Origin of the sequence: uncultured Eubacterium sp. (assembly GCF_934295145.1) — a bacterium.
GTDB lineage: Bacteria > Bacillota > Clostridia > Lachnospirales > Lachnospiraceae > Eubacterium_I.
Map to the genome: position 1 here is coordinate 1 of NZ_CAKRAS010000005.1, position 81,481 is coordinate 81,481.

At 40.4% G+C, this 81,481-nt stretch carries 67 protein-coding genes and 1 riboswitch; of the genes, 59 read left to right on the plus strand and 8 right to left on the minus strand.

What is annotated here, in order from left to right; translation table 11 throughout:
- Positions 1-163: 163 nt before the first annotated feature.
- The 4 genes from Q0I54_RS01690 to Q0I54_RS01705 are packed head-to-tail and all read right to left on the minus strand — an operon-like array spanning position 164 to position 3,046.
- Positions 164-898, minus strand: a complete 735-nt coding sequence (locus Q0I54_RS01690) for an ABC transporter ATP-binding protein (protein ID WP_296115916.1) — start codon at positions 896-898, stop codon at positions 164-166.
- Positions 899-922: 24 nt separating this feature from the next.
- A complete protein-coding gene (locus tag Q0I54_RS01695) occupies positions 923-2,002 on the minus strand; it encodes an ABC transporter substrate-binding protein (RefSeq protein ID WP_296115918.1) in 1,080 nt (359 codons plus the stop codon).
- Complete coding sequence (locus Q0I54_RS01700; protein ID WP_296115919.1) at positions 1,999-2,781, minus strand: ABC transporter permease; 783 nt, start codon at positions 2,779-2,781, stop codon at positions 1,999-2,001. Before Q0I54_RS01700 ends, Q0I54_RS01695 begins: the two co-directional genes overlap by 4 nt.
- Positions 2,750-3,046 (minus strand): thiamine-binding protein, encoded by a 297-nt coding sequence (locus Q0I54_RS01705; protein WP_109214784.1) that lies wholly within the window; start codon positions 3,044-3,046, stop codon positions 2,750-2,752. Before Q0I54_RS01705 ends, Q0I54_RS01700 begins: the two co-directional genes overlap by 32 nt.
- A gap of 448 nt (positions 3,047-3,494) precedes the next feature.
- Here Q0I54_RS01705 and Q0I54_RS01710 point away from each other — a divergent pair, with 448 nt between their 5' ends.
- From Q0I54_RS01710 to Q0I54_RS01720, 3 genes are all read left to right on the plus strand, one after another.
- Positions 3,495-3,776, plus strand: coding sequence for a hypothetical protein (locus Q0I54_RS01710; RefSeq protein WP_296115922.1), 282 nt, complete (start codon positions 3,495-3,497; stop codon positions 3,774-3,776).
- Positions 3,777-3,896: 120 nt separating this feature from the next.
- A complete protein-coding gene (locus Q0I54_RS01715; RefSeq protein ID WP_296115924.1) occupies positions 3,897-5,438 on the plus strand; it encodes a hypothetical protein in 1,542 nt (513 codons plus the stop codon).
- A gap of 10 nt (positions 5,439-5,448) precedes the next feature.
- Positions 5,449-6,417: a glycosyltransferase family 2 protein gene (locus Q0I54_RS01720; RefSeq protein WP_296115925.1), complete on the plus strand. Its 969-nt coding sequence runs from the start codon at positions 5,449-5,451 to the stop codon at positions 6,415-6,417.
- A gap of 80 nt (positions 6,418-6,497) precedes the next feature.
- Here the strand turns inward: Q0I54_RS01720 and Q0I54_RS01725 are convergent, their stop codons facing one another.
- Positions 6,498-8,069 (minus strand): metallophosphoesterase, encoded by a 1,572-nt coding sequence (locus Q0I54_RS01725; RefSeq protein ID WP_296115927.1) that lies wholly within the window; start codon positions 8,067-8,069, stop codon positions 6,498-6,500.
- A 487-nt stretch (positions 8,070-8,556) separates the two neighbouring features.
- On the opposite strand from Q0I54_RS01725, the gene Q0I54_RS01730 reads away from it, so the two are divergent.
- From Q0I54_RS01730 to Q0I54_RS01900, 35 genes are all read left to right on the plus strand, one after another.
- Complete coding sequence (locus Q0I54_RS01730) at positions 8,557-9,996, plus strand: hypothetical protein (protein ID WP_296115929.1); 1,440 nt, start codon at positions 8,557-8,559, stop codon at positions 9,994-9,996.
- A gap of 38 nt (positions 9,997-10,034) precedes the next feature.
- A complete protein-coding gene (pssD, locus tag Q0I54_RS01735) occupies positions 10,035-10,499 on the plus strand; it encodes a PssD/Cps14F family polysaccharide biosynthesis glycosyltransferase (RefSeq protein ID WP_367270768.1) in 465 nt (154 codons plus the stop codon).
- Between the two features lie 11 nt (positions 10,500-10,510).
- A complete protein-coding gene (locus Q0I54_RS01740; RefSeq protein WP_296115930.1) occupies positions 10,511-11,008 on the plus strand; it encodes a glycosyltransferase in 498 nt (165 codons plus the stop codon).
- A gap of 14 nt (positions 11,009-11,022) precedes the next feature.
- On the plus strand, positions 11,023-12,123 hold the full coding sequence (locus Q0I54_RS01745; RefSeq protein WP_296115932.1) for a glycosyltransferase family 1 protein: 1,101 nt from the start codon (positions 11,023-11,025) through the stop codon (positions 12,121-12,123).
- 113 nt (positions 12,124-12,236) lie between these two features.
- The gene (locus Q0I54_RS01750; protein WP_181369271.1) at positions 12,237-12,689 is read left to right on the plus strand and encodes an acyltransferase; all 453 of its coding nucleotides are present in this window, start codon (positions 12,237-12,239) and stop codon (positions 12,687-12,689) included.
- A 206-nt stretch (positions 12,690-12,895) separates the two neighbouring features.
- Positions 12,896-13,849 (plus strand): O-antigen ligase, encoded by a 954-nt coding sequence (locus tag Q0I54_RS01755; protein ID WP_296115939.1) that lies wholly within the window; start codon positions 12,896-12,898, stop codon positions 13,847-13,849.
- A gap of 36 nt (positions 13,850-13,885) precedes the next feature.
- Complete coding sequence (locus tag Q0I54_RS01760) at positions 13,886-15,010, plus strand: glycosyltransferase family 4 protein (RefSeq protein ID WP_296115941.1); 1,125 nt, start codon at positions 13,886-13,888, stop codon at positions 15,008-15,010.
- Positions 15,011-15,023: 13 nt separating this feature from the next.
- A complete protein-coding gene (locus Q0I54_RS01765; RefSeq protein WP_296115943.1) occupies positions 15,024-15,839 on the plus strand; it encodes a phosphorylcholine transferase LicD in 816 nt (271 codons plus the stop codon).
- A gap of 1 nt (position 15,840) precedes the next feature.
- Complete coding sequence (locus Q0I54_RS01770) at positions 15,841-16,347, plus strand: DapH/DapD/GlmU-related protein (protein WP_296115945.1); 507 nt, start codon at positions 15,841-15,843, stop codon at positions 16,345-16,347.
- A 31-nt stretch (positions 16,348-16,378) separates the two neighbouring features.
- On the plus strand, positions 16,379-17,830 hold the full coding sequence (locus Q0I54_RS01775; RefSeq protein WP_296115947.1) for a lipopolysaccharide biosynthesis protein: 1,452 nt from the start codon (positions 16,379-16,381) through the stop codon (positions 17,828-17,830).
- Between the two features lie 26 nt (positions 17,831-17,856).
- Positions 17,857-19,056, plus strand: coding sequence for a CDP-glycerol glycerophosphotransferase family protein (locus Q0I54_RS01780; protein WP_296115949.1), 1,200 nt, complete (start codon positions 17,857-17,859; stop codon positions 19,054-19,056).
- Between the two features lie 13 nt (positions 19,057-19,069).
- Complete coding sequence (locus tag Q0I54_RS01785; protein ID WP_296115951.1) at positions 19,070-20,143, plus strand: alanine--glyoxylate aminotransferase family protein; 1,074 nt, start codon at positions 19,070-19,072, stop codon at positions 20,141-20,143.
- Positions 20,144-20,176: 33 nt separating this feature from the next.
- Positions 20,177-21,514, plus strand: a complete 1,338-nt coding sequence (locus Q0I54_RS01790) for a Gfo/Idh/MocA family oxidoreductase (protein WP_296115953.1) — start codon at positions 20,177-20,179, stop codon at positions 21,512-21,514.
- Positions 21,515-21,546: 32 nt separating this feature from the next.
- Positions 21,547-22,401 (plus strand): phosphorylcholine transferase LicD, encoded by an 855-nt coding sequence (locus tag Q0I54_RS01795; RefSeq protein WP_296115954.1) that lies wholly within the window; start codon positions 21,547-21,549, stop codon positions 22,399-22,401.
- A 12-nt stretch (positions 22,402-22,413) separates the two neighbouring features.
- Positions 22,414-23,202 carry a GNAT family N-acetyltransferase gene (locus tag Q0I54_RS01800; RefSeq protein WP_296115956.1) on the plus strand — a complete coding sequence of 263 codons (789 nt, stop codon included), beginning with the start codon at positions 22,414-22,416 and terminating at the stop codon, positions 23,200-23,202.
- A complete protein-coding gene (locus Q0I54_RS01805) occupies positions 23,199-24,380 on the plus strand; it encodes an acyltransferase (protein WP_296115957.1) in 1,182 nt (393 codons plus the stop codon). Before Q0I54_RS01800 ends, Q0I54_RS01805 begins: the two co-directional genes overlap by 4 nt.
- Positions 24,381-24,398: 18 nt before the next feature.
- Positions 24,399-25,706, plus strand: coding sequence for a hypothetical protein (locus Q0I54_RS01810; RefSeq protein ID WP_296115958.1), 1,308 nt, complete (start codon positions 24,399-24,401; stop codon positions 25,704-25,706).
- Positions 25,707-25,786: 80 nt separating this feature from the next.
- Positions 25,787-26,935 (plus strand): hypothetical protein, encoded by a 1,149-nt coding sequence (locus Q0I54_RS01815; protein WP_296115959.1) that lies wholly within the window; start codon positions 25,787-25,789, stop codon positions 26,933-26,935.
- Positions 26,908-28,383, plus strand: coding sequence for a flippase (locus tag Q0I54_RS01820; RefSeq protein ID WP_270367284.1), 1,476 nt, complete (start codon positions 26,908-26,910; stop codon positions 28,381-28,383). Before Q0I54_RS01815 ends, Q0I54_RS01820 begins: the two co-directional genes overlap by 28 nt.
- A gap of 4 nt (positions 28,384-28,387) precedes the next feature.
- Positions 28,388-29,422, plus strand: a complete 1,035-nt coding sequence (locus Q0I54_RS01825) for a glycosyltransferase family 2 protein (protein ID WP_296115961.1) — start codon at positions 28,388-28,390, stop codon at positions 29,420-29,422.
- Positions 29,423-29,426: 4 nt separating this feature from the next.
- A complete protein-coding gene (locus Q0I54_RS01830) occupies positions 29,427-31,082 on the plus strand; it encodes an NTP transferase domain-containing protein (protein WP_296115963.1) in 1,656 nt (551 codons plus the stop codon).
- Positions 31,075-31,782 (plus strand): phosphocholine cytidylyltransferase family protein, encoded by a 708-nt coding sequence (locus Q0I54_RS01835; RefSeq protein WP_296115964.1) that lies wholly within the window; start codon positions 31,075-31,077, stop codon positions 31,780-31,782. Before Q0I54_RS01830 ends, Q0I54_RS01835 begins: the two co-directional genes overlap by 8 nt.
- Before the next feature lie 20 nt (positions 31,783-31,802).
- Positions 31,803-33,317 carry a BCCT family transporter gene (locus Q0I54_RS01840; protein WP_296115965.1) on the plus strand — a complete coding sequence of 505 codons (1,515 nt, stop codon included), beginning with the start codon at positions 31,803-31,805 and terminating at the stop codon, positions 33,315-33,317.
- Between the two features lie 145 nt (positions 33,318-33,462).
- Positions 33,463-34,584, plus strand: a complete 1,122-nt coding sequence (locus tag Q0I54_RS01845; protein ID WP_296115967.1) for a glycosyltransferase family 1 protein — start codon at positions 33,463-33,465, stop codon at positions 34,582-34,584.
- Positions 34,581-35,636 carry a hypothetical protein gene (locus Q0I54_RS01850; protein ID WP_296115968.1) on the plus strand — a complete coding sequence of 352 codons (1,056 nt, stop codon included), beginning with the start codon at positions 34,581-34,583 and terminating at the stop codon, positions 35,634-35,636. Before Q0I54_RS01845 ends, Q0I54_RS01850 begins: the two co-directional genes overlap by 4 nt.
- Positions 35,633-36,433 (plus strand): DUF4422 domain-containing protein, encoded by an 801-nt coding sequence (locus Q0I54_RS01855; protein ID WP_296115969.1) that lies wholly within the window; start codon positions 35,633-35,635, stop codon positions 36,431-36,433. Before Q0I54_RS01850 ends, Q0I54_RS01855 begins: the two co-directional genes overlap by 4 nt.
- Positions 36,434-36,540: 107 nt before the next feature.
- Positions 36,541-38,508, plus strand: coding sequence for a L,D-transpeptidase family protein (locus Q0I54_RS01860; protein ID WP_296115971.1), 1,968 nt, complete (start codon positions 36,541-36,543; stop codon positions 38,506-38,508).
- A 150-nt stretch (positions 38,509-38,658) separates the two neighbouring features.
- Entirely contained in the window at positions 38,659-41,151 is a 2,493-nt protein-coding gene (locus Q0I54_RS01865; protein WP_296115973.1) for a sialate O-acetylesterase, read from the plus strand.
- A gap of 2 nt (positions 41,152-41,153) precedes the next feature.
- The gene (locus Q0I54_RS01870; RefSeq protein ID WP_296115974.1) at positions 41,154-42,302 is read left to right on the plus strand and encodes an acyltransferase; all 1,149 of its coding nucleotides are present in this window, start codon (positions 41,154-41,156) and stop codon (positions 42,300-42,302) included.
- Between the two features lie 79 nt (positions 42,303-42,381).
- Positions 42,382-44,778, plus strand: a complete 2,397-nt coding sequence (locus Q0I54_RS01875) for a GH25 family lysozyme (RefSeq protein ID WP_296115976.1) — start codon at positions 42,382-42,384, stop codon at positions 44,776-44,778.
- Positions 44,779-44,804: 26 nt separating this feature from the next.
- The gene (locus Q0I54_RS01880; RefSeq protein WP_296115978.1) at positions 44,805-47,540 is read left to right on the plus strand and encodes a glucosaminidase domain-containing protein; all 2,736 of its coding nucleotides are present in this window, start codon (positions 44,805-44,807) and stop codon (positions 47,538-47,540) included.
- A gap of 132 nt (positions 47,541-47,672) precedes the next feature.
- Positions 47,673-48,572 (plus strand): sugar phosphate nucleotidyltransferase, encoded by a 900-nt coding sequence (locus tag Q0I54_RS01885; RefSeq protein ID WP_296115979.1) that lies wholly within the window; start codon positions 47,673-47,675, stop codon positions 48,570-48,572.
- 247 nt (positions 48,573-48,819) lie between these two features.
- The gene (locus Q0I54_RS01890; RefSeq protein WP_296115980.1) at positions 48,820-49,851 is read left to right on the plus strand and encodes a stage V sporulation protein AD; all 1,032 of its coding nucleotides are present in this window, start codon (positions 48,820-48,822) and stop codon (positions 49,849-49,851) included.
- A gap of 4 nt (positions 49,852-49,855) precedes the next feature.
- On the plus strand, positions 49,856-50,212 hold the full coding sequence (locus tag Q0I54_RS01895; protein ID WP_296115981.1) for a SpoVA/SpoVAEb family sporulation membrane protein: 357 nt from the start codon (positions 49,856-49,858) through the stop codon (positions 50,210-50,212).
- Between the two features lie 150 nt (positions 50,213-50,362).
- Positions 50,363-50,743, plus strand: coding sequence for a hypothetical protein (locus Q0I54_RS01900; protein ID WP_296115982.1), 381 nt, complete (start codon positions 50,363-50,365; stop codon positions 50,741-50,743).
- 131 nt (positions 50,744-50,874) lie between these two features.
- Here the strand turns inward: Q0I54_RS01900 and guaB are convergent, their stop codons facing one another.
- The gene (gene guaB, locus Q0I54_RS01905; protein ID WP_294787519.1) at positions 50,875-52,332 is read right to left on the minus strand and encodes an IMP dehydrogenase; all 1,458 of its coding nucleotides are present in this window, start codon (positions 52,330-52,332) and stop codon (positions 50,875-50,877) included.
- 327 nt (positions 52,333-52,659) lie between these two features.
- Here guaB and hisA point away from each other — a divergent pair, with 327 nt between their 5' ends.
- The 5 genes from hisA to Q0I54_RS01930 all read left to right on the plus strand — a co-directional run bounded on the left by hisA (position 52,660) and on the right by Q0I54_RS01930 (position 57,814).
- Entirely contained in the window at positions 52,660-53,442 is a 783-nt protein-coding gene (gene hisA, locus Q0I54_RS01910; RefSeq protein ID WP_296115983.1) for a phosphoribosylformimino-5-aminoimidazole carboxamide ribotide isomerase, read from the plus strand.
- Between the two features lie 30 nt (positions 53,443-53,472).
- A complete protein-coding gene (gene glnA, locus Q0I54_RS01915; RefSeq protein ID WP_296115985.1) occupies positions 53,473-54,798 on the plus strand; it encodes a type I glutamate--ammonia ligase in 1,326 nt (441 codons plus the stop codon).
- Positions 54,799-54,816: 18 nt separating this feature from the next.
- A complete protein-coding gene (locus Q0I54_RS01920) occupies positions 54,817-55,365 on the plus strand; it encodes an ANTAR domain-containing response regulator (protein ID WP_296115986.1) in 549 nt (182 codons plus the stop codon).
- A 136-nt stretch (positions 55,366-55,501) separates the two neighbouring features.
- Positions 55,502-56,329, plus strand: a complete 828-nt coding sequence (dapF, locus tag Q0I54_RS01925; protein ID WP_296115987.1) for a diaminopimelate epimerase — start codon at positions 55,502-55,504, stop codon at positions 56,327-56,329.
- A 270-nt stretch (positions 56,330-56,599) separates the two neighbouring features.
- Positions 56,600-57,814 (plus strand): LL-diaminopimelate aminotransferase, encoded by a 1,215-nt coding sequence (locus tag Q0I54_RS01930; protein WP_296115988.1) that lies wholly within the window; start codon positions 56,600-56,602, stop codon positions 57,812-57,814.
- A gap of 90 nt (positions 57,815-57,904) precedes the next feature.
- On the opposite strand, the gene typA is transcribed toward Q0I54_RS01930, so the two are convergent.
- Positions 57,905-59,734 carry a translational GTPase TypA gene (typA, locus tag Q0I54_RS01935; protein WP_296115989.1) on the minus strand — a complete coding sequence of 610 codons (1,830 nt, stop codon included), beginning with the start codon at positions 59,732-59,734 and terminating at the stop codon, positions 57,905-57,907.
- A gap of 286 nt (positions 59,735-60,020) precedes the next feature.
- Here typA and Q0I54_RS01940 point away from each other — a divergent pair, with 286 nt between their 5' ends.
- The 8 genes from Q0I54_RS01940 to Q0I54_RS01975 all read left to right on the plus strand — a co-directional run bounded on the left by Q0I54_RS01940 (position 60,021) and on the right by Q0I54_RS01975 (position 70,503).
- Positions 60,021-60,653: a single-stranded DNA-binding protein gene (locus Q0I54_RS01940; RefSeq protein WP_294787247.1), complete on the plus strand. Its 633-nt coding sequence runs from the start codon at positions 60,021-60,023 to the stop codon at positions 60,651-60,653.
- Positions 60,654-60,798: 145 nt separating this feature from the next.
- Positions 60,799-61,290, plus strand: coding sequence for a cob(I)yrinic acid a,c-diamide adenosyltransferase (locus Q0I54_RS01945; protein ID WP_296115990.1), 492 nt, complete (start codon positions 60,799-60,801; stop codon positions 61,288-61,290).
- Between the two features lie 48 nt (positions 61,291-61,338).
- Positions 61,339-61,515: riboswitch (Lysine riboswitch) on the plus strand.
- A 146-nt stretch (positions 61,516-61,661) separates the two neighbouring features.
- The gene (dapA, locus tag Q0I54_RS01950; RefSeq protein WP_294787253.1) at positions 61,662-62,549 is read left to right on the plus strand and encodes a 4-hydroxy-tetrahydrodipicolinate synthase; all 888 of its coding nucleotides are present in this window, start codon (positions 61,662-61,664) and stop codon (positions 62,547-62,549) included.
- Between the two features lie 100 nt (positions 62,550-62,649).
- Complete coding sequence (gene dapB, locus Q0I54_RS01955) at positions 62,650-63,414, plus strand: 4-hydroxy-tetrahydrodipicolinate reductase (RefSeq protein WP_296115992.1); 765 nt, start codon at positions 62,650-62,652, stop codon at positions 63,412-63,414.
- 69 nt (positions 63,415-63,483) lie between these two features.
- The gene (locus Q0I54_RS01960) at positions 63,484-65,454 is read left to right on the plus strand and encodes a fructose-1,6-bisphosphatase (protein WP_296115994.1); all 1,971 of its coding nucleotides are present in this window, start codon (positions 63,484-63,486) and stop codon (positions 65,452-65,454) included.
- 295 nt (positions 65,455-65,749) lie between these two features.
- A complete protein-coding gene (locus tag Q0I54_RS01965) occupies positions 65,750-66,340 on the plus strand; it encodes a MarR family winged helix-turn-helix transcriptional regulator (protein ID WP_296115996.1) in 591 nt (196 codons plus the stop codon).
- A complete protein-coding gene (locus tag Q0I54_RS01970) occupies positions 66,324-68,651 on the plus strand; it encodes an ABC transporter ATP-binding protein (protein ID WP_296115998.1) in 2,328 nt (775 codons plus the stop codon). Before Q0I54_RS01965 ends, Q0I54_RS01970 begins: the two co-directional genes overlap by 17 nt.
- A gap of 40 nt (positions 68,652-68,691) precedes the next feature.
- Positions 68,692-70,503 (plus strand): ABC transporter ATP-binding protein, encoded by a 1,812-nt coding sequence (locus Q0I54_RS01975; protein ID WP_367270769.1) that lies wholly within the window; start codon positions 68,692-68,694, stop codon positions 70,501-70,503.
- A 630-nt stretch (positions 70,504-71,133) separates the two neighbouring features.
- On the opposite strand, the gene Q0I54_RS01980 is transcribed toward Q0I54_RS01975, so the two are convergent.
- The gene (locus Q0I54_RS01980; protein WP_296116002.1) at positions 71,134-72,468 is read right to left on the minus strand and encodes an MATE family efflux transporter; all 1,335 of its coding nucleotides are present in this window, start codon (positions 72,466-72,468) and stop codon (positions 71,134-71,136) included.
- Between the two features lie 350 nt (positions 72,469-72,818).
- Here Q0I54_RS01980 and Q0I54_RS01985 point away from each other — a divergent pair, with 350 nt between their 5' ends.
- The 8 genes from Q0I54_RS01985 to Q0I54_RS02020 all read left to right on the plus strand — a co-directional run bounded on the left by Q0I54_RS01985 (position 72,819) and on the right by Q0I54_RS02020 (position 81,101).
- Positions 72,819-74,144 (plus strand): MFS transporter, encoded by a 1,326-nt coding sequence (locus Q0I54_RS01985; RefSeq protein WP_294787151.1) that lies wholly within the window; start codon positions 72,819-72,821, stop codon positions 74,142-74,144.
- A gap of 152 nt (positions 74,145-74,296) precedes the next feature.
- Positions 74,297-75,172: a LysR family transcriptional regulator gene (locus tag Q0I54_RS01990; RefSeq protein WP_296116003.1), complete on the plus strand. Its 876-nt coding sequence runs from the start codon at positions 74,297-74,299 to the stop codon at positions 75,170-75,172.
- An 80-nt stretch (positions 75,173-75,252) separates the two neighbouring features.
- The gene (locus Q0I54_RS01995) at positions 75,253-76,071 is read left to right on the plus strand and encodes a DAPG hydrolase family protein (protein WP_296116004.1); all 819 of its coding nucleotides are present in this window, start codon (positions 75,253-75,255) and stop codon (positions 76,069-76,071) included.
- 12 nt (positions 76,072-76,083) lie between these two features.
- The gene (locus Q0I54_RS02000; RefSeq protein WP_129899692.1) at positions 76,084-76,329 is read left to right on the plus strand and encodes a 4Fe-4S binding protein; all 246 of its coding nucleotides are present in this window, start codon (positions 76,084-76,086) and stop codon (positions 76,327-76,329) included.
- Positions 76,330-76,344: 15 nt separating this feature from the next.
- On the plus strand, positions 76,345-78,006 hold the full coding sequence (locus tag Q0I54_RS02005; protein WP_129899691.1) for an FAD-dependent oxidoreductase: 1,662 nt from the start codon (positions 76,345-76,347) through the stop codon (positions 78,004-78,006).
- Positions 78,007-78,135: 129 nt separating this feature from the next.
- Positions 78,136-79,107 (plus strand): nitronate monooxygenase family protein, encoded by a 972-nt coding sequence (locus Q0I54_RS02010; RefSeq protein WP_296116008.1) that lies wholly within the window; start codon positions 78,136-78,138, stop codon positions 79,105-79,107.
- Positions 79,108-79,134: 27 nt separating this feature from the next.
- Complete coding sequence (locus Q0I54_RS02015) at positions 79,135-80,337, plus strand: MFS transporter (protein ID WP_296116010.1); 1,203 nt, start codon at positions 79,135-79,137, stop codon at positions 80,335-80,337.
- 20 nt (positions 80,338-80,357) lie between these two features.
- Entirely contained in the window at positions 80,358-81,101 is a 744-nt protein-coding gene (locus Q0I54_RS02020) for a DAPG hydrolase family protein (RefSeq protein ID WP_129899688.1), read from the plus strand.
- Positions 81,102-81,481 lie beyond the last annotated feature (380 nt).

Here is an 81,481-nt window from a genome sequence, read left to right on the forward strand (position 1 = left end):
GAGCATAGCCCGACCGCGGGAGTGTGTCTGAGCCAACAGCTGGTTTTGCTGTTGGTGAGTTCGCGGAAGCGGTCGGAAATAGGCGGCGCAGCGCAGATAGAAAATCATTCGTGCCGGCATTGGAGTTTTCTTCCAGCTTTTTTTAAACCACCCTAAACAAGAATTAAAGGCGACTTATGATGTCTCGTTTATAGTCTAAAAATGTTTCTGTCAGATAAAAATCATCTGGCCGAGGCTTTTTCTCGCGAATCACGATCTCATCTTTAATCTCACCCGGTGTACCATTTAGGATATAAATGCGGTCGGATAAGAGAATTGCCTCATCAATATCGTGTGTAATAAACAGCGTAGACAGGTCAATATGAGTCATAATATTCAGATACCATTTGTGAATATTGGACTTCGTGATTGTATCCAGCGCGGAAAACGGTTCATCCAACAGCGCGACACCGTTGGATGAAAGATAGGTTCTCAGTAGTGCGGCTCGCTGGCGCATACCACCGGATAGCTGGCTCGGATACTGATACTGTGTTCCTTCCAGACCAAATTCTGCAAACAGCGGATTGGCCTTTTCTCGTGCATCTGCCTTTTTCATGCCCTTTAATACGAGGGGGAGTGACACGTTATCAATAATCTTTTTGTGCGGTAGCAGCAGATCCTTCTGAAGCATGTAGCTGATCTGTCCCGGTGTGGAAGTGATTTCTTTGTCATTCAGATAGACATGTCCCTCCTCCGGTGTGGCCAGTCCGGAAAGAATGTGAAACAATGTCGTCTTTCCGGAACCGCTGACACCCAGAAGGCAGACCAGTTCGCCTTGATTCAGTTCGATATTGATATCTTTGATGATTGTCCGCTGTCCATATATTTTTGTAATATGTTCTGCTTTTAATAATGCCATTATAACTAACTTCCTGTGTAAATATTAATTACCGCCTAAGTAGTCGTTTGAGAATCCCTGTCCAGTCAGATCTTTGGAAGTAAGACCGTTATCTGCCAGCCATTTGTAGAATGCATTCCAGCGGTTTTCGTCGATGAAGCCCCATTTCTGAGCATCTGCAACGTACTGTTCGGAAATATACTGCTGGGAAGCCTGAACGAGTTCTTCAGATCCGCTTAAGGAACCTGTATTGTCGCCGGCAATCAGCATATTTGCGGCATCTACTGGATTCTGGATTGCGTATTCATAACCTTTCTGAGTTGCCTCAAGGAATTTCTTTGCAACATCCGGGCTGTTCTGTAAAAATTCATTGTTTGCGATAATAACCGGTGTGTAGTAATCAAATACCGGATTTACGTCTTTAAAGAAGAAGAAATCACAAGGTGTTTTCTCTACATTGGCATTTATTCCGCCCCATCCGTAGAATACCCAGATGGAATCTGTCTGATGAGCAGCCAGTGCAGCCGGTTCGTCTGTGATGTCGTTCGGGATCAGATTTACCTGATCAAAATCTCCACCGTCTTCGTTGATAACAGTTTTTAAAGTAGCAAGTTCGATCGGAGACTCCCATGTGGAATAAGTTTTGCCAGTCATTCCTTTCGGAGTGTCAATGCCGTCGCCCTGACGGGAAAGGATACCGGAAGTGTTGTGCTGGAGAACCGCAGCAACAGCTGTGATACCAAGTGGATTCTCGGAATCCAGAGAAGCAGCCATCGTATCCTGCGCTTCAATGGCAAACTGAGCCTGACCGGAAGCACACATTAATGCAGCACCATCCTCTGGCGGCTGAACGATCTGAACATCCAGACCTGCCTGCTCATAGTAACCGAGCTGCTGAGCAACGTATAAACCTGTGTGGTTTGTGTTCGGTGTCCAGTCCAGACAGAATGTAATTTTTGTCAGTTCTTTATCTGATTTAGAAGTGTTCTCAGCGGCAGCAGAAGAACTGTCGGATGCATTTCCTTTTGTGGCATTGTTGTCAGTATTTCCGCATGCGGTCATGGAAAATACCATAGCAGCTGCTAAAGATACAGCAGCAAGTTTCTTTAAATAATTCTTTTTCATACTTCTTTTCCCTCTTTTTCTGTTCTCATCCAAGGCATGGATAAATTTCTGATAATGTTGACTGCGAGCATCAGTAGCAAACTAATGATCACGATAAAAATAATAACGGCAAACATTTTATCAAACGCATATGCCTTTTTGACACGGGTCATATAAACACCAAGGCCGTTGAATCCACCAAGCCATTCTGCTACAACTGCGCCAACCACAGCGTAGGAGGCAGAAATCTTTAAACCAGAGAAAAACTGGTTCAGAGCAGATGGAAATTTTAAATGCCGGAAAATCTGAACTTTGGTTGCACCCATGGCACGCATCAGATTGACCGCATCCTGATCTACACTTTTATATCCGTCCAGCAGACCGACTGCAATCGGGAAAAAGGTGGTGATGACAACCAGCGCAATCTTTGGAGCCATGCCAAAACCCATCCAAAGCACAAGAACCGGCGCAATGGCAATGGTCGGGATCGTCTGTGTGATAACCATCAGCGGATAAAATGCCCGGTTGATGGTCAGAAAACGATCCATCAGTGTGGCACTGACAAATGCCAGCAGGATACCGATGCAGAGACCGTAAAATGCCTCCTGCAGGGTGTATCTGGCGTGCATCAGGATCAGTGGCATGTCTGAAATCAGAGCTTTTGCCACGTTGACCGGGGATGGCAGCATATAAGCCGGAACCAGTCCTGAGATGCAGATCAGATACCATGCCAGTACGATCAGGCATAAAGCGACGATTGCCGGAATCTTACTGGTGATGCTTTGTAACTTTTTTGTCAATGGTCAGTACATCTCCCTCTGGTTTAAAAGAAATTTTTACATAGGTGTTCATTGCCGGGCAGCCTGCTTTTGCGGCAACCAGCTGGCAGTTTTTTACGATTTCCATCAGTTCGTCATAATCACCTTCGATGGATGTCTCGCATGGTCCCACATAATAGTTCAGACCTGTAGATTTGATGTAAGCAATGACTTCGTCTACGATACGGATGACTTCATCTTCATCTGTGACTGTCGGTAATACCTGAATAGCTACACTTGCGTTCATTATTTGTTCCTCCCTGAAAAAATAGTACATTAAATTGCATTTGCTGATGCCATAACATCATAATAAATTAATCATTTCTCAGACCGGAAATGTGTAAAATTACACGTTTCGGCAATAAAAAACATCCACCAGCTGGCAGATGCGCATAGAAGTTTCGATAGTTTATCTAATACTAATATATGTAACACTTCCTCGGATGGCATTGTCCAACAGGTATAAGGGTCTAAGGTTTATCCTTACTCTCAGCAAATTGCTCCCCTGGTTAATTTATAAAGCGAAAAAACGCTTGTATGGCACTTTACGTGTAGAATGTTAACGCAGGGGAGGGGAATTGTCAAGGGAAAACAGCAAGAGAATGATATTGTGAAAAATCTCAAGGAGATGGAATTATGATATATGAATTCGCTTTTAAAAACTTTAGCTCCTATAAATCAATGGCAGACCTTCTATGTCTATTGAGGAACTGGAAAATACAGTTAAAATATCAACAACTGAGAATCCATATTACAAATTTGATGATATCAGTTGTAATATTCCAAATATCGTTCAGTCAGAGGATTCTTTCTTTCAATCAGAAATTTATAAAAATATGTCTGGAGGGCATCCAACGGCTGTTGCATATAGTGGAATGGCAAATGCTTATGAAAGACTTTTAAACGAGTGTATAATAGAAAATCAGGATTATTTTTTTGATACATATAGGTATGATTGGCGAGTGGCAAAGATTTGAAAATACACAGCTTTTAGATTTTAAAATAGCAGGTTGGATGAAGAATTTCTTTACAATGTAAGAAAATGAATGCATAATGTTGAAGGTGAAAACAAAAAATCAGATGGGAGAATCTAAATAATGAAACGAGTACAGGAAATCGTACAAAGTATGTTTAGAATGCTAAATAGTGCCATTGCTGGTATATATGGTTTAATGATGATATTTATCATGATATGTTGTATTTTCTTTGCGCACATACGTTATTGGACATTATCTTATAGTGAAAACTTTTTGCCTGCAATTGTATTATTAATATTTGGTGGAATCACAATATGTGGCATTGTGACAATTTGCAAAAAGGCAGATAGAGAATGTAAAATAAAACCTATAATTTTCTGGATAGTTGTTCCGGTAATGATATTTTTAATGCAGATATATTTTGTGTGGAATTATTATGTGTATACAGATTGGGATGTGGCTTCAGTAGTAGGACTTGCTGATAAAATTGCACATAATGAATTAACAGATATATATATTAATTATTTTTCGAGATATCCAAATAATTTATTTTTGGTATTTGTCTTTTCGAAGATAATGGAAATTGTTCATTTTTTGGGCGGTCATGCGCATGAATATCTTATGCTTTTGTGCGTACAATGTGCGTTTAATACATGTACAGGAGTACTTCTTGCAAAAATAATAAGTAAATTGTTTTATAATCCTGTTTTAACGATGGTGGGATATAGTATATACTTTTTTTTTATAGGCTTGTCACCTTGGGTTTCGATTCCATACTCTGATTCGATAGCATTAGTATTTCCGATTTTGATAATGTACATTTATGTCAATAGAGAAAAATTTAAGTGTTTTTCGTGGTTTGCGATTCCGTTTTTATCTTATATTGGATATAAAATTAAACCACAAACAATGATAGTCGCTATTGCAATTATGTTAATAACAATTTTAAATATAAAATTAAGCTGCATTGGAAGAGGATATTTAAAAAAAGTGGCAGCTCTTATCTTGGGATTCTTATTAGCGTTAGGAATTTCAATAGCCGCAGTGAGAAGCCTGAATATACAGCTTGATGATGAAAAAGCTTTTGGAATAAAACATTTTTTTATGATGGGAATGAATACCCAGACAATGGGAGTATGGTCCGGGGACGATGTTTCTTATTCAGATTCATTGCAAACGGTGGAAGAACGTGATCAAGCAGATCTGCAGAAAGCATTTGAGCGTATTGAAGATATGGGTGCAGTGGGTTTCTCAAAACAAATGATAAGAAAAACGCTAACAAATTATAATGACGGAACTTTTTTCTGGGGTGGAGAAGGGTCGTTTTACATAAATGTTATGGAAAGAAATACAAAAATCAGTGGTTTCTTGAGAGGACTTTATTATAATAGAAATTATAGTTCTGTTGGAAAATATAATACAGTTTGGATAAATTTTGTCCAAATGATTTGGTTAACTTGTCTGGGATTAGGAATTCTGGGAGTATGCTATAAAAATCAAAAAGAAAAAAGTGTACTAATGCTTTCTGTTATAGGATTAACGATATTTGAATTACTTTTTGAGGCAAGATCCAGATATTTATATGCTTATGTTCCATTATACATATTGTTGGCAATGTATGGAGTAGCACTTTTACTAAATAGAGCAGAGAAAAAGAAATGAGGTGTTTGAGTTGGATACAGTGTTGTGGATAGTGATACCATGCTATAATGAAGAAGACGTTTTGCCAATTACATCAGAATTGTTTTTGGAAGAGTTAAGCCTGTTGATTGAAAAAGAAAAAATTTCGAGCAAAAGCAGAATACTATTTGTTAATGATGGAAGCAGAGATAAAACATGGGAAATTATAAAAAATCTGGCGGAAAAGGATGAACATTATATTGGTATTTGCCAAAGCAGAAATCGAGGACATCAAAATGCTGTATTGGCAGGCTTAATGGAAGCAAAAAAATATGCGGATATTACAATTTCTATTGATTGCGATGGACAGGACGATATTACTGCTATGGAAGCTATGATAAATGAATATCATAATGGATGTGAAATTGTATATGGTGTCAGAAGTAAACGAGATACAGATACTTTTTTTAAAAGAGTAACAGCAGAAGGCTTTTACAAGTTGCTGAATACTATGGGAGCAGAAGTTGTTTATAATCATGCAGATTATCGATTAGTTTCCCAAAAAGTGTTGGAAGCATTTTCTGAGTTTAAAGAAGTGAATCTGTTTTTGAGAGGCATGTTTCCACTTGTGGGATTTAAAAGTACATCTGTTTATTACGAGCGGCAGGAACGTATGGCTGGTAAATCTCATTATCCACTCAGAAAAATGCTTGCTTTGGCATTTGATGGTATAACAAGTCTGTCGGTTAAGCCTATCCAGATGATTACTAATTTCGGAATATTGGTGTCAATTATAGGATTTATAGGAGTTATATGGGCTGTTATTAGCTGGGCACTTGGAAATACGGTTTCGGGCTGGGCAAGTATGATATGTGTGATATGTTTTATTGGCGGTGTTCAATTATTGTGTACAGGTGTGATTGGTCAGTACATTGGGAAAGTTTATATGGAAACAAAACATCGTCCACGTTATATCATAAGTGATCGAACATATGAAAAGCAAAATATGGATGACAAATAGTATAAGATTGATATGGCAATAAAAGTAGGACGGGAAGATAAAAGATAAGTCTTCCCGTCCGTATTTATTATCTGGAAATCTTAATAACTGAACTCCCGGTCTTCTCCAGCTCCAAATCGAATCAGATTGATTTTCCGGCTTTCTGGTCGGATTACAACGACATCCCAGCAGTCCTCTGTATAAGTGTTCAGTTGACGAGTTGGTTTAGTTGCCCCCGCCGGCCACAGTTTGGGATCACCATTCTCATTTTCAAATCGCTGACAGTTTGTCATGATTGACAAATAAGGTGAGGTAAAGGCTGTGTCTACATGATTATGTCCGCTGAACATGGCAATGATTTCTTTGCCGGAATTTTTATATTCAGCAAGAAGGGCCTGCACTTTATATCCGTTATAACAATACTTGTTATCGTAGTCATGGGAGGATTCGGGATCCATATGTGTAAATACACAGATAGAATATCCGTCAGGAGTCTGAAGTGCTGTATTTTCCAACCAGTCTACGGTCTCATCGGAATATCCATATCTTCCCTCTACGTTTGCATTCAGCCAGATGAAACGTACTTTATAATCTGGCAGATCTTTATAGTAATTTGTACCGGACATAGATGAATCCATGACAACATCATGTGTTAATTGCAAATAAGATTTTTCAATCTGATCCAGGTTGAATAATTTTTTATATCGGTTATCATCATGATTTCCGATACACGGATAATATGGAATACCAATGCCCTGGAACAATTGCATGAGATAATTATTTCTGGATAAAGTCTCCTGTTGAGAAGTATCTCCATCAGTGTTATCTCCTAAATTAATGACTCCAAGACACGAAATTTCCCGGGTAAAATATCCGATATTCACAATTGCATCCTGAATCAATTCAGGAGCTTCTGTATTGGACATGTAATGGATATCTGTAATAAGTGGAAAAACAAGTGTAGGTTCTGTCTGCAGAGATTTTACAGTATCAATTGTTTTTTTCATTTCTTCCTGATAATAAGACTTAAGTTGGATTTTGGAACTGTCGTTTACTTCCAAAAGAACATTGCCCTTTGAAACCTGATAATATCTGCCGTTTACCTGACATAATCCGGTATAGTCGTAATTTACTTTCCCATTCTGAATCAGCCAACGGCTGTTTTTTCCATCAGCAACAGTAGTTGCACTATAATCTACCTTTCCATTGCGGCAGTACCAGGTTCCATTTTTATTATCAGCTAAGCCGGTATAATTGAAATTAACCTTTCCATTTTGAATAAACCACCACCCATCGGAGTTTTTTGCTAATTTATTGGCAGAAAAATCGACAAAACCATTCGAAGAGATGTACCACCACCCATTTGAATTTTGGGCAACAGTTTCTTGCTTTTGCAATTTCCCATTGTTTACAAGTCCCCAGGGAGCATAATTGTGATATGTTCCATGCAAGATACCGTCAGCATGAAAGTCAACTTTTCCGTTGTGGCAATACCAGGTGCCATATTTGTTATCGGCAAAGCCGGTATAGTTAAAATTGACCTTGCCGTTTTGGATGACCCACCATCCATTTGAATTTTTAGCAACAGTGTCAGCAGAAAAATCAACAAATCCATTCGAAGAGATGTACCACCAACCGTTGGAATTTTGGGCAACAGTTTCCTGCTTTTGCAATTTTCCATTGTTTACAAGTCCCCAGAGAGCATAATTGTGATATGTTCCATGCAGGACACCATTATCACCAGTAATAGAGTGACTTTTTTAAAAAACTTCATTTCTAACCTCCATCATTTATAAAATGTATTCTCGGAATCTTTCTAAATGAAAAATTCTGAGGCTACATATAAATTAAATAATACATAGTGTGTTATGACTATTACACACCATGCAATAGTTTACAATAATTAATAAAATAATTCAAATTATGAAATTATGAAGAAAAGTTAATAAAATTATGAAGAAACAGATGGAAGGGGATTGCAAATTGACAGTTCCTGTTTGCATATGCTATATTTCATTACTGTATGTATAGTATTCTGATCAGAATTGGTGAGGGAATGATTATTTCTTGTAAAAATAACGAAAAAGTGATAAAGTGAAACATATTAAATACTTGCAGAATGTACGAAATTGTCTGTTGGTATTATAATGGAGGAAATTTATGAATTCAAAAAAAGATTATAAGAAAGTTCAGGACAGCAGAATTGTAAGCGTGACAGAATTGCTTTTGGAACTTTTTAGACGAATCAAGCTAATATTGTTGGCTGCAGTTGTCTTTGCTGTTGCATTGGGCGGATATAAGTACATAAAGGATAAAAAATCCGCAGATATTAGTCCTACGGCGGTGTCAGTAGAAGAGGCGGGAAAAAGCCTCACAGAGGAAGAACTGGAACAGGTAAGATTAGCAGAATATACACAGACATCTCTGGAAAAAAAACAGGAGTATGCAGAGAAATCTGTATTGATGCAGCTGGATCCGTATAATGTCAGTACAGCGTCCATTCAGTTCCTCATTGGAACAGATAATAATGAACAGCTGGCGGATCTTAAATATGCATATTATATGTATGTAAATGATGGACAGTTACTGGAAGATTTAGAAGCCAGCGGAGTAAAAGAAGAAACACAGTATCTGAATGAAATTATCAGTTATGAAGATGCTTCGGTAAATAATGGAAACAGTACGACTGGCAATATGGTAACAACGAATACCGGTAGTACTTTTGGAGTGAAGGTAAAGTATACAGACAAGGAATCCTGTGAAAATCTTGCGGATAGTATTATTTCCTGTATTTCAGATTACGCAAAAACACTGAGTGGAAAAATGTATACTCATACAATAACAATGGTTAACTGTTCTTATTCTAATATGGTTGATTCTTCTGTTGCGCAGAAACAGTCAGATTGTATGACAGCGATCACTACGCTGAAAGATCAGACAAAACAGTTAACAGAACAGTTAAGCACGACACAGAAAATTGTTCTGGAAAAAGAGAGTCAGGAAGCATCTTCTGATGAAGATAAAGCAGCAGTTGTAACAAAAGTTTCTATTAGTAAAAAGTATATTGGACTTGGCGGAGCAATTGGAATTGTTCTTGCCGTTCTCTATATAATGATAGCATATTTGTTACGTGGAACAATCAACTCAAGTAACGATATTAAATATTTATATAATAGCAGAGTGTTAGCTGAAATCCCGGTATCCGGAAAAAATGTTCTTTACAGAAAAGTGAGAAAGATACTTTTAAAAGACAGTGCGTCAAATGACAGAGAATCTGCATTAAAGTTACTGGTGTCAAATGTAAAATACGAATGTGAGAAAAATGATATCCACGAAATGATTATGGCATACGCATGCGAAGATAAATATATGCAGACATGGGTTGGAGAAGCGGAACAGCAGTTACAGGAAGCAGGAATTAAACTTTGTAAAGTATCAGGTGGATTGGAACAGGCGCAGGCGGTGGAAGAAATGAGCCGTTTGAAAAATATTGTTCTTGTAGAAAAGCTTTCAGGTGCCCGTTATGAAACCATAACCCGTGAAATGGAAATCTGCATGGAATATAATATGGATCTTATGGGGATTGTCGCATTAAATTAGAGGAGACGACAATGACTGAAAGGAAGAGGGGGTACTCAATGAAAAAAGATAATATAAAAGTATGTTTGGTTGGATCTTCAGGAGGTCACCTGACTCATTTATATATGTTGAAGCCATTTTGGAGTACTAAGGAACGTTTTTGGGTTACTTTTGATAAAGAAGATGCACGAAGCTTATTGAAAGATGAAAAAATGTATCCGTGCTATTTTCCGACAAACAGAAGTTTGAAAGCATTGATCAAAAATACAAAAATTGCATGGAAAGTACTGAGAAAGGAACGGCCGGATCTGATTATTTCATCAGGAGCAGCAGTATCTGTTCCGTTCTTTTATCTGGGAAAACTGTTCGGTGCAAAGTTGATTTATGTGGAAGTGTTTGACAGAATCGATAAACCGACAATGTCAGGTAAAATGGTATACCCGATTGCAGATAAATTTATTGTGCAATGGGAAGAACAGAAACAGGTATATAAGAAAGCAATCAATTTAGGAAGCATTTTTTAAAGGAAAAAACAATGATATTTGTAACAGTAGGAACTCACGAACAGCCTTTTGACCGTCTGGTAAAGGCAATTGATGAGTTAAAAAGGGATCAGCTGATCACTGATGATATATTTATTCAGACGGGGTATAGCACATATTCTCCAAAATATTGTGAATGGAGTAAGTTTGTACCGTATGCGGATATGGAGAAAAAGATGGCAGAAGCCAGAATCGTTATTACGCATGGTGGGCCGGCAAGCTTTATTATGCCTTTGCAGATGGGAAAGACACCTGTGGTAGTGCCAAGACAGGCAGAATATGGAGAACACGTAAACAATCATCAGGTGGAATTTGTTGAAAATGTTTCAAAGCGTATGGGAACAATTATTCCTGTGTATGATATCGCCGATCTGCAGAATGCCGTATGCAACTATGATACGATTATTTCGACAATGACACAGGGCGCAAAAAGTCATAATGAAGAATTTAACCGGGAATTTGAAAAAATTGTAGATAATCTATTTCAATAGGATGTAAAGCAACGATGAAAACAAAAAAGAAAAAGGTATTGATAATCAGTACAGTTGGTTTAAAATATGAAGGAATTACCAGTGTGATCCTGGCAAATCTGGAGGCTATGAAGCGGGATGATCTTGAAATTTATCTGGCTGGAACGATAGAAGTGCATCCGGAAATTGAGGAGAAGATCACTGGACTTGGATGTGAGATCATTGATCTCCCAAACAGAAGAACAGATACCACAGCATATTTTAAAGCACTGGTCAGAGTGATTCGAAGAAAGAAAATTGATGTAGTTCATGCACATGGTAACAGTGCAACTATGACAATTGAAATGGCGGCGGCTTTTTTTGGAGGATGCAGATGTCGAATCGCGCATTCACATAATACCTGTTGCGAACAGGTAAGGGCGGATAAGATGTTACGCCCTTTCTTTTATTTGTTGTGTAACAAAAATCTGGCATGTGGTGAAGCGGCAGGAGAATGGCTTTTTGGAAACCGTCCGTTTACGATTATTGCAAATGGCCGAAATATTGAAAAATATAAATTTGATTCGGAGATACGCAGGTCGATAAGGGAAAAGTATCACTGGGAAAATAAGACGGTAATCGGACATGTCGGCGGTTTTTTACCGCAGAAAAATCATGCATTTTTAATAGATATATTTCAGGCTGTTCATAAGAAACAGCCGGATACAGAGCTGGTTTTGTTTGGGGACGGACCATTGCGTGGAGAGACAGAACAGAAGGTTGAAAAGCTGGGATTAAAAGATTGTGTGAAATTTATGGGACTATCAGATCAGGTGAATTGTTTCCTGCAGGCGATGGATGGTATGCTTCTTCCGTCTGTGTTTGAGGGACTTCCGCTTGTTGCTGTTGAGTGGCAGATCGCAGCACTTCCGTGTGTATTGTCGAATGAAGTTACAACAGACTGTGCTTTTTCTGATTTAGTGGAATTTTGCTCATTAGAAGAAAACCCGGATGTGTGGGCTGATATTTTGTTGAAGAAAATTAAAAATACAGACAGAAATGAAGAAGCTTTGAATGTGATAGCTGAGACAAAAAGATCTGGGTTTGATATACGGGATAATGCAGAGTTACTACATGACATATACTGCGGAAAATAAGCAGTATATGTTTGCAGTAAGGAAGGAAGAACAATATGAAAAAGGTAATCATAGGATGCAAGAGTGTATTTACCTATATGAAATATAAAATATTATACGGGAATCGTATACAAATGGCAAAAATCAATTCACTGAAAGGCAGGATTGAGATAGATCTGTTTTCAGATGCAAAATGCAGGATTGGTAATTTTTTGATGACGGCAGGACCTTTTTATATAAAGTGTACGGATAAGGCGGAGATTACAATAGGTGATAACTGCTTTTTTAATCATAATTGCAGTCTGACGGCAGCAGAGAATATTGTGATAGGCAATCAGTGCATGTTTGCAAATAATTTTGTGGTGGTGGATCATGACCATGACAGAAAAGATGGAAAAATATTAAAAGAATTGGTGAGTGCACCTGTTAAAATCGGAAATAATGTATGGTGTGGTGCAAATGTAACTGTATTAAAAGGGGTTACGATTGGCGATGGTGCGGTCATAGCTGCCGGCTCTGTTGTAAACAGAGATGTAGCTGCTTATTCCGTTGTTGCAGGAGTTCCGGCACGAAAAATTAGTAAGTAAGGATTGATAATTGTATGACTGCAAAGGTACGTGAGATTAATATACATAATATAATCGGTTATTTTATCCTAATCCCATTTTTAAATCCAAGAGGATTTTATGATGTCGTTCCGCTTTATAAGCCATTCATGACGGCGTGGGTATATCTGGCGCTGCTCCTGATTATATTTGAGATGTGTTTACAATATAGAGGAAATTTAATTCATATGGAAAAAAAGGCGGAGATTGCTGTTTTTTCCTATTTTGCAGCTGTGATTTTGATTACATTGACAGCACAGGGAGGTTTACATGAGGGGTTACAGAATATAATAGCAACTCCTTTTTTGTGTGTATATGCCATTTTATGTCTGCGCAATGATCCAAAGCATTTTATAAAAATGATATCCAATATCCTGATCGTTTTATTTTTGTTGAACCTGACAATATTCAACCCATATATTATGCAATATAAGATTGCAGAATATCATATTATTTTTCTGGGACATATTCAGGTGGCAGCGCAGTTTGGGGCATTGGGAATTTTGTGTGGAGCATTGGAATTCAGGAGTAGAAAGAAAACTGCATTGTTGCTGGAAATTCTTTCTGCCTTAACAATGTTGACCAGTAATGCTGCCAGTGCTATTTTAATTGTAGTGCTGCTTGTTGTGTTTATTGTTTTAGTAATCTTTAAAGTATATGGTATCTTTTGTAAAGGAATTCCAATTTATATCGTGCTATATACAATATTTAGTGCAATTCTGGTTATGGTGAATGTTCGTTTGCCAGGTTTTGTGATTTCAATGTTGAATTCGAGACAGAGTATTTGGGCAGTAGCACTTCAACATATAAAAGAAGCTCCAGTGATTGGCTATGGCGTTCAGGGAGTGACTTTGGAATTATACTGGGGTGGAAAGTTTAACTATGCACATAGTCAATTTGCACAAAATCTGCTGGATGGCGGAATTGTATTGTCGATTCTGTTTTTTGTTATGTTTGTTGCAGTGGCATTTTGTGTCAGAAAGACAGAGAATAAGATTTTAAGAAGCATAGGAACTTTAACAATGATCGCATTTATGTGTGTTGCATTGTTTGACAGTGTTTCTTTTTACCCGTATTTTATGCTTACATTAATGATATTGCTGTATTTACCGGATATTTCAAAAATACAGAGCAGAACATGATTTTGTATACAGGTTGTGAATGAGGAGAATTAACATATGGCTTATAAAGTTTTAAATTTGTTATCAGATGGCGGTGTTGGTGGCATCGAGAATTTATGTAAATGTATTTCTGATATACGAACAGAGGAAAATTGTTTTTGTTGTTTGTTTGAGGAAGGTGCAATTTATGAGGAAATGAAAAAAAATGGAGATGCTGTCTCTCTGGTTTCCTGTGGAAGTAAAAAAGTAACGAAAGAAAGAATTCGTGAGCTGCTTTCTCTTGCAAAAAAGTATGATATCATTGTAGTTCATCATAGTGCTATCGTAATTCAGTTCTATTATTCGCTGCTCAAATTTCTGTTACCGGGAAAAAAATATGTGTTGGTGGCACATAGTTGCTTTTCACCGGAATTTTATTATGATTACAGTTCAAACTTTAAGAATAAAGTTCGGGCATGGCTGCAAAAACATGTCTTGAACATTTCTGACAGGGTCGTATTTGTGTCAAAGGCCGGAGAAAAATCATACAGAGATTATTTTAAGATTCCGGATTCTAAGTGCAGAGTTGTATATAATGGTGTAGTCCCGCAGACAGAATACCGCAAACCAAAGCAGGGGGCGGTAGAGAAAAGTCATATATTTAAAATCGTTTTTATTGGAAGATTAGAAAAAATTAAAGGTGTACATTTGCTGATTGAGGCAATAGATGAACTGAGAAAAAAATATCCGGTACAGCTTGAAGTTGTCGGTTATGGCGGAGAACAGGAAAATTTGCAGATGATGTCTGAAAAGCTGGGCCTGAGAGAAATTGTACATTTTGCGGGCATGCAGCGCGATATAGCAAAATATTTAAAAACAGCTGATATTTTTGTATATCCTTCTATTTGTGAAGAGGTATTTGGTATTTCGCTGGTTGAAGCAATGTCTTATGGAGTACCTTGTGTTGCAAATGAAGTAGGTGGAATTCCGGAAATTATTACAGAACATAAAAATGGTGTGCTGACCAGTGAAAAAACAGGAAAAGCAGTTGCAGAGGCAATTGCATCTCTGATAGAAGCTTATTACGAAGGAAAAGCAGATGAGATGGCTGAAAATTGTTATGAGACAGCACAGTATTTTTCTATTGACCATACCGTAGAAGGTTTGGAAAAATGTTACATGGAATTAGTAAACAGAAAATAATATGGAGTTTAAGATGACAGAGACACAAAAAATACAGAAATTGATTTTATATATTGCAAATGAAGTGATTCGTATTTGTGATAAAAATGATATACCGTATAACATTACGGCAGGTACTTTGCTTGGAGCTGTTCGTCATAAAGGTTTTATCCCGTGGGATGATGACTTTGATTTTGCCATGACAAGAAATGATTATGAACGTTTCCTCAAAGCCTGCAAGAAAGATTTGAATACAGATATTTTTTTCCTGCAGACAGCAGAAACGGACAGGAATTTTGCTTATTCGATGGCGAAGGTACAGCTGATCGGAACAGAGATCATAGAGGATTTTTCCATTGGTGTAGACATTCATCATGGGATTTTTGTAGACATTTTTCCTTATGACAAGCTTCCAGATGGAGAAATGAAAAGAAAGTTTTTCTTGAAAAAAAATCATTTGTTAAAGACAATGCTCTGGATCAAATGCGGGTACGGGGTTAAAGAACATTCCGGACGGACAGGATATAAAATCCTTCATTTCCTGGGAAGATTTGTAACAATTGAAAAATTAAAGAAAAAAATATATGCTCACATTACAAAATATAATAATACGAACTTCAATGATTGTTTTACCAGTGACTATCCGGATGAAAAAATGGAAGAAAAGTGGCTGGTGAACAGAAAAGAATATACGTTTGAAGGCTATAACTTTAAAGGATTCAGGGATTATGATGAATACCTGAGTTCTCTTTATGGCGATTATATGACACTGCCGCCGGAAAATGAGCGTGAAACACATACAAATGCAAAAGTTGATTACGGTCAATACGATAAATGGTTCGAGGAGTAATATGTCAAAAATAAGAGAAACCCTGAGCAGATGGGAAGGAAAATATTATAAGAAAAGAATTCAAAAGACAGCAAAATGCTGTGGTGAAAATCTGTATTGTGGCGGAAAATCTTTTGTTACGTCAAATACAGAGCTTGGAACGAATGTAAATTTTAATGGAATGTCTATATTTGGAAATGGTAAAATTGTGATTGGAGATAATTTCCATTCCGGTCCGGGCTGTCAGATCATTTCATCTTTCCACAATTATGATACAGATGATGCGATTCCGTATGGAAATCAGTATATCCATAAAGATGTTACGATTGGTGATAATGTCTGGCTTGGAAATAATGTGATCATTCTGGGTGGAGTAGAAATCGGGGAAGGCGCAATTATCCAGGCTGGAAGTGTGGTCTGCAAGAATATTCCGGCTTATGCGATTGCAGGAGGACATCCGGCAGTTCCGTTTAAAACACGTGATATAGAACACTATGAAAAGCTTAAAAAAGAAAAGAAGTTTCATTAATTGATTAATAAAATAGAAATGGAAGTGTGATATGCGAATTTCAACATGGATTCAAAAATATAAAGATATGTCACAACCGGTAAAAGCTTCGTTCTGGTTTACGGTCTGTAACATTTTAAATAAAGGAATTGCGCTGATTTCCACACCTGTTTTTGTCAGAATTCTGACAACAGATGAGTACGGTGATTATTCGGTATTCCAATCCTGGTACAGTATATTGGTTATTTTTGCAACATTAAATCTGTTTTCCGGTGAATATGGAAAAGGTTTGATAGAGTTTGACGATGATAAGGATCGTTTTACATCATCTGTATTAGGTCTGACGTCATTGATCACGTTGCTGGTGTTTGCGGTATTTGCGTGCAATCTGACGTTCTGGTCAGGAAAATTAAGCTTATCACCGATATTGATCATTGCCTTGTTTGTGGAAATATTTACAATGTCTGCCTATGAGTTCTGGTCAACAAAACAGCGTTTTGAGTATAAATACAAAAAAGTTGTGCTGAGTACACTGGGAATGAGTGTGGGAAGTATTCTGCTTGGAATTATTTCCGTGCTTGCTACAGATAACTATAAGTTGGAAGCACGAGTATTTTCCGATGTATTTGTGAAAGCAGTTATTTCTCTGGTCGCATTTTTTGTGATTGTCAGAAATGGAAAGAAGCTGTTTGATAAGAAATACTGGAAATATGCGTTATTATTTAACTTGCCTTTGATCCCTCATTTTCTTTCAACCATGGTGCTCAGTCAGTCAGACCGCATTATGATCAAAGATATGGTTGGAAGCTCGGCAGCAGCGGTATATAGTATTGCCTACACAATTGGTACGATGGTTCTGTTGATTACAAATGCAATTAACAACTCATTTACACCGTATACATATCAGGCGTTAAAAGATAAAGAATATGACGGAATCAAAAAGAATGCGACCCTGCTTTGCGTGCTGGTCGCAGTGCTGGTTATCTTGTCCATGGCTTTTGCCCCGGAAATTATTTTAATTTTTGGTGGAAGAAAATATTACGAGGCAATCTGGGTTGTACCGCCGGTTGCAGTATCTATGTTTTTGATTTTCCTGTATTCTCTGTTCAGTAATATTGAATATTATTTTAAGAAGACAGGATTTATTGCCCTGGCATCCATCGTGTGTGCGGTTGCAAACTTAGGATTAAATAAAGTTTTTATCGAATTATTTGGATATTATGCAGCAGGTTATACAACATTAGTCTGTTATGGACTGTTAGCATTGATGCACTATTTTTTCTATCGAAAAGCGTTACATCAGGAAGGAGTTCGGGCATCAGAAGTATATAATTTGAAACAATTGCTGCTTATTTTGGCAGCTGTTCTGTGCGTGATGTTTGTGATGACCTTTACATACAGGCATATTGTTATTCGTTATGCAATTGTTGCAGTTATTCTGGCTGTAATGTTTGTAAACAGAAAAAAAATCATAGGCTGGCTGAAGAATATCAGAAATTCCTGATGAGCTGATAATAAAGGAGAAAAACGATGAATGCCGTTAGTTATATTAAAAAGAATGGAATAAAAAGGGTTTTTGATGTCTTTTATCATTATAAGCTTGACCTGATCCTACAAAAAGGCTGTAATTTCTTTTTGAAACACAGACCGTTACAGAATATCATTATTATTGAAAGTCATAATGACTTTGATTCCAATGGCGGTGCTTTTTATGACTACCTGATAAAAAATCATTATAATGATAAGTACAAAATTGTATGGCTGTTAAAAAATAAGGCTCCGGAATCTTTACCAGCAAATGTTGACTGGTGCTGGTTATATAAACCGAGTCTGAAAAAAGCGTTGTATGTATGCAAGGCAAAAGTATTTACAGCTGACTGTGTGGTGACAAATAAAGTTCGTGCCGACCAGAAATCATTTTATTTTACTCATGGAGCGGTTTGTCTGAAAAGTGTAATTGGGAAATGTAATCTGTCTGATTCGGTTGATTATATTCTGTCTCCGTCAGAAGCATATGGACCAATTCAGGCAAAGCAGGGAGGCTTACCATTCCCAAATAACAGATTTGTATATCTTGGATATCCAAGCTATGACCGGCTGTTTACACCATCAGAAAATGAACTGGCGAAAGTGACGAAAGAGTCTTATCGCAAAGTGGTAATCTGGATGCCTACATTCCGGAAAGGCGGAGGTTATAAACGGAACGACAGTACGAAGGAGCAGCCATTGGGGATTCCAATCATTGAATCAGAGGAAGAATTAAAACAGCTAAATGATGCGCTTGTGAAAATGGATATGCTTCTGATCATAAAAATACATCCGATGCAGGATCCGGAGACCATAAAAGTACATGGCATGTCAAATGTCTGTGTGCTTACAGGAAGCACTGTGAAAAAACTAAATGTAGACAATTACAGACTGTTAAAAGATTCGGATGCGTTATTAAGTGATTATTCCAGTATTGCATATGACTATTTGATGCTGAACAGACCAATCGGATATGATTTTTCTGATCTGGATTCTTACACGAATGGTCTTTGTGTGGACAATCCGGACGAATATATTGCAGGTCCTAAAATTTATTGCTATGATGAATTATTGGGATTCCTGAAAGATGTTTCAGAGGAAAAAGATTCTTATAAAAAGCAGAGAGAAGAACTTTGCGGAAGAATTTATAAATATACAGATGGAAACAGCAGCAAGAGAATTGCTGAATTTATGAAGTTATAAAGGAGTGACAAAAATGCTTAATTTTACAGTAGGACCAGTAATGTCATGTGAAGAGGTTCGTACAATTGGAGCGGAGCAGGTACCGTATTTTAGAACACCGGAATTTTCAAAAATTATGTTTGAAAATGAGAATCTCATGAAGAAATTTGCAAAAGCAGATGAAAATGCGCGTGTTGTATTTCTGACCGGATCAGGTACAGCTGCAATGGAAGCAGCAGTCATCAACGTTTTTGATACAAAGGATAAAGTACTTATCGTAAATGGCGGAAGTTTTGGACAGCGTTTTGTGAAAATCTGTCAGATTCATCAGATCCCATATACAGAGATCAAACTAGAAATCGGGAAAAAACTGACACAGGAAATGTTAGATCAGTATGATGGAAAAGATTATACAGGATTTCTTGTAAATATTCATGAGACATCCACCGGTGTGCACTATGACCCGGTTATGATCAGTGAATTCTGTAAAAAGAACAATATGTTCCTTTTGGTGGATGCAATCAGTTCTTTCCTGGCAGATGAGTTTGACATGGAGAAACTTGGCGTAGACCTTATGCTGACAGGATCGCAGAAAGCACTTGCGTGCCCTCCGGGTATTTCTGTTATCGTTTTATCTGAACATGCAGTACAGCGTGTATATGAGAAAACACCACAGTGCCTGTATTTAGATCTGAAAGAAGCGTTAAAAAACGGAGAGCGCGGGCAGACTCCATTCACACCCGCCGTTGGTATCCTGAGACAGATTCATGCCCGCTTACAGGAAATTGAAAAAGCAGGCGGCGTAGAGGCTGAAACAGCAAAGATTGCTTCACTGGCAGCAGATTTCAGAGAAAAAATCAAAGACATGCCATTTGAAATCCCGTCTGAATCTATGTCAAATGCGGTAACACCACTTCATCCATTGAATGTTTCTGCTTATAAAATATTTGAGACACTGAAAGATGAGTATCATATCTGGGTTTGCCCAAATGGTGGTGATCTGGCAGAAAAGATTTTCCGAGTTGGTCATATCGGTGCACTTACAACAGACGATAATACAACACTGGTGGAAGCTTTGAAAGATATGCAGAACAGAGGACTGTTATAATCGTTAAACAGGGGAGAGAAAGGTAATTAAAAGATGACAAAGGTAATAACATATGGAACATATGATCTGCTTCATTATGGACATATCCGATTGCTGGAGCGTGCGAAGGCACTGGGAGATTATCTGATCGTTGGTGTGACGGCAGATGATTTTGATAAAACCAGAGGAAAGATAAATGTGCAACAGTCTTTGATGGAACGTGTACTGGCGGTAAAAAAGACAGGACTTGCAGATGAAATTATCATCGAAGAATATGAAGGGCAGAAAATCGATGATATTTTGCGTTATAATGTCGATATTTTTACAGTTGGTTCAGACTGGAAGGGGAAATTTGATTATTTAAATGAGTACTGTAAGGTGGTATATCTGGACAGAACGCAGGGTGTTTCAAGTACAGAGTTACGTTCTCAGAAGCGGCTTGTAAAAATGGGACTTGTCGGAGATACAGGAATTTTTGAAAAATATCGGCAGGAAGCTGCATTTGCCAATGGCGTGGAAGTTGCAGCGGCTTATACAGAAGATGTTTCTTTAAAACAGAGAGATAATGATATTGTATTTACAAATGATTATGATAAATTGCTGGAAATCGTAGATGCAGTTTTTATTGTCTCACATCCATCCAAACACTATGAACAGATAAAGAAAGCGCTTCTGAGAGGAAAACATGTATTATGTGAATCCCCGATCGCATTGAAAAAATCTGAGTGTCAGGAACTTTTTGAAATTGCAGAAAAGAATGATCTGATTCTCATGGATGCAATCAAAACAGCGTATGCAACTGCTTACCATAGATTACTGCTGCTGGCTAAATCGGGAAAAATTGGAAATATTGTTTCAGTAGATGCTACCTGTACAAGTACAAAAGAAATGGAAACGCAGACCAGTACCTACGAACGTAGGAACAGCATTTGTGCATGGGGACCAACAGCGCTGCTTCCGGTATTTCAACTGCTTGGAACTGATTATGAAAAAAAAGAAGCAAGTTCTTATTTTATGCCGGGAAATGATAACTTTGATCTGTTTACAAAAATTAATTTTAACTTTAAAAATGCAGTGGCTTCTGTAAAAGTTGGCAAAGGTGTAAAAGCTGAGGGAAATCTGATCATCGCTGGTACAAAAGGATATATTTATGTTCCGGCACCGTGGTGGAAGACAGATTATTTTGAAATCCGTTATGAAAATCAGGAAGAAAACAAACGCTATTTTTATCAGTTGGATGGAGAAGGAATCAGATACCAGATTGTTGCCTTTATCAGATCAATTGAAAGTAAGCAGTCGAATTCCTATATATCACAGGAACTGTCAGAAAAGATTTGTTCTGTAATTGAAGAATGGAATGAAAAAAAGGATCTGCACACAATTACTGTATAAAAACAGAAAATGAATAAAGAGGATTGAGTACAATGGGAGAGATAAAAGAATTATCACCGGAAGAGTTCAGACAGATGCAGCTGCTTCAGCTTGATATGTTAGTTGAGTTAGACCGTGTCTGCCGCGAAAATAATATTAATTATACGATTTTTGGCGGAACACTTCTGGGAGCTGTCCGACATAAAGGATACATTCCGTGGGATGACGACGCAGATGTTGCAATGCTGCGGGAAGATTATGATAAATTTAAAAAAGTAACAGACAAGTTAAATTCAGAAATCTGTTATTTTCAGGATCATGATACGGATCCGGAATATCGCTGGGGTTATGGAAAGTTAAGAAGAACAGGCACAACTTATGTGCGCGTAGGTCAGGAGCATTTAAAATGTAAAACCGGTGTTTTTATTGATGTTTTCCCTATGGATGACATTCCGCATTCAACCATCGGTCAGATGCTGAATGATTTTTACTGTTTCTGTCTGCGAAAAATTCTGTGGTCTGAAGTTGGAAAATATAGTACTTCAGAGGACGGAATTCACAGATTGTATTATAAGATTGTATCTCATATATCACCGTCATGGGTGTTTAAACGTGTGGAAAAAATTGCCCAAAAAAGCAGAAACAGCAGTACAAACCGGGTTCGTACCCTATTATTCCCGGCGACAGGAAAGCTGTACCGGAAAAGAGAGAACAGTTTAAAGACAAGATATGGTATGCCAAAGGAATGGTTCTTAGATTTGCAGGAATATGAATTTGAAGGAAAGAAACTGATGGGTACCAGAGATTATGACACAATTTTAAAATATATTTATAATGATTATATGAAATTGCCGCCAGAAGATAAAAGAGATCCACATGCACCGGTTTCAAGTTACTTTTTTGGATAAAGGAGAAGAACATTGATAAGAAAATGCTGCGTGGAAGATATAGAATATCTGAAAGGTATAATTAAAAAAGATATATTTCAAAATGTGTACCTGTATATTGATACAAGCACATACGGATTTGAAAATCAGGATATTCAGACATGGATTATTTCTGATCATGCGATGGATACGGTAATTGTATATAAATATTATAACAGTCTGCAGATTTTTGAAATATCAGATCCAAGCGATGAAAATATAAGAGAAATATGTTTTTTGATTGAAAAAAATGACAGTCAAATGTTGTCAGGATCAGTAGAACTGATACGAAAAATTTCCTGTCTGCTGCCGGAATGGAAAAAAACGGAAGGCATTATTATGAAAGCCGGACAGGGAGCGGCAAAAGCGGATTCAGAAGTCTGTAAGGCAAATTCAGATGAGTGCTATGAAATCGCATCACTTATTTGTGCAGATGAAGGAATCGGTGGACATTATTCTGTGGCACTGCTGGAAGAACAGCTGCAAGACAGAATGCAAAACTGGCATTGTCAGAATTTTGTTTTAAAAGAAAATGGAACGATTGTTGCACATATGGGAACATATGCAGATGTGGAAGGTATTGCAGTGTTAGGCGGACTGGTAACAACTCCGGCAGCACGGGGACAGGGATACGGAAAGCGTGTACTGCAAAGCCTGACGGCACAGGTGATAAAGGAGCAGAAAGTTCCGGTATTATATTGTTATGAACAAAATGTAATGGACTGGTATAGACATCTTGGCTGGACACAGGTTTATAAATGTGCGAAGCTGGAACGTAAATGACAGGAGGAATACTGGTGCCAAATCTGATGGAAAAAAGCAGGATGATAAAATCCAATAGCAGGGAAAGTGTTGCCACAAAACAGAAAGAATATAACTGGGGAATCGATTTTTTACGGATTGTTTCCATGTTTATGGTTGTATGTCTTCATATGCTTGGAAGAGGTGGAATCCTGGATTATGCCCCTTTTTTATCCGGAAAATATGAAGTGGTGTGGCTGATTGAAATCGCTGCTTACTGTGCGGTAAACTGCTATGCATTAATTTCCGGATATGTGGGAATACATGGAAAATACCGGTATTCAAACTGGGTACTCCTGTGGCTGAGAGTATTATTTTATTCCGTTCTGATTACAGTTGTTTTCAAATTTGCTGCACCTTCTGTAGTGGGACGGTATGAGTGGACAAGTGCGATCTTCCCGACATCGAGAGAACAATACTGGTATTTTACAGCGTATACAGGATTGTTTCTCCTGATCCCGGTACTTAATTTTTTTATATCGCATGCATCAAGAAAACAATTGAAACTGGTTGTTATGTTGGGGATTGTACTGTATTCTGTATTGCCGGAATTATTCAGACGGGATATTTTTGTTACGAAAGAGGGATACAGTCCAATCTGGATGATCGTTTTGTATATTATTGGCGGTTATCTTGGAAAATACCAGGGATGGAAGAAAAAATCAAAACGACACCTTGGTTTTATTTATATCGTATGCATAGCGGTAACCTGGTTAGGAAAATTTGTGATTGAACATCATCGTTTTGGTGTGAGTGGAGATACGAATCAGACAACATTTCTGGTGAGTTACACATCACCGACCATACTATTGGCCGGAATTGCACTGGTTATACTTTTTTCAAAGCTGAATGTAACTGAAAAATGGAAGAAGTTCATAAAACTATTTGCACCGGTCTCATTCAGTGTATATCTGATACATTTCCATCCATTGGTGAAAGCGTATATATTGCAGGATCGGTTAAAGGGACTATTAAATTATAATGTGGTGCTGATGCTGCTGGCATTTCTGGCAATTGTTGTATCGGTATATTTTATATGTTCTTTTATTGATATGATCAGGGAATATATATTTAAAAAATTGAAAGTGAAAGATAGACTGATAAAACTGGAACATAAATATCTTGAAAATACCTGGGATAACATAGAAAGAAAGGGTTAAGAAATGGAATCAGTATCTATGAAAAAAATGTGGGACTCTATCTGGAAGCATAAAATAATCATAATCATATTTGTGCTGCTCTGCTTTGTTGCAGGAGCCGGTCTGGGTGTAAAGAAAGCGAAATCTGCATCATCCGCATCTGAAGTACAGAAGATTGAAGATTATAAGAGTGGCCTTGATAAGTATGCGGAGGTTATGAAGAATATTGAAGCAAATATTTCAACCACGCAGGATCAGATTGATGCTTTGCAGAAATATTGTGATTCATCTATCTATATGAAGCTTGATGCATTAAATGTAAACGTGGCTTCTGTGCAGTACCGTATTACCGTGAATGGTACAGACAACACACAGGTTTCTTCATCTGGTGTAAGTGAAAAAGTTACAGATATTATAAACGAGTTAACTGCATATGTGAAAAATGGTGAATGGAAAGCTGCGGTAGAAGAAAAATTGCCGGATGTGCCGGTAGAATATTTGCCGGAAGTGGTTGGCAGCAATTCAACCGGAAATATTTTTACTTTGACTGTTATGCATTATGATGCTGATCAGGCAGCAAAAATCAGTAAGGTAATTGATGAGCAGATTCAGAAATATGCAGCTTCTACATTAAAAGAAAACGGTGATTTTTCATTTTCTGTTATTTCAAGTAATGTATCTGCCAAGGCAATACCAGAGGTACAGTCAGCACAAAACAGTTATCTTACTTCACTGAAAAACTATAAAGACAGCCTGTCTGATCTGCAAAAAGATCAGTTATCACAGCAGATATCAGAGAAAGGTTATATAAAGGACTATAAACCAGACAGCATGGATGCACCAAGTGCAAAAAAAGTGCTGGTTCAATATGCCGCTCTGGGAATCATTGCCGGACTGGTGATCAGTTGTGCTCTATTAGCGCTTTTATATGTGTTAAGTGATAAATTAAAAGGAACAGAAAATATAAAGGCGGCCGGAATTACTGTTCTTGGTAATTATTCCGCAAAAGAGGGGTATTATCCGGCACTGGAACGCGAAATGATAGATTTTGATCTGATCAGAAAAGAACATTCTGTTGAACAGGTATTTTTGGGAATGCTGAGTGATGCGGAAATTGTACAGAAAGCTGCGCAGGAATATCAGGCTGCAATGGAAAAGAAATCACTTGGTGTAGAAGTCGGAAGCAATATTGAGAATGATTCTGAGATGATGAAGCAATTCGTCGAAATTGGAAACTGTATTTTATTTGTTGAAGTCGGAAAAACCACATACACACAGATCAAAGCTTATTTGGAAATTTGCAAAAAATTTAATGTTTCTGTTTTAGGATGTGTTGTAGTTGAATAATTATGAAAATATTAAGTAAAACAAAACGGAAAATGTTGTCCGGAATAAGTAACCCGAGTGCAGGAGAACAATTGTACCTGTTGGCATTTTTTGTTTTTCTGATCAGTGAGACATTTTCGACAACCATGTTTCAGCTTCCGGGGAGTGCATATACACTTTGCAAAGCAGTGGCATGTTTATTGCTGATTATAAAAGTGTTTCGCTTTGATGAATTTTCGAGAAGAACATTTTTTATATTTGTATTGTTAATACTGGAAGCTATTCTGGTATATGTTAATTCCGGATATATGGAAGTATTCTTTTGGGTACTTTTTGTGATGAGTGCAAAAAATGTTTCATTTAAGAAAATACTGAAGGTATATCTGATCGTTACGATCAGCATTGTGCTTTTAGCTTTTTGCGCATCCATGTTGCAGGTGATAGAAAATCTGCAGTATACCAGAGGTGATGGAAAACGGGTCAGAAATTCATTTGGTGCAATTTATACAACGGATTTTGCATCACATATTTTTATGATCACGATGTCTGCGTTTTATTTGCTGAAGGACAAGCTGAAGACATGGCATTTTATTCTTGGAGCGGTTGTGGGAGTATTGGTTTACTGTTTTTGCAATACACGTCTGGATATGGGCTGTCTGTTTCTTATGCTGATCTGTTTTTATTGCATCAGCCAGGGATATGTTGCAAACGGTAGAAATATTTTCAGTACAGGAAAAGAAAAGAAGGCTTTACCTTACAGCATGCCAATTGCAGCAGGATTTATGTTTGTCGCATCCTATTTTTATAGTTCTGGAAATTCTATTTTCCTGGCATTAGACAGTTTTATGTCAGCTAGATTGAAATTGGGGCATAAGGGATTGATGAAATATGGAATGACGTTATTTGGACAGTCGATAAAAATGGTTGGAAATGGTGGGACTACAAAGATATCGGCTTCCCAATATTTCTTTATAGACTGTTCGTACCTGTATATTTTTCTGCGATATGGAGTGTTTTTTTTACTGATCACATTGGCGGTATACATGATGTGCTGCAAAAAGTATCAAAATGATCCATATTTTATAGCAGTTATCATTCTGATATCCATTAATTGTATGATCGCGCATCATATCATAGAATTAACGTACAATCCGTTTGCACTGGCATTATTTGCAGCGGCACCGCAATTGGAACAAAGAGACTGTAGGAGTAATAATAATAAATGGTCAAGATTAAATCTGTTAAAGTAAATTTTATAATGAATATGATTCTTACGGCATCGACATTCATTTTTCCGTTGATCACATTGCCGTATATTACGCGTGTGCTTTCGGTAGAAGGTGTTGGTAAGGTAAACGTGGCTACTTCGATTGCTCAGTATTTTTCTATGGTAGCGATGCTTGGCGTGCCAACTTATGGTATTCGTGCATGTGCACAGGTAAGAGATGACAGAGAGAAGCTGACCAAAACAGTACAGGAGATTCTATTGCTGAATCTCCTTATTTCTGTTTTTGTGTATGCTGCTTATTTTGTGGCAGTATGGCAAGTGCCGAAGATGCACAATGATGCTGCTTTATACTGGATCATGAGTTCTACAATTATTTTTAATGTAATTGGTGTGGAATGGCTGTATAAAGGTTTGGAGCAGTATACTTATATTACAGTGCGGTCGATTATCTTTAAAGCAATCGGTCTGGTGCTGATGTTCCTGTTTGTCAGACATCAGGGAGATTACGTTATCTATGGAGCAATCAGCATTGTGGCTACGGTTGGATCTAATTTCCTGAATTTTATTAATCTGAGAAAGTATGTTAATCTGCGACCGGTAGGGCATTATGATTTAAAACACCATTTCAAAGAAGTAATGATTTTCTTTGCAATGGCAGCAGCAACGACAATTTATACGAATCTGGATAACGTTATGCTTGGTTTCCTGAAAAATGAAACGCAGGCAGGCTATTATGGAACATCCATAAAAATTAAAGGATTACTGGTAAGTTTTGTTACAGCTTTGAGTACTGTATTGTTGCCAAGGGTTTCTTATTATATTGAGCGTGGAATGAAAGAGGAATTCAAACGGGTGAGCAGAAAAGCGTTACATTTTGTGGTACTGCTTGCGTTGCCGGTAACGGTATATTTTATTTTGTATTCCCGGGAGTCTATCTTTCTGCTGGCCTCCAAAACATATGAAAATTCTATTATACCAATGCAGATCATTATGCCGACAGTACTTCTGATCGGCCTGACAAATGTTTTAGGATTACAGATCATGGTGCCGATCGGAAAAGAAAAAATGGTATTTTATTCTGTACTTGCCGGAGGAATTGCAGATTTTGTTGCAAATATGATTTTTATTCCAACAATGTCGGCAGCTGGTGCTGCGCTTGGAACACTGATCGCAGAGACTGTTGTTCTGATTGTTCAGCTCATTGTATTGCGTGACTGGATCAGGGATTTGTTTTCAGAAGTACAATGGGTAAAAGCATGTGTATCTACCGCGGTAGCAGGAGTTGCCTGTTATGGAGTAAAAGCACTGAATTTATCAAATTTTATAGCCCTGGTAATATCGGTATGTGTTTTTGGAGCAGTATATGCGGTATTACTTTTGATTATGCGGGAACCGTTATTCCTTGAGGTATTACAGGATGTATTGCATGGGAAAGTGAAACGTGGAAAGGCAGAGAAAGATGGAGAATAACATTGTGATTTCTTTTATTATACCGGCACATAATTCAGAAAAGTTTCTGAAAAGATGTGTGGAAAGTGTAGTAAAAGAGGAAAAGCAGCCAAAAGATAACAACCTGGCTGAAGTCATAATTATAGAGAATGGTTCTTCCGATCATACAAAACAGATTGGAACAGCTTTGGCTGAAAAGTATGAGAATGTTTTTCTGATCTGTTCTGAAAAAGGTGTTTCGAATGCAAGAAATGCTGGAGTAAAAGCTGCACATGGAGAATGGATTTTTTTCTTGGATGCAGATGACTATCTTCCAGCAGGAACTTTGCAGAAATTATTGGATACGGTAAATAGCGGAAAAGCGGCAGATCTGTATATTTTCAGTTATGAAAAAGGAAATGCGATCGTAAATGTTGCAACTGGAGAAAATGCAGACGGTTATGAAGGAACCGGGGTACGGGAATGCCTTGCAGGAATGCTTAGGAACCCGACACGCTGCATGGCTGTCTGGGGGAAATTGTTCCGGCATAGTATTATTCAGCAATCTTCATTAGATTTTAATAAAAAATTAAGCCTGGCTGAAGACAGTGATTTTCTGATTCGGTATATAATGAAGTGTGGCAGGATCATTTTTTCACAGGAATCCTGTTATCATTATTCTACGGATGCAGGTTCTGCAATGCGGACATATGACGGGAAGAAGACGGAAGGATATCTGTTATCTCTGCAGACAACACAGAATGCGATACCGGAGAATGACCAACAGTTATATCAGGCTTATCAGGTGTATATTTTAATGCATCTGAATATAATGATGGTCAGAGAAGTATTTTCAGCGGGAAACAGAGTAGTTTTTTCAGAAAAGGTAAAGGCATTGAAGAAGCTTCTGCGGGAGGAAATATTTCAGAAAGCATTGCAGGCTGTACCGGCAGCTTCCTGTAGATCTGCGCGTATGATGCCAATATTGCTTTTGAAATTTCAGCAATATTATTTGTGTGGAAAAGTGTATGAACTGCGTGCAAAGCAGAATGAAAAAAGAGAAATGCGGACAGAGGATTAGGTTGATGGAAGAGAACTATGTGGATGTAAATATGCAAAGGAATGGTAAAGCGAAAGAGCAGATTCATGCGGCATCACCGAAAAATGCAATTATTCTTGCTGCCGGATATGGCATGCGAATGGTTCCAATCAATACAGAAGTGAGCAAAGGGCTTCTGGAGATTCACGGGGAACCACTAATCGAAAGGTTGATCCGGCAGCTTCATGAAGCGGAAATATACGAGATATATATCGTAGTTGGATTTATGAAAGAAAGATATGAATATCTGATTGATGAATATCGGGTGGAGTTGATCGTAAATCCGGAATATACAACGAAAAATAACCTGTATTCACTGAAATGTGCAGAAAAATATATTTCAAATACGTATATAGTCCCATGTGATATCTGGTGTGAACATAACCTGTTCCGAAAGCAGGAATTACACTCTTGGTACATGGTAAATAATTCTTTAAAACCAGACAGCTGTGTCTTAGTAAACCCAAATATGGAACTGAATCTGATATCAGAGACAGATGCCGGAAATGGTATGATTGGTATTTCTTATCTGACAGGAAAGGAAGCTCAGCTGGTAAAACAGCGGATAAAAGAGATGTGCAGTACATCCTGTTATACGAGTGCATTCTGGGAAGAAACGCTTTATGAAAAAAGAAAAATGATCGTGCCGGCCAGAGTAGTAGATGAAGCGGATGTAGTAGAAATTAATACATTTGAACAATTACGGGAGTTGGATAGCGGTTGTGATCAGTTAAAAACAGATGCGATTCAGATTATTGAAGCAGTGTTCCGGGTGTCGCAAAAGGATATAAAGAATATTACTGTTCTGAAAAAGGGAATGACCAACCGGTCATTTTTATTTGAATGCAAAGAGAAAAAGTATATTATGCGAATCCCCGGTGAGGGGACAGATAAACTGATCAACAGGCGTGAGGAAGCAGAGGTTTATCAGAAGATAGCAGATTATCATATATGTGACCGGGTAATTTATATGAATCCGGAGAACGGATATAAAATTACAGAATATATGAACTCTGTCAGAAACTGCGATGCAGAGCAGATGGAAGATGTGAAAAAGTGTATGAAAAAATTGCGCGAGTTTCATGAATTAAAACTGAAGGTCAATCACGAATTTGATCTGTTTGAACATATTCAGTTTTTTGAACAGTTGTGGGAGGGAAGCCCCTCCGCTTTTAAAGATTATGCGGAGACGAAAAGGAAAGTATTTTCGCTGAAATCGTATGTGGAACAGTATTGCGGGCAGAAAGTACTGACGCATATTGACGCTGTTCCGGATAATTTCCTGTTTTGGGAGAAAAATTCAGAAGAAACTGACATCAGGCTGATTGACTGGGAGTATGCAGCAATGCAGGATCCGCATGTAGATATTGCGATGTTCTGTATTTATGCTATGTATAACAGAACACATATTGATCAGACAATCGATGCTTATTTTACAGAGGGGTGTGCAGAAAACATCCGTATAAAAATTTATGCATATATAGCGATATGTGGTTTATTGTGGAGTAACTGGTGTGAATATAAGCGAAGCCTTGGTGTTGAATTTGGAGAATATTCGCTACGGCAATACAGATATGCAAAAGAGTATTATACGATTGTAGAGACTGAGAGAAGAAAAGTGGAGATACAGGAACATGAATAGAGTAGAAAGAGCAATCATTATGGCTGCGGGAAAAGGAACCCGAATGAGACCGGTAACGCTGCATACACCAAAGCCATTGGTAAAAGTAAATGGAAAGAGAATGATTGACAGTGTAATTGAAGCACTGCATAAAAATGGAATATCTGAAATTTATATTGTGGTTGGATATCTGAAAGATCAATTTGAGATATTGCCCAAAGAATATGAAAACGTGAAGCTCATTGAAAATCCATTTTATGACACCTGTAATAATATTTCATCATTATATGTGGCAAGAGATTATATAGAAAATGCCATTATATTGGATGGAGACCAGATCATTTACAATGAGAAAATTCTGGCCCCGGAATTTGATAGATCCGGGTACAATGCAGTTTGGACAGATGACGAGACAGAGGAATGGCTGATGACGGTGGAAAAAGGGATAGTTACTTCATGTAGCAGAACCGGTGGAAAAGGCGGATGGCAGCTGTATTCCGTATCAAGATGGAACGAAGCAGATGGAAAGCGTCTGAAACATCACCTGGAACTGGAATTTAATGAGAAATATAACCGACAGATTTACTGGGATGATGTTGTAATGTTTTGTCATGCGGACGAGTATGAACTGGGTATTTGTCCGATGAACGCAGATGATGTAATTGAAATCGATAATCTGGAGGAACTGATAGCATTAGATGGATCATATAAAGATATATGATGAAATGCAGGGGAGGAGAAATGAAGAAGAAAATAGACTGGATGGTCACGTTAGTGCCATTTATTATAATTGTTGGTATTGCAGTGATTTTGTTTATATGGCCGAGAGAATCCAATGATGTAATACATCAGATAAGATTTTTCCTTGGAGATACACTGGGCAGCTATTATTTGATTATTGGCTTAGGCGTTTTATTGATATCTGTTTACCTGGCGTTTTCAAAGTATGGAAATATCGTACTGGGCGAACCTGATGAAAAACCGAAATATTCATTTTTTGTATGGGGAAGTATGATGTTCACCTGTGGACTGGCAGCGGATATATTATTTTATTCCTTTGCTGAATGGATCATGTATGCAACAAATCCGCATATAGCAGACCTTGGACCAGTGCATGAATGGGCAGGGGTATTTCCTTTGTTCCACTGGAGTTTCATTCCATGGGCGTTTTATCTGGTGCTTGCGGTTGCATTTGGTTTTATGCTCCATGTAAGAAAGCGAAAGCGTCAGAGATATTCAGAGGCATGCCGCCCGGTTATCGGAAAACATGCGGATGGTCTGCTGGGACGTGTAATAGATATGTTTGCGCTGTTTGCCCTGCTGGCAGGAACAGCGACAACATTCAGCGTTGCAACTCCACTGCTGGCAGAAATTGCAATGCGGTTATTTCATATTCATGTCAGCCGAACGGTTGTGACGATTATCATTTTGCTGATCACATGTGCTGTCTATACTTATGCAGTGTTACATGGCTTTAAAGGAATCAGCTTTCTGGCAAAATTATGTATTTATCTGTTTTTTGGATTACTGGTTGTTGTGCTTGTGTTTGGCGGTCAGGGACGTTTCATTATTGAAAACGGAATTCAGTCTCTTGGAAAAATGGTACAGAACTTCATTGGATTAGCGACCTACACAGACCCTGTCAGGGCAAATCATTTTCCACAGGACTGGACCATTTATTATTGGGCATACTGGATGGTATGGTGTGTTGCTGCTCCGTTTTTTATTGGCAATATTTCAAAGGGAAGAACGATAAAACAGACAATACTTGGAGGATACGTTTTTGGTGTTGGCTCAACCATTGTAAGCTTTATCGTGCTGGGCAATTATTCTCTGGGATTGCAGGTAGCAGGAAGAGAAGATTTTATAGCTCAGTTTAAAGCAAACGGAGATTTGTATGATTTGATCCTTAATATTATACAGACAATGCCTTGTGCACCATTTATTCTGATTCTTACTTTTGTATGTATGATTGCATTTTATGCAACATCCTTTGATTCTATAGCGTACACCGCAGCATGCTATAGTTATAAAGAACTTGGAGAAAATGAACATCCGCACACGTTAATTACATTATTATGGTGCGTTCTGTTGATCGTGTTACCAATTGCGCTTGTTTTTTCAGAAAGTTCTATGGGAAATATTCAGTCAATCAGTATTATTTCGGCTTTTCCAATAGGAATCATCATGATCCTGATGATATGGAGCTTTTTTAAAGATGCAAAAAAGTATATCAGCAAAAGTGATACAAAATAGTTACAGTGACTTAATAAAAAATTAAAAATAAAAAGGTACAGAAAAAGATGGTTTGAGTATATAATATACTTGTATAAAAATGGTCAAATCTATCATAATGATAAAAATAGGAAATGCAGACAGATTATTTTAGGAGTAAAAGAAAATGTACAGAGTTCTTGTATTTGGAATGACAGAAAATCCCGGTGGTGTGGAAAGTGTGATCATGAACTATTACCGGTGTATTGATAAAACAAAAATACAATTTGACTTTCTTTGTAATTTTCATGAGAATGCGGCGTATGAGGACGAATTGGTCGCCATGGGCGGTAACGTTTTTCATATTACAGCCCGCAGTGAGAATTATGGAAAATATAAAAAAGAATTGGAAGCATTTTTTGAAACTTCACAGGGTGTTTATGATGCAATCTGGGTAAACGTCTGTAGTTTGGCCAATATTGATTATCTGATCATGGCAAAAAAATATGGTATACCGCGGAGAATCATTCACAGTCATAATTCGCAGAATATGGACAGTAAACTGCGTGGCATGCTGCACAAAAGAAATAGAAAACGCATTGATAAATTCGCAACGGATTTCTGGACATGCTCTGAGGATGCTGCAAAATGGTTTTATGAAAAACGTCTGCTTCCGAAAGTTGTGATGATCCGAAATTCTATCTCAGTGGAACGTATGGCTTTTGATGAGGAAAAGCGTAAAAAATATCGGAAACAGTTGCAGTGTAATGACGATATATGGGTGATTGGAAATGTCGGCAGACTGCATTTTCAGAAAAATCAGAAGTTCTGTCTGGAGATTTTTCAGCAGTTTTTGAAAAAAGATTCGAATGCCTGTCTGGTTCTGATTGGACAGGGCGAGGATGAAGCAGAGCTGAAGGAGTTGACCAGGCGGTATGGAATCAGCAAAAAAGTGTACTTTGCGGGAATGCAGACGGATATCCGTGGATGGCTGAGTGCGTTTGATACTTTTTTGTTTCCATCTAAATTCGAGGGACTGCCGATAGCAGCGTTGGAAGCACAGGCGAATGGCGTGCCAATGGTGGCTTCTGCAAAAGTAATACCGCAGGAAGTAAAAATTAATTCGAACTTTGAATTTGTGAATCTGGATGAGGGGGCAGTCGTATGGAGTGAGCACCTGAATCATATTCGGCAGACGATGAAACGTCTTGATATTTCAGAAGTAAAACAGAATTTTACGGAAAAGGGATATAATATAGAGACGGAAACAGTAAAATTAGAGAAGTTGTTTTTAAAGGAAGTAAAATGAAGAAATATCAAATTGTAGAAATTTCTGAAAATCATAATCATGCGGGAACAAAGGCAACTCAGGATATTACAGAGATTGCAGATCAGCTTGGGTATGAGCGGGTCATGATTCGCATGAATACAACAAAAAAGACAAAGCTTGCAAAAGTACAGCGGCAGATTGGATATCGGAAAGACTGGGCAGAATGTCTGAAAAAGGTAGAGGAGAATGCTGTTATTTTATTACAGCATCCGTTTCATTATCCTCAATTAACCAGAGAAAAAACACTCATGGAACTGAAAGAAAAAAAACATGTGAAATTCGTCAGCCTGATTCATGATGTAGAGGAATTGAGAGCTTTTCGGTATAACGATTATTATAAGGGTGAATTTGATTTTATGCTGCGCATTGCAGATGTATGGATCGTACATAATGCGGTGATGAAGCAGTTTTTTATAGAGTGTGGTGTTCCGGAAGAGAAAATTGTGACACTTGGAATTTTTGATTATCTGCAAAGTGGAAGTGTGTATAGAAAACCACAGTTTGAAAGATCCATTACGGTAGCTGGAAACCTTGATACTGAAAAATGTGGATATGTTGGTCAGCTTGGTCAATTGTCAAGTGTACAGGTGAAATTGTTTGGAATGAATTATGATAAAAAAATGGATCAATGTGAAAATGTACGGTATTACGGAAGTTTTCCAACAGATGAGATCCCTGGAAAATTGACGGGTGGTTTTGGTCTGGTATGGGATGGAGCCGGTATTGACGGATGTATCGGACAGTCCGGACAATATTTACGCTACAATAATCCACACAAATTATCATTATATTTATCAAGTGGTCTGCCGGTCATTATCTGGAAAGAAGCTGCGGAAGCGGCTTTTGTAAAAACACAGGGAGTTGGCATCTGTGTGGAATCCCTTAAGGAATTATCGACAATATTTGAAATGTTGGACGAGAATACGTATAATGGATATGCAGAAGCTGCACAAGTGCTTTCAGAAAAATTAAGGACAGGACAGTTTGGCAGAAAGGCAATACGGACAGCAGAGGATATATTAGGATTATGAGTAAGAAGAATATAAAAATAATAGTTGCTGCGCATAAGAGATATTGGATGCCGTCGGATGAAATGTATCTGCCGATACATGTAGGTCATGCAATCGCAAAGGAAGATATTGGATATCAGGGTGACGATACCGGCGAAAATATATCTGAGAAAAATGCAAACTATTGCGAATTGACAGGTATTTACTGGGCATGGAAGAATCTTGATGCAGATTATATTGGCCTGGTACATTACAGACGTTATCTGTCAAACAGGAACAGCGGTTTTCCTGTCTGGTTTAAGGATAAAAAAGAATCTGTTTTAACCTGGAAAAAGGCGAATCACATTTTGGAACATTATGATGTGATTGTTCCGAAAAAAAGAAATTATTATATAGAGACATTGTATAAGCATTATGAACATACACATGATCACAAACATCTGGATATCACAGGAGAAATCATACAGTCTCTTTATCCGGCGTATGAGGAGACTTTTACGAGAATGCTTCAGCGTAAAAGCGGTCATATGTTTAATATGTTTATTATGAAAAAAGAACTGTATCATGCGTATTGTGAATGGCTGTTCCCTGTTTTGCAGCAAGTGGAAAAGAAAATTGATACTAGCAAAATGACGCCGTATGAGGCCCGGTTTATGGGACGAATTAGTGAATTATTACTGGATGTGTGGTTGGAGCATAATCATATTGTATATAAGGAACTGCCCTGGGTTCAGCTCGGAAAAGAAAACTGGCCAAAGAAAATCAGATATTTCCTTGCGGCAAAATTTAAAAATAGAAAGTATGGACAGAGCTTTTAAACCAGTGTTGACATTTATAAAAAAGAGAGTAAGATTTAGACTTAGAGTTATTTATTGTAAAGAATGGGTGTAAATGTTACAAACATTTTTTGCAGAAAGGTGGGTTTATGAAATTAAACAAGGCAATCATGGTGCTGGCAACAGCTGCCCTGCTCACGGGTATGTGTTCTGTGCCTGCGTTGGCAAAAGATGCTTCTGCCACTGTACCTGTGACAGGGACGCAGGAAGAAAAAACGGATGCGGAACAGCAGGAAATGTGGATTCGACACAATGGACATATAGATGATGTCAAAGAGTATGAAGTAGTGAAAAGTGAGGATACAGACTCTGTTTATCAGAAGATAAAGTATACCTGTACAGAAACGGGAAAGGAATATACCGCTACAGTACATACGGATGAAGCAAAGCATATCTGGAGTGACAAGTACACCATCGATCAACCTGCTACACCGGATCAGAAAGGGACAGAAAGCAAACATTGTACCGATGAAAAATGTGAGGCAGTGAGTGATGTAAAAGAAGATGTAGACTGGGTTCCGGTGGCATCTATCTCATTTGGTGTAAAGGAAGTACATGTAACAGATGCCACACCATTTGAACTGGATACAGTTGTTTCACCGGAAAATGCATCAAACCAGGATCTGATCTGGGAATCTTCTGATCCGGGTGTTATTGCGGTAGATGCACAGACAGGTACCATTACACCGATGAAAAATGGTACCGCTACGATTACGGCATGGGATTCAGAGAAAAAGGTATCAGCATCCGTTAATGTAACAGCTGACATGGTCAATGGCATTATCAAAAACCAGGAAGATGGCAATTGGTACTACTATCACAATGGCTTGATTGACCGTACCTATACCAATGTCGCAAAAAATGCAAACGGCTGGTGGTATGTAAAAGATGGTCAGGTAGATTTTTCTTATACTGGTGTAAAAAGTAATGAAAATGGTTCCTGGCGAATCGTCAACGGAAAAGTAGATTTCAGCTGTAATGATATCGTAAAGAGTGAAGATGGCTGGTGGTATGTCCGTGGCGGAAAAGTAGATGATAGTCATACTGGTGTAGATAAAAATGCATATGGTTGGTGGCGTGTTGCTAACGGAAAAGTAGATTTTGACTGCAATAGTGTAGAAAAGAATTCTAATGGCTGGTGGAAAATCACAAATGGAGCTGTAGATTTTTCCTATACCGGAGTAGCAAAAAATAGTCTTGGCTGGTGGCGAATTGTCAAAGGTAAAGTAGATTTTGGCTGCAATAGTGTAGAGAAGAATGAGCTTGGCTGGTGGTATATCCGCGGAGGTAAAGTAGATTTCAGTTATACAGGAGTAGCAAAGAACAGTCTTGGCTGGTGGCGAATCGTCAACGGAAAAGTAGATTTTAATTGTAATAGTGTAGAAAAAAATAATCTTGGCTGGTGGTACATCCGCGGAGGTAAAGTAGATTTCAGTTATACAGGAGTAGCAAAGAACAACCTTGGCTGGTGGCGTGTTGCTAACGGAAAAGTAGACTTTGGCTATAATGGTATTGCGGTAAATAGTTATGGAGCTTGGTATATTCAAGGCGGAAAAGTGGATTTTGGTTACAATGGAAATATGAAGTGGAATGGCACTGATTGTTATATTTCAAACGGAAGAGTGACAATGCAGGGCGTGAGCCCACAGATTGCTGCCAGGGCAGCTACCGCATCCAGTGATACAAGTTGGTTAATTGTTACAGATACGTCTGCTTGCAAGGTAGCTGTTTTTGCAGGGGCACAGGGAAACTGGTCAACTGTTAAATATATTTCCTGTAGTCCGGGTAAACCTTCTACACCGACAGTAAAAGGAGAATTTAAAGTAACAGGTCGAGGCTTATCCTTTGGAAAGCCAACCTATGATTGCTGGTATTATACACAGTTCTATGGAGATTATTTATTCCATTCAGTTATTTACAACAAAGGAAGTAAAACAAGTATTCAGGACGGACGTCTTGGTATGCAGTTATCTCATGGATGTGTAAGACTTGCTTTAAGTGAAGCAAAATGGATCCATGACAATATTCCAAACGGAACAAAAGTAATTGTATTCTAAAAAATGTAAGAAGAAAATGTGGATTTTAGATATAGAAAATCTAAAATCCATATTTTTTGTGCTCTTGAATATTAAAAAAATGTGGGTTATAATATAAAATTAGTTTAGAGTTAATACAATAGATGAATAGGAAAGGCAAGAAGTGAAGAAATGAAAAATTGGAAAAGACGAATTTCTGCATTACTCTGCGGTCTTATGATTTTGACATTGACAACAGGAACAGTATATGCAGCAGATGCTTCTGATGAAACATCAAATGTGACACTGGAGACACAGACCGAAAGCGCAGAGCAGACGGAAGTTGATGAGAGTGAAATTTCAGAACAGTTATTGGAGCCAAATATAAAAATTCAGGAAAATCAAATAACGCTGCGTTATGATGACAGATATTCCATTTATTCTGATCAGGATCATGAAGAATATAATGACTATAAAATTGATCATGTAACAAATTTAGAGAGCAAATCACATCCAGTGAAAACGGGAGAAGTACAGAAGCAGGAATCAGATGAAGTACTTACTCAGACAGATGACAGTAATGTGAGAGCAAGTGGCGTTGGTACAGCACTTCTGGTTTTGGTTCCAAAGGAAGAAAACAGTGAGGCATTATACGATAAAATTTATGTTCATGTGACTGTGGAAGCAGCACCACTGACGATCATGTATCTAATGGGACAGAGTAATATGGAAGGTATGTGTTCTGCTAATACGGGCTATCAACTGAATAAGTCAGTGGCCTGTGAGCCGGGAACTGTATATTCAACATATGCGCCAACTGTCTGGAACTGGGCAAGAAATATTACAGGAATTAATTTTTCTAAAGTATGTAATGCAGGAAATGCGGAGGATTTTGTGACTGGTTCAATGAATGGTGACAGTTCTTTATCAGGAAAAACACTGGAATATCCATTAAATACTCTGTCTTCAGAGGGTGAAGGAAAAACAGGTCCGGATAGCGCACTGGCTTATGAATGGAACCACTTAACAGGCGAAAAAGTCTGGACAGTAAATGTGGCTTGGAGTGATACAGCAATTGCAAGCTGGCTTCCGGGACAGAGTGTATATGAGAGAGCAATTACGCTCAGCAAACTAGCGCAGAAAGTATACGAAGCAGAAATTACATCCGGACATTACACGGAAGGACATCGCCTGATGTATTGGCTCCAGGGAGAAACTGCAGACAGAACGCGAAGTGCATCTGATTATTATAATGATTTCTATACGATGTACAGCAATATCACAAAGCAGTTAACCATTGAAAAGTGTGGCATTATTATGCTTCGCTCTTCTGTCGGATCGAAAGAGACCGAGGATGAGCTGGTTATGACTGGACCGAGAGCAGCGCAGTATGGAATTGGTGGAAGTACATCGTCAAAATTAAATAACGTATATGTAGTGACAAATGATAACGAAGCATGGGTAAGTGACGCCGGTGTAGGTCAGTATTTTTCAAAATATAATGGTACATTTGATTATCCGATTCGCGATGGATTCAGTAAAGTTCCGACAAGGATCACCGATGTTCATTATGATATTCACTATTCTCAGATTGGGCATAATGAAAATGGAATTATGGCTGCAGATGGTATGTATCAGATGATGCAAAAGCATGGCCAGGGAGATGTAACAGTTGACTGGCGAGATGCAAATGGAAAAAGTGTAACACAGGTTTATGTGAGACAAAATCATACAACAACTCTGGTAGGAGTGACAACTCCGGTATATGGTGCAAAAAATGTAACCTATCGTACAAACGGAAATATTTCCTATGATTCGGAAACCGGTACATTGAAAGGACTGCAGAAAGGCACCGTTGCAACTGTCAGTGCGATTGTTGGGGGGAAGACGATTCCTCTTTCTGTAACTGTTTTGGATGAATGGGACTATTCAGCAGAATTAGGAGCTTCTTATACGGGATTGTATAAAGATAATGATCAGTGGATTTATGTACAAAATGGAAAAGCAGATTTTTCTTATACCGGTTTTGTGCAGAATGAAGATAATTGGTGGTATGTCGAAAATGGCAGAGTGTCTTTTCTGAAAAAGGATGTTATCAAAGGTGTTGTAAATGGAGAAGAAGGCTGGTGGTTTGTAAAAGACAGTCAGATTCAGTTTGTAGATTCTATTGAGAAAAACAGCAACGGCTGGTGGCGGATTGCCAATGGAAAAGTAGACTTCAACTGCAACAGTGTAGAAAAGAATGAACTTGGCTGGTGGTATATCCGAGATGGAAAAGTAGACTTTGGTTATACAGGAGTAGCTAAAAATAGCAATGGCTGGTGGCGAATTGTCAATGGAAAAGTAGACTTTGGCTGCAACAGTGTAGAAAAGAATGCCCTTGGCTGGTGGTACATCCAGGGAGGAAAAGTAGACTTTACATATACAGGAGTGGCGAAAAACAGCAATGGCTGGTGGCGAATCGTCAATGGAAAAGTAGACTTTAGCTGCAACAGTGTAGAGAAAAATGAACTTGGCTGGTGGTATATCCGAGATGGAAAAGTAAATTTTGGATATTATGGAATTGCAAAAAACAGTAATGGCTGGTGGTATATCCGAGGAGGAAAAGTAGATTTCGGATATAATGGAAATGTATGGTATCATGGTCATAATTACTGGGTTTCAAACGGTTGGGTAAGAATGTAACAGTGAAGGAATGTGGATTATCCAGAGCCCAATATGCTGATTTTAAAGTAATATGCAAAGTGAAAAATGCTCCAGCTACAGAAATGATAGTTGGAGTATTTTTTATGGAAAGGTTAAGTATGAGTACAGGTGAGCTGATTAGCACTGAACGGTTGCAATATAATAACATTGACTTGATAAAATTCATTATGGCTTTTGCTGTAGTTGCAATACATACGAATCCGTTGGTTAATTGTAAAAATGACATAGTTCAAATTGTATATAATAATATTGTTAACATGGCAGTACCATTTTTCTTTTTGACAACCGGTTTTTTACTTTCAGGGAGAATGTCATTTTCGAACAAAACATCAGATATATCTATATTAGGACATTATATAGGAAAAATACTGAAAATGTATTTTATTTGGATGGTATTATATACCCCGTTAACAATTTATCATGTTTTTGATAAGAACATTTCTCTTAAAAAAGCTATGTCAACATATTTACAAGGGATATTTTTTACTGGAGAACAATATAATGCTTGGCCGTTATGGTATTTGCTATCAACCGTATATACATTGTGCATAGTAATATTATTGTTAAAATTGAATGCTTCAAAAAATAGTTTCTTGATAGTGAGTATAATTTTTTCTGTTATTTCAATTGGAATAAGCTGGATTGCAGGAATTGAAAGCAGTAAATATAGTGTTGAAATAGTGCAAAATATAATTGCACATACAGTTTATAACGGGCGTATATTCAGAGGAATGATATTTATTCCTATAGGTATGTGCTTCAATTTCCAAAAAATATCCTATAATATGAATATTTTAATTATGATAAGTAGTTTTTTTCTAAATTGCATTTTAAAGAATTATTTTTTGAGATCATATTTATTGATTTTGACAACAGTAAGTTTTTTTGGAATAATTTTAAATTGGAAATTAATGGATCATCCTGTATATCATAAATTAAGAAAGATGAGTACGATTATGTATTTGATTCATATGTATATATGGAGTATCTACTATAAAGTTCTTTATGGAGAAAAAACATACGGATTAGATAGTTTTATTATTACTTCGCTTTGTGGATGTGTTGTGGCATTACTTTATTTAAAAGTTATTAATAAATTCAAGATGCGAGCTTTTCACAAGAGAAAATGATATGTTTAGCTTGTTCCAGTTTATGTATTGAGTTATACTAAAAAGTATATAGTTGTTTTTAGAAAGATGAGGTTTACAAATGAAAAGAATTGCAGTAATGTGTCTGATTGCTTCTTTGACAATGTCAGTAAGTGGAGTTCCTGCGTATGCGCGGTCTGTGGTTACTACGGGAAATACAGTTAGCACAGTGGAAAAAACGGCAGCAACACAGGATGAGGAAGAACAGTCAGCCAAGACTGTAAGTACAGATAAATATCCGGATGACTGGGATGCGGATGATCCGGGAAATGCAAGAGCATACATGCAGCAGCATGGAGATGCAGATAATACAGAAGAATCTACTGTGGATGACAGTAATATTGCATTATTCTCTTTGGATAATGTAAATTTAGCTAGAAGCAGCAGTGGTGTGACGACAACGTGGGAAAATTATACGTTAGATAATAATGGGAATATCACAGGCTCAAAGACGAATACTTATACACATAATCCGGCAAATACCAATGGAAAAAGTATTGTAGCAGGAATTGATGTGTCTTATCATAATGGAAATATCGACTGGAATAAAGTAAAAGCATCTGGTGTGGATTATGCCATGATCAGGGTCGGATACAGAGGATTTTCCGGTGGAACAATTGCAACTAGAGGAGACAATAAGTTTAAAACTTATATTGAAGGCGCAAAAGCTGCAGGAATAAAAGTTGGTGTTTATTTCTTTTCACAGGCAATTAATGTGCAGGAAGCAGAAGAAGAAGCTGAGTGGACATTAAATCATATCAAAGATTATCAGATTGATCTTCCAGTAGTAATAGATTATGAGTATGCCGGAAATACGGATAAGAATGGAAACTCCCTGGAACGTCTGAATAATGCAAATCTGTCAAAAGCGCAGAAAACTGAAAATGTAACGGCATTTTGTAATAAGGTGACAGCAGCAGGATATCAGGCCATGGTATATTCCAGTTCAAGCTGGCTGGAACATGATCTGGATACCGATGCACTCGGACAGAAGTATGGAGTGTGGATGGCACGTTTTAATACCCATTCTTACACAGATTCAGAAAAAGGAAAATTCTATGGTGGAAAAATAGATATCTGGCAGTGTAGCAGCAGAGCCAAAATAGGTGGTATCAGCACTTGTGTGGATCTTGATTATTTATATGAAGAAAATAACAATAATAAGACGGATATTGTGGAAGATTCGGAGACTGGAGACTGGTATTACACAGTAAATGGAGAGAGAGACGAGACATACACAGGTGTAGCGAAAACAAGTAAAGGCTGGATCCGGATTGAGAATGGAAAGGCAAATTTTGATTTCCAGGGAATAGCAAGTAATCAGAATGGAACCTGGTATCTGAAAGATGGAAAGGTAGATTTCGACTATACAGGCTTCGCTCATGTGGGGGGAGACTGGTGGTATGTAGAAAGTGGTCAATTAAAATACGATAGAACAGATGTCATTGAAGGAACTGTCAATGGGGAATCCGGCTGGTGGTACGTCGTTGGCGGAAAAGTGACCAGAGATACAACCGTAGCAAAAAACAGCCTTGGATGGTGGCGCATTGAAAACGGAAAAGTAAACTTTAACTTTAATGGAATCGCCAGCAATGAAAACGGAACCTGGTATCTATCCGGAGGAAAAGTTGACTTTAATTATACCGGTTTTGGCAGTGACGGAACGGACTGGTGGTACGTAGAAAAAGGCCAGGTAAACTACAATAAGACGGATGTCATGAAGACGACCATTAACGGCGAGACTGCATGGTGGCATGTAGTCGGAAGTAAAGTGACAAAGGATACAACGGTAGCGAAAAACAGCAATGGCTGGTGGTATATCAAAGACGGAAAAGTAGACTTTGGATACAATGGATTTGCGCAGAACAGCAATGGTTGGTGGTATTTGGAAAATGGCAAAGTAACATTTCAGAAAAATGATGTCATTAAGGGTACGGTCAATGAGACGAATGGCTGGTGGCATGTAATCGGAAGTAAAGTGATCTTTGATACAACCGTGGCAAAGAATGGAAATGGCTGGTGGTATATCAAAAACGGAATGGTTGATTTCACACACAGTGGCGTTGAGAAGAATGAAAACGGCTGGTGGCGCATCGAAAATGGAAAAGTAAACTTTGGATTTTATGGCTTTGCAGAAAACAGCAATGGCTGGTGGTATCTGGAAGGCGGCAAAGTAACATTCCGTAAAAATGATGTTATTAAGGGCACAATTGGTGGTGTCAATGGCTGGTGGCATGTAGTTGGAAGCAAAGTGACCAAAGATACAACAGTGGCAAAAAACAGCAATGGCTGGTGGTACATCAAGGATGGAATGGTTGATTTTACTTATAATGGTATCGCACAGAACCAGAATGGCTGGTGGTATCTGGAAGGCGGCAAAGTAAACTTTGGTTACAATGGAACTGTGACAGCAGACGAAAAAAACTATACTGTAAAAAATGGCAAAGTTAATAAATAATAAAGCGCAGTAAAAGAGGGATACTTATGAGAAAAAAGAATAAGGTAACAGCGGTTATTCTTTCATTGTTTCTGAGTGTTGTGATGTTTGCGACACCTTGTCTGGCAGCACAGGCAGATAACGGAAGTATGGTGCTGACTGAGGATGGTCAGGAAGTAAGTCAGCCGGAAAACAATACAGATGTAACTGAAACAGATCAGAATAACGGTACAAAGGTTGAAGCAGATTCCTCAGATGTAGAAGATGTTTCTAAGTCTGAGGTGGAAAATCCGGATGTCAGCAGTACGGAAGATGTTGTTGTGGATGATGAGAAGCCGGATGTTTCGGATGTAGAGACAGCGGGAAATCCATCAACAGACAAGTCTGAAACAGATACACAGGATATCGCAACACAGGAAAATCAGGATGCCGAGGTTGCCGTGCAGGATCTGGAAGTGGAAGAGAAAAGTTTGTCTGGTCAGTATCTGATTAACTTTAATAAATCCAATAGTTCTTCTACCTATGTATCTTATACAGAATACAATACAGGAAAAAGCGGATATATTAATGGTTTTTATGGTGCGGATGCGGCATACCTTGGAACCACAGGAAATTATTATATCTTTATGATGTCCGGTGTGATTGGAAAGGTCAGCAGCAGTGCGGTAACCCTGATTCCGTTCGAAAATGCAAAGAGTCACAGTTATTATTATGTGGAAAAGGGCAATCTGTATCATAGAATTACGAGAAACTTATCTGGAGCAAGTTATGTTTCAAAACTGAATAATGGAAAGGCCCCTTCGTATTTGTCAGCGGGAACGAATTATCTCAGTTACGATGGACATTATTTTTACACGAATTATGCGACAATGGTTTCTGATTATACCAGTGACAGTAGAGCACATTCTGTAAATCCGAATATGCCATATTACAATTATTATCAGTTTCTTCCGTTGCGCAGTACAACCTGCTATACCGCAGATGAATTAAATACAACCATTAATGCTAAGATTACATCGACATCCAAGATGAAGGATCTGGGCAGTGATTTTGTAAATGATCAGAATACATATGGTGTGAATGCGTTATTGATGGCTGCAATTGCGGCAAATGAAAGCAGCTGGGGAGACAGCAGTATTGCAAAAAACAAAAATAACCTGTTTGGACTAAATGCAGTGGATGCATCTCCGTCACAGAGCGCAAATCAGTATGCAAATGTATCGACATGTATTAAAGATTTTGCAGAAACCTATATGTCAAAAAAATATCTGAACCCAAATAATTTCAGTAAAGGAAATTATCGTGGTGCTTATCTTGGAAATAAGGCAAGTGGTATCAATGTGCAGTATGCGTCAGATCCATACTGGGGAGAAAAGGCGGCAAACTATGCTTACTATCTGGGGCAGAAATTGTCATCCAAAGACGAATATCGTTATACGATCGGTATCAAAGATCCGATCAGCTGTGTGAATAAGACACCGTCCATGAATCTGAATGTGCGGAATGGAAATACGACTTCTTCTGCGAGACTGTATTATGCAGCAAATTTATATGGTGTAGCGTTCTTATTGAAAGATGGAACAAATGTATCGAATGGTTTTTATAAGGTTCAGAGCGATGGCGTATTAAACAGTGGACGAACAGCTATTAACAACAGTACTGGTGTTTATGATTTCAGTGATATGTATGCATATACAAGTGCATCTTACATAACGGTTGTAAATTATGGAGATGGAAGCAATAACAATGATGTCATTGACAAGAGCCTGAATGGTGTGATCAAAGCTGCAGACGGAAACTGGTACTATTATGTAAATGGTGTGATCGACTATACCCATACCGGTGTAGACAAAAATGCCAACGGCTGGTGGCGTGTGGAGAACGGTAAAGTAAACTTTAACTATGAAGGTGTTGCCAAGAACCAGAATGGCTGGTGGTATCTGAAAGATGGACAAGTTGATTTTACCTATAATGGATTTGCAAGTAATGAAAACGGCTGGTGGTATGTAGAAAACGGAAAAGTTACATTTGCAAAAAATGATATCATTAAGGGAATTGTTAAAGGAACAAATGGCTGGTGGCATGTGGTTGAAAGTCAGGTGACTTTCGATACAACAGTAGCAAAAAACAGTCTTGGCTGGTGGTTTGTCAACAACGGAATGGTCGATTTTTCTCATAATGGTGTAGAGAAAAACAGCAATGGATGGTGGTACATCAAAGATGGAAAAGTTGACTTCTCCTATCAGGGCTTTGCGCAGAACAGTAATGGCTGGTGGTACCTGGAAGGCGGAAAAGTTCTATTTTCAAAGAGTGATGTAATGAAAGCAACCATTGGTGGTGTTAATGCATGGTGGTATGTGGTTGGAGGTAAGGTGACTTCTGATACGACTGTGGCAAAAAACAGCAATGGCTGGTGGTATATCAAAGATGGAAAAGTAGATTTCTCCTATCAGGGCTTTGCACAGAACAGCAATGGCTGGTGGTATCTGGAAGGTGGAAAGGTAACGTTCCAGAAAAATGATGTTGTCAAAGGAGCAGTAGATGATGAGACTGCATGGTGGCATGTCGTTGGAAGCAAAGTGACCTACGATAATACAGTAGCAAAAAACAGCAATGGCTGGTGGAAAATTACAAATGGAAAGGTTGATTTCAACTTTACGGGAATTGCATCAAACCAGAATGGCTGGTGGTATCTGAAGGATGGAAAAGTTGATTTTTCTCATAATGCAACAATTACATCCAACGGAAAAACGTATCAGATCGTTAACGGTCAGGTAAAATAATTGAATATAAGCGAAAAATGCACTTATATGAATAATAAGTGCATTTTGCTTTACTAACCAGCAAAAAAATGTTACAATTTTGTTAATTAGAGGAAAAAACAGGTAAAGCTTTTCAGGAAGGAAAATAGAAATATGAATACTACATTAGTGATTATGGCCGCAGGAATTGGATCCAGATTTGGTGGTGGAGTAAAACAGCTTACTCCGGTAGGTCCAAATGGTGAGATTATTATAGATTACTCTATTCATGATGCACTGGAGGCTGGTTTTAATAAAATCGTTTTTATCATTCGTAAAGATATCGAGGCAGATTTCAAAGAAGTCATTGGTGATCGTATCGAGAAGATCTGTGATGTGGAATATGTATTCCAGTCACTGGATGATCTGCCGGAAGGCTTTGAAAAGCCGGCAGACCGTACAAAACCATGGGGAACCGGACAGGCAGTAAGATGCTGCAAAGGTATCGTTAATGAGCCGTTTGCTGTCATTAATGCAGATGATTACTATGGAAAAGAAGCATTTGTGAAAGTGCATGATTATCTGGTAAATTGTGGCGATACAAAATATCAGTATTGCATGGCCGGCTTTATCCTTGATAATACACTTAGCGATAACGGAACGGTTACCAGAGGTGTGTGCAAAGTAGATGACCAGGAAATGCTTGAAAAAATCGTAGAGACAAGTGGAATTGCCCGCGGCGCAGACGGAATTGTCCGTGATGAGAATGGAAATGAGATTCCATCCGGAACACATGTATCCATGAATATGTGGGGTGTGACACCGGAGTTCTTGGATGTGCTGGATAAAGGCTTTGCAGAATTTCTTGCAAAGGTTGAGCCGGGCAATATCAAAGCAGAGTATCTGCTTCCAACTATTATTGGCGATATGCTTGCAAATGGCGAAGTGTCTGTAAAAGTACTTGAGACACAGGATAAATGGTTTGGTGTAACCTATCAGGAAGACCGTCAGACGGTAGTAGACGCATTTGCAGAACTGATCGCAAACGGAGTATACAAGACACCGTTATTTTAACCAGATTAAGCAAGTAGCGTAAGAGGATTGTGAATATCTGTCAGAAGTTCAGAAGCAAAATCATAATAAAATATTTATCAAATTAGAAACACTTCATGCTGTAGAAATTACAGTGTGGGGTGTTTTTTTGATAGGAAATTACGTTGAATTGAAAAGTGAATTCTATCTGGTAGTATAAAGATCCTCTTTTTGTTAAATACTGTAACAAATAATCTAAGTAAAACATTATGATAAGGAGACGGAAATTATGGCAACACAAATCGGACGCCAAAGCATCATGTTTGAAAATCCACCCTGGATCATCAGCAGTGGCTGCGTGGCGGGAACAAAGGAAGCAGAGGGACCTATCGGACATGAGATCGACTTAGTAGGCGAAGATGATAATTTTGGGTGTGATATCTGGGAAGAAGCGGAGAGTACATTGCAAAAAGAAGCGTTGACCATCGCATTGGGAAAAGCAGGATTAAAAGCAGAAGATCTGCGGTATCTGTTCGCCGGGGATTTGCTTGGACAGTCTATGGCAACATCCTTCGGCCTGCAGCAGTTCAACATTCCATTATTTGGATTATACGGTGCCTGCTCAACGGCAGGAGAGTCATTGGCGCTTGCCGCAATGACAGTGGCCGCGGGCTACGCAGATCTGGCAGGAGCGGTGACTTCCAGCCATTTTGCCAGTGCGGAGAAGCAGTTTCGCTTTCCCCTGGAATATGCCAGTCAAAGGCCCTTATGTACTACCTGGACGGTTACCGGTTCCGGAGCCTTTGTACTTGGCAGAGACAGATCAGAACATGAGTATGATGTCTGCATCACTGGAATCACACCGGGCAAAATCGTGGATTATGGCGTCCGGGATTCCATGAACATGGGAGCAGCTATGGCCCCGGCGACGGCTGCCTGCATTGCGGCGCATCTGGAGGATTTCTCAAGAAGTCCATCCTACTATGACAAGATCATTACCGGTGATCTGGGAGCGGTAGGGCGGGAAATTCTCATTGATCTGTTGCGGCAGAAAAATATTGAGATCGGAAGCTTTCATACCGACTGTGGATTGGAAATCTTTGATAATGAGCGCCAAGGTACAGGGAGTGGTGGAAGTGGCTGTGGCTGTGCCGCAGTGACGCTAAGCGCACATTTTCTGCCGATGCTGTGGCGCGGAGAACTGAAGCGGGTACTATTTGTACCGACAGGCGCATTACTGTCTAAAATCAGCTTTAATGAGGGCGAGAACGTGCCTGGAATTGCTCATGCGGTGGTGTTAGAAGCGGTAGAAAGGAAGTGAAACTATGGACTATATAAATGCATTCTGGGTCGGTGGACTGATCTGCGCACTTGTGCAGATTTTACTGGAAAAAACAAAACTGCTTCCGGGGCGTGTCATGGTACTTCTTGTATGTTCTGGAGCCGTGCTCGGTGCAGTTGGCATCTATGAACCCTTTTCAAAATTTGCGGGAGCAGGAGCAAATGTGCCGCTGCTTGGATTTGGAAACACATTGTGGAAAGGAATGAAAACAGCCATTGATGAAAGCGGATTTCTTGGGCTTTTTACCGGCGGATTTACAGCCTGCGCCGTCGGTGTATCGGCAGCACTGATCTTTGGATATCTGGCGTCACTGATTTTCAATTCTAAAATGAGAAAATAATAATATTGTTAATGCATAAAATTTGAAAAAAAGTATCATATTAACAATACAAAACACAGCTTTTCATCCGTACTTTTATGGCGAAATATAAGACAGTCATGTTGAATGAAAAGACTGAATGAAAAACAGTGAAAAAGGAGAGATACCGACATGAAAAAAATGAAACAGATTGCGTTTATTCTTGTGCTGGCATTAAGTTTAACTACCTTTGCTGCATGTGGAAAAAACAATAAGGATATGAACAATGGAGCCAACACCAATTCCGTGACAGAAAACGGTACAGATGCCAACGACACCATCAAAGACGAAAGTCGCACCGACACGAATACCGGCAGCAATACTACAACGAATCATGACGCAAACAACGATCTGGATCGAAACGACGGCGGTATTACCGGCGAGAACATGGATAAAGCCAGAGAAAACGCAAAAGACGCAGCAGAAGATACCAAAGACGCGATTCGTGACACAGGAGAGGCAATCAAAAATGGTATCACAGGTGATGACACAACAAATACCAATAACAATTAAAGAAGTAACGTAAATGAGGAGGAGAACTCAGATTAGTGATGCAGGGCGTCTTAGCCCAAAGCACTCATCTGAGTTCTTCTCCTCTTTAAAACATAAAAATTAAACTATAAAATTTACGTCATGAAACCCCATTACTCATCAATACTGTAGTTCGGAGCCTCTTTTGTGATATGAATATCATGCGGATGACTCTCTTTTAAGGATGCAGCAGAGATTTTTACAAAGTGGCTGGTTGCGATCAGATCTTTGATCGTCGGAGCACCACAGTAACCCATACCTGAGCGGATACCGCCGACAAGCTGGAAGATAATGTCTTCGACACTGCCTTTGTAAGCCACACGTCCTTCGACACCTTCCGGAACCAGTTTCTTAGCATCCTGCTGGAAGTAACGGTCTTTGCTTCCGTTTTCCATAGCTGCCAAGGATCCCATACCACGGTATACTTTGTATTTACGTCCCTGATATAATTCGAAAGCTCCCGGAGCTTCATCACATCCTGCGAACATGGAACCCATCATACATACGCTGGCACCAGCAGCAAGTGCTTTTGTCATATCTCCGGAATATTTGATACCGCCGTCTGCAATGATCGGAATATCGTACTCTTTTGCAACTTCATAGCAGTCCATAACAGCTGTGATCTGTGGCACACCGATACCTGCAACAACACGGGTTGTACAGATAGAACCTGGTCCGATACCAACTTTTACTGCGTCAGCACCAGCCTCGATCAGTGCTTTTGTAGCTGCGCCTGTAGCGACGTTACCTGCGATAATCTGCAGATCCGGATATTTCTCTTTGATCTGGCGAACTGCTTTTAAGATGTTTGCAGAATGTCCATGAGCGGAATCTACGACAATAACATCTACATGTGCTTTTACCAGGGCATCAATACGCTCCATCATGTTTGCTGTGATACCAACTCCTGCGCCACAGAGCAGACGTCCCTGCTCATCTTTTGCAGAGAGGGGATATTTGATCTGTTTTTCGATATCTTTGATCGTGATCAGACCTTTTAATTTGAAGTCTTTGTCTACAATCGGAAGTTTTTCTTTTCTTGCTTTTGCAAGAATGGCTTTTGCCTCATCCAGAGTGATACCTTCCTGAGCTGTAATCAGCCCCTCACTGGTCATGCTCTCACTGATTTTCTTTGTGAAATCTGTCTCAAATTTAAGATCACGGTTTGTGATAATACCGATCAGTGTGCCGTCTTCTTTGACGATCGGTACACCGGAGATGCGGAATTTCGCCATCAGGTCATCAGCATCCTGAAGTGTGTGATCTGCGGAAAGGGAGAATGGATCTGTGATAACTCCGTTTTCAGAACGTTTTACTTTGTCTACTTCCTCAGCCTGTGCTTCAATAGACATGTTTTTGTGGATAATACCGATACCACCCTGTCTGGCCATTGCGATAGCCATGCGATGCTCAGTAACTGTATCCATGCTGGCACTCATCATCGGAATGTTCAGAGTGATTTTGTTGGTTAATTTGGTTGTAAGGTCAACCATGTTTGGAGTTACTTCGGAATAGGCCGGAACCAGAAGCACATCATCAAAAGTAATACCCTCGCCAATAATTTTTGCCATTTTTTATCCTCCCTCGTGTGTTTTGTGAGCAAAAAAAGAAAAACACTGCTGTTTTTCTGATTTCTATAAATACATAAATTAATTTTGAAAATATTATAGTAATTTAAAATTGTAATGTCAATGACTTTTCGACAAAGGTTTCTTTTTTTTGCAGTTTGTGATATTTTAAGTGTATACTTTGCAAAATGTTAGAAGAAACAACCAAAGTAGAGATAAGTAGAAGTAATAAATATAATAAGGTAACTTCTCACACAGCCTTTTTGTGAGAGAGAGATTGTTATCTGCAATCAAAAGACAAGTTGACTGAGACAAAAAAAGGAGAGTTGTATGGAATTTCGGCCATGTATTGATATTCATAACGGAAAGGTAAAACAAATCGTAGGAGGAACGCTGAAGGACCAGGGTGATCAGGCGGCAGAAAATTTCGTGTCGGAGCAGAATGCCCCATTTTATGCAAAACTGTATCAGTCCTGCGGAATCCGGGGAGGACATATTATCTTATTAAATGCGAAAGATTCTCCCTATTATGAGGCAACAAAATCACAGGCACTGGCAGCGCTGGAGGTTTATCCAGGCGGATTACAGGTGGGCGGCGGCATTACGGCAGAAAATGCCCATGAATTTCTACGGGCGGGAGCCAGTCATGTCATTGTAACTTCCTATGTATTCCGGGACGGAAAGGTAGATTATGACCGGCTGGAGAAACTGGTGCAGACCGTTGGAAAAGAACATTTGGTGCTGGATTTAAGCTGTCGGAAAAAAGCTGGTTCTTACTATATTGTAACGGATCGCTGGCAAAAATTTACGGATGAGTGTGTGACGGAAGAATTGCTGGATCGTCTGGCGGGTTATGCAGATGAATTCCTGATCCATGCAGTGGATGTGGAAGGAAAAGCTTCTGGCATCGAAGGAGAACTTACCGAACTGCTTGGCAAATGGAACAAGATCCCGGTAACTTACGCCGGTGGAATCGGAAGTTTTGTGGACCTGGAAGAACTGGCGGAGAAAGGGCAGTGTCATTTAAATTATACCATTGGAAGTGCCCTGGATCTCTTTGGCGGAAATATGAAGTTTGAAGAAGTCTTGAAATTTAGTGAAAAATTATTATAATAAAATAAAAATTACAGGAGGAAAACTGCCATGTATACAAAAAATGATATTATGCAGATGGTGGAAGAGGAAGATGTAGAATTTATCCGTCTGCAGTTTACGGATATTTTCGGCAATATGAAAAATGTTGCCATCACAAGCAGCCAGCTGGAAAAAGCGTTGGACAACCGCTGTATGTTTGATGGTTCATCCATCGAAGGATTTGTGAGAATCGAGGAGTCTGATATGTACCTGCATCCGGATCTGGATTCTTTTACTATTTTCCCATGGAGACCGCAGCAGGGCAAGGTAGCACGTATTATCTGTGATGTTTACCGCCCGGATGGTACACCGTTTGAAGGTGATCCGCGAAACATTTTATGGCAGGTGATCAAAGAAGCTGAGGATATGGGCTATGTGTTTGATGTTGGACCGGAATGTGAGTTTTTCCTGTTCAACACCGATGACAATGGGTGTGCTACCACAGAAACCACGGAAAAAGCAGGCTATTTTGAGATGGGACCAAACGATCACGGTGAAAATGCAAGACGTGACATGGTTCTGACACTGGAAGATATGGGATTTGAGATTGAAGCATCCCATCATGAAGCTTCTCCGGGACAGCATGAGATTGATTTCAGATACGAGCCGGCAATGCATGCGGCAGACAATATCATGACTTTTAAACTTGCGGTAAAGACGATCGCAAAACGTCACGGCATGCATGCAACGTTTATGCCGAAGCCAAAGAGCGGTGTCAGCGGTTCCGGTATGCACATCAATATGTCACTGTGCAAGGATGGCAAAAATATTTTTGCAGATGAAAATGATAAATTTGGACTGAGCCAGGATGCATATTATTTTATTGGTGGTCTGATGAAACATGTTTACGGCATGACAGCCATCACAAACCCGCTGGTAAATTCTTACAAGCGTCTGGTTTCCGGATTTGAGGCACCGCTTCATATTACCTGGTCTGTGGCAAACAGAAGCCCGCTGATCCGTATTCCGTCTGCCATCGGTGGAGGAACCCGTATCGAACTTCGAAGTCCGGACTGCGCGGCAAATCCGTATCTGACCATTGCGCTGTGTCTGGCAGCAGGATTAGACGGTATCAAAAATAAGATCACACCGCCGGAAAATATTCAGAGAAATATTTTCAATATGACTGAGGAAGAGAAAGCAGAGCTGAATATCAAATCTCTTCCGACAAACCTTGGCGATGCGGTGGAGGCCATGGAACAGGATTCCTTTATCCGTGAGGTTTTGGGTGACCACATCAGCAATGTGTATATTAATTCCAAAAAAGATGAGTGGGAACGTTACTGCAGAGCAGTGACAGAATGGGAAGTTGAAGAGTATCTTGACAAATTTTAAAAGGTGGATGGTTGCGTTTTGACAAGGATTATTGTTGCATTCCCGAAACTTGAAAACGGGAAAAATATAAAAAATGTACTCGTCAGAAACGGCTATCAGGTGGTCTGCGTCTGTACCAACGGTGCGCAGGTCATACAGGAGGCGAACGGTCTGCAGGATGGCATTGTCGTCTGTACGTATAAGCTTTCGGATATGATTTATCAGGAACTTATAGACTGTCTGCCGCCGGGATTTGAACTTGTTGTGATCTCAACGAAAGATCAGTGGGTGGAAAACGGTACACCGGGAATTGTAGGACTTTCTGTGCCGTTAAAAATCCATGAACTGCTTTCTACGGTGGAGATGGTGGCGTATAATCTGGAGCGGAAACGCCGGAAGCGCCGTCAGGCTCCCCGAAAGAGAACAAAAGAAGAACAGGAACTGGTGGATCGCGCAAAAGCCATTCTGATGGAACGAAATCAGATGACGGAGGAAGAAGCACATCGTTATCTGCAGAAGACGAGTATGGACAATGGAACCAGTTTTACAGAAACTGCTCAGATGATTCTTGGTATGCTGGATCAGTAGCAGTTCAGATGACGTAAAAAAGTGAATATACATACAGAGACAAAGAGGAACCATTTTCGCGGAAATACATATAGTTGAGAGAAAGAGTCTGCATGACAGTTGAAAACATGCAGGCGTGTATTCCGGGAGTGGGTCTATGAAATTTGTAAAAATGCATGGTCTGGGCAATGATTTTATCATGATTGACTGTCTGTGTGATGCGGACAGCATAGAGAAAAGAGTAAGCGGCACAGAAGATAGATTGCATCGGGAGACGGTGCAGCGGATCTGTGACAGACATTATGGAATCGGCGCGGATGGCGTGATTTGCATTTTACCATCTGCCCGTGCGGACTTTCGGATGAAACTGTACAATGCAGACGGAAGTACGGCACAGATGTGTGGGAATGGCATCCGGTGTCTGGGAAAATATGTGTACGACCATGGCAGAACAGAAAAATTAAATCTTCAGATTGAGACAGACGCAGGTGTGCGTCAGTTGATACTATATAAAGGAACGGACAGGATCAGCACAGTCCGGGTGGATATGGGTACACCCGACTTTGTGCCAGAGCACATACCTGCCCGTTTTTCTTATACCTGTGTGTCTGTTGGAAATCCTCATTGTGTAATTTTTCTAAGAGATAAAGAGGAACTGGAGCAGTTTGCGTTGGAAAAATATGGACCGGAATTGGAACATCATCCTTCATTCCCGGAAGGAATAAATGTTGAGATCGCATGGATTCAGGCACCGGACCGCATTTATCTGCGTGTCTGGGAGCGGGGCTGCGGGGAGACGAAAGCCTGTGGAACCGGCGCCTGTGCCGTGGCAGCAGCGGCTATGCGGATGCGAAAATGCGGACCGTCGGTAAACATGCAGCTTCCGGGAGGACAACTGCGGGTAGACTACGGAATCCGTAGTCGGAATCTGTATCTGACCGGGCCAGCGGAAGAAATATATTCCGGTGAAATAGCAATGGGATAATAATCTATTTATAAAAGGATTTTCATCCAGAGACCTGTGTGAGTTTTGTGGATATATACCAGTTGTGGTTATAATGCTGTAATAATTTACTACAGAAAAGCGTCAGACGGTTGATTTTTTCGTGTTAGTTATGTTATACTAGGAGCGATTTTACAGGTAAAACAAGATTCTTTCTCACATTTATACTACATTGATACGGTAATGAGAAGCTCGGCATATGCTGAGTGGAATCTTGTAACACGAGATACATTTTAGTGAGGAGTTGTAAATATGTTTAAAGTAAACGACAATTATCAGAAACTTCCGGGCAGCTATCTGTTCAGTACGATCGCAAAAAAAGTAAGTGCATTTCAGGCTGCAAACCCGGAGAAAACACTGATCCGTCTTGGTATCGGTGATGTAACACAGCCGCTGGCACCAGCTATTATTGATGCAATGCATGGAGCTGTAACAGAGATGGGAAATGCTGAGACATTTCACGGTTATGCACCGGATCTCGGATATGAGTTCCTGCGCACAGCCATTGCAGACAACGATTATAAAGCAAGAGGATGCGACATCAGCGCAGATGAGATTTTCGTATCCGACGGCGCAAAGAGCGATTCCGGAAACATCCAGGAGATCTTTTCTGTAGATAACCGTATCGCTGTATGTGACCCGGTTTACCCGGTTTATGTGGATTCCAACGTAATGGCTGGCAGAACCGGTGTATATGATCCAAATACAGAGATGTGGAGCAATGTCATCTACATGCCGTGTACAAAAGAGAATAATTTTGTACCGGAGTTCCCGAAGGAGAATCCGGACATTATTTATCTGTGTCTGCCGAACAACCCGACAGGAACGACCATCACAAAAGATCAGTTGCAGGAGTGGGTTGATTATGCAAACAGAATCGGTGCAGTCATCATTTACGATGGTGCATACGAGGCATATATTTCCGAGGACAACGTAGCACATACCATTTTTGAGTGCGAAGGCGCAAGAACCTGTGCCATCGAGTTAAAGAGTTTCTCAAAGAACGCAGGATTTACCGGTGTTCGTCTGGGATACGCAGTTGTTCCGAAAGACCTGAAGTGCGGGGACGTATCCTTGCATCAGATGTGGGCAAGACGTCACGGAACAAAATTCAACGGTGCTCCGTACATTGTACAGCGTGCCGGTGAAGCAGTTTACAGCGAAGCTGGTAAAGCACAGTTAAAAGAGCAGGTTGCTTATTACATGAAAAATGCAGCAGCCATCAAAGGCGGACTGCAGGATGCGGGATTTGAAGTATTCGGCGGCGTAAACGCACCGTATATCTGGTTAAAGACACCGGATCAGATGACATCATGGGAGTTCTTCGATTACCTGCTTGAGAAAGCGAACGTCGTAGGTACACCGGGATCAGGATTTGGTCCGAGCGGAGAAGGATACTTCAGACTGACAGCATTTGGAACATATGAAAATACACTTGCTGCGTTAGAGCGTATTAAATCATTATAATCAAATGATATGCAAAAAAACATCCGGCAAGCCGTCTTAGGCTGTCGGATGTTTTTTTGCTCTTTTTTTTTCATTACTTACCGTAAAATTCTATTTTTTGAAAGACGCACGTTTTCTTAAAGTCGGATCCAGAATCTTCTTACGGATTCTCAGACTCTCCGGAGTTACCTCCAGCAGCTCATCTGTATCGATGAAATCCAGCGCCTGCTCCAGGCTGAGGATTCTCGGTGGTGTCAGTGTCAGCGCCTCATCAGCAGAAGAGGAACGTGTATTGGTCAGATGTTTCTTTTTGCAGACATTTAACTCAATATCTTCTGCACGGGAGCACTGTCCGATCACCATTCCGGAATATACTTTCTCGCCAGGTCCGATAAACAGAGAACCACGCTCCTGTGCGGAGAACAGTCCGTAGGCTACGGATTCTCCGGACTCGAATGCGATCAGGGAACCAAGTTTACGATACTGGATATCTCCACGGTACGGTTCATAACCACAGAAGATGGTATTGATGATACCGTTACCTTTTGTATCTGTCATAAAGTCGCCACGGTAACCAATCAGTCCACGGGACGGGATCTTGAACTCGAGACGGGTATAACCGCCGCTGATGCTTCCCATGTTCTGCAGCTCACCTTTACGCTGGCTCAGTTTTTCAATAACAACACCGGTAAATTCATCTGGTACATCAACATAAGCCATTTCCATCGGCTCTGTCTTTTTGCCATTCTCATCTGTATGGTACAGAACCTCTGCTTTACTTACTGCAAATTCGTAACCTTCACGACGCATGTTCTCAATCAGGACGGACAGATGCAGCTCACCACGACCGGATACTTTGAAGCTGTCGGCACTGTCTGTCTCCTCTACACGGAGGGAAACGTCTGTGTTCAGCTCTTTGAAGAGACGGTCACGGATATGACGGGAAGTAACGTATTTTCCTTCCTGACCTGCCAACGGGCTGTCGTTTACGATGAAGTTCATGGAGATCGTCGGCTCGGAGATCTTCTGGAACGGGATCGCTACCGGATTTTCCGGATCACAGATCGTATCACCGATATGGATATCAGCAATACCGGAGATTGCTACGATGGAACCGATCTTTGCTTCTTTTACTTCTACTTTATTTAATCCGTCAAACTCGTACAGTTTGCTGATGCGGACTTTTTTCTGTTTCTCAGGATCGTGTGCGTTCAGCATGATGGCATCCTGGTTGACACGCAGGCATCCGTTATCGACTTTGCCGACACCGATACGTCCAACGTACTCATTGTAGTCGATGGTACTGATCAGAACCTGTGTGTTTGCATCCGGGTCACCTTCCGGAGCCGGAATGTAGTTTAAGATGGTTTCGAACAGCGGCATCATGTCTTTTGGCTCGTCGTTCAGATCTAAAGTTGCATAACCGTTCTTTGCAGATGCGTAAACGAACGGGCAGTCAAGCTGCTCATCGGAAGCATCCAGATCCATGAACAGTTCCAGAACTTCGTCGATGACTTCGTCAGGTCTTGCTTCCGGACGGTCGATCTTGTTGATGCAGACGATAACCGGAAGATTCAGCTCCAATGCTTTCATCAGAACGAATTTTGTCTGCGGCATAGCGCCCTCAAAAGCATCAACCACGAGGATAACGCCGTTTACCATTTTCAGTACACGCTCAACCTCGCCGCCGAAATCGGCATGGCCTGGTGTGTCGATAATGTTAATTTTTGTATCTTTGTAAAATACTGCAGTATTTTTTGACAGAATCGTGATTCCTCTTTCACGCTCGATGTCATTGGAATCCATGACACGTTCCTGCACTTCCTGATTCTGACGGAAGACGCCGGACTGTTTCAGCAGCTCATCTACCAGTGTTGTTTTACCGTGGTCTACGTGAGCGATGATAGCAATATTTCTAATGTCCTCTCTCTTTGTTTTCATTACATGTATCCTTCCTTCTGAATTAATCAGTTGTTAAGTGTTTCCTATCTAAATGATAGAAAATATATAGTATTCATTAGTGCAACCAATTTATTTTATCACAAAATTCAGATTTGACAAGGGGTAATAGGAAAAAGGTTATCGACAAAATAAACGAAATTATTCGTCTGATGCATGATACATTATGGGAGCCGGCAGAAAAAAAGTGAAAAGTGTTCTAAGAAACGAAAAAGCAGAATAGATTGAAAACACAAAGAAGTACATGTGAAGAAGGGAGCTTACAAAAATGACAGATAAATTGTTTGAGAACAACCAGGTAACGATGATGGGAGAAATTGTTTCAGAATTTCAATTCAGTCATGAGGTGTTTGGGGAAGGATTTTATATGGTAGAACTTGCGGTGAATCGTCTGAGTAATTACTCAGATTATATTCCGTTGATGATCTCGGAACGTCTGATCGACACCGAGCAGGATTATACCGGGCAGCTGATCCGTGTCACCGGTCAGTTCCGTTCCTACAACCGCCATGAGGAGAAGAAAAACCGTCTGGTGTTGTCAGTGTTTGTCAGAGAACTTGAGTTTTTGGATGAGATAGATGAAAATGAGAAAACAAATCAGATTTTTCTGGATGGATATATCTGTAAAGAACCGATTTACCGGAAGACACCGCTGGGGCGGGAGATTGCAGACGTACTGCTTGCTGTAAACCGCTCCTATGGAAAATCAGACTACATACCATGTATCTGCTGGGGCAGAAATGCCCGTTTCGCCTCCGGATTTACCGTGGGAAGCCATATTCAGATCGTCGGCCGGGTACAGAGCAGGGAGTATGTGAAACGTATCAGTGAAGAGGAAGTGGAGCACCGGATTGCCTACGAGATTTCCGTCAGCAAAGTGGATCTGCTGGAGCAGGATTAGCGCATCGGTTGCATTTTTCTAATAAATGTGCTATCTTAGATTTCGATTCGATATTATGGTGGAAAACAAAATGAGACACATGCGGAGTTGAATAATGGTAAGTTTATACGCATTTTGAGCGTGTTTGACTTCAAAGGAGGAGACCATGAGTACAGGAAAAATACAGGTATATTACGGAGAGGGCAAGGGAAAGACTTCCGCAGCTCTGGGATATGCCATTCATGAGGCAAGTAAGGGAGAATCCGTTATTGTTATCCAGTTTTTAAAAAGAAAAGATGAGGATGAAATCAGTTTCCTTGGACGCCTTGAACCGGAAATCCGTCTGTTCCGTTTTCAGAAATCAGAGAAATATTATCATGAATTGTCGGAAGAAGAGCAGCTGGAAGAACAGATGAACATGAAAAACGGTATTAATTATGCAAGAAAGGTATTACAGACAGGTGAGTGCAATATTCTGATCCTGGATGAAGTGTTGGGACTTCTGGATGAGCATATTGTGACGGAGGAGGAGATTCTTCACCTGATGGAACTGAAATCAGATGACCTGCATATGATCATGACCGGACAGGTGATCAGTGATGGAATCCTGGCGCAGGCAGATGATGTGTATGAAATCTGCATAAAAAAAGAGTCATAAAGGTTGACATTTCTCGGTTAAAGTGATATATTGAGCACCAATAAGACAATATAAGATAGAGGTTGCGTGAATTAAAAGTAATCTGTCGGATGTACCGGATCGCAGAAGATGGCAGAGGAAAGGAAGACACGCCGAAAGGATATACAGGAGCGGATGTATATTGCTTGGGTACAATGTTAAGAGCATTGTAACTGTCATCGGAAACGATGGTGCGCTATCACTGGAATAGAAATGATTTACTCTTATTCATATTGATAAGGATTATTTTTGATGAACCAGCGCACAGCTGGTTCATTTTTTTCGGAGACTATTCAGAGAAAAGCAGGTATTCGTTTCGTTTGTTGAAGTATTTTAAATAGGAGGATTATGAAATGCCAATTTTCAGAGGAGCAGGTGTAGCAATTGTAACACCAATGAAGGAGAACTTAGAAGTAGATTTCGATCTGCTGGAGAGAAACATTAATTATCAGATCGATAACGGTACAGATGCCATCGTTATTGCAGGTACTACAGGTGAGAGTGCAACGTTATCAGAGGAAGAACATAAAAAAGTTGTAAAAGCAGCAGTAGAGTTTACAAAACACCGCATTCCGGTTATCGCTGGAACTGGTTCTAACAGTACACAGACAGCCATTGAGCTTTCCCAGGAAGCTGACAAAGACGGTGTAGATGCTGTCCTGATCGTAACCCCTTATTACAACAAAGCGACACAGAAAGGCCTCATCACACATTATACCCGTGTGGCTGAGTCCATCAAAGTACCGGTGATCATGTACAATGTACCGTCCAGAACAGGATGTGGGCTGAATCCGGAGACCATTGCACATCTGGTTAAAAATGTGGATAATATTGTAGGCCTGAAAGATGCAACCGGTGATCTGTCCCATGCAGTAAAGACAATGAACCTGTGTGATGGCAACCTGGAGCTGTATTCCGGAAATGATGATCAGGTCGTTCCGCTGTTATCTATTGGCGGACTCGGCGTTATCTCTGTATTATCCAATATTGCACCGCGCCAGACGCATGACATTGTAATGGAGTTCCTCGAGGGCGATTACAAAAAAGCAGCAAAACTGCAGTTAGATGCTATCCCGCTGATCAATGCGTTATTCAGTGAAGTAAATCCGATTCCTGTAAAAGCTGCAATGAATATGCTTGGATGGGAAGCGGGTCCGCTGAGAGGACCGCTGTGTGAGATGGAAGATGCACACAAAGAAATCCTGCGTCAGGAAATGGTAAAATACGGTTTATTAAAATAAATACAATAAAATGTCTTGCCCCCGCATGATGTGCGGGGGTATTATAGTTAAATAGTAAGTTCAGAGAGTAAGTGTTGAAATTTACGGAGGAAGTTAGAATATGACAAAAGTAATTATGAATGGATGCAATGGACATATGGGACATGTGATCAGTGCTCTGTGTGAGAAAGATCCGGAGATCGAGATTGTAGCAGGTATTGATATCAATACAGAGCAGCGCTACGGTTATCCGGTATTTGCAAATATTACAGATTGTGACGTTAAGGCAGATGCTATCATCGATTTTTCCCATGTCAGCTGCATTGACGCACTAATGGCATACAGCGTGGAGCGTCAGATCCCGGTGGTTGTATGTACTACAGGACTTTCCACAGAGCAGGATGCATTATTAAAAACATCCAGTGAGAAAGTGGCTGTATTAAAATCAGCAAACATGTCTCTTGGTGTAAATACCTTAATGGAGCTTCTTCAGACTGCAGCAAAAGTACTGGCACCGGCCGGATTTGATATGGAGATCGTGGAGAAACATCACAATCAGAAACTGGATGCACCGAGTGGAACAGCCATTGCACTGGCGGATTCCATGAACGAGGCATTAGATGAGGCATATTCTTACAAATATGACCGTTCCCAGGAGCGTAAAAAACGTGATAAATACGAGATTGGCATTCAGGCCGTTCGCGGTGGAAATATCGTTGGTGAGCATGAGGTGATCTTTGCGGGAACAGATGAAGTCATAACATTCAAACACACTGCATATTCCAAAGCCATCTTTGGCAAGGGGGCCATTGAGGCTGCAAAATACCTGGCAGGAAAACCGGCCGGATTTTACGGAATGGCAGATGTGATCAAAAGTGCATCATAAAGCAAAAGCGAATTGCGAATGTCCGCTTTGCATTATGTGGTTAGAATAATATAAGGGGGATTACCAGACATGAAAAATGCAGATATTAAGTATCTGAAAGTACTGGCAACACAATATCCAAACATTGCGGCAGCGGCAACAGAAATCGTCAATCTGAAGGCAATCTTGAGTCTGCCAAAGGCAACTGAGCATTTCATCACGGACGTTCATGGGGAGTATGAGCAGTTCCGCCATGTCATGTGTAACGGTTCCGGTGCCGTACAGCGAAAAATTGAAGATGAGTTTGGAAGTTCTCTGGGCATTCCGGAGAAGCGTACACTGGCAACACTGATCTATTATCCGGAGCTGAAGATCAAGCAGATCGAGGGTAAGCTGACGATGAGAGAAAATCTGGAAGACTGGTATAAAGTGACGATTTTCCGTCTGATCCGTGTATGTAAAAATGCGTCATCAAAATATACACGTTCCAAAGTGCGCAAATCATTACCGAAGGATTTTGCGTATATTATCGAAGAACTGATGACGGGAAGACCGGACGTAGCAGATCAGGAAGCTTATTATAATGAAATTATCAATTCTGTTATCCATACCGGCAGAGCGGCTCAGCTGATTGCGGATTTCTGCTATCTGATCCGCAGATTTACGGTGGATCATCTGCATGTAGTCGGCGATATTTTTGACAGAGGACCGTATCCGCATCTGATCATGGACGATCTGATGAAACACCATTCTGTGGACATTCAGTGGGGAAATCATGATATTCTCTGGATGGGAGCAGCGGCCGGATCTGTGGCCTGTATGTGTAATATGCTGCGTATTTCCGCACGATATGGAAACCTGTCTATTCTGGAAGATGCTTATGGAATCAATATGATCCCGTTAATGCGTCTGGCCATGGACTGTTATCAGGGACATACGAGCAAGACATTTAATGTCCATGTGCGGGATGATGACAAGGAATACGACCGCGATTATGCAGAGATGGATGCCTTGATGCACAAAGCCATCACGATTATTCAGTTCAAGGCAGAGGGACAGCTGATCAAAGAGCATCCGGAATGGAATATGAAAGAACGTCTGCTTCTGGATAAGATTGATTACGAAAACGGAACGATCAAATTGAATGGAAAAGAGTATCCGCTGAATGATACATATTTTCCGACCATTGATCCGAAAGATCCGTATAAATTTTCTCAGCAGGAAGAAGATGTGGTAGAACGTCTGAAAAACAGTTTCCTTGGCAGTGAACGTCTGCAGCGACACATTCGTTTCCTGTATACAAAGGGCAGTCTTTACAAAGTATATAATGGAAATCTGCTGTATCATGGCTGTGTGCCGATGAATGATGACGGCAGTTTTATGAAAGTCAATATTTATGGCAAGACTTACAGTGGAAAAGCCCTGTATGATATTTTGGAGCATTATGCCAGAAAAGGGTACTATTCCATTGAACCGGCGGAGAAGAAACGCGGCGAAGATATTCTCTGGTTTATATGGAAAAACAAACATTCACCGGTATTCGGAAAAGAGCGTATGGCAACCTTTGAGCGTTACTTTATTGACGACAAGGAAACTCATGAGGAGCCGAAAAATGCTTATTACCGTCTGTTTGAGAAGGAAGAAATCGTGGATAAGATCCTAAAAGAATTCGGACTTCCGGTGCAGGGAGCGCATATCATCAACGGTCATATTCCGGTTATTGTGAAAAAAGGCGAATCACCGGTAAAATGTGGTGGAAAACTGCTGATCATTGATGGCGGATTTTCCAAGGCTTACCAGCAGAAGACTGGAATTGCGGGATACACCCTGATCTACAACTCTTATGGACTGGTGCTGGCTGCGCATGAACCATTTACTTCCATGGAAGATACGGTTCTGAATGAAACCTGTATCCATTCTCATATTGTTATGGAACAGAATGTGGTAAAACGGAAAACCGTTAATGATACCGATACCGGTAAAGTGCTGCGGGAAAATATCGCAGAACTGGAAGAACTGCTGCAGGCTTATCGAAGCGGTATGCTGGTAGAGAAGTTCTGAGTATAGCATGTAGTGATTCTGAGAAAAAATATACAAAAGAGGAACAGTTGATTTTTTTAATTATGAAAATGGGACGTGTAAACGTCACTATTTTATAATTATTTAAGAATTGATTGTTCCTTTTTTATTGACAAGATTACTTAACAGTGTTAACCTTTAACAACAGTTAATGATTAACACTGTTAAGTAATTGGGTAAGAAGAACACAAGAACAGTTGCGTTCAATATCGCACAACTGGGACAGGGTATTTCTTTTATAAGTTGATACTTGGAAAGGAGGTTTTTTTCGGGAGTTATGAAAGCGAAAGAAAACAAAGAACAGAAAAATAAAAAAGAGCATTCTGATTTTTCAGATTGCAGGAATCATTTTAAATGCATGGGACAGATGGATCACATGGAACAGAACGTGTGGGAAGCATTGCATATGTTTCGAAAGCTGAATATCGGCAGCATTCTGCCGCATCTGAACAAAGGCGAGTTTGTACTGATGAATGGTATTTATCATGTGCAGAAGAAGATCGGTTCGGAGCACGGGGTGAAGATGTCAGAACTTGCTGAATATACCCATGCGCTGCCACCGGCGGTGTCCCGTACCATCAAGGCATTGGAAGAAAAAGGATATGTCAGACGATTTGTGGATCAGAAGGACCGCAGAAATACGCTGGTGGAGATTACAGAAGCCGGACAGGAAGCTTTAAAGGAATCGAATGACATTATGAATGAATTCATCCGTCGTGTATTTGAAAAAACGGATAAAGAAGAGATGGCGCGTCTGGTAACTTATATTTATCAACAGTATGATCTGGCCAAAGAAGAACTGGAGAAGATTCGAGAGGGGCAAAAAAAGAGGAAGAGAGGAAATCACGGAAATGAAGAAAATATTTAAAAATATGATTCCGTACTGGAAATCGATCCTTGTGATCGTGGCTGTGCTTGTAATCCAGGCCTATTGTGATCTGGCACTGCCGACCTATACTGCTGACATCATTGATGTGGGTATTCAGAATAAAGGAATCGAACATATCCTTCCGCAGGAAATGACATCGGAGGAATATGAAAATTCGCAGCTTTTTATGACGAAAGAGGAAAAGGAACAGTGGGCTTCCGCTTACGAGGCAACACAACATGATACGTATGGATGTTCTGTAACAGACAAAGATACCCTGGCTGAACTGGATTCCGAATTTGCGATTCCGTTGATCCTGAATTACCAGATGTCTCAGATGGAAGAAGAACAGTTCAAAGAAATGCTGGCAGAGCAGACCGGTCAGGATGTATCCGTATACGAGCAGATGAGCCTGGAGCAGATCGGGCAGATGCTTGGTGTGGAACTGAAAGTATCGGAAAAAGAAGTTGAACAGGATGATGGAAGTACTCAAACTGTCAACTGCGTGGATGTTCGCCCAATTTTTGAAGCGATGGTTGCCTCCGGACAGATGGACGAAGGTACGGTGCTTTCCATGCGGGAGTCTATGCAGGATATGGTGGATACTATGGGAGAATCGATGATCACTTCCACCGGATCGGCGTATGCAGCTGCCTGTGATGAGGACGCAGGACTGGATCTGGCAAAAATCCAGACGGCATACCTGTGGAAAAAGGGATTGCAGATGGCAGGTCTTGCAGCTGCGATGATGGCCTGTGCTATTTTTGTGTCTTATCTGGCTTCCAGAGTCGGTGCAGGCGTTGGACGCTCCCTGCGTGGCAGACTGTACGAGAAGGTTATGCGATTTTCCAATGCGGAAATGGAGCATTTTTCCACGGCATCCCTGATTACCAGAAGTACAAATGATGTGCAGCAGATTCAGATGGTAACAGCCATATTCTTACGAATGCTTGCATATGCACCGATCATCGGTATCGGTGGTATCATCAAAGTCGTGCAGACAAAAGCAGGAATGGGCTGGCTGATCGTAGTGGCTGTCATTGTGATTTTGGCATTTGTCATGAGCCTGATGAGTGTGGCAATGCCGAAATTTAAACAGATGCAGGAAAAGGTGGATGATGTCAACCTTGTTTCCAGAGAGATTCTGACAGGATTGCCGGTCATTCGTGCTTTCCGCCGGGAGGACAAAGAGGAAGAACGGTTTGACGGTGTGAACCGTGAACTGACAAAGACCATGCTTTTTACAAACCGTGTCATGACGCTGATGATGCCCGGTATGATGCTGATCATGTATGCACTGACAGTAGCTATTGTCTGGGTGGCAGCTAAAAAAATAGATCTTGGAGTGATGCAGGTTGGTTCCATGACTGCATTTATCACGTATGCGATGCTGATTGTTATGGCATTCCTGATGCTGACAATGATGTCTGTTATGCTTCCGCGTGCCGGTGTGGCAGCAGAACGTATTGACGAAGTGCTGAATATGGATATTTCCATCAAAGAAACAGAAAAACCGAAACATATTGAAAATGCTTCCGGTATTCTGAAATTTAATCATGTTGACTTCACTTATCCGGGCAGTAAAGAACCGGCAATCTGCGATATTGACTTTACGGCAAATCCGGGTCAGACCACCGCGATCATTGGAAGTACCGGTTGTGGTAAATCGACCATTGTAAACCTGATTCCGCGTCTGTACGATGTGACAGCTGGAAGTATTATACTGGATGGCACTGATATCCGGGAACTTTCCATGAAAGACCTGCGTCAGCAGATTGGATTTGTACCACAGAAAGGTGTGCTGTTCTCCGGAACCATCGCATCCAACCTGCGTTTTGGTAATAAAGATGCCAGCGATGCAGATGTACGTCAGGCCGCACAGATCGCGCAGGCAGAAGAGTTTATTGAAGAAAAATCCGAAAAATACGATGCACCGATCGCACAGGGCGGAACGAACGTTTCCGGCGGACAGAAACAGCGTCTTGCCATTGCCCGGGCCATTGCAAAACATCCGAAGATTTTTGTGTTTGATGACAGTTTTTCCGCACTGGATCTGAAAACCGATGCAAAATTGAGAAAAGCACTGTCAGATACCGTTCAGGACAGCACTGTGATCATCGTAGCGCAGCGTATCAGTACGATTTTGCATGCGGATCAGATCCTGGTTCTGGATGAAGGCCGCATTGTAGGAAAAGGCACCCACGAGGAACTAATGAAAAACTGTACGGTATATCAGGAAATCGCAAAATCCCAGATGTCCGCAAAAGAACTTGGATTAACAGACGGAGAGGAGGCAGAAAAACATGAGTAATGAAAGAAATATGAATTCCGCTTCCAGACCAAAACGTGGTATGGGAGGACCGATGGGACATGGCCGTGGCATGGCACCGGGCGAGAAAGCCAAAGATTTTAAAGGTTCTATCGGAAAAATGCTCCGTTATATGGGAAAATATAAGATTGCAGTTGTGTTTGTCATGATCATTGCTGCCTGCTCTACCGTATTCAGTGTCGCAGGACCGAAAGTACTTGGCAAAGCAACGACTGCACTGGCCAGTGGACTGATGGCAAAAGTTGCCGGAACCGGTGGAATTGATTTTCCCTACATTGGAAAAATCCTGCTGTTTGTACTTGGTTTATACCTGCTTAGCTCTGTCCTGAGTTTTATTCAGGGATGGATCATGACCGGCATCACACAGAAAATCTGTTACCGGATGCGAAAAGAAATTACAGAAAAAATCAACCGTATGCCGATGAAATATTTTGAGAGCCGTACTTACGGTGAAGTGTTATCCAGAATCACGAATGATGTGGATACCCTTGGTATGGGCTTAAACCAGAGTGTGACGCAGATCATTACATCCACAGCAACGATCATCGGTGTCCTTGTTATGATGCTCAGCATTTCTCCGCTGATGACCCTGATCGCGCTGGTTGTGCTTCCGGTCTCCGGAATCTGTGTTTCCCTTGTTGTCAAAAAATCACAGAAGCATTTTATCACGCAGCAGGAATACCTTGGGCATATCAATGGTCAGGTTGAGGAAAGCTACGGCGGTCATCTGGTCATCAAAGCATATAACAAAGAAGATGAGATGATTTCCCAGTTTAATCAGACCAATGACGTACTGTATGCTTCAGCATGGAAATCCCAGTTCCTTTCCGGAATCATGATGCCGATCATGCAGTTTATCGGAAACCTCGGTTACGCAGCGGTAGCGTTGAGCGGCGGTATGCTGGCAATCCGTGGTATTATCACAATCGGTGATATTCAGGCTTTTATCCAGTATGTGAAGAGTTTCACACAGCCGATCCAGCAGATTGCACAGGTGACAAACCAGGTGCAGTCCATGGCAGCAGCGGCAGAGCGTGTATTTGAATTCCTGGAAGAGAAAGAAGAAGACCAGATCGTGGAACAGCCTGCAGATGTGACAAAAGTAGTCGGAAACGTAGAATTTGACCACGTAAGCTTTGGTTACAATCCGGAGCAGATGATCATTCATGATTTCAGTGCAAAAGCAGAAGCAGGACAGAAGATCGCTATTGTTGGACCGACTGGTGCCGGAAAGACGACGATGGTAAAATTGTTGATGCGTTTCTATGATGTAAACAGTGGATCCATCCGCATTGATGGTCATGATATACGCGATTTCAACCGCCGGGAACTGAGAGATGCATTTGGAATGGTATTGCAGGAAACCTGGCTTTTTAAGGGAAGTATTATGGAAAATATCCGTTACGGACGTCTGGAGGCTACAGATGAAGAGGTCATTGAAGCAGCAAAGGCAGCTCATGCAGATCATTTTATCCGGACACTGCCGGGTGGCTATGACATGGAGTTGAATGAGGATGCAAGCAATATTTCCCAGGGGCAGAAACAGCTGCTTACCATTGCCCGTGCGATACTGGCAGATAACCGCATTCTGATACTGGATGAGGCGACATCTTCCGTTGATACAAGAACCGAAGAGCTGATCCAGAGTGCTATGGATAATCTGATGAAGGGACGGACCAGTTTCGTGATCGCTCATCGGTTGTCTACGATTAAAAATGCGGATATGATCCTTGTTATGAAAGATGGTGATATCATTGAACACGGCTCTCATGACGAACTGCTGGCGCAGGGCGGATTCTATGCAGATCTGTACAATAGCCAGTTCGCCGAGTAGAAGTAATGGTTAAAATTTAATAAATATTTGAAAGCAAAATCAGAGAAGTTTCCTCACTCACTAGACACTCACTACCTTCGTTTGGCTTCGGTTTTATCGCGCTCGTTTTCGACTCCTATAAAAGCTGGTCGTCTTCCACTCGCGCAAAACTCGCAAAACTCAGTCGTTCGCTGAATCGTTCGTCGAGGAAACTTTCTCTGATTTTGCTATTTCAGCTATAAATGATTGACAAATTCAAGCAAATTATGTCATGTATACATTGTGTAAATCTGCATGCACAGCACAGTGCTGATTTTAAGAAGAGTGTAAATGTGCATGTGGCATGTGAGCCACTGTGTAAATGGAACAAAAAGAAAAACATCCAGGGACAAGACGGTAGGGCAATTTTCGTTATCGAAGTGAGCATAGCCCGACTGCGAGTTCACGGGAGCATTTAATCAGAACTTGTTCTGGCAAGTTCTGGTGCGAGATTCGGGTCTGCGTAGCAGACATATTTCAAATCCGAATCTCTGCACATTCATGCGAAGCTCTTCTAAGTGGAGGTGAAACCTCCGCTTAGGAGATGGGCGGCGCAACGAAGATAGAAAATTGCCCGTGTCTGTCCTGGATGTTTTTCTTTTGTTCCGTACATTAAGTGCGCGAACGATAGTATTTTGTAGTGTGTTGCCGATAAAGCATTAGTAGTCCGCGCACACAAAGTTCAATGGCCATTGCGATCCACATTCCGGTGAGACCAAGGCGTTTAACGAGTATCAACGCCAGACCGATACGCACGATCCAGATACTGCCAAGGTTCATCAGGCTTGGCACGAAAGTATCTCCGGTTCCACGCAATGCTCCGGCGGCCACAATTGACACACCAAAAAGTGGTTCTGCGAGTAATTCAATCCGAAGAACATGAACAGCCATAGTCTGTACAGTCAGATCTGGTGTCAGAAGCCGGAAAACCAGTGGACAGGCGAACATCATGACCGCACCGGTACAGCCCATGAAAATGGCTCCCATGGCGGTGCTGATATTGCCATAGCGTTTGGCAGTTTTGACTTCTCCGGCACCGATACTTCGTCCAACCAGTGTGGTTGCCGCCATGCCGAGGCCGTATCCTGGCATATAGCACAGGCTTTCCGCTGTGACGGCAAAAGAGTTTGCAGCGATAGCGGTGGCTCCCAGTGGAGCAATGATTTTAGTGGACATGACCATGGCACCATTCATGGTGATTTCCTGCACGGCTACAGGCATGCCAATTTGAAATGCTTTGTTCAGAATATCACGATTATAGGGATGTGAATCGGAACTTCTGAAGCGCAGACGTTTATTGCAAACACAGCAGCGCCATGCCATGATCAGACTGATGATAGCGCATGCCAGTGCAGTTCCAATGCCGGCACCAAGAACACCAAAACGTGGGATAAACAAAGCATTGAATACTACATCCAGGGCACACATGATGGCATTTAATATACTTGGTGTTACCATATCACCGCTGCATTGCAAAAATGCCGATGTTAGGGAATTCAACTGTGAAAATGGGATCATCAGTGAATACACAAAAAAGTATGCAGTTGCATTCGGACAGATTGCAGGATCACCGCCCAGGACGATTGGCAACGGACGACTGAGCAGGAGACCGCTCAAACATAAGAGGCCGGAAATGACCAGAGCACTGATCAGACCGTGCCGCATAACATTTCGGGCTTCCATATCCTGATTGGCTCCGATGTGATGTGCCACCTGCACAGAAAAACCGGCAGAAACGGCAGAGAGCACACCGTTGTACAGCCAGGTCATGGCAACGACCAGACCGATGGCGGCAGAGGCTGCAGCACCCAGGGCACCGACCATGGCAGAATCTATGTACTGCATGGCAATGGTTGTGATCTGCGTTAAAATTGCGGGCAGACTTAACTGCCAGACTTGTTTGACTTCCGGCTTTAATTCAGCCCAGTTTATGTTCTTAAGTTTCATATATTCCCCCAAAAAATAATTTATACAATTTTATACTTAAATAAAGGAAGCATTGGCATCCATAAAAGATTCTGTGTATCGCAGTGCCATTTCTGGATATTTGCAAAAATAGCAACAAAACAGATTTATCATATCATATAAGAAATGTCAAGGAAAGCTGAAAGGGGAATTCGTCTGTCCCCAATATGAATGCAGGAATAAAAAATGCGTAGTCATTCAAAAATAAAAGTAATGCGATGCATGAGCTCATGTTTTAATGGCATTTCATTCTTTGAACTTCAAAAGCTATAATGTATACAACACAAAGGACAAGGTAAGGTTGTGGTGTTAGGAAAAAGGAGGAGAAGGTTATGAATCAAAAAAAGACAATCAATTTTGGATTCAGGGGATGGATGCTGATTATCTATCAGGCAATCGCATTTGTTACATATCAGGTTTTTACAAACTATCCATTGAATATTCTGGCTGATATGTATGGTGGAGCACAGGTATTATCAAAAGTATATTCTATCTGTGCAATTATTGGAGTACTTGCTCAGCTGACCATGGCCGGATTGATTTCAAAGCTGAAAAGTATCAAGAGGTTCGGAAGTATTCTTGGTGCGGTTACATTATTATTAGGACTTGGGATTATGGTGCTTCCGGCAGGACCAATCTGGATGCTGTGTTATGCTGTTGAAAATGTTGTTTCTGTTCTGTATGCAACATTCTCTATCGGTATTCTGGTTGGTCAGTGGTTTCCTACCAGAAAAGGAACCATCATGGGTATTGCAACGTTTGCATTTCCGATTGCAAATGGTCTGATCGGACCGTTTGCCGCAAGTGTGTTTGCAAAAGGTTTTCCGGATGTTACCGGTGCATTTTTACCATTTTTTATCGTATTTGTGATCGGATGGATCATCGGTCTGATCTTTATCAAAGATTATCCGGAACAGTGTGGAGCATACAGAGATAATGATAAGAATCTGACACCGGAAATTGCAGAAAAGATGATGCTGGAAGAAATCGAAAACAAAAAGACTTCTGTATGGACATTACCGCATACACTGGCCTGTCGTGATTTCTGGCTGATCACAATTCCGGTAGGAACATTGTTAATGTTTTCCGTGGGTATGATGACGCAGTCTGCAGCAATTATTGCAAACTTTGAAAATGAACTGGCATTTGTGGGTGGATATACCGGTGTTATGGCTATGATCATGATTTTTGGTTGTATCGGAAGTTTTATTCTTGGTGTATTGGATACCCGTTTTGGAACAAAATTTGCTATGATCATCTCGGTAGTAATTATGATCATTTCCGGTATTTTAGGAACAATTCCAAATGCGATCACGCTGTTGATTTCCATGATCTGCCTGGCGCTGTTTATGGGAGCATCCTCAAACTTTGGAGTGTCCATGGCAGCCCAGTACTGGCGCAGAGAGGATTTTAGCCGTGTGTTCGCAACAGCAAGCCCGATTGGAAATATCATCTGTTCTTCCGGTCCGATGCTGATTGCAATGCTGATGTATTCCGCAGGGGGATATCGTACGATTTTTATTACAACAGCGATTGTAGGTGTAATTTCTCTGATTTTACTGTTGCTCTTCAAACCATCACATGTAAAAGAAGTGGATGATAAATACCGCAAGGCAGCAGGAAAAACGCTGGATGATGCTTTGGTAGGGCGTAAATAATCAGACCTTCTGATAAAAAAGTTAGTATAAGCAAAAACGTGAAAGGCACAGCCCAGAATGGCTGTGCTTTTTGCGTATTATATATACCTAACAAAAGAAAATCTGTTATAATATATGATAAGAGAGAATTTTGCACATTAGGGGGAATGAGAATGACATTAACAATGTTTGAATGTTTTATGGAAGCTGTAAAAACTTTGAATTTTACGGTTGCAGCGCAGAACATTCATATGACGCAGCCAGCATTCAGCAGAAATATTGCAGCCATGGAGGATGAACTTGGCTTTTCACTTTTTTTACGGAGCAAGCAAAGCGGACTCCGGGTGACACCGGCCGGACTGGCGATGTATAACGGTCTGGTAAAACTAAATACAGAGTATGGAATGCTGCGGGATCAGGCGGCCAGAATCAATCGCGGGGAAGAAGGAGAGCTTGTAATTGGTATATTGAACGGAATGTGTTTGGACAGCAAAACGATGGAGACTGTTCACCGGTTCCAGGAACGGTATCCGCAGGTGGATATTAAATTGATCAGTTATCCGTTAAAACGGTTGCTGCAGAGTGTGGAAAATGGGGAAAGTGATATGTGTTTTTCTGTCTGCGGTGCTGTAGAAGGCAGAGAAAATTTGTTGCATGAGGATGTGTTTGAGATTGAAAATTATTTGATTGTTCCGGCCTCTCTACATTGTGATTCGAAAAAAATGTATTCATTGAAAGATTTTCGGGAACAATATTTTTTACTGTCAGAGGATTCACCGGAACTGAATCATCTGTTGATAGAAAAGTGCCGGGAAGCCGGGTTTGAACCAAAGACAAAAATGGCACCGGATTACGATACAAAAATGCTGTGGGTGGAAATTGGAAAAGGAATCGGGATTAATTCCAAAGAGCACTTTATGAAAAACAGTCCTTATGTGGATTTTGTAAAAGTGAAGGAAATCCGCATGGATGGATACTCCATGATCTGGCAGAAGGATAATTATAATCCGGCCATTGCAATTTTTTATTCTATGTTCGAAGAATCATGAGCTCATAAATATTAAGCATTTCAACATTCTTCTTTCGTTTGTTACTGTATAGGTAAGAAAAGAAAGGGGGATGTTTTTTTATGGAAAAAGAAGGAATGGCAAAAGTGCCGGTAACAGATGAAGACCGAAAAAAACCTTATTTTAAATATTATGAGCGTGATGTGATCTCAATGGTTCCGGAAAAAATGCCGTTTGCATTTGGAGGACCGATGACTCCGATGGATGCCGTACCGTTCACAGATCGTGCCAGAATTCTGACGGATGAAGGTATCGGAACCAGGATTGGATATACCGTTATGCCGGATGGCACCGGATATATGGCAGATGTTACTTTTATGCCGGGGGTTACAGCAGACATGCTGGACTGGTATATGGCATGGAGAGGATTGGATCCACTTCGTTTTGTGATTGCAAACCCGGAGAACAATATGTCGGCCATGAGTATGCAGACATCAAAATTTGCAGACGAAGATTTGATCGGTGCTGAGAAGTACTGGGATACGACACAGATGGTGATAAAAATGTCCGATATGGGTCCGGCAAAAGAGGCAGTGAATTTTAAATGTCCATCGGATGTTGGGTTTGATATGGAGGTGCTAAAATCATCTAACACAGCATCGCTTATCTGTGCAAGAGGCTATGCACATGGTCAGCCACCTGCAGCAGGACCGGATTATCTGATCTGCCATCAGATAATTGAAAAAGAGGATGGTGTGGAAGTGCGTACCAAATGCTGGATTGGCTGGACTGTGAGATATGGAAAAGATTATAAGCAGCTTCCAGACGGATTCTTTATGCCGCCGGTATTTGCATTGGGTGTATTTTTGCAGAATGTGAAAGAATGGGCAAATTTAGCAACAATTCTTCCGCAACTTTATGCAGAAGAGCATGGGGAATAAGGAGGAGCAAAGATGATTCATACAAATCATAAAATTAAATTTGATCCTGCAAATTGTGTGGGATGTCAGTTATGTTATAAGGCATGTTTTATCGATGTTATCCGTTGGGATGCAGAAAAAAAACAGCCAGTATTTAAATATGTCGAGGACTGTGAACATTGCAATTACTGTGAGATATCCTGCAAACGTGGATGTATTCAGGTAATTCCGGATTTTAAGAGCCAGAAGTTCAGACAGAGTTTTGATCAGTATCACTAGGGAGGAGGTTGCTTTATGGCAAAGATTGAGACACAGACAGTAGAACATAACATTGATGTGCTGGTCATCGGCGGTGGCATTGCAGGCCTGACAGCAGCTGTTTCTGCGAAAGAAAAAAATCCGGATGCAGAGGTTATGATTGTTGAAAAACAGACTACAGGATATGGTGGAAAAGCAAATAAAGGTGGTGGAGTATTACAGTATTTTGATCTGGAGCACACAACACCTGAAATGTTTGTAGAATATCATGCAAATTCAGTAGGCTGTTATCTGGGAAACCAGAATATGTTGAAAAGATATGTGGCAATGAATAATGAAATGCTTGATCGCATGGAAGGATGGGGGGTCACCATTCCGAAGTTGAGGATTCCAACCGGTCCGATGACCTATATGGTTGGTATTGATTTAAATGTCACGATTCAGATGAGGAAGACAGCACAGAAACTGGGGGTAAAAATAATTGATAAAGTAACGGTATCTGATCTTCTGACAGAAGAAGACAGGATTGCCGGAGCGGTGGGATACAGTATTATTGATGGTACGTTTTATGTATTTGTGGCAAAATCTGTAATTCTTGCAACCGGAAGTCAGAACTATCGTGTAGCACCGATGTGGAGTAATGGTCGCGGAGACGGTATTGCGGCAGCTTACCGTGCAGGCGCACAGATGAGAAATACAGAATTTGGAAATTTTGCGCAGTTGTATAAGGTTAATAGTTTTCAGGAACTTGTATTTGGCGAAAACAATATGTTCAATGCATTAAATGAAAACGTAACACAGAATTTCCGACGTTTCCCGGAAGCTGATGTAAGTTCTACGGCTCTTCGAGAGTGGTATGAGCAGATGTCTGCAGGAAAAGGTCCGATTTATCTGCATGTGCCGGATGTGGATGATAATCCACTGGCGAAAATCTGGGATCGACCATATGGTGTTCCGTTCTGGGATGCAGATCATGGAAAAGCAAGAGGTCTGGATCCGGAGCTGGAAGTAGCACCTGGTTTTGTTGGTGAACAGTCACCGGTTCGTGTAGGAGATGACATGCAGACTTCTATTGCAGGTATGTATGCAGCCGGAGACGTATGTTATTGTGGTTCCGGTGCACCGGGTGCAGTTCCGGCTCCTCCGGGAAGAAACCGCGGTTCTGGAATTTTAAATGCAGTATTTGCAGGAATTATCAGTGGAGAATCAGCAGCAGAGTATGTAAAAACAATAGGGGAGTCTCATATCTGTAAAGCACAGGCAGAAGCATACAAAGAGGATGCATATAAACCGTTAGAGCGTGAGGAAGGTGTGGATCCAATCGAGATTATTGATGCAATCCAGCAGATCCTCTGTCCGGTTGAAAACAGTATCTATATGTCACAACATCGTTTGGATGTATTACTGCGAAAGCTTGAGAAAGTGAAAGAAAAAGCAAAATATATGAAAGCAGATGATCTGCACGGATTGTTGACCTGCCATGAGGCTGATGCGATGGTTTTGTGCTGTGAGATGCAGTTGAGAGCAGCTTCCATGAGAAAAGAGTCCAGAGGATGGTTCATTCGTGAGGATTATCCGGATATGGATAATGAAAACTGGCTGAAATGGATCATTGTACAGAACAAAGAGGGTGAGATGACATTCCATACAGAAAGAGTTCCTGTGGAGGAATATGACGTCCAGCCACCGAAATATTGATGAAATTGAGAAGTACGCTGTTGTTGCGCTGCCCGAAACGGAATGTAGAAAGGCAGTAAGACATTTTTGAAATCAAATTGAAAAAAGCTTAAATATTAGTGAAGATAGTGTGAAAAGGAGATTGATAACATGGCAAACAGAGTGTGTGAAATATTGGGGATTGAATATCCGATTATTCAGGGGGCGATGGCATGGACATCTATGGCACCACTGGTAGCAGCAGTATCAGAAAATGGAGGACTTGGTGTACTGGGAAGTGGATTTATGCCAAAAGAAATCATATTACAGCAGGTAGAAATCGTTCGTTCTATGACGAAAAAACCATTTGCGGCAAATCTGTTCCTTGATCCGGGACCGCAATTGGAGGTTGGTGTATCTGCGATTATTGAGGGAAAAGTTCCGGTAGCTTATATCGACAGTTTAAATTTGTTGGATCTGGATATGGCAACGGAATACTATAAGAGATTGCATGATGCAGGCTGTAAAGTAATTGCAAAAATTAATTATCTGGAAGATGCCATTGTTGCAGAAAAAGCAGGTGCTGATGTAATTATTGCAAAAGGTGTAGAAGGAGGCGGACACTGTACAAAAGTCAGTGGACGTGTATTGCTGTCAGAGGTAGTAGAGCATGTCAGTATTCCAGTTGTAGCATCCGGCGGAATTGCAACGGCCAGACAGGCAGCAGCAGTTACCGTGGCAGGTGCAGAAGGCGTTGAGATGGGTACTGCATTTATGGCATCTGAGGAGTGCCCGGTACATCCGAATGTAAAAGAAGCAGTGGTACATGCGATTGATCGTGATATTGTTGCCTGTGGCGCATCCACCGGTGAACCAAGCTGGCAGGTCCGGAATAAACTGGCAGATGAAATGCTTGAAATCGAAGCAACACATACAAAAGCAGAAGCAGCAGATATGATTCGCGAGATATCTCAGGGATCCTTACGAATTGCTTCCCTGGAAGGAGACGTAAAAGAAAAAGGAGCAGTTCTTGCAGGTCCTGTTGCAGGATTGATACATGAAATCAAACCGGTAAAAGCCTGGATCGTTGATTTTACTGAAGAATGGAAGGAATGGCTGAAAAAGAGTTATACATTATTCTAAGTCAGGGAAGGAAAAGAAGATTCGGTTATGAGTAAAGAGAACGTACGGGAAAATTACAGTGATAGAAAAATAAAAATCATGCTTGCAACCATGATCTTCTGCAGTGTGGTGTATGGCTTTGGAATGTTTAAATTTATTCCGATGCAGGATGCGATCACTTCTCACTTTGGTGTAAACGAGGGGGCATACGGATATCTGAATTCGGCAACAAACTGGGTAGTGATCATACTGTCTGTGCAGATGGGATTTCTAATTCGGAAGTGGCCGAGTAAGCAAAGCATAATTCTTGGATTTGCAGTCGCGCTGGCTGGTATGGGAATGCAGCTGCTTGCTCCGAAATTCCCGCTTTTTGTGGCTGGACGTGCGATAGAAGGTGGCGGACTTGGACTGGCGACACTGGCAGTTACCAGCCTGTTGCTGAATATGGTTCCGAGAGATAAGGTTGGAATCTGGAGCAGTGTATCCATTTTGTGCGCAGTTGCTCCGCAGATTCTGATCACTAAAGGCGGTTCAGTTTTGATGCTGAAAGCAGGTATGTCATTTTTGCAGATTTTTGCAGGAATCGCGGTGATGTATGCACTGGCCATTGTTGTATGTATGATTAACATTCCTGTATCTGTAAAGGCAAATGGAGTTGCTGCGGATGCAAAGCCGACCAGAGAGCAGACGTTGCGTGTGTTCAAAAACAAGTCCAATTGGCTGGTCAATATCGCATACATTTTTTTCAGTCTCGTATCAGTATCTTTTAGCGCATATGTCGTAAAATATATGATCATCAAGGGACTGGAACCAGGGCAGGCGGCAAGTGTTTACAGTTATACAACATTGATCGGTATGGCATCCATGTTTGTATTTGGATGGATTTCAGATAAACTTGGAACAAAACGAAAAATCGTTATGGCCGGATTTTTTGCAGGGGCAGTGGCGCTGGTCTGCCTGGTAAATCTGCCGGCAAGTATGATCATGGTGTATGTAATTGTGTACGGAACACTGCCTAGATCTATTGCCGGTCTGTCTACCGCATCAGCGACAGATATAGCAGAAGTACCTTCCGATGTACCGGTTGTTAATTCGCTGAAAAATGAAGTGACACAGGTGGGAACGGTAGTATTTACCATTGTGCTTGGATATATTATTCAATGTCTTGGGTATGAAATTGCAATCTATTTGTTGGCAGGTACAATGGTGCTTGGTGGAATCTGCTGGTTTTTTGCAAAGAGGATTCCGTAAAGAAAGGATAGGGATAAAATATGGCTGTTGAACTGACAGAAGAACAGAAAAAATCACCGTATTATAAATATTATGAGCGTGAGATTAAAGAAGTTCCGCCAAAATTAATGAAACGGATCATGACAGAAAAATTTGATGATTCGGAAGCGTTATTATTTGTGGACAAAAACAAATTATTTGAGGATGGATATCTGCCAGGAGAATTTGGAGTATTCCATTTGCCGAGCGGTGGATATGAAGTGGCAAATTGTACACAGATGCCTGGAGTGACACCAGAGATGTTTGATTGGTGGTTTGCCTGGCATGGACTTGATCCGATGCGTTATATTATTTGGAATAAAGATGAACATTATTATTGCAAAACACGCAATCCAGAAATTGCGTTGAATGAAAAATTAACCATGAAAGAACGTTACTGGCATACAACGCATGACGTAAAAGAATCAATGCTGAAAGATGCACCGGTGGTTGATCTGATATTAAACTTTCTACCACCGGAAGAGATGGGCTTTGATCCGGAAAAATTAAAAGCCTTCCAGGGAACAATCGTTTGTACTCCGGGAATGGTGCATTTCCTAAGACCTACAGAGCATGGCTCAGAACTTCGTACCAGATTCTGGTTCGAGGATCCCAATGTTCCATTTGATGAGATGGCAGCAAGAGCTTTGCTGGCACATAATGTTAAAGAGTATACACATCTGGCAGAAATATTGCCGGAATTGTATGCTGAATTTAAGAACAAATTCTTGTTTAGGGAATCTTAGAACAGGATGTGACAAAAACTCCAATGCAGGCACGACGGATTTCCTATCTTCGCTGCGCCGCCTATCTTCGACCGCTTCCGCGAACTCACCAACAGCAAAAACAGCTGTTGGCTCAGACACACTCCCGCGGTCGAGCTATGCTCGCTCCAATAACGGAAATTCGTCTACCGCCTTGCCTTGGAGTTTATGCTCACATCCTGTTCTATTTACGCCGTGGCACTGCGTACCACGCATGCATACACTTTTTTGAACTAATAAACACTATGTTGCATGCGCAGATTTACACAGAGAAAAGAAAAAGCGAAAGGCATTGGCTATTTACGCCACCCTTGACCATCTAAAAAAGAACTGCTATAGGTCGATTACCGACGGCGAGAAAC

What these genes read in the sequence shown, in the direction of transcription:
- Q0I54_RS01690 (WP_296115916.1), bottom strand. Translation starts at nt 898, where the DNA reads ATGGCATTATTAAAAGCAGAACATATTACAAAAATATATGGACAGCGG.
- Q0I54_RS01695 (WP_296115918.1), bottom strand. Translation starts at nt 2,002, where the DNA reads ATGAAAAAGAATTATTTAAAGAAACTTGCTGCTGTATCTTTAGCAGCT.
- Q0I54_RS01705 (WP_109214784.1), bottom strand. Translation starts at nt 3,046, where the DNA reads ATGAACGCAAGTGTAGCTATTCAGGTATTACCGACAGTCACAGATGAA.
- Q0I54_RS01710 (WP_296115922.1), top strand. Translation starts at nt 3,495, where the DNA reads ATGTCTATTGAGGAACTGGAAAATACAGTTAAAATATCAACAACTGAG.
- Q0I54_RS01715 (WP_296115924.1), top strand. Translation starts at nt 3,897, where the DNA reads ATGAAACGAGTACAGGAAATCGTACAAAGTATGTTTAGAATGCTAAAT.
- Q0I54_RS01730 (WP_296115929.1), top strand. Translation starts at nt 8,557, where the DNA reads ATGAATTCAAAAAAAGATTATAAGAAAGTTCAGGACAGCAGAATTGTA.
- pssD (WP_367270768.1), top strand. Translation starts at nt 10,035, where the DNA reads ATGAAAAAAGATAATATAAAAGTATGTTTGGTTGGATCTTCAGGAGGT.
- Q0I54_RS01740 (WP_296115930.1), top strand. Translation starts at nt 10,511, where the DNA reads ATGATATTTGTAACAGTAGGAACTCACGAACAGCCTTTTGACCGTCTG.
- Q0I54_RS01745 (WP_296115932.1), top strand. Translation starts at nt 11,023, where the DNA reads ATGAAAACAAAAAAGAAAAAGGTATTGATAATCAGTACAGTTGGTTTA.
- Q0I54_RS01750 (WP_181369271.1), top strand. Translation starts at nt 12,237, where the DNA reads ATGGCAAAAATCAATTCACTGAAAGGCAGGATTGAGATAGATCTGTTT.
- Q0I54_RS01755 (WP_296115939.1), top strand. Translation starts at nt 12,896, where the DNA reads ATGGAAAAAAAGGCGGAGATTGCTGTTTTTTCCTATTTTGCAGCTGTG.
- Q0I54_RS01760 (WP_296115941.1), top strand. Translation starts at nt 13,886, where the DNA reads ATGGCTTATAAAGTTTTAAATTTGTTATCAGATGGCGGTGTTGGTGGC.
- Q0I54_RS01765 (WP_296115943.1), top strand. Translation starts at nt 15,024, where the DNA reads ATGACAGAGACACAAAAAATACAGAAATTGATTTTATATATTGCAAAT.
- Q0I54_RS01770 (WP_296115945.1), top strand. Translation starts at nt 15,841, where the DNA reads ATGTCAAAAATAAGAGAAACCCTGAGCAGATGGGAAGGAAAATATTAT.
- Q0I54_RS01775 (WP_296115947.1), top strand. Translation starts at nt 16,379, where the DNA reads ATGCGAATTTCAACATGGATTCAAAAATATAAAGATATGTCACAACCG.
- Q0I54_RS01780 (WP_296115949.1), top strand. Translation starts at nt 17,857, where the DNA reads ATGAATGCCGTTAGTTATATTAAAAAGAATGGAATAAAAAGGGTTTTT.
- Q0I54_RS01785 (WP_296115951.1), top strand. Translation starts at nt 19,070, where the DNA reads ATGCTTAATTTTACAGTAGGACCAGTAATGTCATGTGAAGAGGTTCGT.
- Q0I54_RS01790 (WP_296115953.1), top strand. Translation starts at nt 20,177, where the DNA reads ATGACAAAGGTAATAACATATGGAACATATGATCTGCTTCATTATGGA.
- Q0I54_RS01795 (WP_296115954.1), top strand. Translation starts at nt 21,547, where the DNA reads ATGGGAGAGATAAAAGAATTATCACCGGAAGAGTTCAGACAGATGCAG.
- Q0I54_RS01805 (WP_296115957.1), top strand. Translation starts at nt 23,199, where the DNA reads ATGACAGGAGGAATACTGGTGCCAAATCTGATGGAAAAAAGCAGGATG.
- Q0I54_RS01810 (WP_296115958.1), top strand. Translation starts at nt 24,399, where the DNA reads ATGAAAAAAATGTGGGACTCTATCTGGAAGCATAAAATAATCATAATC.
- Q0I54_RS01820 (WP_270367284.1), top strand. Translation starts at nt 26,908, where the DNA reads ATGGTCAAGATTAAATCTGTTAAAGTAAATTTTATAATGAATATGATT.
- Q0I54_RS01830 (WP_296115963.1), top strand. Translation starts at nt 29,427, where the DNA reads ATGGAAGAGAACTATGTGGATGTAAATATGCAAAGGAATGGTAAAGCG.
- Q0I54_RS01835 (WP_296115964.1), top strand. Translation starts at nt 31,075, where the DNA reads ATGAATAGAGTAGAAAGAGCAATCATTATGGCTGCGGGAAAAGGAACC.
- Q0I54_RS01840 (WP_296115965.1), top strand. Translation starts at nt 31,803, where the DNA reads ATGAAGAAGAAAATAGACTGGATGGTCACGTTAGTGCCATTTATTATA.
- Q0I54_RS01845 (WP_296115967.1), top strand. Translation starts at nt 33,463, where the DNA reads ATGTACAGAGTTCTTGTATTTGGAATGACAGAAAATCCCGGTGGTGTG.
- Q0I54_RS01850 (WP_296115968.1), top strand. Translation starts at nt 34,581, where the DNA reads ATGAAGAAATATCAAATTGTAGAAATTTCTGAAAATCATAATCATGCG.
- Q0I54_RS01855 (WP_296115969.1), top strand. Translation starts at nt 35,633, where the DNA reads ATGAGTAAGAAGAATATAAAAATAATAGTTGCTGCGCATAAGAGATAT.
- Q0I54_RS01860 (WP_296115971.1), top strand. Translation starts at nt 36,541, where the DNA reads ATGAAATTAAACAAGGCAATCATGGTGCTGGCAACAGCTGCCCTGCTC.
- Q0I54_RS01865 (WP_296115973.1), top strand. Translation starts at nt 38,659, where the DNA reads ATGAAAAATTGGAAAAGACGAATTTCTGCATTACTCTGCGGTCTTATG.
- Q0I54_RS01875 (WP_296115976.1), top strand. Translation starts at nt 42,382, where the DNA reads ATGAAAAGAATTGCAGTAATGTGTCTGATTGCTTCTTTGACAATGTCA.
- Q0I54_RS01880 (WP_296115978.1), top strand. Translation starts at nt 44,805, where the DNA reads ATGAGAAAAAAGAATAAGGTAACAGCGGTTATTCTTTCATTGTTTCTG.
- Q0I54_RS01885 (WP_296115979.1), top strand. Translation starts at nt 47,673, where the DNA reads ATGAATACTACATTAGTGATTATGGCCGCAGGAATTGGATCCAGATTT.
- Q0I54_RS01890 (WP_296115980.1), top strand. Translation starts at nt 48,820, where the DNA reads ATGGCAACACAAATCGGACGCCAAAGCATCATGTTTGAAAATCCACCC.
- Q0I54_RS01895 (WP_296115981.1), top strand. Translation starts at nt 49,856, where the DNA reads ATGGACTATATAAATGCATTCTGGGTCGGTGGACTGATCTGCGCACTT.
- Q0I54_RS01900 (WP_296115982.1), top strand. Translation starts at nt 50,363, where the DNA reads ATGAAAAAAATGAAACAGATTGCGTTTATTCTTGTGCTGGCATTAAGT.
- guaB (WP_294787519.1), bottom strand. Translation starts at nt 52,332, where the DNA reads ATGGCAAAAATTATTGGCGAGGGTATTACTTTTGATGATGTGCTTCTG.
- hisA (WP_296115983.1), top strand. Translation starts at nt 52,660, where the DNA reads ATGGAATTTCGGCCATGTATTGATATTCATAACGGAAAGGTAAAACAA.
- glnA (WP_296115985.1), top strand. Translation starts at nt 53,473, where the DNA reads ATGTATACAAAAAATGATATTATGCAGATGGTGGAAGAGGAAGATGTA.
- dapF (WP_296115987.1), top strand. Translation starts at nt 55,502, where the DNA reads ATGAAATTTGTAAAAATGCATGGTCTGGGCAATGATTTTATCATGATT.
- Q0I54_RS01930 (WP_296115988.1), top strand. Translation starts at nt 56,600, where the DNA reads ATGTTTAAAGTAAACGACAATTATCAGAAACTTCCGGGCAGCTATCTG.
- typA (WP_296115989.1), bottom strand. Translation starts at nt 59,734, where the DNA reads ATGAAAACAAAGAGAGAGGACATTAGAAATATTGCTATCATCGCTCAC.
- Q0I54_RS01940 (WP_294787247.1), top strand. Translation starts at nt 60,021, where the DNA reads ATGACAGATAAATTGTTTGAGAACAACCAGGTAACGATGATGGGAGAA.
- Q0I54_RS01945 (WP_296115990.1), top strand. Translation starts at nt 60,799, where the DNA reads ATGAGTACAGGAAAAATACAGGTATATTACGGAGAGGGCAAGGGAAAG.
- dapA (WP_294787253.1), top strand. Translation starts at nt 61,662, where the DNA reads ATGCCAATTTTCAGAGGAGCAGGTGTAGCAATTGTAACACCAATGAAG.
- dapB (WP_296115992.1), top strand. Translation starts at nt 62,650, where the DNA reads ATGACAAAAGTAATTATGAATGGATGCAATGGACATATGGGACATGTG.
- Q0I54_RS01960 (WP_296115994.1), top strand. Translation starts at nt 63,484, where the DNA reads ATGAAAAATGCAGATATTAAGTATCTGAAAGTACTGGCAACACAATAT.
- Q0I54_RS01965 (WP_296115996.1), top strand. Translation starts at nt 65,750, where the DNA reads ATGAAAGCGAAAGAAAACAAAGAACAGAAAAATAAAAAAGAGCATTCT.
- Q0I54_RS01970 (WP_296115998.1), top strand. Translation starts at nt 66,324, where the DNA reads ATGAAGAAAATATTTAAAAATATGATTCCGTACTGGAAATCGATCCTT.
- Q0I54_RS01975 (WP_367270769.1), top strand. Translation starts at nt 68,692, where the DNA reads ATGGGAGGACCGATGGGACATGGCCGTGGCATGGCACCGGGCGAGAAA.
- Q0I54_RS01980 (WP_296116002.1), bottom strand. Translation starts at nt 72,468, where the DNA reads ATGAAACTTAAGAACATAAACTGGGCTGAATTAAAGCCGGAAGTCAAA.
- Q0I54_RS01985 (WP_294787151.1), top strand. Translation starts at nt 72,819, where the DNA reads ATGAATCAAAAAAAGACAATCAATTTTGGATTCAGGGGATGGATGCTG.
- Q0I54_RS01990 (WP_296116003.1), top strand. Translation starts at nt 74,297, where the DNA reads ATGACATTAACAATGTTTGAATGTTTTATGGAAGCTGTAAAAACTTTG.
- Q0I54_RS01995 (WP_296116004.1), top strand. Translation starts at nt 75,253, where the DNA reads ATGGAAAAAGAAGGAATGGCAAAAGTGCCGGTAACAGATGAAGACCGA.
- Q0I54_RS02000 (WP_129899692.1), top strand. Translation starts at nt 76,084, where the DNA reads ATGATTCATACAAATCATAAAATTAAATTTGATCCTGCAAATTGTGTG.
- Q0I54_RS02005 (WP_129899691.1), top strand. Translation starts at nt 76,345, where the DNA reads ATGGCAAAGATTGAGACACAGACAGTAGAACATAACATTGATGTGCTG.
- Q0I54_RS02010 (WP_296116008.1), top strand. Translation starts at nt 78,136, where the DNA reads ATGGCAAACAGAGTGTGTGAAATATTGGGGATTGAATATCCGATTATT.
- Q0I54_RS02015 (WP_296116010.1), top strand. Translation starts at nt 79,135, where the DNA reads ATGAGTAAAGAGAACGTACGGGAAAATTACAGTGATAGAAAAATAAAA.
- Q0I54_RS02020 (WP_129899688.1), top strand. Translation starts at nt 80,358, where the DNA reads ATGGCTGTTGAACTGACAGAAGAACAGAAAAAATCACCGTATTATAAA.